Annotated in this window: 86 protein-coding genes and 3 tRNA genes; 58 read left to right on the plus strand and 31 right to left on the minus strand. The window is 47.1% G+C overall.

The window, feature by feature from the left end; genetic code table 11:
- Together ACI0FR_RS12890 and ACI0FR_RS12895 are read left to right on the plus strand one after the other, a co-directional pair.
- On the plus strand, positions 1-226 hold a 226-nt coding region (locus ACI0FR_RS12890; RefSeq protein WP_461667951.1), incomplete at its 5' end, for a GDYXXLXY domain-containing protein.
- Positions 227-640: 414 nt separating this feature from the next.
- Positions 641-1,468 carry a tetratricopeptide repeat protein gene (locus ACI0FR_RS12895; RefSeq protein WP_404906242.1) on the plus strand — a complete coding sequence of 276 codons (828 nt, stop codon included), beginning with the start codon at positions 641-643 and terminating at the stop codon, positions 1,466-1,468.
- Positions 1,469-1,631: 163 nt separating this feature from the next.
- On the opposite strand, the gene xth is transcribed toward ACI0FR_RS12895, so the two are convergent.
- Both xth and erpA read right to left on the minus strand, forming a co-directional pair.
- Positions 1,632-2,420, minus strand: a complete 789-nt coding sequence (gene xth / locus ACI0FR_RS12900) for an exodeoxyribonuclease III (RefSeq protein WP_404906241.1) — start codon at positions 2,418-2,420, stop codon at positions 1,632-1,634.
- A 105-nt stretch (positions 2,421-2,525) separates the two neighbouring features.
- Positions 2,526-2,852: an iron-sulfur cluster insertion protein ErpA gene (gene erpA / locus ACI0FR_RS12905; RefSeq protein ID WP_374833186.1), complete on the minus strand. Its 327-nt coding sequence runs from the start codon at positions 2,850-2,852 to the stop codon at positions 2,526-2,528.
- 204 nt (positions 2,853-3,056) lie between these two features.
- Between erpA and ACI0FR_RS12910 the strand changes: the two genes are divergently transcribed.
- The 12 genes from ACI0FR_RS12910 (at position 3,057) to ACI0FR_RS12965 (ending at position 18,094) form a co-directional block, all read left to right on the plus strand.
- Positions 3,057-4,262, plus strand: coding sequence for a deoxyguanosinetriphosphate triphosphohydrolase (locus ACI0FR_RS12910; RefSeq protein ID WP_404906240.1), 1,206 nt, complete (start codon positions 3,057-3,059; stop codon positions 4,260-4,262).
- A gap of 123 nt (positions 4,263-4,385) precedes the next feature.
- Positions 4,386-6,143 carry an arginine--tRNA ligase gene (argS, locus tag ACI0FR_RS12915; RefSeq protein ID WP_374833190.1) on the plus strand — a complete coding sequence of 586 codons (1,758 nt, stop codon included), beginning with the start codon at positions 4,386-4,388 and terminating at the stop codon, positions 6,141-6,143.
- 204 nt (positions 6,144-6,347) lie between these two features.
- A complete protein-coding gene (locus tag ACI0FR_RS12920) occupies positions 6,348-9,287 on the plus strand; it encodes an SPOR domain-containing protein (RefSeq protein WP_404906239.1) in 2,940 nt (979 codons plus the stop codon).
- A 157-nt stretch (positions 9,288-9,444) separates the two neighbouring features.
- Complete coding sequence (gene nagZ, locus ACI0FR_RS12925) at positions 9,445-10,464, plus strand: beta-N-acetylhexosaminidase (RefSeq protein WP_404906238.1); 1,020 nt, start codon at positions 9,445-9,447, stop codon at positions 10,462-10,464.
- 22 nt (positions 10,465-10,486) lie between these two features.
- Positions 10,487-11,329 carry a segregation and condensation protein A gene (locus tag ACI0FR_RS12930; protein ID WP_404906237.1) on the plus strand — a complete coding sequence of 281 codons (843 nt, stop codon included), beginning with the start codon at positions 10,487-10,489 and terminating at the stop codon, positions 11,327-11,329.
- Between the two features lie 5 nt (positions 11,330-11,334).
- Entirely contained in the window at positions 11,335-12,057 is a 723-nt protein-coding gene (scpB, locus tag ACI0FR_RS12935) for an SMC-Scp complex subunit ScpB (RefSeq protein ID WP_374833198.1), read from the plus strand.
- A gap of 352 nt (positions 12,058-12,409) precedes the next feature.
- Positions 12,410-12,628 carry a twin-arginine translocase TatA/TatE family subunit gene (locus ACI0FR_RS12940; RefSeq protein ID WP_374833200.1) on the plus strand — a complete coding sequence of 73 codons (219 nt, stop codon included), beginning with the start codon at positions 12,410-12,412 and terminating at the stop codon, positions 12,626-12,628.
- Between the two features lie 183 nt (positions 12,629-12,811).
- On the plus strand, positions 12,812-13,525 hold the full coding sequence (gene tatB, locus ACI0FR_RS12945) for a Sec-independent protein translocase protein TatB (protein WP_404909704.1): 714 nt from the start codon (positions 12,812-12,814) through the stop codon (positions 13,523-13,525).
- The gene (gene tatC, locus ACI0FR_RS12950; RefSeq protein WP_374833204.1) at positions 13,522-14,337 is read left to right on the plus strand and encodes a twin-arginine translocase subunit TatC; all 816 of its coding nucleotides are present in this window, start codon (positions 13,522-13,524) and stop codon (positions 14,335-14,337) included. Before tatB ends, tatC begins: the two co-directional genes overlap by 4 nt.
- An 82-nt stretch (positions 14,338-14,419) precedes the next feature.
- Positions 14,420-15,703, plus strand: a complete 1,284-nt coding sequence (gene serS / locus ACI0FR_RS12955) for a serine--tRNA ligase (RefSeq protein ID WP_374833206.1) — start codon at positions 14,420-14,422, stop codon at positions 15,701-15,703.
- 131 nt (positions 15,704-15,834) lie between these two features.
- A complete protein-coding gene (locus ACI0FR_RS12960) occupies positions 15,835-16,473 on the plus strand; it encodes a protein-L-isoaspartate(D-aspartate) O-methyltransferase (protein WP_404909702.1) in 639 nt (212 codons plus the stop codon).
- Positions 16,474-16,717: 244 nt separating this feature from the next.
- Positions 16,718-18,094: a LysM peptidoglycan-binding domain-containing protein gene (locus ACI0FR_RS12965; protein WP_374833210.1), complete on the plus strand. Its 1,377-nt coding sequence runs from the start codon at positions 16,718-16,720 to the stop codon at positions 18,092-18,094.
- Positions 18,095-18,180: 86 nt separating this feature from the next.
- Here ACI0FR_RS12965 and ACI0FR_RS12970 read toward each other — a convergent pair whose 3' ends face one another.
- Positions 18,181-19,056, minus strand: a complete 876-nt coding sequence (locus ACI0FR_RS12970) for an ATP-binding protein (protein WP_404906234.1) — start codon at positions 19,054-19,056, stop codon at positions 18,181-18,183.
- A 216-nt stretch (positions 19,057-19,272) separates the two neighbouring features.
- Between ACI0FR_RS12970 and yajC the strand changes: the two genes are divergently transcribed.
- The 8 genes from yajC (at position 19,273) to ACI0FR_RS13010 (ending at position 27,265) form a co-directional block, all read left to right on the plus strand.
- On the plus strand, positions 19,273-19,614 hold the full coding sequence (gene yajC / locus ACI0FR_RS12975) for a preprotein translocase subunit YajC (RefSeq protein WP_374833214.1): 342 nt from the start codon (positions 19,273-19,275) through the stop codon (positions 19,612-19,614).
- Between the two features lie 639 nt (positions 19,615-20,253).
- Positions 20,254-21,936, plus strand: coding sequence for a sodium:solute symporter family protein (locus ACI0FR_RS12980; RefSeq protein ID WP_374833216.1), 1,683 nt, complete (start codon positions 20,254-20,256; stop codon positions 21,934-21,936).
- 24 nt (positions 21,937-21,960) lie between these two features.
- On the plus strand, positions 21,961-22,086 hold the full coding sequence (locus ACI0FR_RS12985; RefSeq protein ID WP_374833218.1) for a putative transporter small subunit: 126 nt from the start codon (positions 21,961-21,963) through the stop codon (positions 22,084-22,086).
- A 339-nt stretch (positions 22,087-22,425) separates the two neighbouring features.
- Positions 22,426-23,865 (plus strand): DEAD/DEAH box helicase, encoded by a 1,440-nt coding sequence (locus tag ACI0FR_RS12990; protein ID WP_374833336.1) that lies wholly within the window; start codon positions 22,426-22,428, stop codon positions 23,863-23,865.
- A gap of 194 nt (positions 23,866-24,059) precedes the next feature.
- Positions 24,060-25,091: a cysteine synthase A gene (locus ACI0FR_RS12995; protein ID WP_404906233.1), complete on the plus strand. Its 1,032-nt coding sequence runs from the start codon at positions 24,060-24,062 to the stop codon at positions 25,089-25,091.
- Positions 25,088-25,831: an alanyl-tRNA editing protein gene (locus ACI0FR_RS13000; protein ID WP_404906232.1), complete on the plus strand. Its 744-nt coding sequence runs from the start codon at positions 25,088-25,090 to the stop codon at positions 25,829-25,831. Before ACI0FR_RS12995 ends, ACI0FR_RS13000 begins: the two co-directional genes overlap by 4 nt.
- 35 nt (positions 25,832-25,866) lie before the next feature.
- Complete coding sequence (gene sseA / locus ACI0FR_RS13005; RefSeq protein WP_404906231.1) at positions 25,867-26,724, plus strand: 3-mercaptopyruvate sulfurtransferase; 858 nt, start codon at positions 25,867-25,869, stop codon at positions 26,722-26,724.
- Positions 26,717-27,265, plus strand: a complete 549-nt coding sequence (locus tag ACI0FR_RS13010) for a GNAT family N-acetyltransferase (protein ID WP_404906230.1) — start codon at positions 26,717-26,719, stop codon at positions 27,263-27,265. The genes sseA and ACI0FR_RS13010 overlap by 8 nt, the downstream gene beginning before the upstream one ends.
- A 36-nt stretch (positions 27,266-27,301) precedes the next feature.
- Here the strand turns inward: ACI0FR_RS13010 and ACI0FR_RS13015 are convergent, their stop codons facing one another.
- The 4 genes from ACI0FR_RS13015 to ACI0FR_RS13030 form a co-directional block, all read right to left on the minus strand.
- Complete coding sequence (locus ACI0FR_RS13015; RefSeq protein ID WP_404906229.1) at positions 27,302-28,081, minus strand: GGDEF domain-containing protein; 780 nt, start codon at positions 28,079-28,081, stop codon at positions 27,302-27,304.
- Positions 28,082-28,331: 250 nt separating this feature from the next.
- Entirely contained in the window at positions 28,332-28,727 is a 396-nt protein-coding gene (locus tag ACI0FR_RS13020) for an MAPEG family protein (protein ID WP_374833230.1), read from the minus strand.
- The gene (locus ACI0FR_RS13025; protein ID WP_404906228.1) at positions 28,724-30,238 is read right to left on the minus strand and encodes an acetyl-CoA hydrolase/transferase family protein; all 1,515 of its coding nucleotides are present in this window, start codon (positions 30,236-30,238) and stop codon (positions 28,724-28,726) included. The genes ACI0FR_RS13020 and ACI0FR_RS13025 overlap by 4 nt, the downstream gene beginning before the upstream one ends.
- A 290-nt stretch (positions 30,239-30,528) precedes the next feature.
- Positions 30,529-35,139: an apolipoprotein A-IV repeat region-like domain-containing protein gene (locus ACI0FR_RS13030; RefSeq protein ID WP_404906227.1), complete on the minus strand. Its 4,611-nt coding sequence runs from the start codon at positions 35,137-35,139 to the stop codon at positions 30,529-30,531.
- A 566-nt stretch (positions 35,140-35,705) separates the two neighbouring features.
- Here ACI0FR_RS13030 and ACI0FR_RS13035 point away from each other — a divergent pair.
- A complete protein-coding gene (locus ACI0FR_RS13035; RefSeq protein WP_404906226.1) occupies positions 35,706-37,337 on the plus strand; it encodes an acyl-CoA dehydrogenase family protein in 1,632 nt (543 codons plus the stop codon).
- Positions 37,338-37,343: 6 nt separating this feature from the next.
- On the opposite strand, the gene ruvX is transcribed toward ACI0FR_RS13035, so the two are convergent.
- Positions 37,344-37,844, minus strand: a complete 501-nt coding sequence (gene ruvX, locus ACI0FR_RS13040; RefSeq protein WP_374833238.1) for a Holliday junction resolvase RuvX — start codon at positions 37,842-37,844, stop codon at positions 37,344-37,346.
- A gap of 148 nt (positions 37,845-37,992) precedes the next feature.
- Between ruvX and ACI0FR_RS13045 the strand changes: the two genes are divergently transcribed.
- The 7 genes from ACI0FR_RS13045 (at position 37,993) to ACI0FR_RS13075 (ending at position 43,132) form a co-directional block, all read left to right on the plus strand.
- Entirely contained in the window at positions 37,993-38,700 is a 708-nt protein-coding gene (locus ACI0FR_RS13045) for a metal-dependent hydrolase (RefSeq protein ID WP_404906225.1), read from the plus strand.
- Positions 38,701-38,820: 120 nt separating this feature from the next.
- Positions 38,821-39,108, plus strand: coding sequence for an Asp-tRNA(Asn)/Glu-tRNA(Gln) amidotransferase subunit GatC (gene gatC / locus ACI0FR_RS13050; protein WP_404906224.1), 288 nt, complete (start codon positions 38,821-38,823; stop codon positions 39,106-39,108).
- Between the two features lie 94 nt (positions 39,109-39,202).
- The gene (gene gatA, locus ACI0FR_RS13055) at positions 39,203-40,684 is read left to right on the plus strand and encodes an Asp-tRNA(Asn)/Glu-tRNA(Gln) amidotransferase subunit GatA (RefSeq protein WP_374833244.1); all 1,482 of its coding nucleotides are present in this window, start codon (positions 39,203-39,205) and stop codon (positions 40,682-40,684) included.
- 359 nt (positions 40,685-41,043) lie between these two features.
- Positions 41,044-41,119: transfer RNA gene (locus ACI0FR_RS13060), tRNA-Val, on the plus strand.
- 219 nt (positions 41,120-41,338) lie between these two features.
- Positions 41,339-41,414, plus strand: a tRNA-Val gene (locus tag ACI0FR_RS13065).
- A gap of 257 nt (positions 41,415-41,671) precedes the next feature.
- Positions 41,672-42,406 carry a GGDEF domain-containing protein gene (locus ACI0FR_RS13070; RefSeq protein WP_374833246.1) on the plus strand — a complete coding sequence of 245 codons (735 nt, stop codon included), beginning with the start codon at positions 41,672-41,674 and terminating at the stop codon, positions 42,404-42,406.
- A 252-nt stretch (positions 42,407-42,658) separates the two neighbouring features.
- Entirely contained in the window at positions 42,659-43,132 is a 474-nt protein-coding gene (locus tag ACI0FR_RS13075) for an OsmC family protein (protein WP_404906223.1), read from the plus strand.
- A gap of 76 nt (positions 43,133-43,208) precedes the next feature.
- Here the strand turns inward: ACI0FR_RS13075 and ACI0FR_RS13080 are convergent, their stop codons facing one another.
- The 4 genes from ACI0FR_RS13080 to ACI0FR_RS13095 all read right to left on the minus strand — a co-directional run bounded on the left by ACI0FR_RS13080 (position 43,209) and on the right by ACI0FR_RS13095 (position 46,408).
- A complete protein-coding gene (locus ACI0FR_RS13080; protein ID WP_374833250.1) occupies positions 43,209-43,703 on the minus strand; it encodes a DUF2165 family protein in 495 nt (164 codons plus the stop codon).
- A 750-nt stretch (positions 43,704-44,453) separates the two neighbouring features.
- Complete coding sequence (locus ACI0FR_RS13085) at positions 44,454-45,221, minus strand: hypothetical protein (RefSeq protein ID WP_404906222.1); 768 nt, start codon at positions 45,219-45,221, stop codon at positions 44,454-44,456.
- Between the two features lie 333 nt (positions 45,222-45,554).
- Entirely contained in the window at positions 45,555-45,821 is a 267-nt protein-coding gene (locus ACI0FR_RS13090) for a hypothetical protein (RefSeq protein ID WP_404906221.1), read from the minus strand.
- 511 nt (positions 45,822-46,332) lie between these two features.
- Positions 46,333-46,408 (minus strand) — tRNA-Thr (locus ACI0FR_RS13095).
- A gap of 156 nt (positions 46,409-46,564) precedes the next feature.
- Here ACI0FR_RS13095 and ACI0FR_RS13100 point away from each other — a divergent pair.
- Both ACI0FR_RS13100 and ACI0FR_RS13105 read left to right on the plus strand, forming a co-directional pair.
- A complete protein-coding gene (locus ACI0FR_RS13100) occupies positions 46,565-47,341 on the plus strand; it encodes an NAD kinase (RefSeq protein ID WP_374833256.1) in 777 nt (258 codons plus the stop codon).
- Positions 47,342-47,649: 308 nt separating this feature from the next.
- Positions 47,650-49,200, plus strand: coding sequence for a DEAD/DEAH box helicase (locus ACI0FR_RS13105; RefSeq protein WP_374833258.1), 1,551 nt, complete (start codon positions 47,650-47,652; stop codon positions 49,198-49,200).
- A gap of 78 nt (positions 49,201-49,278) precedes the next feature.
- On the opposite strand, the gene ACI0FR_RS13110 is transcribed toward ACI0FR_RS13105, so the two are convergent.
- Entirely contained in the window at positions 49,279-50,487 is a 1,209-nt protein-coding gene (locus ACI0FR_RS13110) for a UbiH/UbiF family hydroxylase (protein ID WP_404906220.1), read from the minus strand.
- 227 nt (positions 50,488-50,714) lie between these two features.
- Here ACI0FR_RS13110 and pcsA point away from each other — a divergent pair, with 227 nt between their 5' ends.
- Complete coding sequence (gene pcsA / locus ACI0FR_RS13115; protein ID WP_404906219.1) at positions 50,715-51,479, plus strand: phosphatidylcholine synthase; 765 nt, start codon at positions 50,715-50,717, stop codon at positions 51,477-51,479.
- The gene (locus ACI0FR_RS13120) at positions 51,479-52,453 is read left to right on the plus strand and encodes a quinone oxidoreductase family protein (RefSeq protein ID WP_404906334.1); all 975 of its coding nucleotides are present in this window, start codon (positions 51,479-51,481) and stop codon (positions 52,451-52,453) included. Before pcsA ends, ACI0FR_RS13120 begins: the two co-directional genes overlap by 1 nt.
- 65 nt (positions 52,454-52,518) lie before the next feature.
- Here the strand turns inward: ACI0FR_RS13120 and ACI0FR_RS13125 are convergent, their stop codons facing one another.
- Together ACI0FR_RS13125 and ACI0FR_RS13130 are read right to left on the minus strand one after the other, a co-directional pair.
- Positions 52,519-54,015 (minus strand): undecaprenyl-phosphate glucose phosphotransferase, encoded by a 1,497-nt coding sequence (locus tag ACI0FR_RS13125; protein WP_404906218.1) that lies wholly within the window; start codon positions 54,013-54,015, stop codon positions 52,519-52,521.
- A gap of 140 nt (positions 54,016-54,155) precedes the next feature.
- Complete coding sequence (locus tag ACI0FR_RS13130) at positions 54,156-54,746, minus strand: polysaccharide biosynthesis/export family protein (RefSeq protein ID WP_404906217.1); 591 nt, start codon at positions 54,744-54,746, stop codon at positions 54,156-54,158.
- 280 nt (positions 54,747-55,026) lie between these two features.
- Here ACI0FR_RS13130 and ACI0FR_RS13135 point away from each other — a divergent pair, with 280 nt between their 5' ends.
- On the plus strand, positions 55,027-56,079 hold the full coding sequence (locus ACI0FR_RS13135) for a tyrosine-protein kinase family protein (protein WP_404906216.1): 1,053 nt from the start codon (positions 55,027-55,029) through the stop codon (positions 56,077-56,079).
- Here ACI0FR_RS13135 and ACI0FR_RS13140 read toward each other — a convergent pair.
- Positions 56,033-56,254 (minus strand): DUF2842 domain-containing protein, encoded by a 222-nt coding sequence (locus ACI0FR_RS13140; protein ID WP_404906215.1) that lies wholly within the window; start codon positions 56,252-56,254, stop codon positions 56,033-56,035. The two genes, ACI0FR_RS13135 and ACI0FR_RS13140, sit on opposite strands and share 47 nt — an antisense overlap.
- Positions 56,255-56,539: 285 nt before the next feature.
- Here ACI0FR_RS13140 and ACI0FR_RS13145 point away from each other — a divergent pair, with 285 nt between their 5' ends.
- The gene (locus ACI0FR_RS13145) at positions 56,540-57,601 is read left to right on the plus strand and encodes a COX15/CtaA family protein (RefSeq protein ID WP_404906333.1); all 1,062 of its coding nucleotides are present in this window, start codon (positions 56,540-56,542) and stop codon (positions 57,599-57,601) included.
- 4 nt (positions 57,602-57,605) lie between these two features.
- On the opposite strand, the gene ACI0FR_RS13150 is transcribed toward ACI0FR_RS13145, so the two are convergent.
- The 5 genes from ACI0FR_RS13150 to ACI0FR_RS13170 form a co-directional block, all read right to left on the minus strand.
- Positions 57,606-58,460, minus strand: coding sequence for an aminoglycoside phosphotransferase family protein (locus ACI0FR_RS13150; RefSeq protein WP_404906214.1), 855 nt, complete (start codon positions 58,458-58,460; stop codon positions 57,606-57,608).
- 3 nt (positions 58,461-58,463) lie between these two features.
- Complete coding sequence (argC, locus tag ACI0FR_RS13155; RefSeq protein ID WP_404906213.1) at positions 58,464-59,393, minus strand: N-acetyl-gamma-glutamyl-phosphate reductase; 930 nt, start codon at positions 59,391-59,393, stop codon at positions 58,464-58,466.
- 275 nt (positions 59,394-59,668) lie between these two features.
- Positions 59,669-60,142 carry a 30S ribosomal protein S9 gene (gene rpsI / locus ACI0FR_RS13160; protein WP_374833276.1) on the minus strand — a complete coding sequence of 158 codons (474 nt, stop codon included), beginning with the start codon at positions 60,140-60,142 and terminating at the stop codon, positions 59,669-59,671.
- A 2-nt stretch (positions 60,143-60,144) separates the two neighbouring features.
- On the minus strand, positions 60,145-60,609 hold the full coding sequence (gene rplM, locus ACI0FR_RS13165) for a 50S ribosomal protein L13 (protein WP_404906212.1): 465 nt from the start codon (positions 60,607-60,609) through the stop codon (positions 60,145-60,147).
- 234 nt (positions 60,610-60,843) lie between these two features.
- Positions 60,844-61,257, minus strand: a complete 414-nt coding sequence (locus tag ACI0FR_RS13170; RefSeq protein ID WP_374833342.1) for a PaaI family thioesterase — start codon at positions 61,255-61,257, stop codon at positions 60,844-60,846.
- 101 nt (positions 61,258-61,358) lie between these two features.
- Between ACI0FR_RS13170 and ACI0FR_RS13175 the strand changes: the two genes are divergently transcribed.
- Together ACI0FR_RS13175 and ACI0FR_RS13180 are read left to right on the plus strand one after the other, a co-directional pair.
- On the plus strand, positions 61,359-61,790 hold the full coding sequence (locus ACI0FR_RS13175) for a CoA-binding protein (RefSeq protein ID WP_404906211.1): 432 nt from the start codon (positions 61,359-61,361) through the stop codon (positions 61,788-61,790).
- 177 nt (positions 61,791-61,967) lie between these two features.
- On the plus strand, positions 61,968-63,251 hold the full coding sequence (locus ACI0FR_RS13180) for an O-acetylhomoserine aminocarboxypropyltransferase (protein WP_374833280.1): 1,284 nt from the start codon (positions 61,968-61,970) through the stop codon (positions 63,249-63,251).
- Positions 63,252-63,317: 66 nt separating this feature from the next.
- Here the strand turns inward: ACI0FR_RS13180 and ACI0FR_RS13185 are convergent, their stop codons facing one another.
- Entirely contained in the window at positions 63,318-63,935 is a 618-nt protein-coding gene (locus ACI0FR_RS13185; RefSeq protein ID WP_404906210.1) for a DUF922 domain-containing Zn-dependent protease, read from the minus strand.
- A gap of 208 nt (positions 63,936-64,143) precedes the next feature.
- Here ACI0FR_RS13185 and folP point away from each other — a divergent pair, with 208 nt between their 5' ends.
- From folP to folK, 3 genes are all read left to right on the plus strand, one after another.
- A complete protein-coding gene (folP, locus tag ACI0FR_RS13190; RefSeq protein WP_374833284.1) occupies positions 64,144-64,986 on the plus strand; it encodes a dihydropteroate synthase in 843 nt (280 codons plus the stop codon).
- A gap of 69 nt (positions 64,987-65,055) precedes the next feature.
- Positions 65,056-65,415 carry a dihydroneopterin aldolase gene (gene folB, locus ACI0FR_RS13195; protein WP_374833286.1) on the plus strand — a complete coding sequence of 120 codons (360 nt, stop codon included), beginning with the start codon at positions 65,056-65,058 and terminating at the stop codon, positions 65,413-65,415.
- Positions 65,416-65,483: 68 nt separating this feature from the next.
- A complete protein-coding gene (gene folK, locus ACI0FR_RS13200) occupies positions 65,484-65,948 on the plus strand; it encodes a 2-amino-4-hydroxy-6-hydroxymethyldihydropteridine diphosphokinase (RefSeq protein ID WP_404906332.1) in 465 nt (154 codons plus the stop codon).
- A 70-nt stretch (positions 65,949-66,018) separates the two neighbouring features.
- Here folK and ACI0FR_RS13205 read toward each other — a convergent pair whose 3' ends face one another.
- The 4 genes from ACI0FR_RS13205 to ACI0FR_RS13220 all read right to left on the minus strand — a co-directional run bounded on the left by ACI0FR_RS13205 (position 66,019) and on the right by ACI0FR_RS13220 (position 69,862).
- Positions 66,019-66,552, minus strand: coding sequence for a hypothetical protein (locus ACI0FR_RS13205; RefSeq protein WP_374833288.1), 534 nt, complete (start codon positions 66,550-66,552; stop codon positions 66,019-66,021).
- 144 nt (positions 66,553-66,696) lie between these two features.
- The gene (locus ACI0FR_RS13210; protein ID WP_404906209.1) at positions 66,697-67,773 is read right to left on the minus strand and encodes a YcjF family protein; all 1,077 of its coding nucleotides are present in this window, start codon (positions 67,771-67,773) and stop codon (positions 66,697-66,699) included.
- Positions 67,770-69,233 (minus strand): YcjX family GTP-binding protein, encoded by a 1,464-nt coding sequence (locus ACI0FR_RS13215; protein ID WP_404906208.1) that lies wholly within the window; start codon positions 69,231-69,233, stop codon positions 67,770-67,772. Before ACI0FR_RS13215 ends, ACI0FR_RS13210 begins: the two co-directional genes overlap by 4 nt.
- Positions 69,234-69,337: 104 nt before the next feature.
- On the minus strand, positions 69,338-69,862 hold the full coding sequence (locus ACI0FR_RS13220) for a SixA phosphatase family protein (protein WP_404906207.1): 525 nt from the start codon (positions 69,860-69,862) through the stop codon (positions 69,338-69,340).
- Positions 69,863-70,191: 329 nt separating this feature from the next.
- Between ACI0FR_RS13220 and dksA the strand changes: the two genes are divergently transcribed.
- Positions 70,192-70,608 (plus strand): RNA polymerase-binding protein DksA, encoded by a 417-nt coding sequence (gene dksA, locus ACI0FR_RS13225; protein WP_184223117.1) that lies wholly within the window; start codon positions 70,192-70,194, stop codon positions 70,606-70,608.
- Between the two features lie 72 nt (positions 70,609-70,680).
- Here dksA and ACI0FR_RS13230 read toward each other — a convergent pair whose 3' ends face one another.
- The gene (locus tag ACI0FR_RS13230; protein WP_404906206.1) at positions 70,681-71,985 is read right to left on the minus strand and encodes a hypothetical protein; all 1,305 of its coding nucleotides are present in this window, start codon (positions 71,983-71,985) and stop codon (positions 70,681-70,683) included.
- 510 nt (positions 71,986-72,495) lie between these two features.
- Here ACI0FR_RS13230 and cckA point away from each other — a divergent pair.
- The 11 genes from cckA to ACI0FR_RS13285 all read left to right on the plus strand — a co-directional run bounded on the left by cckA (position 72,496) and on the right by ACI0FR_RS13285 (position 85,350).
- On the plus strand, positions 72,496-75,084 hold the full coding sequence (cckA, locus tag ACI0FR_RS13235; RefSeq protein ID WP_404906205.1) for a cell cycle histidine kinase CckA: 2,589 nt from the start codon (positions 72,496-72,498) through the stop codon (positions 75,082-75,084).
- Positions 75,084-76,325 (plus strand): TIGR03862 family flavoprotein, encoded by a 1,242-nt coding sequence (locus ACI0FR_RS13240; protein ID WP_404906204.1) that lies wholly within the window; start codon positions 75,084-75,086, stop codon positions 76,323-76,325. Before cckA ends, ACI0FR_RS13240 begins: the two co-directional genes overlap by 1 nt.
- Before the next feature lie 150 nt (positions 76,326-76,475).
- Complete coding sequence (locus tag ACI0FR_RS13245) at positions 76,476-77,012, plus strand: BA14K family protein (RefSeq protein ID WP_374833302.1); 537 nt, start codon at positions 76,476-76,478, stop codon at positions 77,010-77,012.
- 313 nt (positions 77,013-77,325) lie between these two features.
- A complete protein-coding gene (locus tag ACI0FR_RS13250; protein ID WP_374833304.1) occupies positions 77,326-77,574 on the plus strand; it encodes a helix-turn-helix domain-containing protein in 249 nt (82 codons plus the stop codon).
- A 189-nt stretch (positions 77,575-77,763) separates the two neighbouring features.
- Positions 77,764-79,017, plus strand: coding sequence for a septal ring lytic transglycosylase RlpA family protein (locus ACI0FR_RS13255; protein ID WP_461667952.1), 1,254 nt, complete (start codon positions 77,764-77,766; stop codon positions 79,015-79,017).
- The gene (locus tag ACI0FR_RS13260) at positions 78,992-80,218 is read left to right on the plus strand and encodes a D-alanyl-D-alanine carboxypeptidase family protein (RefSeq protein WP_404909699.1); all 1,227 of its coding nucleotides are present in this window, start codon (positions 78,992-78,994) and stop codon (positions 80,216-80,218) included. The genes ACI0FR_RS13255 and ACI0FR_RS13260 overlap by 26 nt, the downstream gene beginning before the upstream one ends.
- Positions 80,219-80,301: 83 nt before the next feature.
- Positions 80,302-80,964, plus strand: a complete 663-nt coding sequence (tmk, locus tag ACI0FR_RS13265; RefSeq protein WP_404906201.1) for a dTMP kinase — start codon at positions 80,302-80,304, stop codon at positions 80,962-80,964.
- Positions 80,954-82,036 carry a DNA polymerase III subunit delta' gene (locus ACI0FR_RS13270; protein ID WP_404906200.1) on the plus strand — a complete coding sequence of 361 codons (1,083 nt, stop codon included), beginning with the start codon at positions 80,954-80,956 and terminating at the stop codon, positions 82,034-82,036. The genes tmk and ACI0FR_RS13270 overlap by 11 nt, the downstream gene beginning before the upstream one ends.
- 91 nt (positions 82,037-82,127) lie before the next feature.
- Entirely contained in the window at positions 82,128-83,675 is a 1,548-nt protein-coding gene (gene metG, locus ACI0FR_RS13275; protein WP_404906199.1) for a methionine--tRNA ligase, read from the plus strand.
- A 49-nt stretch (positions 83,676-83,724) separates the two neighbouring features.
- Positions 83,725-84,510, plus strand: coding sequence for a TatD family hydrolase (locus ACI0FR_RS13280; protein ID WP_404906331.1), 786 nt, complete (start codon positions 83,725-83,727; stop codon positions 84,508-84,510).
- Positions 84,511-84,528: 18 nt separating this feature from the next.
- On the plus strand, positions 84,529-85,350 hold the full coding sequence (locus tag ACI0FR_RS13285) for an MBL fold metallo-hydrolase (protein ID WP_404906198.1): 822 nt from the start codon (positions 84,529-84,531) through the stop codon (positions 85,348-85,350).
- A gap of 46 nt (positions 85,351-85,396) precedes the next feature.
- On the opposite strand, the gene ACI0FR_RS13290 is transcribed toward ACI0FR_RS13285, so the two are convergent.
- Positions 85,397-87,196, minus strand: coding sequence for a glucan ABC transporter ATP-binding protein/ permease (locus tag ACI0FR_RS13290; RefSeq protein ID WP_404906197.1), 1,800 nt, complete (start codon positions 87,194-87,196; stop codon positions 85,397-85,399).
- 355 nt (positions 87,197-87,551) lie between these two features.
- Here ACI0FR_RS13290 and ACI0FR_RS13295 point away from each other — a divergent pair, with 355 nt between their 5' ends.
- From ACI0FR_RS13295 to ACI0FR_RS13305, 3 genes are read left to right on the plus strand one after another with little or no spacing between them, the layout of a single operon-like run.
- Entirely contained in the window at positions 87,552-88,535 is a 984-nt protein-coding gene (locus ACI0FR_RS13295; RefSeq protein WP_404906196.1) for an RluA family pseudouridine synthase, read from the plus strand.
- Positions 88,536-88,582: 47 nt separating this feature from the next.
- Positions 88,583-89,485, plus strand: a complete 903-nt coding sequence (locus ACI0FR_RS13300; protein ID WP_404906195.1) for a DMT family transporter — start codon at positions 88,583-88,585, stop codon at positions 89,483-89,485.
- 53 nt (positions 89,486-89,538) lie between these two features.
- Positions 89,539-90,324 (plus strand): ATP12 family chaperone protein, encoded by a 786-nt coding sequence (locus ACI0FR_RS13305; RefSeq protein WP_374833324.1) that lies wholly within the window; start codon positions 89,539-89,541, stop codon positions 90,322-90,324.
- Between the two features lie 73 nt (positions 90,325-90,397).
- Here ACI0FR_RS13305 and glnA read toward each other — a convergent pair whose 3' ends face one another.
- Together glnA and ACI0FR_RS13315 are read right to left on the minus strand one after the other, a co-directional pair.
- Positions 90,398-91,807 (minus strand): type I glutamate--ammonia ligase, encoded by a 1,410-nt coding sequence (glnA, locus tag ACI0FR_RS13310; RefSeq protein WP_404906194.1) that lies wholly within the window; start codon positions 91,805-91,807, stop codon positions 90,398-90,400.
- Between the two features lie 47 nt (positions 91,808-91,854).
- Positions 91,855-92,193, minus strand: a complete 339-nt coding sequence (locus ACI0FR_RS13315) for a P-II family nitrogen regulator (protein ID WP_374833328.1) — start codon at positions 92,191-92,193, stop codon at positions 91,855-91,857.
- A gap of 228 nt (positions 92,194-92,421) precedes the next feature.
- Between ACI0FR_RS13315 and ACI0FR_RS13320 the strand changes: the two genes are divergently transcribed.
- Positions 92,422-93,282, plus strand: coding sequence for an NAD(P)H-hydrate dehydratase (locus tag ACI0FR_RS13320; RefSeq protein WP_461667953.1), 861 nt, complete (start codon positions 92,422-92,424; stop codon positions 93,280-93,282).
- A gap of 1 nt (position 93,283) precedes the next feature.
- Here ACI0FR_RS13320 and uvrA read toward each other — a convergent pair whose 3' ends face one another.
- On the minus strand, positions 93,284-96,205 hold the full coding sequence (gene uvrA, locus ACI0FR_RS13325; protein WP_404906192.1) for an excinuclease ABC subunit UvrA: 2,922 nt from the start codon (positions 96,203-96,205) through the stop codon (positions 93,284-93,286).
- A gap of 346 nt (positions 96,206-96,551) precedes the next feature.
- Here uvrA and ACI0FR_RS13330 point away from each other — a divergent pair, with 346 nt between their 5' ends.
- Positions 96,552-97,010, plus strand: a complete 459-nt coding sequence (locus ACI0FR_RS13330) for an OsmC family protein (RefSeq protein ID WP_404906191.1) — start codon at positions 96,552-96,554, stop codon at positions 97,008-97,010.
- The last annotated feature ends 246 nt before the right edge of the window (positions 97,011-97,256 follow it).

The following is a 97,256-nucleotide window of genomic DNA, read 5'->3' on the forward strand; positions in this document are numbered from 1 at the left end:
TAAGGGTGAAACGGTCTATCCGATCTGGCTGCAATCCGGCGGCAATGTGCGCCTACGATTCGGTGTTGAACGTTATTATGTGCCCGAAGGTGAAGGTTTGGCGATTGAAGGCGAACTGAGCGAGAATAATATCACAGCTATTCTCGCGGTTTCCAAAGAAGGTATCGCGCAAATCAAAGCTCTGCAAAATAAAGGAGCGAAAATGTATCAGGAACCACTTTATTAAGAGTTTTCTGTAAAATTTTGAATTTATTGATTAAATATATACGATCTTTGCATTTTTAGTGCATGTAAATATGTGCTATTTATAAAATGCTCATGGGGTTTTGTTAAACATATTTTCTTGAATGTCGAATGTGGCGATTCCGCAACAGTTTTTTTCAATAAATTATACTAAGCATAGTTGAAGGCAATTTGCCCCTATGCCGCCACAAAGCGGGATAAAGTTTATTCAATGATGTTCTGTGACGGTTCGTCCACGCAGAACGCAGTGGTTTAAATCTGGATGGTAAGATCAAGTGACATTAACATGCCTTATTCTGCCCTCCGAAAGTCGTAGTGTCGCCGAGAAGTCGGATTATGATTTCTGCTTAGTGCCGCTTACGTCTTTGACCAATGGGATTGAAAGAAGTTGACTGCAATGACTTTGAAAAATTTTGCATTCCCAATAAAGAGCCATCTTTACGGCTCTGTGCTGGGCTTGGCTTTATTAAGTATTGCGGCCGGCACACAGAGCGGCTTTGCTTTTGATGTTCAGGAAAAGCCAAAATCCAACAATCCGTTTGAAGTTTTTTTCTCTGCCTATAAAAGTGGTCACAAAGATGAAGCCGTAAAGGCACTTCGTTATGCTGCCGAGCAAGGTCATCCGGGGGCGAACTGGAAGCTGGCGCGTATGTATGCTGACGGTGACGGCGTTCCGGAAGATGATTTTACCGCGTATCAGATTTTTGAAAAAATCGTTCGTGATGGTGTCGATCCGGGCTCCCAAAATGAATCCTATGTCGCTGATGCATTAACCGCACTTGCCGGTTACGTCCGTCGCGGCATTCCGGGGACGCATGTAAAATCTAATTTGCCATTGGCGCGTGATCTCTATGTTCAGGCAGCCTCAAGCTTTGGTGATCCCTCCGCACAATACGAGCTTGGCAAAATGCTGTTGAATGGTGAGGGAGGTGAACGTAACGCAGTGCAGGCTGCACGCTGGTTCCAGCTTTCAGCGCAAAAAGGCCATGCCAGTGCGCAAGCCATGTTCGGCAATATGCTGTTTCAGGCAGGAAAAACCGTGCAGGGCCTTGCTATGTTGACGGTGGCTTTTGAACATTGTGATATGCAGGATAAAGCATGGATCCGCGAAATGCAGGAGCAAGCGTTTTCCTTGGCAGGTGAAGCAGACCGTCGCAATGCTGTTGCCTTGGCTGGACGATGGGGACGGGGCGATCAGATCAGACTGATGGCCGAGAGCAACTAATCAACCAATAAAAAAAGCGCTCACAACCGAGCGCTCTTAGAGCATGTCTCCCAAAAGTGGGCACCGGTTTTGGGATAAAGACATGCGTAAAAACAGAACGCTAGAGCGAGCACAGTGGATACGATTAAGTGCGACACGCTCTAAGTCGTGAAATCAACAAATTTTAGAATGAATTTTTCAGCGTGATGACGACCGGCACATGGTCGGATGGTTTTTCCCAACCACGTGTATGTTTCTCAATATTAACAGTTTCCAAAAGATCAGCAGCTTCCGGTGAAAGCATCAGGTGATCGATGCGGATGCCATTATTTTTCTGCCATGCACCAGCTTGATAATCCCAGAAGGAATAGGATTTGTCTGCATCTGTGGTGGCGCGGAAGGCATCACTGAAGCCTAAATTTTCAAGCTCGCGAAACAAAACACGTGATGAGCGCAGGAAGAGTGCGTCATTAACCCAAGCGGCAGGCGTTTCAGCGTCTTTAGTTTCAGGAATGATATTATAATCACCTGCCAGAATAAGTGGTTCCTCAAGTGCTAAATGCTCTTGTGCCCAATTGTTCAACCGCCGCATCCATGAAAGCTTATAGGGGTATTTTTGCGTGTCCACCGGATTACCGTTTGGCAAATAAAGCGAGACAACACGCAAAACACCTTTATCCGTCGAGAATTGTGCCTGAATGAAACGTGATTGCTCGTCACTATCATCGCCGGGCAGGCCGCGTATGACTTCATCCGGTGTTTTCTTGGAGAGAATAGCGACGCCATTAAAGCCTTTTTGACCATGGGTTTCCACATGATAGCCGAGCGCCTCAATCTCCAGCCGCGGAAACAAGTCATCGACCGATTTTATTTCCTGCAAACAGGCAATATCGGGTGATGATTCTTCCAGCCAGTGCAGAAGATTGTCGATACGGGCTTTAACGCCGTTAATATTCCATGTCGCGATTTTCATGGAAACAGGAATAGAGAATTGTGAGAGGAACGGCAAGCGCTATAGGGGAAATGGAAGCGCTTGCCACAGATAAATCCGCTTGCCAGCAAGTCGTGCATTGTATGATCAGATTGAGAAACTGGTGCCACAACCGCATGAGCTGGTGGCATTCGGGTTTTGGATGTGGAAAGATTGCCCCATCAGATCATCGACGAAATCAATCACCGAACCTTCCAGATACGGAAAAGAGATTGCATCAATCAGCACCTTGGCTCCGGCTTTTTCAATGACCAGATCGTCGTCTTCCTGATCATTCACCAGTTCATATTTATATGAAAAACCGGTGCAGCCACCCCCCTCGACAGAAACGCGCAGGGCTGACTTATCAGGCTCGCTGCTGAGAATTTTAGCGATCCGCTTGGCGGCTGAATCTGATACGGATATATCCGTCATGGTTTGCTCCGGATAAAAATCTGCGTCTATTATCATAATATCGCAGCACCTTTTGTGTCATATCTATGATAGCTAAGAATTGACCGCCTTGGTGTCAATGGTGGTTTATCAAACTTTGCAAGACAAAAACGAAGTTATGCTATAGAAAACGGCATGATGATTTGAGGCAGGCAACCAGCACAGTGATGGAACACAGACGATAAAATGAACAGTTTGGACGGAATTGGTTTTGGCTATCGGGAGCGGGCGGTTTATGCCGCTGATCCGGCAAAAAGCCTTGGGCGTTTGGTGCCTGAAGCCGCCAGCCCGACGCGCACGCCTTATCAGCGCGATCGTGACCGCATCATTCACTCCAACGCGTTTCGCCGTTTGAAGCATAAGACACAAGTTTTTATTGCGCATGAGGGCGACCATTACCGCACCCGTTTGACCCACACTATTGAAGTGGCGCAAATTGCCAGAGCTTTGGCGCGCGCCTTGCGGCTGGATGAAGATTTGGCTGAAGCGGTGGCTTTGGTACATGATTTCGGTCACACACCATTCGGCCATACCGGCGAAGATACGCTCAATGAACGAATGAAGGATTATGGTGGTTTTGATCATAATGCACAGTCCTTGCGCATCGTGACCAAGCTGGAGCAGCGCTATGCAGAATTTGACGGCCTTAATCTTAGCTGGGAAACGCTTGAAGGGCTGGTTAAGCATAACGGGCCTTTAACCGGCATTTATGCCGTTGAAGAAATCGTACCGCAACCGGTTCTCGATTTTAACGCAAAATATGATTTGCGGCTGGGTAGTTTTGCAAGCCTTGAAGCGCAATGTGCCGCGATTGCCGATGACATTGCCTATAATGCCCACGACATTGATGATGGTTTACGGGCAGGGCTGTTATCGCTTGATGGTTTGCAAGATGTCAGGTTAACAAGAGATTTGATTGCGACTGTGCGGGCAAAGTACCCCCGTCTCGATGATACGCGCACGGGTTATGAGTTGGTGCGTCGACAGATCACCGTAATGGTCGAAACTGTAATTATGGAAGCACAGCGCCGCATTGAGGCATTGCAACCACAATCCATTGATGATGTGCGCAATCACTCTTCGGCCTTGGTCGGCTTTTCGCCGGAGATGTTTGAGCAGGAGCGGGAGCTCAAGCGCTATTTGTTCAAAAATCTTTATTTCCATGAAAGTGTCGTCCGACGACGACGGATCGCAGACAAAGTGGTTCAGAACTTGTTTGATCTATATCAGGCAAAACCTGAAATGATGCCGCAAGAATGGCAAGCTAAAATGGAAACTTTGGATTTATCGGCAAAAGCACGTCACATAGCCGACTTCATCTCTGGTATGACTGACAATTATGCTTTGCGTGAGCATCGACGATTGTTTGACCAAACAGATGAATTGGCTTAATCGGGCGGAAAAGATTTTAAGCGCGATCGATAAGAATTAGCAAAAGCTTGCTTGTTGCTTTGGGAATTTTATGCATGAGAGGTTGCTTGAAAAGATGAGAGCCTCTGCGAAACAGGACAGATCATGAATATCTTTACAGATTTCGATGAACGTATCAAAAAAACGCTGCAAGACATTGATCTTAAAGCAAAAGATGGTGGTGAATTAGACCTTTCCCGTGTCGGAGTGGAGCCGCCGCGCGATGCGAGCCACGGTGATATTGCCACTAATGCGGCTATGGTCTTATCTAAAGCGGTTGGTGAAAATCCACGTGCATTGGCGGAGAAAATTGGTCGGGCGTTACAAAAGGATGCCGATGTTGAGTCGGTCGATGTTGCAGGTCCGGGCTTTATCAATCTGCGTTTGAAACCGGCTTACTGGCAGCGTGGCATTAATACGATGCTTGCTTCCGGTACCGATTACGGCCGCTCGAAGCTGGGAGAGGGTCGCAAAGTCAATGTGGAATATGTGTCTGCCAATCCGACCGGCCCTATGCATGTCGGCCATTGCCGTGGTGCGGTTGTTGGTGATGTGCTTGCCAATCTTTTGTCCTTTAGCGGCTATGATGTAACAAAAGAATATTACATTAATGATGCCGGTGCACAGATTGATGTTGTCGCCAAATCTGTGATGTTGCGTTACCGCGAAGCGCTTGGCGAAGATATTGGCGAAATTCCTTCTGGTCTTTATCCGGGCGATTATCTGGTGCCGGTTGGCAAAGCGCTGACTGAGGAATTTGGCAGCAAGCTTCTGGAAATGCCGGAAGATGAGCGTCTTGAGATTTTGAAAGAGCGAACCATCAAGGCAATGATGGATATGATCCGTGCGGATCTTGAAGCGCTCAATGTGCATCATGATCTCTTCTTCTCGGAAAAGACGCTGCATGCCAATCATGCACAGGCAATCCGCTCGACTATCAATGATCTGACCATGAAAGGCCATGTCTATAAGGGCAAGTTGCCTCCGCCAAAAGGCCAGTTGCCGGATGATTGGGAAGATCGTGAACAGACATTGTTCCGCTCTACCGAAGTGGGTGACGATATCGACCGCGCCTTGATGAAGTCTGACGGTTCATTTACCTATTTTGCTGCTGACGTTGCTTATTTTAAAGATAAGTATGATCGCGGCTTTGACGAAATGATCTATGTGCTTGGTGCCGATCATGGCGGCTATGTCAAACGTTTGGAAGCTGTTGCACGCGCCGTATCGGATGGCAAAGCAAAACTGACTGTTCTGCTCTGTCAGATGGTCAAGCTGTTGCGTAATGGTGAGCCGGTCCGCATGTCGAAGCGTGCGGGCGAGTTTATTACACTGCGTGATGTGGTGGATGAGGTCGGTCGTGATCCGGTGCGTTTCATGATGCTTTATCGCAAGAGCGATGCTGCACTGGATTTTGACTTTGCTAAAGTAACCGAGCAGTCAAAAGACAATCCGGTTTTCTATGTCCAATATGCCTCTGCGCGTTGTCACTCAGTCTTCCGTCAGGCACGTGAACAATTGGGTCTTGAAGAGATCAAAAGAGAATCACTTTTTGAACATTTAAGTCTTTTGAATGATGAAAGTGAACTGGCTTTGATCCGTAAGCTTGCAGAATATCCGCGTCTTATTGAGGCCGCTGCAAGTCATCAAGAGCCGCATAGACTGGCTTTTTACCTGTATGATCTGGCTTCTGCGTTCCATTCTCAATGGAATAAAGGTTCAGAAAACCAAGATTTACGTTTTATCAAGGTTAACGATACAAACTTGTCACTTGCCAGGCTTGGGCTGGTGCAGGTTGTTTCCGACGTTCTTAAATCCGGACTGACTATTATTGGTGCGGATGCTCCGACGGAGATGCGCTGATCAGGTAAAATACTCAGACACAAAAAGTCTGGTATCTGCTTGTGAGGCCATTGTTGAAGACTTGCAGAATGGAGCTTTATCGTGAAGCTTTATTCTGCCGGTTTCGAAAGGAAACGACTGTCAACTTTTGCCCACATTGCACTGGTATTTGCAATGGTTACAGATATCGTGTGATATCTTCAGGGTATGAGTTAGGAAGAAGTCATGACGGACAGCAGTTATAAAGCCCGCGAGAACGGCGAGCGTCCGGTGCAGGAAGAAGATGATCCGCTGATGCAGCTTTCCCAGATCGGCGGTTTCGATGAGCTGTTTTCAGCTCAATCCACGCATCAGGATACAACTCCGTCTGACGACATGTTCGCGATCGATTTGGAGCGTGAACTGGTCGGCGGTCTGGATGATGATTTTTTCGGACAGGATGTGCCGGACGTCTTTTCAGAGATGACCGCACCACAAACCGCAGCGCCTGAGGTGGCTGCTACTGCCGCCGATAATTACCGTGATAGCTACAGAAGTGCATCGGCACGCAGCTATGCCAGCTACAATCAGGGCTCGCATGGCTATGGAAGCCTGACACAGCATCTGCAGTCTCCGCCGGCGTCCGCTGATGTTGCGGAGGAAGAAAACCTGCCTGTAACCGAAGAGGATCATCAGCCAACCTTTGCAGCGCAGGAAACGCCGGCATCACAAGAGCCTTATTCATATGCTGATCAGGCATATAATTCCGCGCTGGAAGATGAACTGGCTTTGGCTTTGTCAGGCCATGAAGATGTGCTGTCTGGTCATTATCAAAGCAATCAATCCGGCTATCAGGATAGCTATCAGACCGAGCCGCAGGTCGAAGCGCAGGAAACCCATGATTACACACCACCGGCGGCTGCAGTCCCTGCACCATCGCTGGAGGATGAGCTGGCTAATTTGCTCTTTGGTGATGCAGCACCTGCGGCTTATGAAGAGCCTGCATCTGTCTATATACCGGAAGAACCACTCTACAGTGAACTGCAAAATGAACCTAAAGATGAAGTTTTTTCATCTTTTGACCAAGCCGCTGAAGAGCTTGAGCCACATGGGAATATAGATGATTTTGCGGCGCAGTTTTCGATTGAAAGCGGCAATTATCAACCTGCATCGACACAAGCTTCTTATGATGAACCTTCCTTTGCAGAAACTGCGACTTTGAGTGAAGACACTTATTATGCCGAGGATGCGAGCTACCAAGAGCAAGCTTCATCTGCAGAGCCGGTTCATCACAGCAGTGATGAGCCGCCACAGGATATGTTCTTTGATGATACATCCTTTGCAGTTGAAACCAGTGATATCGAACTGAATGCCCTTAATCAGGCATCTGCCGAGTTTGAAGCTACATTGGCGGATTTGCCGCAAGATGATGCTTTTGAACTGGATGATGAGAATTTCTCCGAAGCCATTGAGCGTGAATTGTCAGCACAAAGCTATTTCCCTTGGGAAAAAGATAAGCCGCTGCATGATGGGCAGGAGTTTGTGGCTTCGCCATCCGATGCGCCTTCGGAAAATTTCTTCTCTGATCAGGATTTTGATTTCGGCATCGAAGAGACCGAGCTGCAAGACGCCACCGATAAGGTTGTTGAAAAAACACCTGTCTTTGCGCATGCGATTTCCGAAGAAGAGCGCCAGCCTGCGCCGTTCCCGCATTATGCAGCGCAACGTTCGAGTTTCTCGGTACCTGCACCAGATGTGGAAACAATGAGTGTTTCCGAGGCCAAGGTCGAACAGACCCAGCCTTTGGATTTACCTGAAGTACCTTATTATGATGAGCCTGAAAATGCCGGCCTCAATCAGCTGGAAGCCGAATTTGCCGATGTATTCAGTGCAATCAATGTCGAAGAGACGCCAGCGCCTGTTGAAGAAGCTGCATCGGCTGATCGTGCCTTTGAAGATATTTTCCGCGAGAGTTATGCAGATTTTTCCCCTTCCAATACTGCATTGGCCGGCGGCTTGGCGGCGGGCGCTGCTATTGGTGCTGGTTTGGGCGCCAGAAATCAAGCGCCAGCATCGCAAGCACCAACCGGTAGTCAGGATGATTTCTATAATCATTGGGCTGATGGTAGTAATGGTGCGGGCGCGCAGCAAGCTCCCGTTGCTCCTTATTCCTTGGATGAAGATTTAGGTGCCGCAGCTGATGCTTACCGCGAGCGTCCGGTGCGTGGGCGTCGTGCTATGCTATTGGCGACAGCTGCCGGTGTGCTGGTACTTATTGGTGGAATTGCTTATCACTTTATTGGCGGTGGCATGAATTCCGGCGAGCCGGTCATCATTCGCTCCGATAACCAGCCGGTTAAAATGCAACCGGAAAATCCGGGTGGTGCGACGGTTCCTAATCAGGATAAAGCTGTATATGAGCGTGTTGCCGGTACCATACCGCAGAATCCAGAGCAAAAATCTCTGGTGACAGCGCAGGAGGATCCGGTTGATCTGGCCGCGGATGAAGATGAGTTTGGCAGCTTTAATGAAGATCGCAATGATACAATCACGGCGACCAATAATAGCCCTGCCACAGAAGAAGAACCACTGATCGTACCGCGTACAGTGCAGACAATGGTTGTTCGCCCTGATGGTACGATCGTGCAGCAGCCAGCTGAAGCACCACGTTCGGTAACGCCTGTTGCGCCGGAACCGGCAGAGCTGACACCGGAAAATATTATTGAATCGTCGGCGCTGACCCCTGCTGAGACAGCCAATACGCAAACAAATGTGCCGGCAAGTGCACCCGTTGCACCAGCTCGTACGGTGGAGACACAAAACTTCACGCCGCCAACGCAAGTGCCTGTAGCGCCGTCGCGTCCGGCTCAGCAACCAACCAATGTTGTGGCGACAACACCGGCAACGCCAGCAGTGAGCGAAACGCCTGCAGCACCGGCTGCAGGTGGATATTACATCCAGATTGCTTCACAGCCATCTGCCGAACTGGCGCAGAAGTCCTTTGCGTCTATGGGGCAGAAATATGCCAATATCATTGGCGGGCGTGCTGTAGATATTCGTAAAGCTGATATTCCAGGCAAGGGTACTTATTACCGCGTTCGTATTTCCGGCGGTACGAAGGCCGAAGCCAATGCTTTGTGTGAACGTTTGAAAAATGCCGGTGGCAGTTGCTTTGTAACGCAGTAAAAAAACAACAATGAATGACAGTGACTTGTCTTCATAAAATATAGTAGACTTGCAAAGGGTTCACTCTTGAATGAGTGTGCCCTTTGTCTATGTTTTGCATCATCAAATTCAGTTATGATAACTGGATTAAAGTCATTTTTTGAGAGGATCCGATTGCATGGCTAAGTGCAAAGCGATGATTGCAGGTGTTGCTGGTACTGAGCTCAGTGCTGAGGAATTTTCGTTCTTTCGTGAAGTCAATCCATGGGGCGCAATTCTTTTTACGCGTAATGTTGAGAGCATTGAACAGCTCAATGAACTAACCACATCGCTTTGTGATGCGACAGGACGTTCTGATTTGCCGATTTTTGTCGATCAGGAAGGCGGACGTGTACAGCGCCTTCGCCCGCCATTGGCGTCCAATTATCCTTCAGCGCGCATGATTGGCGATGTTTATAAGCGCAATGCGGAACAGGGATTGCGTGCAGCTTGGTTGCTTGGCCGCTTGCATGCTTTTGATTTGCTGTCGGTCGGCATCAATGTCAATTGCATGCCTGTGCTGGACGTTCCGGTTGAAGGAGCACATGAAGTCATCGGTGATCGCGCTTATGCGTATGATCCCGAGATTGTGACGTTGCTGGGTCGACAGACTGCGGAAGGTTTGCTTGCGGGCGGTGTTTTGCCTGTGGTTAAACATATGCCGGGTCATGGTCGTGCTTTTTGCGATACCCATAAAGAACTGGCGCGGGTCAATGTTCCGCTGGCAGATTTAGTTGCTCATGATTTTGTGCCCTTCAAAGCACTCAATGATTTGCCGATGGCCATGACGGCGCATGTGGTATTTGAAACGATCGACCCTGAATTGCCGGCAACCTTATCGGATACAGTAATTAGAACCATTATTCGCGATGTGCTTGAATTTGATGGTTTGGTGATGAGCGATGATATTTCGATGAAGGCGCTTTCCGGTGATCTTGGTGATCTGGCCGAAGCAATTATCACCGCTGGTTGTGACATCGTTTTGCATTGCAGCGGCGATATCGAAGAAATGCAGAAAGTTGCTGCACGAACCATTGCGCTTGAAGGCAAAGCCAAACGACGTGCTGATTTGGCGCTTTCTTATGTAGGCGAGCCCGATCTTTCTAATGAGGATGAGTTGCGCGCAGAGTTTGCACGCATTTTTAATGTTGAAGCTTAACTGAAACGCGGAAAAACAGCCCTTGGCCGATCAGAAAGCCGGTATAATTGAGCCGATAGCGCCTTTGGAAGCGCTTTGGCAGGATGGTGACGCATCGCAAGATCCGCCGCTACAAATTGATATTGAGGGCTTTGAAGGGCCGCTTGACTTGCTTCTTCATCTGGCACGCACTCAGAAAGTGGATTTAACCCGTATTTCCGTTCAGTCACTGGCTGAGCAATATCTCGATTTCATCGAGCAAGCGCGGGTATTACGTCTTGAGCTGGCCGCCGATTATCTGGTGATGGCAGCATGGCTTGCGTTTTTGAAGTCTAAATTGCTGATCCCGAAACAAGCAGATGATAAAGGCGAAACCGGTGAAGAGCTTGCGGCTATGCTGCAATTTCGGCTCAAGCGACTGGAGGCGATGCGTGAGGCGGCGGTGCGGCTGGTTAATCGCAATCAGTTGGGGCGGGAGTTTTTTAAACGTGGCGCACCGGAAATGGTGATTGTCGATAAAACCAGTCTTTTTGAGGCCTCTCTTTATGAGCTGCTTTCTGCCTATACGACGCAGCGTCAGCGCATGAGTGTAAATCAGGTAGAAATCAGCTCCCGTGCCGTGTGGTCACTCAAAGATGCGCGTGATATTCTCACTGGTATGATCGGAGAGATTGATGATTGGATGGCGCTGGACCAGTTTTTAATTCGCTATTTGATTGCACCCGATAAGCGTGTTTCCGCCCTTGCCAGTTCTTTTGCGGCAAGCCTTGAACTGGTACGTGAAGGCAAGCTTGAAATAAAACAAGCCTCCGCATTCGAGCCGGTTTATATGCGCCAGTCTGAAAGACGCAATCTGGTCACGCCTATCAGGCGAGAAGAGGATTGAGGGAAATGGCGGATACGACAAGGCAATTGCAGTCGGCGCTGCCGGAAGTACTTAGTCCCGAAGATGCGGCCGAGCGTTTGAAATTTGATGAGGCGGTCAGAAAAGTTGAAGCTATTATTTTTGCCTCTGCCCAGCCGGTTTCACTGGCTGCTTTAAGTGAGCGCATTACAGATATAGCTTTGGACAAAGTGCTTGAGCACTTACAGCATGATTATCGTCTGCGCGGGGTCAATCTGGTAAAGCGCGGCGAGGCATGGTGCTTTCGTACAGCTCCCGATCTGGCGCATTTGATGAGCAAGGAAATTGTCCAGCAGCGCAAGCTTTCAAGAGCTGCATTGGAAGTACTGGCCATCATTGCCTATCATCAGCCGGTTACACGTGCAGAATTGGAAGATATTCGCGGTGTTGAAACCTCCAAAGGCACATTGGATGTGTTGATGGAGACGGGATGGATTAAACTGCGCGGACGGCGGCGTACGCCTGGTCGTCCTGTCACCTATGGAACGACGGAAGCATTTATTGATCATTTTGGTTTGAGCGATATTCGCGATCTGCCGGGATTGGAAGAATTGCGCGGGGCAGGATTGTTGTCTGGCCGTATTCCGGCTGGTTTCAAGATCGCTTCGCCAGATATTGATCTGGATGAATTGACCGCCGATGAAGTACCGCTTGATGAGGTCAATGTCGAGGATATGGGGCTGCTGACACCGCTCGACAATGAGGAATAATCTTAAAAAAATACGAATCAAATCGTTTTTAAGCTTGATTAGTCGCGACTGTTTAGTGCGTGTATTATTCGGCTTTAAAGGCATGATCAGGCATCTATCCATTCATTCCGGTATTGGTTTATTGCATTTCATAAAAAAAGATTATCAGCATAATTTATGCTAATGTGACAAAACAAATGCTTTTGTTGCCATTAAACATATGAAATACGGTGTTTCAGCTGAAAAAATCCGGTGAGGACGCATCTACAGGACTGGACACTGTGATAGTTCTGTTTGAAAGATAACGCCAAAATGATTAAATCGGATTAATCACGTTTAATGCCGTAGCAGGTGCGGCAAAGAGAGGAATATTATGGGTAGTTTTTCAATTTGGCATTGGCTGATTGTGCTTGCTGTCGTGTTGTTGTTGTTTGGCCGTGGCAAAATCCCTGAATTGATGGGTGATGTTGCCAAAGGCATCAAAAACTTCAAGCAGGGCATGAACGAGGACGAAACCAAAGAGGACGGCAAAACCATCGAAAACGATGCGGAAGAAGCTGTTCGTCCAGCTAAGAAGACAACAAAGTCATAATTGCTTTTTGAACGATTGCAGTGAGAAATATCCGCTGTAATCGTTTCAATATCTGCTGTTTGGTTTATCCGGGCTGAGCTTGTTTTGGCTCTGCGTTCAGGTCTGGTTTTCATTTTAAAAAAATAAGACCTTGCGTCTGCCGGTTATTTAACAATTAAGCGCAGATAAGCGCGAGGGTATAAAATGCTTGATGTTGGTTGGTCCGAAATTCTTGTGATCGCAATCGTGATGGTTGTGGTTGTCGGGCCTAAAGATTTGCCGAAAATGCTGCGTGCTTTCGGCAAGGCTACAGCGCGCATGCGCACCACCGCCAATGAATTTAAACGTCAGTTTGACGAAGCTTTGAAAGAAGCCGAGCTGGATGATGTGAAAAATATCATTGATGAAACACGCAAGCTCGACCCGCGCGGAAAAATGACGCAAGTTTTCGATCCGATCCGCTCTGCCGGTAATGATCTGAAAGCAAGCCTCAATCAATCGCCAAAGCCGGAGCAATCAGCAAAGCCTGTAGATTCTTCTGTTTATAAAGATGCTGAAAAAACGGTTGAAGCGGAAGCGTCAGCACCTGTGATTGAAACAAAATCGCCATCAGATGCGATTGCAGAAGCTGTGAAGAAGAATTTGTCGGATGAAACACCTGAAAAGGTAAAGGCTGACGTTGTCAAACAGGTAAAAACTAAGCCTGCGCCTAAAACAAAGAAAACGGCGAAAGCAGCAGGCCCGGCACCAGCCAAAACACCGGCTGCTAAGGCAGCAGCAAAGCCTGCTAACACTACAGCGGCAAAGGCTGCTCTGGCTAAAACTGCTGATGCAAAACCGGCTGCGCCTAAAAAGGTGACGACCAAGAAAGCACCTGCTAAAAAACCTGCTGCCAAAACGACAGGAACGAATGAGTGACCAAAAACGAAGATGAGATCGAGCAGAGCGCAGCTCCGCTCCTTGAGCACTTGATTGAACTGCGTCGCCGTCTGATCTGGGCGATTTTGGCGTTTTTTGTCGCCTTTATTCTCTGTTTTGCCTTCGCCAAGCAGTTGTTCAATCTACTTGTTGTGCCTTACCAGTGGGCGATTGATTGGGCGGGATTGGATCGCTCCAAGGCCGAGCTGATCTATACGGCACCGCAAGAGTTTTTCTTTACACAGGTGAAGGTTGCGATGTTTGGTGGCCTTGTTCTGGCGTTTCCGATCATTGCATCGCAAATTTACAAATTTGTGGCCCCTGGTCTTTATAAACACGAAAGAATGGCATTTTTGCCGTTTTTGATTGCTTCGCCTTTATTGTTTCTTTTTGGCGCGGCGCTGGTCTATTTCTTTTTCATCCCGATGGTGATGTGGTTCTTCCTTGCCATGCAGCAAGCTGGCGGCGGCGGCGAAGTTCAGATTTCGCTTTTGCCCAAGGTTTCGGAATATCTCAGCCTTATCATGACACTGATCGTGGCTTTCGGTCTGGTGTTCCAGTTGCCGGTTGTTACCAGCCTGATGGCGCGTGTCGGCTTGCTAACCTCACAAGGCCTGAAAGACAAACGCAAATATGCCATCGTGATTGCTTTCGTAGTGGCAGCCGTCTTGACCCCGCCGGATCCTGCAAGCCAGATCGGTTTGGCAATTCCGACTATTCTGCTTTATGAAGTTTCGATTATTATGGCTCGTATGATTGAGCGTAAAAGAGCAGAAAATAACAATACAGATGAGAGTTCATCTGAAGAGTAAAATCGGCTAAAAAGAATTAAGGATCACCCGCTTATAGTGGGTGATCCTTATAATGTATAATTTTTGTGAAACGGCTTTTCTCATGCATGATATCAAATGGATCCGCGAAAACCCTGAAGGTTTCGATGCAGCTTTGCAAAAACGTGGTGTTGCTCCTCAATCCGCACATTTGATTGCGCTGGATGAACAGCGCCGCCTGCATATTTCCAAGGTGCAGGAAGCGCAGGAGCGTCGCAATGCAGCATCCAAAGAAATCGGCAAGGCGATGGCTTCTAAAGATATGGAAACAGCCGAGAAACTGAAAAGCGAAGTGGGCGAGCTGAAAAATTTCTTAAGCGAAGCTGAGGAGGAAGAACGCCGTCTTAATCAGGAGCTGACAACGGCTCTTTCGGTTCTGCCGAATATTCCGCTGGAATCCGTGCCGCTTGGTCAGGATGAAAACGACAATGTGGAAATTCGCCGCGTTGGCAATCAGAAGAATTTTGCCTTTGAACCGAAAGAACACTTTGAGATCGGCGAAAACCTCGGGCTTATGAATTTTGAACGTGCGGCTAAAATTGCCGGTTCACGTTTCACCGTGCTGACAGGCGCTTTGGCGCGTCTCGAGCGTGCTCTGGGTCAGTTCATGCTTGATTTGCATACAACCGAGCATGGTTACACGGAAGTGATGCCCCCGCTGATGGTGCGTGATGATGCGATGTATGGCACCGGCCAATTGCCGAAATTTACCGAAGACCTGTTCCGCACCACGGATGGTCGCTGGCTGATTCCGACCTCGGAAGTGCCGCTGACCAATCTGGTGGCGCAGGAAATCCTTGATGGCCGCACATTGCCGCTTCGTTTTACGGCGCTCACTCCTTGCTTCCGTTCAGAAGCAGGCTCAGCTGGTCGTGATACACGCGGTATGCTGCGTCAGCACCAGTTCCTCAAAGTGGAAATGGTTTCGATCACCAATGCAGAAAATGCGATTGATGAACATGAACGCATGACCGCTTGTGCGGAAGAGGTGCTGAAACGCTTGGATATTCCATTCCGCACTGTTGTGCTTTGCACCGGCGACATGGGTTTTGGCGCACAAAAAACCTATGACATTGAAGCTTGGATTCCAGGTCAGAAAACATATCGTGAAATTTCCAGCTGCTCGGTCTGCGGTGATTTCCAAGGGCGCCGTATGAACGCGCGCTACCGTGTGGAAGGTGAGAAAAACACCCGTCACGTTTATACGCTCAATGGTTCGGGTGTAGCTGTTGGGCGTGCGCTTATTGCTGTGATTGAAAACTATCAGCAGGAAGATGGCAGCATTATCGTACCAGACGTGCTGGTGCCTTATATGGGCGGCATGACTAAAATCGAAAAAATTATTTAAGTTTTTTCGAGTAAAGAATCCCTGCCGGATATTGATGATCCGGCAGGTACTCGAAAATTCCGAAGCGGTTCTATTGCTTCGGGCATGGAGCGGACTAGATGAACCGAGCCTCTGCACATAAGCGGCCAAAAATGTCGGAACGGGAGGGCTTTGCTGCATTCGTCTTGCGTATGCGTGCCATAGGCTTGCACGATCCACGTTTGTTTGCCGCAATCGAATCTGTGCAGCGGCAGAGTTTCATTGATGTAAACTGGATGGATTTGGCTTATTCATCCCGCACCATTCCACTGCCATGCGGTGAATATATTGAGAGCCTTGATGAACAGACCCGTATTTTATCGGCGCTGAATATTGAGCAGAATCACCGCATTTTGGAAATTGGTACCGGCTCTGGTTTTACCGCTGCCGTGATGGGGCGATTGGCGACACGCGTTACCAGTCTCGACCGTTATCGCAGTCTTTGTGAACATGCGCGTAGCTGCATTCAAGCGTTACAGATTGAAAATATCAACGTCAAACATGCTGATGGTCGTCATGGCGCGGCAGGCGGGCCGTTTGACCGTATTATCTCGTGGGTTGCATTTGAAGAGCTGCCAAAACATTACATTGATTTATTGGCAACGCATGGCGTGCTGATTGCGCCGGTAGGGCCGGGCGATGCTGTTCAGGTTATGACCAAATTATCTAAAGTAGGCAGTCGTTTTGAGCAGGAAGAGTTGCTCTATGTGCGTTATCAGCCGTTTATCGACGGGCTTTCATCCGTTCTTTAAAATGATTCTTGATAAAATAACAGAGTTCACCATCTTTATGAGATGAAGACTGTCTTTTGGTTGAAACGAGTGAATTTTCAGCTGAAATTGAATTTTTGATCTTGAAAGAAAATAACCGGTTTAGCCGTCTTCAGGTTTATTTTAAGCCTTATGGTATCTAATTTATAAATATTTTTCATCGAATTTACGAATTTTAACCAGAGAGTAACATTAACGCGTTTTAATCAGTCTATAGAGTTTGAGTATGGACGGGTTCAATATGCGTATCAGAATTTTACAGCAAACGTCCGAGCGCCTGATGCGGAACGTCGCTATCGTTCTGATCGCCGGATTTGCAGCGGGTTGCAGTGCCGATACGATGCGTTTTTCCGACGGGCTTTATGCGTCCGCGACACCATCGGCACCTGTGAATAGTTCGGGTCAGCAAGTCGATGGCGGTTATACAGCATCAGTGCAGCCGGTTTCTTCAGGAACAGTGCAGCGTAATGAATTGCCGCCGGTTTCGAGTGGTTCGGTTGTTGCTTCCGTTCAGCAATCGGCAAATGACCAGTATAATCAAGCCAGACAAAATATAACGGATCAGGCCAATAGCCAGATCGGTCAGGCAACTGCCGCAGCCGGTGCCGCTGCAAGCAGTATGGTGGTTCAGTCGGGTGATTCTCTTTATGGTATTGCGCGTCGTGCCGGCGTAAGCCCTGCCGATCTGATGCAGGCCAATGGTATTACCGACGCTAATAATATTAAAATTGGCCAGACATTGAAAATTCCGGCTGGTGGTGCTGTGCTGGCTGCAGCAGGAACGGCCGCACAAGGTCAGCTGAATGGTGCAAAAGAACAGGTTTTGGGTCAAATTCCTGCTTCTGCAACAACAGTTCAGCAAAATGTTGCTGCTGCCAAGACTGCTATTGCGTCAGGTGGCTATCAGGTCAAAGCTGGCGATTCCCTCAGTGCAATTGCACAAAGCCACGGCATTTCTGTTGATGAGCTGAAAAAAGCTAATGGCCTGAGCAATGGTGCGATCCGTGTTGGTCAGTCTCTGATTATTCCGCCTAAGGGTGCAGTGACTTCGCCACAGCAAGTGGCATCTGTTGCGCCGCAGCAAAGTGCGGTTGATGCAATTAAAACCACACCGGCTGCCAATAATCAGGCAAATGAAGTTAAACCTTACACACCGCCCAAAGCCAGCAATCAGGTAATTGAAGATGCGCAGAAAGATGCATCCATCGCACCGTCATCAACCGGCATTTCACAGATGCGCTGGCCTGTTCGTGGCCGTATCCTGTCCAGTTATGGTCAGCGTGAAGGCACAAGCGTGAATGACGGTATCGACATCATGGTTCCGGAAGGCACGCCGGTCAAAGCAGCTGAAAACGGTGTTGTGATCTATTCAGGCGATGGCTTGAAGGAATTCGGTAATACGGTTCTTGTCCGCCATGATAATGGTCTGGTGACGGTCTATGGTCATAATAGCGCTATTACAGTGCAACGTGGCCAGAAAGTGCGTCGCGGTGATGAAATTGCCAAATCCGGAATGACCGGTAATGCAAAATCACCAAAACTGCATTTTGAAGTGCGTAAAAATTCAACGCCGGTTAATCCGAATAAATATCTCGAAAGCTGATATTTCCGCAAATAAAGCTACGAAAAAGCCCTGAAAGATAATCGCTTTCGGGGCTTTTTCTCTGATGAAGGTAAGTTTTTTTGATGCTAGATGCGAATGCGCAAACGTCCGGCCAGATCTTGGATGAACTGCCATGCAACCCGACCTGAACGATGGCCCCGGGTCGCAGACCAGGTGAGGGCTTCACGATGCAGCTGCTCTTGCTCGACCGGCAGTTTGTAATGTGTTGCATAGCCGTCGATCATTGCCAGATAATCATCCTGACTACATTTATGAAAGCCGAGCCAAAGGCCAAAGCGATCCGAGAGCGAGACTTTCTCTTCAATCGCTTCTGATGGATTAATGGCGCTTGAGCGCTCATTATCAATCATATCACGCGGCATTAAATGACGGCGGTTGGATGTTGCGTAGAAGATCACATTGGAGGAGCGGCCTTCAACACCGCCATCAAGCGCTGCTTTTAGTGATTTGTATGATGTGTCGTCATGGTCGAACGACAAATCATCGCAAAACAATATAAAGCGGTAAGGTGCTTTTTTGATGAGGTTCATCAATGCCGGCAATGAATCAATATCTTCGCGGTGAATTTCAATCAGTTTTAAGGCTGGTTCGTCACCACGTGCTGCATTGATGCTGGCGTGCGATGCTTTGACAAGGGATGATTTGCCCATGCCGCGTGCGCCCCATAGAAGCACATTATTGGCCGGATAGCCTTTGGCAAAGCGTGTGGTATTTTCCACCAATTGGTCACGCACCAGATCAACGCCTTGAATGAGATCAATATCAACGCGATTGACGGATTCAACCGGTGCCAAATAGGTTTGCTCCGGTTCCCAGACGAAGCAGTCTGCTTGCTCGAAATCTGGTGTAGCGGGCAGTGGGGCGGACAAACGCTCAACAGCAGCAATCAGACGATCAAGCTTATTTTCAAGCGTATCGGTTGTCGGACTTTTATTACTCATGCATTTTCCAGTCTAAGCCACGGTTTAATGACATTCCCTGCTCGGGCGTTTTTAAGCACCCATTTTGTTATCATGTGGCTGAAAAGAGGTGTAACATGGCAATCGATAAGGGAAAAGTGGCCTCTATTGCTTTGCAACTGTTGCAATTGCCGCAATAACCATTGTAATGCCGGTATTAATTGCCTTTTGATTGAGGGTTTAAAGGAGATATCCCGCATGTTCATTACCCCGGCCTACGCACAAACAGCAGGTTCGCCATTTGGTCCTGATATGCTCATGAGCATTCTGCCGTTCGTTCTCATCTTTGTTGTTATGTATTTCCTCATCATTCGCCCTCAGCGCACGCAGATGAAAAAGCGTCAGGAACAGCTGGCAGCAATTCGTCGTGGCGACAGTGTCGTAACCGGTGGCGGTATTCTTGGTAAAGTGACCAAGGTTTCCGATGATGGTGAACTGGAAGTGGAAATTTCTGAGGGTGTACGCATCAAAGTATTGCGCACCACAATTGCTGATGTTCGCAATAAAGGTGAACCAGTTGCTGACAATAAGAGCAAGTAATTCTTGGTTGTCTGCTTAAGTAATTGAGCAGTTTTTAAAATACCGCATAATACTGATTATCAGATCAGGTATGCGGTATTTTTGTTTTTTTAATATCGTTATTGAAATTCATATTTATCCACTAGTTGAGTTTGCAGGGTGGACTTGGCCGCAAAAAAAACATAAAGTCGAATCGTAGTGTGCGGCTCACCACATTGAGGCGTAATGGGATCACTACTGAGGCACGCGCATCTTATGCTGCATTTATTGTCTCTATCTGACTGCAAACAGGCGGTCGGGCTTCATATGCCGAAGCATATCCCAAACCTGACATAATGGCTACCGCTAGGAATATGTCAGGAACATAAGCTCGTCTTTGTGGCAGCCTTTTACACGGATGTTCTTTCCGTGACGTTTTTTCTTTGAGCGTTGAAGGTTTCGCCACCATTGATGGTTGCGAGTTATGTGTTTTTTGCCCGTTTTAATGCCGTGGATTACGGCATTGCTTCTGCTCGGGCTGAATTTGTTTTCGGCGTCTTTTGAAGCCTGTTTCAGCGTATTTTTGCTTGAATGAGCAAAAACGCGACGGGATTGGCATGTGTTTTTTTAAGTTTTGCCTTCGGGCTGGCATGGAAAAACAAAAAGAAGGAAAATAATTGCATGCAGGAGACTGAGTTCTTTCAGTTATCAGCAACCACAGCGGTTTTATTATTGCTGGGGTTTTATGGCGCGACATTCTTAATGTCGCTGACAATCGGCAGAAAAAACGAAACTGCTGACGGTTATATGGTTTCCAACAGTGCTGTCGGTTTTGGGCTTTCCGCAGCCAGTATGATTGCAACCTGGATATGGGCGGCATCTTTTTATGCAAGCGCCACTTCGGGATATAAATATGGCCTTTCCGGACCCATTCATTATGGTTTCTGGGGCGCATTGATGATTTTGTTCATCTATCCTTTTGGGAGACGTTTTCGTAAACTTGCCCCACAGGCGCATACATTGGCCGAGGTGATCCATGCCCGTCACGGACGCTCCAGCCAGTTGATTATGGCTATCTCAAACCTGATCGGCAGTACCATCAGCCTGATGGTCAATTTCACCGCTGCCGGTGCACTTGTTTCTGTTTTAAGCCCATTGTCGTTTATTCAAGGTGTGTTGATCGCAGGCTTGGGCGTTTTATCCTATACATTGTGGTCGGGGTTCAGAGCATCTGTGATGACCGATTTTTCGCAATTGGTTGCGATGATCCTTTCAGCTGTAATTATTATTCCGCTGATTTATATCAATGCGGGTGGCTCGGATATGATTGCCGATAATTGGCATCGCTTGTCACCGGAGCAAGCCAACTTCTTCTCAACAACAGCCATTTTAGAGCAGGGTGCACCCTATTTTGTTGCCGTTCTTGCCTACGCAATTGGTAATCAGACGATTGCGCAGCGTTTGTTTGCTGTGCGTGAAGACCTGATCCAATCCACTTTTCTGACCGCAACTATTGGCTATGGTGCGGTTGTGATCGGTCTTGGTATGCTGGGCCTATTGGCTCTGTTTGCCGGTATTGTGCCGGTTGACGGTGATATGAATAATATTATTCCGCAAATGGCATCGGCTTACTTGCCGCCTATTGGCATTGCATTGTTCTTCATTTTGGTGATTGGCTCGCTATCGTCCACGGCGGATGCGGATCTATGCGCATTGTCAGCTATTGTGATGACCGATATTTACGGAAAAAATCTTGCTAAAGGTAAGCCGGACCCAATAAAAATGCTGCGCTGGGGCAGGGTGACGATGATCGTTGCCACTATGCTTGGTGTTATTCTGGCAACACTCCGCTTCGATATTTTGGTGATGCTGGTTTTTGTCGGTGCACTTTGGGGATCGATTGTTTTTCCGGTCATCGTCAGTTTTTACTGGAACCGTGTCAGCAACTTTGCCTTCACCACATCGGTTTTCTGTGCCGTTATTCTCTTTACCATCGTGCGGTTTGAACTGGTGCCGATCACTGGCTTTGTCGCATCATTTTATGAGTTCTGTGCAGCTATTGGCGGTGCTGTGGTGTTGGGACTGATGACATTTGCCTTCTTCCGCAAAGAAGTCGCGTTTGTGGTTGCGGGGGCTGCCTTCTTGTTTTTTGTGCCGGCATTTCATGGTTTCTTACGCGATTACATCGTTCTGACCGGTTCGCTGACGGCTTACGGCGTGAGTGCGGTTGTCTGCGTGGCATTGAGTCTGCGCAGCCAGGAACGCTTTGACTTTAATGTTCTGGCAAAACGCGTGACCGCTTTCCATGAAGAAGAGAAAAAACTCACTGATGTATCCGGTAATCTGGCACCCGCCAGAAGCTAATTTTGAAGTAAGAAAGGATAATACATGAATATGCTTAGTCTTTATATTTTAATATGGCCGGTGATTTCGACCGGTGTTTTGGCGCTGCTGGTTGTCTCGCTGTTCAGAGACATTATGCATGCACGCAAACACGGGTTGGTAATGATCTGACCCATATTAAAAAGGGCAGCAATCTTGCTGCCCTTTTTATTTGTTATAAAGAGATACGCCTTTTCATTTGCTTTTTGATGCTAGCTGTACCATATGAAGCAAAGGCGCTTGGGTCGGTGGTTAAAATCCGGCTTTCCCACGAAGGACTTTGTTGCGTCTGACTTTCTGCCTACGTTAAATGGTTAACGTGCGGGAAGGTTTCTGCGTGATTTATTGCGCAGACACGACAGCGCAAGTCGCGTGGGAACAGAATGTTTCACGCCTCGTCGTTTTCATGTAAAAAACTGATTGATATCAGGTTGCGCCTGATGTCGTGAATGCGGTGGCATATTATTATGCCTGCCGCTGAAAGAGATTAAATTGTCGAATGAAGATTTAAGCAGCTTTGCTGCATTAGGTATTACCGGAGTTTTGCTCAAAGGCGTTGAAGCATCCGGTATGACTGAGCCGAAACCAATTCAGCAGCAATCCATTCCGGCTCAGCTGGCCGGACATGATATTTTGGGTATTGCGCAAACCGGATCTGGTAAAACTGCGGCTTTCAGTTTGCCTATTTTGGAAAAAATTATCGGCCTTGGTGACAAACGTAAGGCGAAAACCGCCCGCGCACTCATCTTGGCCCCAACCCGTGAATTAGCGGTGCAGATTGAGCAGACAATCCGCACCATTTCAAAAAACGCTCATATTTCAACGGCTTTGGTTTTGGGTGGCGTTTCACGTTTGACCCAGATCAAACGTATGCAAGGTGGCGTTGATGTCCTGATTGCTACCCCCGGTCGTTTGACCGATCTGGTGCGTGAAAACTGCATTGATCTGTCCGATACCCGCTGGTTGGTTCTCGATGAAGCCGACCGCATGTTGGATATGGGATTCATCAATGATGTGAAGCGCATTGCCAAGGGCACACATAAAGATCGCCAGACCGCATTATTTTCTGCAACAATGCCAAAAGAAATCGCAACATTGGCTCAAAGCTTGTTGCGTGATCCTCTACGCGTTGAAGTGGCCCCGCAAGGCACAACTGCTGCAGAAATTACTCAAATTGTGCATCCGGTTGTAACCAAAGAAAAACGCCGTACTTTGTCCGGTCTTCTGACCGATCCTGCAATGAAAACGGTTATCGTATTCACCCGCACCAAACATGGCGCGGATGCGGTGACACGCCATCTGGAGCGTGATGGTTATGATGTGGCTGCCATTCATGGCAATAAGTCACAAAATGCCCGTCAGCGTGCTTTGAATGGCTTCCGTGACGGTTCGGTTCGTATTCTTGTTGCAACTGATATCGCTGCGCGCGGCATTGATGTGCCGGGTATTACGCATGTGGTCAATTATGACCTGCCGGATGAGCCGGAAACCTATGTACACCGTATCGGCCGTACAGGTCGTAATGGTGCCGATGGTGCATCTATTACGCTTTATGATCCGGGTACCGAAAATCCGAAATTACGTGCAGTGGAACGCGTTGTCCGCAATAAGCTGCCGATGAAAGATGCGCCAGAGCCTAAAGGCCCGATGCCGGAACGCCCGCGTCTGGACAAGCCGGAAATTGCTGATCGTCCTGCCAGTAACCGTGGCAAGCCAGGTGGCCAGAAAGCGGCAAACCGCAATTCACGTCCAAAGTTCCGTGCTGAGCGTAGCGAAGATCGTGGAGAAGCTGTCTGGACCAATGATGGACGAGGTGAACAGCGCAGCAATCGTGGGTCATCTGCCCAGCCTGCTAAAAAGCCATATCGCCGTAGCCGTCGCCCGCAAAATACGGGTGGGCGTGCTGCCTGATTGGCTTGCTCAAAAATGAAAAACTAACAAAAGCCGCTATGTTACAATCATAGCGGCTTTTTTGATGTTTGGGCGCATGAAACCTTGCTCAAACAGCTTCAAATCCGCAACATATTTGCTTGAACTGTGAGTAGCTTACTCCTAGCCTGACCTCTCGAACTGATGTTAAAGTCATATTTTGAAAGGGAAATCCCATGCAGTCTGTGATAGATGCAATCGGCAATACGCCTTTGATCCGCTTGAAAAAAGCATCTGAGATCACTGGCTGCGAAATATGGGGAAAGGCCGAATTTCTCAATCCCGGCCAATCGGTCAAGGATCGTGCCGCGCTTTATATTATCAGGGATGCGGAGAAGCGTGGCGTCTTGCGTCCCGGTGGTGTGATTGTGGAGGGTACTGCCGGTAATACCGGTATCGGCCTCACAATGGTTGCCAAAGCGCTTGGTTATCGCACCGTCATTATTATTCCGGAAACCCAATCGGGGGAAAAGAAAGATGCTTTGCGTCTGCTGGGTGCCGAACTGATTGAAGTGCCTGCCGCGCCTTATGCAAATCCGAATAATTATGTTCGGATGTCGGAACGTGTGGCACAGCAATTGGCGCTAACAGAACCGGAAGGCGCTGTTTGGGCAAATCAGTTTGATAATCTGGTCAATCGTCAGGCGCATATTGAAACAACAGCGGAGGAAATTTGGGCTGATACTGATGGAAAGATTGACGGTTTTGTCAGTGCAGTTGGGTCTGGTGGCACTTTGGTTGGCATCGGACTGGGGCTAAAAGCAAAAAATAAAAATATTAAAGTGGCTCTGGCTGATCCGTATGGCGCGGCTCTATATTCCTATTACACGCAAGGGGTGTTGAAAGGAGAGGGTGATTCCATCACTGAGGGCATCGGGCAGGGACGCATTACCGGCAATTTGCAAGGTTTCACTCCGGATCTGGCTTATCGCATCAGCGATAGCCAAGCACTGGAAATCCTTTATGATCTGGTGCAGCATGAAGGCCTATGCCTTGGTGGCTCCAGCGGTATCAATATTGCCGGTGCGATTGCTCTTGCTAAAGATTTGGGCCCCGGCCACTCTATCGTAACCGTTTTGTGTGATTACGGAAACCGTTATCAATCCAAGCTGTTCAATCCGGCCTTTTTGCGACAGAAAAATCTGCCTGTTCCGCAATGGCTGGAGAAAAAGACAGACATATCAGTGCCATATGAAAGTGTACCATGACCTATAACACGAAGAAGCTTTTTCAGGATGATGCCTATTTACAAACAGCTGAAGCAGAAGTTGTGGCCATTACCGAGACAGGTGGTATCATTCTGGATCAAACCGTGTTTTACGCGACATCCGGTGGCCAGCCCGGTGATAGCGGCAGTCTGACACGTGCAGATGGTACGCAAATCCGCATTTTCACTACCATTACCGGCACTGATAAATCTGAAATTGTGCATCAGCCGGAAGAGGGCGCGCCAACTGTCAATGTCGGAGAAAAACTGACATTGCGGATTGATTGGGAGCGCCGTTTGAAGCTGATGCGTATGCATACAGCCTGCCATATTCTCTCTGTCGTTTGCCCGTTTCCAATCACTGGTGCCGCAGTTGGAGAAGATGAAAGTCGCGTTGATTTTGCTGCGCCTGATGCACTTTACACAAAAGAGCTTGTCACTGAGAAAATGATGGAGCTTGTTAATGGCAATCATCCGATCCATATCAAGTGGATTAGTGATGAGGAGCTGATTGCCAATCCAGGTTTGGTGAAATCTAAAAATGTGCGCCCGCCTGTTGGCAGCGGCCGTATCCGGCTGGTAGAAATTGGTGAAGAAGCTGCGCTGGATTCGCAACCTTGTGGCGGTACGCACGTTTCAATGACAGGTGAGATCGGTGCATTGCATATTGGCAAGATCGAGAATAAGGGCAAAGAAAACCGCCGGTTCCGCATTCGCTTTGGTAATGTCGTTTCCGTTTAAGGTTTTAAACCGGTCATGGACCATGGGAGATCAGAATGACGCAGACAAGCCGTTTTGTTGTATCACGTGACTGGTTGTTGGAAAATTTAAAGACACCAGGTGTGAGGATTGTTGACGCCTCATGGTATTTGCCGGCTTCCGGGCGTAACGGCAAGGCCGAATTTGAGGCCGGACATATACCCGGTGCGATCTTTTTCGATCAGGACGAGATTGCTGATCATTCAACAAATCTTCCTCATAGTTTGCCCTCACCGCAACTTTTTGCCCATCATATGGGCGCGGCAGGTATCACTCCACATGATACGATCGTGGTTTATGATGGAGCAGGTTATTTCTCGGCTCCACGCGTTTGGTGGATGTTCCGCATAATGGGAGCAGAAAACGTTTTTGTGCTCGATGGTGGTTTGGATGGCTGGAAAAAAGCCGGTTTTCCATTGACCACAGAAGTGACCAAAACTGCCGCATCCCTTTTCAAGCCTAAGTTTAATGCTGATGCGGTGGTAGGCTTTGATGAGATGCTCGAAATTGTCAATCAAGGTTCGAGCCAGATTGCCGATGCGCGCGGTAAGGGACGGTTTACCGCGCAAGAAGCTGAACCGCGCGCGGGTCAGCGCTCCGGTCATATGCCGGGCGCGCGCAATGTGCCGGTGACTGAAATTTCTAAAAATGGCGAACTAAAGTCACTGGAAGAATTGCGTGATGTTTTTGTAAATGCAGGTATTGATTTATCGAAACCTGTCGTAACCAGCTGCGGTTCCGGTGTAACTGCGGCTGCACTTATTTTTGCTCTTGAATCACTCGGCCATGAAAAACACCGTCTATATGATGGTTCATGGAGCGAATGGGGAGGGCGCAGCGATACCCCAATAGTGACTGGCGAGGCTGATGCCTGATACTGAAAACAAAACTGTGGTAACCCGTATAACTTATTTGGAATTGGCGCAGCGTTTGGAATATACGCTGCCGGTTCCGGCCGGAGTTCGGCTGGCGATCATGCGGGCAAGTGATATGCCGCTGCATTTCTACCGTTATCTCTATACCCAAGTGGGAAAAGACTATAATTGGTGGTCAAGAGCAAGTGTTAGCGATGAAGAGTTGGCGGCATTTATTCATAGTGAAGACACTGAAATTCATGTGCTTTATGTGAATGGTTCGCCTGCCGGTTTTTGTGAGTTGAATTTAAAAAATCTATCCGATCATGTTGAACTGGTATATTTTGGTCTGATCGGAGATTTCCACGGGCGCGGCCTGTCTCGATTTTTTTTAAGTGAAGCGCTGAGTGCCGCATGGCTGCACGAGCCGCAAAAGTTGAAACTGCAAACCTGCTCGCTGGATAGTCCCAAAGCGTTGCAACTCTATCAACGGATGGGGTTTACTGCGACCGCTTGGCGAGAGGAAGAAGTGCCATATCACCATGAGTCATCTCAACAATGATTAGTCTGTCATAAAACTGGTTACAAAATGCCGGTTTTATGCGCTTTTCTGACGAATTTCAGTGACTATTTTGTCTGGATCAACACTGGTTTCACTAATAAATACAGAGCAATTGCGCCCTCTTTGTTTTGCAATGTAAAGAGCCTGATCGGCACGGCTTAGAATTTGTGAGTTGCTTTCATTCTTGGGGGCTGTCGTGCAGCCAATGCTGACTGTCAGCGGATAAAGCATGTCTTCATCACTATAAAAATGCGTGGCATCCACTTCCGAGCGGATGCGATCGGCAACGCGTTTTGCCGTATCTCCGCTGGCATTAGGCAGAAAAACACAAAATTCCTCTCCGCCGATGCGTCCAACAAGATCGCCTTTGCGGGTGACATTTTCAATGGCAAATGCGATGAGTTTGAGTGCTCTGTCACCGGTCGCATGGCCGAAATTGTCATTGATTGCTTTGAAATGATCGGCATCAATCATCAAAAAAGCACCGGTTTCAATGCGTGCACGGGCGATTTTTACCGCTTCAAATAAGGATTCCCGATTAAGTAAACCGGTCATATGGTCAATTTTGGCGCGCGCTTGTAATTCGGCATGGGCAATTTCAAGCAAATTATGTTGTTCGTTAAGCTGGCGATATTTAGTCAACAAAATGCACAGTGATGGAAACGCCGTTACAATAGGCAAAATAGCACTTAAAACAATCGCGGTTATACTAACCGGATTGCCGAGTACAACGCCTACCAGCCATGTAACCAGAACAGAAAGTGCGGTTACGGCTATGGTCACAAGGGCTGCTTTTAACAGCGTGGACTTTATCATGACAACTTCTGTGTTTTTATAAACAGGAATGGTACAATCATTTTATGTGCATGCGTGTTTTATTGCTGGCGTAATCAAAACCTACACACAACAAAAAATCCCGGAAGGCGGAGCATGATCATTGACGCTAACCATTTTTATTGATGCATCGTGAGATCACAGGCCGAATAGTCAGCAACAATTAAGTTCTAATCCTCCGACCTGCACTGGATGCAAAAATACGCCCCCTCCGGCAGATCAATACCCCTTATCAGGACATCAGTAAAGCTACAAGTATAAGTAGCAAGCCAAGCATGGACAAAACCCAGCAAAGGCTGCGAAATGGTCCTTGGCCGATGGCATAGAGCGGCAAATAGACGATACGCGCTACAAGATAAAGCCATGAGCCTGTCAATGTTAGCGTGCCGGTTTTGTCCGCGATATGTGCAATTAAAACGGCTGCGATAAAGAGCGGGAATGTTTCATAAAAATTCTTTTGCGCTCGTTGCAGGCGCCCCGTGACAAGGCCGACTGGTGGGCCTTGTTCATCTCGCGCACTCATATTATATTCCCGCCCTGTTTCACGGGTACGAAATGCGGCTGGCGCCAGAATATAGACAATGGCCAGAAAAAGAGAGGCCGTCAGCAAATAAAGCTCGGTGGTCATGCTTTATCCTTTGCCTGTTGTTTCAATTGCATCGTGCCGTTTTGTCGACGATTGAGATGCCATGAAAAGGCTTCTTCCAAAAGGTGCGGCGTGTGGCCGCCACGCGCGCAGGCACGATCAAAATAATCATTCAATTGTTCACGATAATCCGGGTGGGCACAATGATCAATAATCGTGCGTGCACGCTCACGCGGGGCGAGGCCGCGCAAATCTGCCAGTCCCTGCTCGGTTACCAAAATATCCACATCATGTTCGTTGTGATCGACATGGGTAACCATCGGTACGATGGATGAAATCTGGCCATTTTTGGCAACGGACTTACTGACAAAAATGGAAATATAAGCATTACGGGCAAAATCACCCGAACCACCAATACCATTCATCATGTGTGTGCCATCAACATGGGTGGAATTAACATTGCCGTAAATATCAAATTCCAACGCCGTGTTGATCCCGATGATGCCCAGACGACGAATGACTTCCGGATGGTTGCTTATTTCCTGCGGGCGCAGGATCAGTCTGTTGCGATAAAGATCGAGATTATTATAAACGCGCTCGGCGTAAGGCTGGCTGAGCGTGATTGATGATCCTGAAGCAAAATCAAGTTTGCCTGCATCGATCAAATCAAAGGTCGAATCTTGTAAAACCTCGCTATACATGCGCAGATTATGAAAAGGGCTGTCAACAAATCCTTTCAAAACCGCATTGGCAATGCTGCCGATGCCTGCTTGCAAAGGGTTGAGGCTCATATTGAGACGGCCCTTTTGCACTTCATCTTCCATAAATTTGATCAGATGCTGTGCAATTGCCGATGTTTCATCATCAGCCGGTTCAACCGTCGAGGCGCTATCATATTCATTGGTAATGACAATGGCAGCTATTTTATCGATAGGGATCGGAATATAAGGCGTGCCGACGCGACTGTTGCAATCCATGACTGCGATTGGTTCACGCGATGGGCGCTTGGTCGGGATATAAATATCGTGCAAACCCTCCAGCGCAAGCGGATGGTTGAGATTGATTTCGACAATGACTTTTTCAGCCAAAATGGCAAAGCTTGCTGAATTGCCGATTGAGGTCGTTGGAATAATCGCACCATCTTCATTGATGGCGAGTGCTTCGACGACAGCATAATCAATAGGGCCGATTTGGTTTGAGCGCAATTGCTCAACTGTTTCGGAGAGGTGCTGGTCAATGAACATCACCTCGCCGCAGTTGATGGCGGCGCGCAAGGTTCGGTCGACCTGAAATGGCATGCGTTTTTTGAGAATCTTTGCTTCAGTTAAAATTTTATCAACGTCATGACCAAGCGACGCACCAGTAATCAATGTGATTTTAAACGGGTTTGTTTTGGCAAGTTCTGCCATTGCAACAGGAACGGCTTTAGCGTCGCCTGCACGGGTAAAACCGCTCATGCCGATAATCATGCCATCTTTAATCAGGCTTGCCGCTTCCCGGGCTGAAACGATTTTGCTCATCAATGATTGATTGCGGATACGTTTTTCAAGCATTCGAAACCTTCCGGTGCCGTCATTCAATTTTGACCGGCACGATATTCATGACACAAAATTAAGCTCTCTTTACAGAGATTATGTTCTTTTCTTGATTGTTAGATCGGCAATTCCGAAGCAGAATGCAATTGCTTTTGAAACTTAACGCTGGATTTCTTTTCTATCAATTAAATTAAAGTATTAGGTTTTTGTAATAGCACTATGATTTATCGATAATAAAATCAGTTTTAGTAAAATAAAAAAGGGATCACTTTGCAGTGATCCCTTCATTGTTAAGATGGCTATATTGATTAGCGCAAACGGCCGCTCGCATGGGCAAGCATTGTGTAAACCTTGCCTGTGTCGGATGTCAGATATGACTGGGTCACCATCTGGTCACGATCACTGCGTGCTACGTCTTCAAGCAGACGCTGGAAGTCGTTCATATAGCGATCTACGGCGCGACGGAATTCAGGCTCGTTTTCATATTTACGCTTGATCTCTGCAAATGTCTGTTCCCCCTTGGCAGTGTAGAGACGGCGCGAGAAGATATTACGTTCACCACGGCGATAACGGGTCCATAGATCAACCGCTGCTTCGTGATCAATTGCACGCGCAATATCCATTGAAAGCGAGTTCAGCGACTCTGTATTTTGTGTTGTTACACGGGGTGCCGCTGCTGGTTTGTCTTCCTCACGCGATGCACGTGCCAGCAAATCCGAGACCCAACCGCGCGGTTTTTCATTGGTTGGCTGTGCAGGTTTGCTTGCAGTAAAGCTTGGCTGTGGAGCCGCTGTAACGCGTTCTTCACTTGAACGGGCAACCGGTGCTGCTGCTTCCTGATAGACCGGATTGCTGGCCGCAGCAGGAATCGCAGGGCGTGGTGCACGTGCCTGACTGCGGTCTGCCTGATCGTCACCGACATCAACAAGACGACCCGATTTATTGACGATCTGCGCCAGTTCTTTCAAGGCGTTAATCTGCTCGGAAACAGCCTTACGCATGGCAGTGGTGGATTCTTTTGCCTGTTCAGGCATGTCCAGTACGCCACGCTGCAATTCACCACGGGTTTCTGTCAGTTCGACACGAATTTCAGTGGCTGTGCGGCGGATTTCGTCAGTTGCAGAAGCAAATTTCTGTGCAGCTTCTTCGACAAGGCTTGCAACGTTGTCACGCAGGTTTTCAGCCGATATACGTGTCTGGCCTTCGGCGCGTTCGAAGCTGTTGCTGACCAGTTTCTCGAAGGACTGCATCAGTTGCTGGATGGATTCTGACTTGGACACAAGACCGTTTGCCAGTTTGTCCAACGCTTCCTGACGTTCCGACAATGTACTTGTCAGGCCATTTTGTGCAGAATTGATCATTTCGGATGCAGAAGCCAGAACTTGACTATGAGCTTCAAAACGACCGGCAATGTCACCAATCTGCAGCAATGTATTGCCTGACAGTTCTCGTAAATGACCAAGATTATTATCGATCAATTGGGTTGAGGCGCTGAACATTTCAGCTGCTTTATAGGTATTTTGCGCAAAATTCGAAGTCGATTCGACCAGTTTTGTGTCGACATCGCTCAAGTTACGGGTTGCTGCATCAATCAGTTGCCCCAACTGGCCGTTTGAAGCCGAGAGACGATCAATCAGATCACTAACGCCTTCGGAAAGACCGGTTTTGGCCTCCTGAACTGCGGCGATGGTATCAGCGGTACGATTTGCCAGAGCGTGAACGAGCGCCGCATTTTCCGCACGCAATCTGTCGGTTGCAGCATGGGTTGCTTCTTCAAGCTGCGAGGCAAGACCACGGCCGCTGTCGGCCAGGCGCTGAACGAGAGGTTCAGCAGTATCAGCCAGAATATTGGTGATTTCCAGTGAGCGAGCTGCAAGAACTGCGTTGAGTTCACGGGTGCGTTCTTCAAGCGTTACAGCTGTTGTGTCGGTTACCTGTGCAATACGGGCTTCAACAGAACCAAGTTCCACTGTGATTTGCGAACCGATATCGCCGATACGTGTTGCAATCGCATCCGCACGTTCATTGAGACGAGCTTCTGTACCAGACAGATTGTCTTCAATACGGGCAGCAAACGCATCGCTGTGGCTGGCCAATGTATCGGTCGTTTTTGCTGCTGTATCAGCAATGCGTGCTTCGATAGCAGTGAGACCACCGGTCAGACGATTTTCGATATCATGCAGGCTCGAGGCCACTTCTGAAGCACGGCTATCAAGGCGCTGCTCGGTACCGCTCATCGTGTCGATCAGGCGGGCACTGAATTCTGCACCGAACCCATCAAGCGTTTCACCAGCTTTGGCGGCTTCTTGTGAAAGGGTGCTGGCTGCCTCGACAATTTTCTCACGCAATGTGCTGGCAACCACACCCGCGCTTTGTTCAAGCGAGCGACGAACATTCTCAACACCCATAGTGAGTGCTTTTTCCATAGTCTGGGTGCGCTCTGTGATGATGCCTGATTGGCCGTCAAACACGGAATTGATTTGTTCGTTGCTGTTTTCAATAGCCGCTTGCAGGTTGGTTGTGCGATTATAAATAGCTTCTTGATAGCCATCGAGTGACTGGCTCAGCGAAACGGAAGCTTCATTGATGGACGAGTGCAGGCGATGCGAGCCGTCTTCAATGTTACGCTCATGGTTTTCCAACACTTGTGCCAATGCAGAAGTGTTGCTGCTTAATGTTTGCGCTATAATGCCGACGCGTTCATCCAGCTGGCGGGCATGATCTTCAAAGCCTGCACTCCATGCAGCCTTGCTTTCATTCATGATCAGTCCCATCGCCGTGTTACGCTCGTCGAGCATATTGACCAACGTGGCTTGTCCGCCTTGAATGGAGTTGCGGATTGCTGCAACGCGTTCATCAAGCACTTGAGCAAAGCTTTCGCGCTTTTCATTCAATGTTTCATTGAGAAGGCTGGTGCGTTCTTCCAAAGTCTGCGCCAGCAGATTTTGATTGCCCTCAAGTGCGCTCTGGATCGAGAGCATACGTTGATCAAGTGAACGGATATGATCTTCGAAATTCTGCCCCATCAAAGCATGGTTTTGTTCCATGGCCTGACGCAGCTCATTGGTGCGTTGTTCCAAAATGACTGCATGATTTTGCGAGGCATCGCTCAGCATATGCGCATTTTGTGAAACAGCCTGTTCGATATTGATGCTGTGTTGCGCCAGTGAATTGGCGTGTTCTTGAATGGCAGCTGCCACGCGGTCTGCTTCACTGCTGATTGAATCGGTGAAAGCATCGCGGCTTTCCGCCAACTGACCAGCAAATGCAGCGGCTTTTTCGCTCAGCAATGTGCCAACGCCATGGGTGATGGTATTGAGATCATCACCGATTTTGGATTTGGTTTCATCAATAATGGTGCTGATTGTCGCCCGACCACCAGAGAATGTGTCAGCAATTTCACGGGTACGTGCAATCAGATTTTCATTGATCTGACGTGAACGGGCTTCAAGAGCGGCATTGAGCTTCTCGGTGCTGGCATCCAGCGCATGGGCGCGGCTTTCAAACTCGCTGACCAGCGATGCGCCACGTTCGGTCAATGTATTATCCAGATTGGTCAGGCGCGTATCAAATTCGCTGACCATGGTATGGGTCGCATCACCAAGCAAGGTGGTAATGCTACTTGTACGTGTATCAAGGGCTTCGGTCAGTTTTTCCGTAATTGTGCGGGACTGCTCATCAATGGTGGTAATGCGTGAATCAAGAATTTCAGCAAAAGCCTGACCGGATGAAGTAATACCAGCCGCAATTGTACCGGTTTTGGTTTCAATCGCGTCAGTGATCGCACCGCCGCCCTCACGGATACCGTTGATCAGACGTTCACCGGTTTCAGATAAGACTGAGTTCAGCTGTTCTGATGCCTCCAGAACATTGTCGCGGATGATGGTTGTCGCACTTGTCAACTCTTCCTTGAGCTGTTCATGGGCGCCGCTGATAGAGGAGCGCACACGTTCAGCATGGCTGACAACAGCTTCACGTTCATTGTTCAATTCGCCAACAAGTGAGCGAATACGGACTTCGTTATCGGAATAAGCGCGTTCCAGTTCATTCACTTCCGATTGAACCAGAGTTTCAAGCTCAACTGCACGTGCAAGAGTGCGCTCGATGCCTTCATTCATAGCGGCAACTTCACGGCGCACAGCCTGACCGAGGTTTGAGACTCGGTCACCAGCCAGATTATCAGGTTCAGCCAGACGAAGCGCTGCCTCTGTCATGCGCCGCGCCGCTGACTGCATTTCCTGCGCACGGCGGATGAGCTGGGCAAAGCCCCAGAACATGACAATTGGAACGGCAACACCGGTTGCAACACCCAGTCCTGCGGGCGTGGCAAGAAAATCTCCAACGGATTTCAAAGAGGAGAAACCGCCGTTCAACGAACGGGCAAGCATGAAACCGCCTGCAGCCCATAAGGTGCTGACAGCAGTGGTTGTCCAGAAAATCTTTGACGAGCGTTCAATAGCACGGCGCGAACTGAGCAGCCCTTCGCCACGCAAATCATCATTGGCAGGCTTGAGAGCAGAGGCACGCGGCGACGAGCTGACGGCAGAGGCTTGCGAGGTAACAAGCTCGGCATCAGAATTGTTTTTTGGCTCAGAGTTGGCAGCTTTGACGGTTGGTGGTGATGGCGGGGCAGGTGGTGCCGCAACTACGGCTATATCATCCGCACGGTCATTTGGTGTGGTGATTGCGGTTTCCGCTTCTTCTTTGCGTCCGGCCATGAGAGCGGCATTTTGCTCGCTGGCCAGTTCTTCTGCCGCGCGCGAAATCTGCAACTCCAGATCATCTAATGAGATGTCGTCATCAATGGCGTCGAGATCCATATCCAGGTCGAACCCGTCGTTAAAATCGATGTCGAGCGCCTTTTCCAGCGCTGCTTCGACTTCAAGGTCGATCTTTTGTGCTTTGGTAGATGTTGCCATCGCTATTTTACCTCGTACTCATAAACTCTGTGAGAGCAGACGCGATTACGCGCGTCATACTTATCCCGCCATCTTGCATAGTACCGGCTTGCGAAGTTGAAGGAAATAGCGCAATCGCGCATTACCAAAAACTTTAAATAGAAGGTTAACGGAATAGTTCTGAATTTTCAAAAAGCCCAGAACAGATGGGTTTTCAGATTATTCCTGAATTGTGGAAATCTTAAGATTGAATGTCGCACCGGCAGATAGAATGCGCGCAAAGGCGCATTTTAAGTATGATTATCAACGTATTTTATTAAGTGTATAGTAGTTTTAGCTTATATAATGCTTGTTCATTTTTGAACGAATAAAGGCAAAAACGATTCTGTGGATAGAAATTTCATGCTGGTTTTGTCGGCAATATTTTGCAGAAAAAAGCCGAAAACGGTTGAAATTCAACATTTCTATTATGTGGTTGCACATTATTAGCATTTTGAAGGCATCATAGCACACTAATAATTGCGACCAATGATGAATTTTTATCCGGACCAAGCGGCATTTCATCAAACTGTAAACGGATGATAGTTTTGAAAGCTCATAAAGTAACCAATCAAACAATGCCGCTCACCGGAGCCAATGCTTATAACAGCGATCCGCTGATCATGAAAATTGTAAGCGGTTTTCCGGGAAACCTGCAGCGTGAGTTTGATCAAATCGGCCGTTATGTCTTGTCGCCTGAAGCGCAGGATCTCGCGCGTCTTGCCAATAATGAACTGCCAAAGCTTAAAAGTCATGACCGTTATGGTCATCGTATTGATCAAGTGGAATATCATCCGGCTTATCATGCTTTGATGCGTCGTTCGGTGGCCAATGGTTTGCATTGTTCTATATGGGAAGATGGCGCAGTCGAGGCGGGCAGAAGGCATCAAACACGAAGTTTACGTTTTTATTTAACGGCGCAACTCGAGGCAGGTCACCTCAATGCGCTGACCATGACCAATGCGTCATTGGCAGCTTTGATGTCGTCTTCTGATCTTTATAAACAGTGGTTACCGCGTATTATGAGCCGCAAATATGACCAGTCACATAAAGCGGCAAGTCATAAAAACGGTATTACGCTTGGCTTAGGTCTGACGGAAAAGCAGGGTGGTACGGATCTAAACGCTCTTAACAGTGAAGCCGTAGCTTTTGATAATGATAGCTATTTGCTTAATGGCCATAAATGGTTTCTATCGGCTCCGATGTCTGATGCGTTTTTAGTATTGGCGAAATTACCTGAAGGTTTGAGTTGCTTTTTAGCGCCGCGTGTTTTGGCTGACGGTTCGCCCAATGGATTCGCGTTTCAGCGTTTGAAAGACAAACTCGGCAATCGCTCTAATGCGACAGCAGAAGTCGAATTTGATAATGCTCATGTGCATATGGTGGGTAAGGCCGGTGAAGGTATCAAAACCATCACCGATATGGTGACGCTTACACGGCTTGACTGCGCTGTGGCTTCGGCTGGCCTCATGCATGCAGGGCTTTCCGAAGCCGTTCATCATGCACGTTCCCGCCAAGTGAATGGCGAGGCTTTACTCAATAAACCTCTGATGCAGCGGGTTTTAGCTGATATGGCGCTTGATGTGGCAGGAGCAACTGCACTTTCCATGCGTTTGGCGCGCGCTTTTGATATGGCAGCCAATGACCGCTTGGAGGCGTCCTTTGCCCGAGCAATGACACCGGTGGTGAAATATTGGGTATCAAAAATCGCCCCATCTCTACTTTATGAGTCGATGGAAGCGCTGGGCGGCAATGCCTATGTGGAAGAAAGTAATTTGCCTCGCCTATACCGCGAAGCACCGTTTAATGCGATGTGGGAAGGTTCGGGCAATGTGATGGCGCTCGATGTTGCGCGTGTTCTTGCCAAAGCGCCAAAGCTTTTTGACGAAGTGCTGGATTGGATTGGCAATCAGTTAGGGCGCAGCGGGCAAGGTACCGTCAATGTGCTGCGCGCTGCCATGCAACTAACTAATTCCGATGAAGGAGCTGCAAGATTGCTGACCGAACAACTGGCTTTTGCTGCCGCTGCGGCAGAGCTTCGTTACCAGGGTGCCGATCATGTGGCGGATGCCTTTATCGAAACCCGCCTTGGCGGTCAGTGGCGTACGACTTATGGCATGCTGGATGCACGCCATGATGCCAAGCGCATTGTTGATACGCTCTATCCGCCTGCCCAATAAGAATGCTTATAGCTCTGCTTCATGCTGACGGCGCAGTGTCTTCAAACGATCAAGAGCACCTTGCAGGATGAAAGCGGCAGCGGCAGAATCAATGCGTTCTGCCCGCTTTTGCCGTGAGACATCCATGCCGATCAGCGCGCGTTCTGCGGCAACAGTTGAAAGCCGCTCATCCCAAAACACAAACGGAATATCGGTTAAAGGCTGCATAGTGCGCACAAAAGCCTTGGTCGCCTGCACACGCGGGCCCGCTGTGCCGTCCATATTCATCGGTAGGCCAATGATAATGGCGCAGACTTTTTCCTCCGAGAGTTGTTTGAGAAGGATTTGCGCATCAATGGTAAATTTTACCCGTTTTATAACAGGGCGGGGATTGGCAAAGGATAAACCTAAATCAGAAATCGCCAGCCCGATAGTTTTGGTGCCCAGATCAAGACCGGCAATGGTTTGTCCTGCCGATTGACTGGATTGCAGAAGTGCAGGCAGTTCGGTGATTTCTAATATTGCCAAGTGTTTATACCTTTTTAGCGGCCCACTTTAAGGTGCAGCCTGACTTATTATTTGACATATATACCATTTATCATGGCCATTTATCACGGGTTGATGTTATTTTGGATAGCGTCATAACTGCGCATAAAGAAATCTTGAGGAAAAGTGAATGAAAATCACCTGGCTTGGACATGCGGCGTTTCGGGTGGAAACCGCCAATAGTGTTATTTTGATTGATCCGTTTTTGACCGGTAATCCGGGCTTTGCAGGTGTTGATCTCAAACAAGCCGCGCAAGGTGTCACCCATGTTGCACTTACACATGGTCATGGCGATCATATCGGCGACACGGTACAAATTGCCAAAGAGCATGGGGCAGTCGTACTGGCTAATGCCGATCTGGCTGCATGGCTTGCCTATCAAGGCGTTGAAAAGACGGAAGCCGGCAATACGGGTGGCACGACTTTTATGGATGATTTCAGCATGACCTACGTCAATGCCTTGCATTCATCTGCAACAATTACCCAGGATGGTGTTTCGCATTCATTGGGCAATGCCAATGGTCTGGTGTTCCATTTTGAGGATGAGCCGACACTCTATCATATGGGCGATACGGATATTTTCTCCGATATGGCTTTGATCAATGAATTGCATCAGCCGGAAATCGGTATCGTGCCGATTGGTGATCGTTTCACGATGGGCAGTGCAGTAGCCGCTTTGGCTTGCCAGCGTTTCATGTCGTTTGAGACAGTATTGCCTGCGCATTATGGTTCATTCTCGGTGCTTGAAAAAACAGCTGATAATTTCATTAAGGCGATGGAAGATGCGAAGCAAACAAAAGTGGTGGCAGCTGCGGCCGGAACCTTGCAAAATTATTGATTGCGCTTGAAAATGCGTCAACAATATTGCGCTACAGCCAAGCCAGCGTTATAGCCGTTGTTAAATGATGCCAAAGCAGATCTGTTGTTATGGCTTTAAACAGAATTTCCGGAGTTCAGAATGTCCGTTGATATTACTACAGTCAAACGCGTTGCTCACCTTGCGCGCATCGCGATCAGCGATGACGATGCAGAGCGTATGACGGGCGAAATTAATAATATGCTGGGCTTTGTTGCTCAGCTTGATGAAGTGAATGTAGACGGCGTCGAGCCAATGACATCTGCTATGCCAATGAAAATGCGCTTGCGTGACGACGTTGTCAGCGACGGCAATATTGCCGAAGCCATTGTCGCCAATGCACCTGTAACAGAAGACAATTTTTTCGTTGTACCAAAAATGGTCGAATAATTATTTCAAGCGCGCAATAACGCTGCTTTTAATGAATTGTCACTTGGCGGGACTACAGAAATTTGCGCGATCTGCGCATCAACAGGATTAAACAATGACCGATTTAACCGCACTTACGATTGCTGAAGCGCGTGATAAGTTAACAAGCAAAGCGATTACAGCGACCGAACTGACTGAAGCTTATTTAAGCGCGATTGATACCGCCAACAGCCAGTTTAATGCTTATATTGCTGTGACCCATGATCATGCACGTCAGATGGCTAAAACATCTGATGAGCGTCTGGCCAAAGGTGAGGCCGGTGCATTGGAGGGCATTCCCCTCGGCATCAAAGATCTCTTTGCAACCAAAGGTGTTCATACACAGGCTTGCTCGCATATTCTGGATGGATTCAAGCCGGAATATGAATCAACTGTCACCGCCAATCTTTGGGCTGATGGTGCGGTGATGCTCGGTAAGCTCAATATGGATGAGTTTGCGATGGGCTCTTCCAATGAAACATCTTTCTACGGTCCGGTCACCAATCCATGGCGCGCCAATGGTTCGGATGCAAAATTGACCGCTGGTGGCTCTTCAGGTGGTTCAGCGGCCGCCGTTGCGGCCAATCTTTGCGTTGCAGCCACAGCAACCGACACTGGCGGCTCGATCCGTCAGCCGGCAGCTTTCACCGGTACCGTTGGTTTCAAGCCGACCTATGGCCGTGTCTCGCGTTGGGGCACCGTTGCTTTTGCCTCATCTCTTGATCAGGCAGGCTCGATCACCCGCGACGTGCGCGATGCAGCTATTATGCTGAAATCCATGGCTTCTTTTGATGTCAAAGACAGCACTTGTTTTGATCTGCCTGTTCCGGATTACGAAGCGGTTCTCGGCAAATCTATTAAAGGTATGCGCATTGGTATTCCAAAAGAATATCGCGTTGATGGTATGCCTGAAGACGTTGAAAAGCTGTGGCAGCAGGGTATTGCTTTCCTCAAAGACGCCGGTGCCGAGATCGTCGATATTTCTCTGCCGCACACGAAATATGCGCTGCCTGCATATTACATCGTTGCACCTGCTGAAGCTTCGTCCAATCTGGCACGTTATGATGGCGTTCGTTACGGCCTTCGCGTTCCGGGCAAAGACATTGCCGACATGTATGAGCAGACCCGTGCCAAAGGCTTTGGCTGGGAAGTCAAGCGCCGCGTCATGATCGGCACCTATGTGCTGTCAGCCGGTTATTATGATGCTTATTACTTGAAAGCACAAAAAGTCCGCACATTGATCAAAAAGGATTTTGAAGACGCCTTTAATCAGGGTGTGGATATGATTCTCACCCCGTCCACGCCTTCGTCAGCCTTTAAAGTGGCTGATGCTGAAATGGCGGCCGATCCGGTAAAAATGTATCTGAACGACATTTTCACTGTGACTGTGAATATGGCTGGTTTGCCGGGTGTGTCGGTTCCTGCCGGTTTGAATGCTGATGGCTTGCCTTTAGGCTTGCAGCTCATTGGCCGTCCGTTTGGTGAAGAAGCATTATTCCAGGCTGCTCATGTCATCGAGCAAGCCGCAGGCCGTTTTTCACCGGCTAAATGGTGGTAAGCATCAATTTTGATACTAAGCACTCATTGAGTGCATGATTTGTTTGAAACCGGCATAGTTGTAAAACTGTGCCGGTTTTTATTTTTCTCAATTATCAGAATCATAAATGTGACTAAAAATTATGTGCTGGAGGCGCCAGTCAAGGATATGATCGTAAAAAATGTTTCATATATCTAAGGGGTAAATACAGCTAAAGGTTTGTTTTATTATATTTTTTTACAATTTTCGGATGTAATGATTGAGAAATTAAAACTATTTTTGTGTTTTTCGCACTTTTATGCGCTTTTTTTGAATTTGGTGCTTGCGCGAGTCAGATTTATTGCTTAAACGACGCTCACACAGTTGATACAATCAGCTGCGGGCGATTAGCTCAGTTGGTAGAGCGCTTCGTTTACACCGAAGATGTCGGGAGTTCGAGTCTCTCATCGCCCACCATTTTAAAACATTCCCATAATATTTCAGTATTAATTATGCATGCTTCTTGCATATGGGATGTATGATTTTTTTGTCATTTCATCCATATAATCCGGCTTGTTTTTAATCAAATAAATCAGGTCTTTTTCCCGATAAATAATTGTGTTTGTTGAATTTTATGCTTGCAACTGTCAAATTTATCTCGTAATAAGCAGCCACACAGTTGATACATTCAACTGCGGGCGATTAGCTCAGTTGGTAGAGCGCTTCGTTTACACCGAAGATGTCGGGAGTTCGAGTCTCTCATCGCCCACCATTCTAAATTAAAGCATTGATTATATTTAGCATTTTTAGAATACTTCCCGTATGGTGGCGGGATGAGAAAGAAATATTCTTCTTAAAAATTGATGGTCAGCTGAAGTCATATGACCATACATCGAATAGCATTTCGTACGTATAAAAACTCCTACTAAAGAGTAGTGCGGCTGAGGGTTTAAACGCGGACGTAACATATATACATATGTCATAGTTAGGTGTTTCTTCGTATTATGGTTTCTCATCTTGGGGGCGGGATTGCGATTACCATCAACATATGTTTGGAAGCGTACAGTAGTAATTTCTGTAATTGCTGCCGCTGCATCCATATCAATATCCACATTTGTTCGTTATTTAACAGGTGCTAACTCTGATACAATTACGATTATTGTTCGTTTAAGTTTGCCTTTTCTTATTGCTGTCCCTTTGGGAATATTCTGGTTTTCACGCTTGGAGCGATTAGAAGAATCGTATCGTAATGCAGTCAAGCAAGCCAATGAGCTAGCTCTGTTCGCTAACGTTGATCCCTTAACCGGATTGCTTAATCGGCGAAGTTTTATAGAGCAATTTAAGGCGGCGACAATAGCTCGTGTGAGAGGCTGGTTCTTAATTGCTGATATCGACTATTTGAAAGATATCAATGATCAATATGGCCATCCCGTTGGCGATGATGCAGTGATTGCTGTAGCAGAAGCTATGCAGAGTGTACTCCCACCTGATTGTTTGATCGCTCGTATCGGTGGTGATGAGTTCTGCGCATTTATTCCGAAAGCTTCATGCAGTAATCTTGATAATACCGTCGCACTTATCAGCAAACAAGCTGACAAGCTGTTGCAGAAAAAACGTCTGGAAGTTGATCAGGGTTTGTCTGTTTCTGTCGGATATATTGCAGTGAGAACAGGCCAAAGTTTCGAAGATGTTATGTCTTTATCAGATAAAAAACTTTACCGTAAAAAGAGCGAGAGAAATTTAAAAATTCCATTAGTGAGTTGAAGACGGAATATAGTCGAATGTATTTGACTGGAATTACGTTTTAAGCGGGATAAGAAAAGCGCCTAATTAAGCTTTAGAAGATCGAGTCTTATTCTTATTAGTGGCACTAACTATTAAAATGAGCTGTAGAAACTACATATATATGCGGTCAAGGAAATTGCATTTAATCATAACATTATAGCAGAATTTGTATTTCTTGTTTGCTTTTGCCGAACCTTCTAAAGCTTGCCTTAACGATCAAAAGGGATGGCTATGTCTAAAGGTTCAAAAATACCATTTTCACTTACTGGCAAAGGTTCGGTTGTAAAGCAAAAACTGGAGATTAATGGCACTCCGCTCACCATTGATGTTGTTGGCCACAGTGCCTTTGGCGGCGATAATAGTGCGCCAAGCCCGCTTGATTATGCCCTTGCTGCTTTGTCTTCCTGCACGCAGGTAACGTCTCAGATCATTGCTTCACAAGATCCGTCTATTAAGCTTGGTGAGTGGTCGATTGAACTCAACAGTCATCTTGATAATAGCGTACTGGTCTTTGGTGAAGAGGGTGTTTCTAATTTTTCTGATGTCCATCTCGATATTACAGTTGAAACCAATTTGGACGCTGAGAAATTTGCAGCCTTCGCATATGAAGTTGAACGACGTTGCCCGATGACACAACTTTTCCGTGGAAGTGGTGTCAAATTTTCAAGCGAATGGAAAAATATCGAGTTGCGTAAAGTGGCCTGATTGTCAGAGCCGTTAATTTTGTTAAAAAAAACCGCCCGACTGGGATGGGGCGGTTTTATAATTATACTTGTTGCTATTATGCGTGGTCTTTATCAGGCTGTACAAGATAAATCAGAACAGTAATGATGGTGATGAAGAAGCGGAATGCATCGGGAACGCCATTCCACTGTTTCGACATCCACATGCCGAACCATTCCCCACCAACAGACATAAATGCAACCTGCCATGTCAAAAAGCCAAGTGTCAAACCGGCAATTGCCCAGTTCTTCTTAGCGTTGAACGATGCGGCGCTGTCATTACGTGCAATCAAAAGTTTAAAACCACCAATCCAGCACATTAAAGCCGTCAGTGTTTCAAGTGTGATGATGCCTATGTAGCCGGTATGATGGAGCCATTCACTTTCAATCGCACGGTACTTGATTGTTGCATCAGGGAAGATTGTGTCCATTAGGAACACATGATGCACAAATGCAAAATTTGATCCGTAATCGGTGATATTTCCAAAAGCTACAAGTGTAGCGAAGAATGCGATTGCCAGCACCATAAGGGCTTTAGATAGTCGTAAAACCATTTTATAAATCCGTATCTACGAAAGTTAAAGGGCGTGAGTTAGTAATCGCTATTCCGAAAGCGTACGATACGAAAACCTCAACACGGTTTGCATCTTTTTTATAGATCCAGTGAAAAAAAGCATCAATCATAACTTAGTTTTAAGGTTAATGGGCGCGTGAATCTGTCTAAGTTTATTTTATGATGGCAATCAAACCAAAATTTATTGAGGGGGATTAGAAGTTGAACACAGTTAATCCCGTTCAAAGAAATCTATCTGAATGATGATAATTCTGGCCTTGAAAGAGTATCGATACGAAATAAACAATAACTGACAGGCGGATTTTCTGCCTTATAGGCTTATGTCTTGGTTGCATTAATTGGCACCCAAACAGATGACATTATTTGCAACCTTGATAAACTGGCTGATGCGGCACTTGCGTAAGGATCACGGATGCTTTGCACAATTGAGCAGGAAGGCTGATTATGCCAATAAACCGGAAAGCCTGGCAGCTTTATGAAGAGCATTACTAGTTATTATGGTAGTTTCATGGTCGTGCTTGCATTTCAGGCAGACCATGGCAGTCATCTCCAAGACTCGTAAGGTCAAATTTTGCCGTTGTGTTAAGAGGATGTTTTCTGTTTCTCTTAAATTTTCCACATTAAGGATTATGCCCATTTTCAATGTTGATCACAACTGACTATCCCAATTAATCAAATGCATATGTTGGTACCTCTGGGTACGCGAACGCAACTAAGGTCGATTAATTCGTTACAATTTCTGACCCGCTTCATTCCAGTAGCCAAAATGCATGCAAGTCCGTTTTTTATTTTTGCGTTTTGGATCCACTAATTTGGGTTGATCAATTGCTATAACAGAGCACAAGTTTGAATTCATAAGGACTTTATAAGCTTTTTTGTCAGCACGTACGATAATATTTTCTGAGCCCGCTAGTTGTTTAGGTCGGGCTTTAAATAATGCTTCATCTATTTTATTCAGTGAAACAAAGTTTTTACCAGCAATTTTGGTTAACTCATCTGGTTTGGTAGCCTGTAGGTTTTTAATTTCATCTGTGACTTTAATTAAATATTCATTGGCAAGACGAGCGAGATTTCTCTCCTTGGTATAATTATTATAAAGTTCTGTCTGTGCCTTGATATCATTTTTGAACGAAATATAAATCAGGCTAACTTCGTTCAGTAAAATAACGGTAGCCACAGTGGCCGCAACACCAATAATAACACCTTTCAGCAAAGAGATTTTTGTTTCAAAACCTTTAACGGACTTTTCAAAAATCTCTTTAAAACTTGCAGATTTTTTATTGTGTTCATTTCTGAATTCGTTTGCAGCCTGATCAAATACTGAGCGGATTTTTTCAATTTTTTCAGCTGAGAGTGTGGCTTCCTTTTTGGAAATCATTTTCTCATTTGTCGATTGCAGGTTATTGATAACCTTTTCAATAGCATCAGCGGTAGACGGATCTTGCGCGCGTAAAGCATTTTCCAGAGCATTGCGGTAGTTTTGTTTTAGTTTATCCATGCTGAAGGTACACTCATTCACATTTTAAAAATTACGTCGTAATCTTTAGAGCAAGAATCTTTAATAGTTTGTGGATTGTTTCGCTCATAACATACGCAGATGTAAAGGCACCGGAATGTCTGTTTTTTTATATAACATGAACGAACAGTATCTCGGCTATGTCTGCTTTAAAGTGATTATGTCAGGTCTTGATCATGATCAAAAACAAGAAATATTGCAATTCTTGCTGACATGATTGACTAAAAGATATCCGCTATCGGAGTTTCAAGCATTTTTATGGTGTTTTCTACAAAAAGCGTCATATCTCTGCGTCAAGTTAAAAACTGCCGATTTTCATGCAATTCCGCCGACAAAACCGCTTAGCTCATCAAGTCGTACCATCGCCATCCGCATTGAGCCACGGCAACCTTGCGCCTTACAGCGCGCACGTTGCTCCACTTCATCCAGATAAAGTTGTTCATGCCCTTTAATGGAGCTGATGATAGTTTTATTAATATAGACAAGGCGGCCGCATTTTTTGCAGGTCATCTCCAGCCTTTGATGATCTGCTAGGTCGCTGGCCTTATAGCGGGTTTTCCACCCTTTTGGAGAAGATGTCATTTAACCTCACCGGAAATCGTCAGGCGACAGAATACAGATATAACCGATTTTGCCGCTGAATTGCTCATCTGGCGGTGGTTTCCATTCGTCAAAGCTGGCAAGCGTTCTGGAATAGCGATTATTAAGACCATCAATTGTACTATTGGTTTTTCCAGATAATAGCAGGCAGGTATTCGCATTTAGTCGATCCAAAATCAGAACAAAGCAATCTGCTTTGTAAAACTATGTCCATTAATAGGTATATTTATCACTTATGGAAACTTGTTCCCAATTTGTTCTATATGTAAATAAGAGTCAAATTTTATTTTAAAGGTTACACACAAATAGGTCGAATCAAACACGCTTGTTAAGTGGCGCTGTTTTTTTTATAGCTTGTGAAAGGTGAAGGGCGAAAAACCAAAGCATCGATGAAATCAGTGGTATTTCAGACTTGATAATTTAGGATTTAATACTGTCACATAATGCTAAGTGACTAATATTATTATATTAATGCAACATTTAAAGAGAAAAGTGGTGCCCCCAGCAAGACTCGAACTCGCGACCCCCTGATTACAAATCAGGTGCTCTACCAACTGAGCTATAAGGGCAACCTTGATGCTGAAATAGCATATTAATTCAAAGAGTAAAGGCCAAAATCTAAAAAAACGTCGACTGGCTAAGTTTTTTTAGCTGTGCTACCCCTTTTTATGGATAAACTCACCAACTCGTCCACAGTTTGGCACTTACGGAGCCTGTAAAAACATATGTCGCGTGAATTTAAGACCTATCATTTCATTTCTTCCGGCACGAAAGATTCGCTTGAAGCCGAATCTTTGTGTGTTGCACGATATGGTCAGGTAAAAATAGAAGATGCAGATGTGATTATCGCCCTTGGTGGTGATGGTTTGATGTTGCAGACATTACGCGACTTTATGAATACTGGAAAACCGGTCTATGGGATGAATCGCGGCTCTGTTGGTTTTTTGATGAATGAATTTCATGTTGAGGAACTGCCTGAACGTTTGTCTGATGCACAATTGGAAACGATCCGGCCTTTAAGAATGCGTGCCAAAGCGGCAAGCGGGGGCGAGGTGGTCGCAATGGCCATCAATGAAGTTTCTTTGTTCCGCCAATCGTATCAGGCGGCAAAGGTACAGATTTCCATTGATGATAAAGTGCGGCTGGAAGAGCTGGTTTGTGATGGTGTCATGCTGGCAACGCCTGCGGGTTCCACTGCTTATAACTTGTCGGCGCAGGGACCGATTTTGCCACTGGAAGCACCGCTTTTGGCAATGACGGCTGTAAGCCCTTATCGACCGCGCCGTTGGGGCGGGGCACTTTTACCTAAAAATGTGACTGTACGTTTTGATATATTGGAGGCAGACAAGCGGCCCGTGAATGCAGTTGCGGATAATAAGGAAGTCAAATCCGTATTGAGTGTCACGATCCGTGAAGCCCGTAACAGCAAAATCAATATTCTGTTTGATAAAAACCATTCATGGGATGAACGGATTTTGACCGAGCAATTCCGGCATAATTGATGACGCACATTATAATGAGCAGATAAATTGTTCATCTCATCAAGAGAGAGATCAAATGTCTTATTTGTGTTTTTTACATTAAATCGGCCATTACAGGTTAAAATTTAAGCAAAATTCATGAATTGACGGGTCAAAATCCAACAAAAACGCCATTTTTGTTGACTTTTGCAGTTCTTCCTTTTAACGGAAAGCTAAAGATAAATGTCTGTACATTTATAAGCATATTCTTTCTGTCATTTTTGGCATTTTATAATGCTAACTCAGATTAATATGATCACTAAACCCAAGCTAAGAGAGCTAAGCCTCCATTGACAACATTCGCCGAACTCGGACTTTCCCCGAAAGTGCTTTCAGCTGTAGAAACGGCAGGCTACACAGCCCCAACACCCATCCAGGCAGGCACTATTCCGCCAGCCCTTGAACGTAAAGATGTGTTGGGAATTGCACAAACAGGAACAGGTAAAACTGCTTCTTTCGTTTTACCTATGTTGACCTTGCTCGAAAAAGGTCGTGCCCGTGCCCGTATGCCGCGCACACTTATTCTGGAGCCAACCCGTGAACTGGCTGCACAGGTAGAAGAAAACTTCATCAAATACGGTATCAACCACCGTCTCAATGTGGCTCTGCTCATCGGTGGCGTGTCGTTTGAAGAGCAGGAACGTAAGCTTGAACGGGGTGCCGATGTCTTGATCGCAACACCCGGCCGTATGCTTGACCATTTTGAACGCGGTAAATTGCTTCTCAATGGCGTGGAAATCCTCGTTGTTGATGAGGCTGACCGTATGCTGGATATGGGCTTTATTCCGGATATTGAACGTATTTGTAAACTTATTCCGTTTACCCGTCAGACCTTGTTTTTCTCGGCCACCATGCCGCCGGAAATTACCAAGCTGACCGAGCAATTCCTGCATTCACCGGTACGGATTGAAACGGAAAAAGCGTCTTCAACCGCAAAGACAGTAACGCAGCGCCTGATCAAATCCGGCAAAAAGCCATGGGATAAGCGCGCAGCCTTGCGTGATATTATTAATGCGGAAGAAGCTGATCTGAAAAATGCGATTATTTTCTGTAATCGCAAAAAAGATGTCTCCGAGCTGTTCCGCTCACTGGTCAAACATGGTTTTGATGCCGGTGCGTTGCATGGCGACATGGATCAGCGCTCGCGTACGATGATGCTGAGTAACTTCAAAGAAGGTCGTTTGAAGCTTTTGGTGGCTTCCGATGTAGCAGCCCGCGGTCTTGATATTCCTGATGTCAGCCATGTGTTCAACTTTGATGTGCCGATCCATGCAGAAGATTATGTGCATCGTATTGGCCGTACTGGTCGTGCAGGCCGTTCGGGCAAAGCTTTTACTGTCGTAACACAAGCCGATCTGAAACCGCTTTCAGCGATTGAAGAGATGATCAACCAAAAAATCGAATGGCTGGATGGTGATTTGTCCACCTTGCCTGCGGTTGATGAAACCGAGGAAAAAACCAGTAATCGCCGCGGTCGTGATCATAAAAATAAATCTAAAAAAGTGCATAATACGGATAAAGACCTGCGTGCCATTGAAAAAGAGCCACGCGTGACGGAAGAGATGCCGCAAGATTTGAGCAAGGCAGCCCAGCCGATTATTGATGATGTGCCGATTTTTGTAGGCCAGCATAAAAATGTTGCAGCCGATGCCGGCAGTCGTCGTGATCAGATCCGTGCATTAAATGAAGAGCGCCGCATGCGTACTCAAAACGATCAGCAAAATCGTCGTAACAATCATCGTCGTGACCATGATGATTTCCCGTCTCCAATTGGTTTCGGTAATGATATTCCGGCATTCATGCTGATTGAAATCAATATCGGTAACAGTCATTCAAACTGACAATCTGATTATCAATAAAGCCGATTGCCAATAAAAAAAGCCGGTCATTAGACCGGCTTTTTTATTTCTGTTCTTTATTTATGCTTTACGTTTCGAAAAGGCGGGCAAAAGCTTGTTGAAGCCGCTGCCCGGACGCAAACCTTCACGCATGAAGAATGAGCGTAATGGCATGAAATTGCGCAACATTTCCAAACCCAGATTACGTGCAATCTGTGCCGGCAACATTGGTGACAGCAATGAACGGTTTAGAGCGTCTACCGAGCCGGTGCGCGCCAAAATATCAGGGCGGCGTAAACGATCATATTGACGGATAACCCGATCATTGCCCGGATCGCTGATATCAGCTTTTAAGGCAATCAGGATGGTTTCAATGTCACGCGTACCCAGATTAAGCCCTTGTGCACCGATTGGCGGAAACACATGCGCTGCCTCACCAATTAAAATTGTGCGCTTGGCGGCAAAAACATGAGGTACCAGTCCTGAAAGAGGCCAGGCTTGCGGAACAGTTTCCACACTCACCCCGCCGAGCATGGATTGCATGCGTTTTTCAATTTCACGGGAAAGCTGCTCCACACTCATTGTCAAAAGTGTGGTTGCTTGTGCCGGATCCACGACCCATACCAAACTGGAGCGATTGCCTTGCAAGGGAACTTGAGTGAACGGGCCGGTTTCGGTATGAAATTCTGTGGAGATATTTTCATGCGGGCGTTCATGGCTGAAGCATAAAACAACCGCCGTTTGCGGATAAGCCCATTTATGTGTGTGGATACCAGCAGCACCTCTGGCGCCTGAGTTGCGGCCATCTGCGGCAACCAAAAGCCGTGTGTTGAATAGTTGACCATCCGATAGGGTCAGTTCAACTTGATCTTTATGGGAGATAAAACTTTCTGCAATCGCATAAATGCGCTCAATACGAGAATCAGTTGCGACTGCTTCACTAAGCTTTTCATTGAGGTGCGCGTTTGGAATATTGAAACCAAAGGTTTCCTCACCAAGCTCGGATGCTCTGAAGGTGACGGTCGGACTACGCACCAAGCGTTTGGTGCCATCAATAATACGCATGGAAGAAAGAGCGGCAGCTTTGGGACGAGTTGCATCCCAGACATGGATGCTTTCCAAAAACTGAATTGCCGGATTCATCAAAGCAGTCGTGCGCCGGTCATCTTTATCGGTTTCAGGGCCGATCAGGGTGACATGATAGCCACGTCCTGTTAGCGCTAACGCTGCCATCATACCGGTAGGTCCGCCACCATTGATTATAATATCTCTTGTCTGGCCATGTTCCATTAAACTTATCCTCAATATGAAGACGCTTTCGTTGATTCCTCAACAGAATATAAGTCTTGCTGGCTTTTATAGCATTTAACGGTGTAAAGGCTAATGAGAGAAAACGTGCATTTAATGGCAGTTTTATTTTGTGGTTTGCATGCTATCGCCAAAGGCTGATAGAAAACCATCTGAATTCATGCTGATATTGCAGCTTATAAGAGATAAAGACAGAAACGGTTAAGAGCGTGAAAAGCAAATTTGCAGATAAGATCAAAGTGAAAAAAGTTACGGCACCACAGGCCAAGGCTTTTTCGGTTCACTTACTCACCGCATCCGGCTCGTTTCTGGCATTCCTGTCAATCGTCGCCGCCAGCGATGGGCGCTGGACAGCAATGTTCTGGTGGTTAGGCCTGGCACTCTTTGTCGATGGTATCGACGGACCAATTGCCCGCAAACTCGAAGTCAAATATGTCCTGCCAAATTGGTCGGGCGAATTGCTCGATAATATTATCGACTATGTGACTTATGTTTTAATTCCCGCTTTTGCGCTCTATCAAAGCGGTTTTATGGGACAAAATCTGTCCTTCATTTCCGGTGCCATTATCGTTGTCTCAAGTGCGATTTATTACGCCGACACGGGGATGAAAACGCGCGAAAACTTCTTTAAAGGTTTTCCGGTTGTGTGGAATATGGTGGTTTTCACGCTGTTTATCGTGCGCCCGGGCGAATGGGTCGCTTTCAGCATTGTCGTTGTTTCGGCCATTCTCTCGTTCCTGCCGATTTACTTTCTGCACCCAGTGCGGGTTGTGCGCTTGCGTAAGCTTAATTTGAGCATTTTCCTGCTCTGGTGTGTGCTGGGGATCGTCGCACTTTATTACATGCTCGATGCACCATTATGGCTGCGTGTAGCAATTTCCGTTGCAGGTCTTTATATGTATTGCATCGGTGCGATTATGCAGTTTTTTCCAAAACTTGGTAGTTCAGGTAAAAGTTTGAAGGGTAGCATATGATGATCAATGCAATCAGCGTATCGCAAACGGGTGGCGCGGAAGAACTAAAATACCAAACAGCGGAAATTGGCGAGCCACAAGCAGGTGAAGCCAAAGTTCGTCATGTCGCGGTTGGTGTAAATTTCATTGATGTGTATTTCCGTACCGGCCTTTACAAGGCAGAAAAGCTCCCCTTTACCCCCGGTAATGAAGGTGCAGGTATTGTGGTTTCTGTCGGTGAAGGTGTCACGAATGTAAAGGTTGGTGACCGCGTTGCTTATGTCGGCTCTCCCGGTTCTTATGCGGATGAACGCATTGTTGCAGCCGACCGTTTGGTGATTGTGCCGGATGAAGTGGATTTGAAGCAAGCAGCTGGCATGATGCTCAAAGGCATGACCGCGCAATATTTGCTGCGCCAGACTTTTAAGGTTCAAAAAGGTACTACGCTTTTGTTCCATGCCGCTGCCGGTGGTGTGGGCTTGATTGCTGGGCAGTGGGCAAAATATTTAGGCGCAACCGTTATCGGTACTGCCGGTTCGGAAGAAAAAGCCAATCTTGCCCTTGCGCATGGTTTTGATCATGTCATCAATTATAATACAGAAAATTTCATTGAGCGCGTTAAAGAAATCACCAATGGTGCAGGTGTTGATGTCGTCTATGATTCCGTCGGAAAAGATACCTATATGGGTTCGCTGGATGTGTTGAAATTCCGCGGCATGCTGGTGAGTTTCGGCCAGTCCTCCGGTTCTATTCCGCCATTTGATCTGGGGCTTTTGTCACAAAAAGGTTCGTTGTTTGTAACTCGTCCAACACTTTTCCATTATATCGCCAAGCGTGAAGAGCTGGAAAGAACGGCTCAGGATCTGTTTGATGTGGTGGCTAAAGGTGTGGTGAAAATCAATATCAACCAAACCTATGCACTGAAAGATGCCCGTCAGGCGCATGAGGATTTAGAGGGGCGCAAAACCACCGGCGGAACAATCCTGCTTCCTTAAAACGTGAATGATAATTTATAAAAAAGCGGCCTTGAATGATCAAAGCCGCTTTTTTATTGTCCGTTTTAATAGGCGTTTTCTGTATTGAGCAACCGGATGGGGGTTAGAAGCAAAATCTTCAGATCAAACCATAGTGACCAGTTTTCGATATAATAAAGATCGAATTCGGTGCGCATACGGATTTTTTCGGCATTATCAATTTCACCGCGCCAGCCATTTATCTGTGCCCAGCCAGTCACGCCTGGTTTAACGCGGTGGCGAGCAAAATAGCCATCCACCACTTCATTATAAAGCAGATTGTGCGAAATAGCAGAAACCGCATGCGGGCGAGGGCCGACCAGAGACAGTGAGCCGCCAAGCGCATTAAAAAACTGCGGTAATTCATCAATTGAAGATTTACGGATGAAACGTCCGACGCGTGTAACGCGCGGATCATTGCGGCTGACTGTTACTTTGGCGTTAAAATCACTCTGCTCATGATACATTGAGCGGAATTTCCATACCTCAATCACTTCATTATTGAAACCATGGCGCTTTTGTTTGAAAAACACAGGGCCGCGACTGTCTAGTTTGATCGCGACGGCTGTCAGCAACATGATCGGTGAAAAAATGATAATGCCGATAATGCTGAAAACAATATCGAAAATCCGTTTAGCGACAGAATCCCAATCGGTAATTGGTTTGTCGAACACATCGAGCATCGGCAGGTTGCCGATATAGGAGTAAGCACGCGGACGGAAACGCAGGTGGTTATTATGTGCAGATAAGCGGATATCAACCGGCAGCACCCACAGCTTTTTCAAGAGCGACAAGACACGTTCTTCGGCAGAAATGGGTATCGATACAATCAGCATATCAATATGGGCGATACGGGCAAATTCAACCAGTTCGGATATATTGCCAAGCTTGGGGTAACCGGCCACAATAGGTGGCGAACGTCGGTTGTCACGGTCATCAAAAATACCGCAAATACGGATATCATTTTCAGGCTGTGCTTCCAAAGAGCGGATCAATGTTTCGGCATTACCGCCGCCGCCAACAATCACTGCGCGCCGTTCCATCGTGCCATCACGCACCCATAAGCGGATTTTATAAGCGGTAATCGCGCGCATCAAGGTTAGGATAATGAAACCAGAAACGAACCAAAGCAAAAACCAGCCACGTGAAAAATCTGCCGAAACCTTGAGCAAAAAGGCAGCCGCCGTCAGCACTGTAAAGGCAGAAATCCATGCCAGAAAAAGACGACTTAAATATTTACGCGGAGTTCTTAAAGCTGAGAGTTGGTAGCCATCATTTATCTCCATGAAAAAGAGATAAAATGCCGCCCCGCAAAGACTGACAAATGGATAATAAAACCAGACCTTGGAAGAAAACCCAACATATAAGAAAAAGCAAGCAAGGCCGACAATGGTGACGGCAGTAAATTCTGCAATACGGGTCAAACCGCAAAACATGACAGGAGAATAAGTATTGCTCCTGTATTGCTCGGCAACTTGCGCAGCCATCGGATTGAGGATCACCGGTTTGGTGTTCGTTGACTGGCCATTTGTATTGTCACTCACGGAGAAAGCCTCACATCGGAAAATGATAGATCAGAACCTAAGGCTTTAACATGCTATAGTGTAAAAACCCTGTAATTTTTTATTTAAAAACAGTATGAACGGCAGAAAAACAACTGCAAAAAATATTAGATATGTTTACGTTAAAATAGTCTCTCGCGTACATAAATTGTGTCACCCGGCATAATAGGTGCGGAAATCATCACGCGTCCTGTAATGATTTCTTGCTTAATCTGACGCGTAATGTCGATATCGCTTTGGTTGGCGCGAGGGCTAAAGCCTCCAGCGGCCGCAATTGCCTTTTGTGCAGTCATACCGGGCACATAGCTATATTGTCCGGCGGCCCCCACTTCTCCCATAATGAAGACAGGGCGATAACGGTCAATTTCAACGCTGACATTCGGTTGGCGCAAATAGCCATTGCGTAAATGATTGCTGATTTCTGCTTCCAGCTGTTTCAAAGTTTTGCCACGGGCAGGGATATTACCAATCAGTGGGAAGGAAATAAAACCGGCCGGATCCACATTATAGGTATTGGTCAGATCACTTTGTTCGAAGACAGTGACCCGAATGCGGTCACCGGCATCCAATATATAAGGTTGATTGAGTACTTTGTAGAAACTATCGGGAGCAGGGCGATAGCCGGAGCAGCCGCTAAGTGAGAGGCAAACAGCAGCAATGGCAAGAAATGCACATTTTGTTTTGCCATTATTTGACTTTAGCTGACCAAACATCACTGCCCCTTAGGAAATATCAAGCCTATGTTAATTTACATAGCTTGATACATTGATTCCCGATTATTTATCATAAAGCTTCACATCCTTTATCAAATAATTAAGGTTAATACAGAGTAAAGAATGTTGGGTGGAGTTGATTTTATCATAAAAATCAACTCATTCGTTTAAAATCATATAAAAACATGTCTCTTGCCAGTTTGACGTTAATGCTTAAGTGATGAAGTTTAATTAGATTTTCTCTCGAATATCGGGAGTATGACGTCAGTGGAGTTTGGGGATGTCCGGTAAGGACATGAAAAGAGGCTTTTCATTTAAAGAAGCTGACATTGACAGCACTGTTCTTTTTAAAAGCATCTTACATAATTCATATCTGATTATTGGCGGTGCGGCTCTCATGGGGCTGATTGCTTGGGTTGTCTGCTATTTGATTTACCCGGATATTTTAATTGCAGCCAGCCTCAAAACCGGTAGCTCGCATGCTGTTTTATCGTTTAAAATCATCAGTGCTTGCTGCATTAGTGGAATTTTGCTTATTGCCACGATGGTTATTTTGTCGGAGCTGATGAGCGGACGAGCGCTGATTGCACCTTTCATCGAACAAAAAAATGTGATTGAAGATGAGCTGCGCAGGTCTTTGCAAAACGGATCGCTGGTGAAAAAATCTGATGAAGATAATGTGATGAGCGAAGAAAAACCAAAGCTGCAAAGTGGCATCAATCTGTCTGATTTTGGCTCGACATTCGATAAAATGGATATTGATTATACGATCAATTCTTTTGCTCGTGCATTGCATTATTTGGATATCAGCCGGATTGTGGCAATCTCGGCCGAAGGTGATAACGGTGCCGTGGTAACCCTTGAATTGGTGCGTGAACTTGCCGATCGTGGTTCACGTGTAATTCTCGTTGATATGACCGGAACGGGAGCCGTCAGCGCTACTATGCTTGATGGTCATTATGAGGCTGGTTTGACCGATCTGCTAATTGGCCGTGTGCGCTTTGCAGATGCGATACATGCCGATCATTATTCTGACGCCCATGTAATGCCACTTGGTTCTTCAAATCCGTCTGAAGCAATGCTCAATGAAAAAGATTTGAGCCTTATCATTGGTGCGCTCGAGACAGTTTATGATTGTGTGGTACTGGAATGCGGGCCTTCATGGGCAGAAGATATTACGGCTCTCATTACCGATAAAACGCAAATCGCGCTCACCATTTATAATAGTGAACGCGAAATCATCTCAGACCATGCAAAGGATTTAGCCCAAAACGGCTATATATCTTTTATACGTCTGCACGCGAGCGAGGCGGCTGCGCCATCCACCAGATAATGCCCATAGCCGGTACAATCCACAGCAGACCGGTAATGGCAAAATAAAGCAAATGCACCCAGACACTTGCATCACCTAAATGGGCAACCGCAATGATTGTTGCCAGTAATGCATAAATTATCACCAGCGAAACCAGCAAAAAAGTTCCGATCAGTTTTTTCAAACGCACTGGCAATGTTTCTCTCCCGAAGATTTTTATAATTCATTATAACGTGGCCCGCTTATAATGATAGTAATTTCCGGAGTACAGATTCATCATGAATGACGTGCCTATCTGTCGCGTGTTGCTGACTTGTCAGCCCGTGATTGATTTGTCATTTATTCTCCGATGTTTACGTCCACGCTGGCAATACGCTAAAGCTGGGACGTAAAATTTGCTTCAAGTGATGAAAATTACTTTGTAATCAACCATTCACGCGAATTAGCGTGAGCGCAGGGTTTTAAAATGACAATTGCTTCGATGCCGGACTATCCAACAACGAATGGCGCAGGCTTGACCGAAAAGCAGCGTCGTGACCGTAACCTTGTCAAATATTGGCTTTATGCGGTTTTTGTCGTGTTGATAGCGATCGTGATGGTGGGGGGCGCAACCCGCATGACCGGTTCCGGCCTTTCCATCACTGAGTGGAAACCTATCCACGGGGTTATTCCGCCGCTCAATCATGTAGAGTGGCTCGAAGAGTTCGAGAAATATCGCCAAATTCCGCAATATGAACAAATCAATAAAGGTATGAGCCTTTATGAGTTTCAGTATATTTTCTGGTGGGAATGGGTGCATCGTATGCTGGCGCGTTTTGTCGGCTTTCTGGTTGCCATTCCATTGATCTTTTTTTGGGTTAGTGGCCGTCTGCAAGGTGGCCTGAAAACCAGTATGCTTGGTATTTTGGCTCTTGGCGCTTTGCAAGGTGCCATCGGCTGGTGGATGGTTGCATCAGGCTTGAGTGTTCTCACCCATGTTAGCCAATATCGTTTGGCTGTGCATTTAACCATGGCCTGCATCATTATCACTGCCGTCTTTTATGTGGCACGGGGCTTGGTGGAATATACGGACAGTAAAGCTGATCGAAATATCCAGCACTTTGCCGGTTGGCTGGTTTTTGCGGTTCTGGTGCAGATTTATCTGGGTGGTCTGGTTGCAGGTCTCCATGCAGGGCTTACCTTCAACACATGGCCGCTGATGGATGGTGCGATTATACCGTCTGATCTTTTTAGCCAGTCACCATTGTGGCGCAATATTTTTGAAAACCCGAAAACCGTTCAGTTCATTCATCGTATGGTGGCTTATACGGTATTGCTGCTGGCGGTCTTGCATGTGGTGCAAACCATGCGTCATGCGGCTGGCACAACGCACGCCAGACGCGCTCTCGTGCTGACATGCCTTATTTTGGTGCAGGCAGGTATTGGTATTGCAACTTTGCTGACCATGGTGCCGCTGCACTGGGGGCTGTTGCATCAAGGCTTTGCTTTGGTCGTATTGGCATTTGCTGTTGCACATTGGCGTGCAACTAAAGGCGCTTATTGATTTTTCAAAAGAAATGATTGCGGCTGTGCATGATCGCAGCCGCAACCCGCAATGCATTTTCCTCATCCTCTATACTGCCATCTTCAGCGTGCCAACTTGCGGACAAGGCACCATAGCTCACAGCATAATCCAAAATATGGCGTGGTGTTTGATTAAGTGCCGTGGCAAAACATTCAGCCATTTTTCCAATACGTGACGGATCGGCCGTTAAATCTATCTGATGGAGCGGATTATAAAACATATTGGCTGTATCAAAGCCCATGTCGCCATAAAGACCTTTTGGGTCAATGACCAGCCAGCCACGTTTGCTCAGCATGATGTTTTCATGATGAATATCACCATGCAATACCCGTAAATTTCGCTGATTATCAAGTAAGCGCTCAGCGATAGCTCCGGCTTTGATGTAAAAGCTTTCGGCGTTGTCTATGCGTTCTTGATCGGCTTTATTAAACAGGCTTTTAAAACGATCACGCAATGGCTGTAGTTGCGCCGGAACCGGTTTGTCTGCCATTTTATCTGATTGTGCCAGCAGGTCTTTGATGACCTCGGCAGCGATATCCGTGGCATCATTATCGGACTGCTCGGTAATGACCTGTTTTAAGGTTTTGTCGCTCGCATATTCCAACAGCATCTGGCGGCCTTGAAAATCAAGCAGACGCACGCAAGCGCCGCCATTGTGCCATTTTAGATAATGAAAACCACGTAACTCGTCTTCATCATCGTCAAATATTTTTATCTCTTTGACGATGGCAATTTCATCATTCAGGAGCCGGACTTTCCAGATGAAACTACTAAAAGTTTCATTCAGTAGCTCGTGCTCCAGAATTGCCCAGTCTTGCGGGAAGGCTGGTATGATCATTATTTAGCTCAGCATCAAATCCATGTTTTGGACAGCTGCCCCTGATGCACCTTTGCCCAGATTATCGAGAACGGCGACGAGATTAACCTCACCATCACCTTCAGTGCCAAAGACATAAAGCTTCATACCGTCGGTGCCAGAAAGCTCTTCTGCATCAATGCGGCCAGCTTGAACGCTTTCCTCCAGTGGTACAACGCGGACAATATCTTGCCCTGCATAGTGAGCGGTAAGCGCCTCATGGATGCTTTTAAGCGAGGCTTTGCCCTGCATTTGATCGAGGAAAAGCGGAACCTGAACGATCATGCCCTGTGCAAAGCGACCAACGCTTGGGCTGAAAATGGGGCGCTTTTCCAAACGGCCATGCATTCGCAATTCCGGTACATGCTTGTGGCGCAGCGTGGTGCCGTAAAGGAAGTTGTTGGCGCTGATATGTTCCGGATTATTTGGATCTTCCATTTGTGCAATCATTTGTTTGCCGCCGCCGGTATAGCCCGAAACAGCATTGACGCTGATCGCATGATCGGCATCCAGTAACCCTGCATCACGCAATGGACGAACAAGCGCAATGGCGCCGGTCGGGTAGCAACCGGGATTGGCCACAAGGCGCGCAGACTTGATGCGCTCGCGCTGTGCTTTTTCCAGCTCGGCAAAACCATAAGCCCAGTCGGAATGGATACGATGCGCTGTGGATGTATCAATGATACGGGTGTCATTGTGGCCGTGTAAAAGGCTGACAGCTTCTCTGGAAGCGTCATCAGGCAGGCAAAGAATGGCAATATCGGCAGCGCGCAGATAATCAGCGCGCATATCCTTGTTGCGGCGTTCTTCCTCGGGAATCGAAATAACTTCAAGATCGGTGCGGCCAGCCAGTCGGGTGCGGATTTGCAAGCCGGTTGTGCCATGTTCGCCATCAATGAAGATTTTCGGTTTCATTCTTCTTTGCCTTATCTTTATAAATTACAACAAGTTACGATTGTTTTCTTATAATTCAATTTAGAAAAACAAACGTGTTTATAAGGGGCAGTTTTGAGTCTGCAATTTCATTCATACAATATAATCACTGCACAATCATCGCGATTATATTCTATTTGTATGATTTCATTAGAGTGTCGTAAACAGTAGGTTCCTGTATCTCTCTGTCATGCGATAAAACATATAAAAAAAGCGGATCCGAAGACCCGCTTTCTTGTTCGAAGTCGAAAAGCGTATTAGCGCTTCGAGAACTGGAAAGAACGACGGGCTTTCGCGCGACCGTACTTTTTACGTTCAACAACGCGGCTATCACGTGTAAGGAAGCCACCTTTTTTCAGCACTGCACGCAGGCCTGGTTCGTAGTGGGTCAGAGCCTTGGAGATGCCGTGACGAACAGCACCAGCCTGACCGGACAGGCCACCACCGGCAACGGTAGCGATAACATCGAACTGGCCGTTACGGTTTGAAGCAACGATTGGCTGCTGCAGGATCATCTGAAGCACTGGACGTGCGAAGTAAGCGGTGAAATCTTTACCGTTTACAGTGATCTTGCCGCTGCCTGGCTTTACCCAAACGCGAGCTACAGCATCTTTACGCTTGCCGGTTGCGTATGCACGGCCAAGTTTATCGAGCTTCTGTACATGAACCGGAGCTGCGGCTTCAGTTGCAACAACTGTGCCCAGATCTTCGAGCGAGTTTAGCTCAGCCATGATTATGCAATCCCTTTGTTCTTACGGTTCAGCGCGCCTACGTCCAAGACTTCAGGCTGCTGAGCTTCGTGCGGGTGGCTGGTGCCTGCATAAACACGCAGGTTCTTCATCTGACGACGACCGAGCGGGCCACGTGGAACCATACGTTCAACGGCCTTTTCGAATACGCGCTCAGGGAAGCGGCCTTCAAGAATCTGGCGAGCTGTACGCTCTTTGATTCCGCCCGGATGGCCGGTGTGCCAGTAGTATTTCTTGTCGGTATATTTCTTACCGGTGAATACAACCTTGTCAGCATTGATTATGATGACATTGTCACCATCATCAACGTGTGGGGTGAAGGTTGGCTTGTTCTTACCGCGCAGAATGTTGGCGACGAGAGTGGCAAGACGACCAACGACGAGACCTTCGGCGTCAATCAAAATCCACTTCTTCTCAACTTCGGCTGGCTTCTGAGAGAAAGTTGCCATAAAAGTTTTCCTTGGATAATCCTTCCTGCATGGAAGGCATTTTTTGTTGCTTGTATTATGAGCGTTCCGAATGGAGCATTCACAACATAAACAAATGCGCAAAGTTAACTTCACACATTCTGGGTGTCCCATACACAACTGTGCGACGCTCGTCAAGCGCGTTAAAATCAATGTATTATAAATTACTCAATAAAATCAGTCGCTTAATTTTATGGTATTATAATACCTTATAATTTATCGGTTTAGCGGCACTGAATATGTGGTGGTTGCATGAGCAATTAAAGCGTCATTACTGTCTGTGATGAAAATGTCCACAACAGCAAGGCGCTTGCCAAGTTTGAGTAATCTTGCCTCTGCCGTGAGTAATCCGGCCTCGGCTTTACGTAAAAAATTGATATTCAGATTTGTGGTCACAGCCAGTGCAACAGGGCCGATATGAGCCAAAATCACAGCATAGGCACTGACATCCGCCAACATAAAAAGAGAAGGACCGGAAACCGTATTGCCAGGGCGCAAATGTTTGGCACCTGCATTAAGTGTCATGATAGCCGTGCCTTCTTTGATGGAAGACACATGATAATCGCGACCGGTTTCGTGCAATTGCGGAAACTCGCGGCTTAGAAAACCTTCCAATTCTTCCACCGACATAACGGGTTTTAAATTTACCTGCACAATTTTTTTCCCTCTTAAATTTGACGCAAAACATGTCATACTCATTAAACAAAGCAAACCTTACTAAAGGGCTATTGATGAGCACGTATTTGAATGACAGCGATGCGGAATTGCGCGAAATTTTGTCTGATGTGAAAACAATTGCGCTGCTTGGCGCATCCCCCAATGAGGGCCGGCCGAGCTATCACGTGATGGAGTTTTTACTACAAAAAGGTTATCGCGTTTTGCCGGTTAATCCGGGCCAAGCAGGCAAGGAAATATTGGGGCAGACTGTTTATGCTACTTTGAGCGATATAACTGAACCTGTCGACATGGTTGATGTCTTCCGTGCATCCAATGCGGTTGCTGGTATTGTTGACGAAATTCTGACTTTGAGAATACTGCCGAAAGTGCTGTGGACGCAGCTTGGTGTAGTTGATGAAAACGCAGGAAAACGCGCCCATAAAGCAGGGCTCAAAGTGGTTATGAACCACTGTCCGGCGATAGAATATCCGCGACTAATTGGCTGATTTTACGCATTTGAATGCTGATCTGGTTTTATTTTCTTAAAATTACATTTCTTAAGAAAATATTTTGCGTAAAGGCAAGCTTTCTAGCATCGGATCATTTGCTTTTTTATGGTTTATCCATAAGTTCACTAGCAATAAAAACGGCATTGCGAAAATATTCGCCTATGGAGGGATTTAATGTCAAAGCGCGCACCTGCAATTGAAACACTGGCAATTCATGCCGGAGCGAAACCGGATCCGACCACAGGCGCACGGGCAACGCCGATTTATCAGACCTCATCATTTGTATTTAATGATGCAGATCATGCAGCCTCATTGTTTGGCTTGCAGGCATTCGGCAATATTTACACCCGCATCACTAACCCAACCACTGCTGTTTTGGAAGAGCGCGTTGCAGCACTGGAAGGTGGTACCGCGGCTGTTGCGACCGCATCCGGCCATGCAGCCCAAATGCTGGTTTTCCACACCATCATGCAGCCGGGCGATAATTTCATTGCCGGTAACAAACTTTATGGCGGTTCGATTAACCAGTTCGGTCAATCTTTCAAATCCTTTGATTGGCAGGTGCGCTGGGCAGAGGCTACCGATCCGGCTTCTTTTGAGGCACAAATTGACGACCGCACCCGCGCGATTTTCGTTGAAAGCTTCGCGAATCCGGGCGGTATTGTTGTTGATATTGCTGCGATTGCCGAAATTGCGCATAAGCATGGCCTGCCATTGATTGTTGATAATACGCTTGCCTCGCCTTATCTGCTGCGCCCGATCGAGCATGGTGCCGACATTGTTGTGCATTCATTGACAAAGTTCATCGGTGGTCATGGCAACTCCATGGGCGGTATTTTGGTTGATGGCGGCACGTTTGACTGGGCAAAATCCGGCAACTACCCGCTCTTAAGCGAACCACGTCCTGACTATGCCGGCATGGAACTGCACAAAACTTTCGGCAATATTTCCTTCGCTATTGCGGCGCGCGTTCTTGGTCTGCGTGATTTGGGGCCTGCTATTTCGCCATTCAATGCTTTCCAGATTCTGACTGGCGCAGAAACATTGCCACTGCGTATGCAGCGCCATTGCGACAATGCGCTGACAGTAGCCACATGGCTGAAAGCGCATGATAAAGTCGCTTGGGTAAACTATGCTGGTCTGCCTGATGATAAATATCATGCCTTGCAGCAGAAATATGCACCAAAGGGTGCAGGCGCTGTCTTCACCTTTGGTTTGAAGGGTGGTTATGACGAAGGTGTTAAGTTCGTCGGCAATCTCGAATTGTTCTCGCTGCTCGCTAATATCGGCGACACACGCTCACTGGTCATTCATCCGGCTTCCACCACACACCGTCAGCTAAACGACGAGCAAAAAGTGGCCGCAGGTGCAGGGCCGGAAGTTATCCGTCTCTCAATCGGCATTGAAGATGCCGATGATATTATTGCAGACTTGGAACAGGCTTTGGCGAATATCTAAATTTTCCATACAAACAGAAAAGACCGCGCTTTTATCCAAAGTGCGGTCTTTTTTATGTGCTGAATTTTAAAGGCTGTCGGTCAATTGTTCCAAGCGATAGGTCAAAAGACGCTCAAAACGGTTTTCAAAATTAATTGTCTCAACACGATCAAAGCGCTGTTGTTCTTTATCGTGTTTCGCCATGATCTTTTCAGTCACGCGATTGATGTCGTCACGTAAATCAGCACAATCCTTGCGGCTGTAAAGTTTGGCGATCTGCTGCTCCATTTCACTGGCATGAGCGCGCGCAATCACCAGATGGCTTTCTTCATGGCGCTTGATGTCGCTCGACAAAGTATCCCAAATCAGTGCCAATTCCAAAGGTGCGTGTTTGCGCTGTTTCCAGCGCGGCAAAAATACTTTGCCGTGGACATTGACGTAAACACCCGTGACTTTACAGGCTTTGCCATTCTCTTTGCCATAACGTACTTTGGCATCAAAACGGATTTCTGCAGCACCTGGATGATGCTGACCGGTAGATTTGAGAAAAGGCCCTTTATTGGAAAGTGCATAATCTAAATCTTCAGCCGTTTTTCCGTTGATATTATAATATTTAATCTCGCGGAAAATAGAGGCAGACTGCGCCGGTAGCGCGGCCGAAAACAAAACGGAAGCTGCGATCAGAATTTTAAACTTTTTGATCATCCCAGCAACCCTTTTAAAACGCGTGTGTTTATCATGATAATATTTTTTTATTTCAATGTGCCTGACATAAAGAATTACTCGATTGTATCAGCACACAAAATGTTCAAGTAAGTTATAACGCGATAGAATTGAGAATGCGTAGATAATAATCTGCTTTTATCACACTAACCGCAGTTATGATTAATGCATTGAGTTGGAGCACTCATAAATGTTGAAACAATGGCAACTGGCACACGGAAAGACGTTGGAGCTTGGTGCTCAGGCCATCATCATGGGTATTTTAAATGTCACACCGGATTCTTTCTCGGATGGAGGGCAACATCTGCAAGCGAATAGCGCTTTGCAAAAAGCTCGCCAGATGATTGAAGATGGCGCACGGATTATCGATGTGGGCGGTGAATCAACCAAGCCCAATGCTGAAGCGGTGGATGCCCTGACCGAGCAAAAACGTGTGCTGCCGATTATAAAAATGCTGGCAGAGCAGGGTGATTGCATCATTTCAGTTGATACATATCGCGCAGAAACTGCAAAACGCGCAATTGAAGCAGGTGCCCATATTGTCAATGACGTCTGGGGTTTGCATCGTGAACCCGATATTGCCAATGTCGCCAAAGCGACGGGTGCAGGGCTTGTGCTGATGCATACCAGTCGCGAGCGTGAATGCGAAGCTGATCCGCTTGAGGATCAAGTAGTATTTTTTAAAAAATCTATAGAGATCGCACATAAAGCAGGTATTGCAGATAACCAGATTGTGCTTGATCCGGGCTTTGGATTTACCCGTTCATTGGAGGAAGATGTTGAACTGCTTGCCCGTTTTAAAGAAATGGCGCAGTTTCCTTACCCTGTACTGGTGGGGACATCGCGCAAGCGTTTTATCGGCAAAATAAGCGGTATAACTGACCCGTTACAGCGTGATGTGGCCACAAGCGCCACATCTGTCACTTTACGTTTGGATGGTGCGGATATATTCCGTGTTCATAATGTATCAGTCAATGCGCAGGCTCTTGCAGTTGCGGATACCATTCTACAAAGCAAGGGCAGCATGCTTTAAGCAAAAAAGCCTTTAAAATACGATGATCATCAACAATGATAATCGTCTGACAGGCAAAAGAGAGTGAAAATGTACACGATCCGGATGATGAACTGTGCTTTTTTTGCACGTCACGGCGTTTTTGATGAAGAAGAAAAGCTTGGTCAGCGCTTTTATGTCGATGCGGTTTTGACCGTCGATGCCGGCAACGCACTGGAAGAAGACAGTATTGAAGGGACCGTCCATTATGGCGTGGCATTTCAACTGATTGAGAAAATTGTCACCGGCAAGCGTCGTTATCTGATCGAAACTTTGGCACTTGATATTGCCAAAGCCTTGTCTGATCATTTCAAGCAGATCAAACGCGCGGAAATTACAGTGCGCAAACCGCATGCGCCAGTGGCGGGCGTTCTGGACTTTGTTGAAGTAGTGGTGGTTCACGAACAGTGAGTGCAGATAATTTCAAATATAGCGCATGGTTAGGCTTGGGCGGCAATTTAGGCGATCCTGTCTCGTCAATGGCTCGTGCGCTTCATATGCTGGACAGGCGCGAGGACAGCAAAGTCAGTGCTGTCTCAAAACTCTACCGGACCCCCCCTTGGGGCAAAACCGACCAAAGTTGGTTTTACAATGCTTGCGCTCGGCTTGAAACCAACCTGCCGCCATTGCAATTGCTTGAAACTTGTCTGTCCATTGAAGCAGATATGAAGCGCGAGCGGATTGAACGCTGGGGGCCGCGCACGATCGATATTGATATTTTGGTAATGCAGGAAAAAAATGCTGACTTTATCACACTTGATGAAGAGCTTTTGAACTTACCGCATCCACGCATGATGATGCGCGCATTTGTGCTTGTGCCACTGGCAGATATTGCGCCTTATTTGGAAGTTGAGGAGCAAGTGATCGCACAGGCGGCTCAAGTCAGTGATGTGCAAGGTATCGAAATTGCCGACAGCAATGCGGACTGGTGGCGAAAAATTTAAATGACCGACACTAAAAAAGCGGCTTCAGATAATAATCTGAAGTCGCTTTTTAAATCTCTATGACCGATTACTAATTGCGGGCAATATTGCTTGGAACACTGCCGCTTGTGCGTTTCAGGTTAAGGCCGATAACCGGAACCAGTTCTTTTTCAACACGAACTGAAACAGTTACATTCATTGTATTATTGTCGGCAACGCGGGCGAGCATTGCACCATCAAGCTGCTTACGATTCAAGCCTAACACAATACGGTTGCCGCTGACATTACCGGAAACAACATCCAAACCTTTACCGGCAGCGCCATCATTGAAGGCGCCGGTATAGTTTTTACCCTCGCGTGAAATCACAGCTTTCATCGCTTGTGAGAAAACACCAACGCGACAAGAGCCATCCAATGTCATGCCTGAGGTGGTTTCCGGTGTTGTTCCGGCCAGATTGCAGACAAATTTGGTGCCTTTATATTTTCCGGCAACGATCTCACCAGAGCCGCTCCATTGACCTTCGATTTGACGGAAAAACTGCTGATCATTATCAGCAGCCAAAGCCGAGACTGAAAATGTCGTGGCAGGCAACATAAAGAGGCAAGCAGCTAAACGATTTTTCATCACAGTTTTGGTTCCAAATTTTATCAAAGGGGGAGGCAAAAGCCATAAAGTCAGCCTCTATTAGCAACTGCTTCGATAGACTGATAATCGCTTTTAATGGTTAATGCTTCGTTTGCATTGCTGTAAATGTCAACATATTCCCGTTTATTTTTCATTGTTTTTACGAATATTATTGAGCGAGGTCAGGTCGGTGACAAAATCACCAATTCCGGGGCGCTTTTCAGCCAGAAACGGAAGTGGCCGCACAATATCCATCGCAGAAATGCCGATACGTGCCGTCATCAACCCGTTGATGACACCTTCACCAAGTTTTGCGGAAAGGCGGGAGGCAAGCCCATGCCCGACCAGTTGCTGAATAACGCTGTCACCCATCGCAACAGTGCCGGTAACGGCCAAATGAGCAATTACATTACGGGTTAGTTTTAAAAAGCCAAGGCTGCCCGGGCGGCTACCATAAAGCTCTGACAGGCGACGAATAAGCCGCGCTGATTCAAACACCACATAGGCAATATCAACCAACGCACGAGGACTGACTGCAGTGACGATCGAAACGCGTTTGGCTGAATGCATGATCAATGATCGTGCTTGCGTATCAAGTTGCTTCAACAGCTCCGTTTCGGCAAGCTTGATCAGATTGCGGCCGTCGATAATGTCGTCTTTGGTATCATCGAGCAATTTACGACCGCGCGCTGTTGCCGGAATGCTGGATGTAACAGATACAAGCTGTGAAACTGCGTGACGTGCAGCCTTGATATCATCTTTTTGTGCGGCCTCATGCGCTGCCACGCGCAACGATGCAACAGAGGCAAGCCTGCGCAACGAGATCAGCTCTCGGGTGATTAAAATGACAAAGCTGACAAGAGCCACGATCGCAACGACAAGCGTTATCACGCCGAGCCAACTGGTGCGGTTGAACATGGCTTGGATCAGGTCTTCAACCCAAAGCCCGACGGCAAAAGAAAATAAAATTCCAAGGGCCGCAAAAAGCACCGAACGCAGAGATATCCGACTTTTCTTATATTCCGCTTCCGGTACATCCAGATTTTGAATGGCCGCCAATTCATCGGCATCCAGCTCAAAAATATCAACCGGCTCCGGAATGATTTGGCTTGGATCAGAGACTGCGCGTGGTTTGCGAATAGTTTGCTGCTGTTGTTCAGGCGCTTGCGCTGTTTTTTGCTCCGTGACTTGAAAAGAGCCGGGCTTGCGATTTTCACTCATGAAAGGCGGTCTCCGATCAAAAACTGCAATGCACGGTCGAGCCGGATATGCGGCAAGGAGAGGGTGATACCGTCAGAGGTGCTTTCAATTTTAGGAGGACGGAAGCGGATAAAGCGCAGCGCATCATCTTGATGAAAAACTTCATTCTTTTCAAAAATTACATTAGGACTTTTTGGTAAGTCTCCAGGAAATATAGCAGTTTCTGTTTCACCATCGAAGATTTCGCCGTTAATTTTTTCACCCCTTAACGGAGTGCCGACAATGACAGGCAAAACATCTTTGCCTTGGGTGACTGTCGCTTCACGTGTTGCGCGTACTGCTGCCATCGCCAAAACATCAATATCTGCACCGGAAAAATCCACGCGTTGCATCGCACGTTCGACAAGGCGACGCACAATTGCTTCCAGACGATCATGGCTTTCATGGTGCAAATGGTCTGCCTTGGTAGCAGCCACCAGAATGCGACCGATGCGGCGTTGAAACAATCCTGTCAGCAGGCTTGAGCCCCCCGGTCGGAAGCAGGATAAAATATCGGTGAGGGCGCGCTCCAGATCGGCAACCACCGCTCCACCGGAATTGAGTGCTTGCATCGCGTCGATCAGCACAATTTGGCGATCAAGGCGGGCAATATGTTCGCGGAAAAACGGCTTTACCACATGTGTTTTGTAAGATTCGTAGCGCCGCTCCATCATCGATGCCAAAGAGCCGGAATTGAAATCCTCCTGCTTGAGATTGGCGAGTGGTGCAAATGTCAACGCTGGCGAACCATCCAGATCACCGGGCATGAGAAAGCGCCCGGGCGGCAGCGTGGAAAGTGCGCGTTCATCGGCTTTTCCGGCACGCAAATATTCTGTAAAGATGCGCGCCAGATGTTGTGCTGTTATTTCATCCGCAGGTTTTGAAGGGTGCACTAAATTGGCTGCCTGCAACCATTGGTCGGCTAAATCGCGATGCGTAGCCTCTTGCGCCAATTTAAAAGATTCAGCGCTGAATTCCTTATAGCTTTTGCCAAGCAAGGGCAGATCGAGGAGCCATTCCCCCGGATAATCGACAATATCGAGTGAGAGCTTGCCGGCAGACAGCATACGCCCCCATGACGAGGCCGACTGATAATCAATCGTAATGCGCAACTGCGAAATAGCACGGGTCGAATCCGGCCAGATACGTTCATTGATAAGAGCTTGCAGATGCTCTTCATATTGAAAACGAGGAATTGCATCATCTGGTTGCGGCTCCAGATAGCAACGGCTGATACGCCCCGACTGATAGGCTTCAAACAGCGGCAAACGTCCGCCATGAATGAGATTATGAATGAGAGATGTAATAAAAACCGTTTTACCGGCACGGGACAGACCGGTTACTCCAAGCCGCAATGATGGTGATAACAGCGAACGCGACCGATCAGCCAGCGTATCAAAAGCAATCAGTGCCTCGTCGGTCAATGTGGTCATTTTTGCCAAATGTCAGCCTCATCAATATCTGCAGTGACTTAAATATATGATGCCGCAACGAATTAGCAATCCGGCATGATGGCAAAAGCAATATGGGTAACAATCAGATTTTATCAAAGTGTAGGGAAGGACATAAGTTGCCCATTACGCGGGCCGATTTCAGTAAATGACACATCAAAATCAAATACAGCTAGTCCAGCTGTGGGGAAACCGGCACGCAAACGCTCGAATGCGATGCCGGATTGGTTGCCGGTCAAAGCAAAGGTCAGGTCTTCAATACTTGGGTTATGGCCGATCAGCATAAGTGACTGACATTCTTCAAAAAGATAGCCAAAGTCTCGTATTGCCTGCAAATAATCCGAAGCACTGCCGCTATAAAGCCTGTCACTGAACTCAATCATCGGTGTTTCGTTCCAATGTTTTTGTAAATGCTCCAATGTCTGACTTGTGCGCAGGGCGGCGGAACACAGAATGGCTTCCGGTATCATGCTTTTTCTGGCCATCGCTTGTGCCAAGCCATCAATGATCGCAAATCCAGACGGGTCAAGCGGGCGGTCAAAATCCTTCGCTCCAATAGATGGCCAGCTGGCCAGGGCATGACGCAATAGAAAAAGACGCTTCGAAGTTGATTTTGTCATGTTCTGCCTGAGTTTACAAAAAATGGAACGGATGAGGCGGTCCTTGATGTCACAATTGCCAGTTTTTATCGAAGCATGCAAAATTTATCATGGTCGCAAGATTTTGTATCTGCGATGTTACAAGCCCCATTATACCTTATGCGACTATTAAAGCGGTGTTTTTTCAGATAATTCAAGCCGGATAAGGAGAAAATACAACCTTTCCTTTCATTGGGTGAATATTCTTGGGATACACACTAAAAAGTGGCAATAAAGGCTTATTTGATGTTGTGCCGATGTGAATGTCGATTTATAGAGACACCTCGTCTCCTAGGTGTGGGGTGATTCAGATGAGTGAATTAATTAACCTTGACTACAGGCCTGCCGATGACGAACCGTTCATGAATGAACGGCAGAAGTCGTATTTCCGTGGCAAGCTGATTGCTTGGCGTAATGATATTTTACGTGAAGCCCGTGAAACACTAGAAACGCTACAACAAGAAAATTCAAACCATCCTGATTTGGCTGATCGTGCTTCGTCCGAGACAGATCGCTCAATTGAGCTTCGTGCCCGTGATCGTCAGCGCAAGCTGATTTCTAAAATCGATGCAGCTTTGGGACGGATTGATGAAGGTACATACGGATTTTGTGAGGAGACCGGTGACCCAATCAGTCTGAAGCGTTTGGATGCCCGTCCGATTGCCACGCTTTCAATTGAAGCGCAGGAACGCCATGAGCGTCGGGAAAAAATTTACCGTGATGATTAAACTGTCAATGTTATCATTATTATGATTTTAAAAGGGCTGTGAAATTCACAGCCCCTTTTTTATATGCTGGTTTTAGCGTTCCGGATTAATGGATAATTCGCCGAGTAGTTTTTCCATTTCATCTTCGATATCAACGGATAATTCTGCCTCGATATCCATTTCCCCCAGATCCATTTCCATATCGAGGGATGACAATAGTTCTTCTTCCAGCATCAGAGACATTTCATCCTCAGCCTTGTTCGCAGAAGATTTTGCCGGTTCAAAGAAATCTGTATTCAAATCATTGAACAGTGCTTGATCAAGTGCATCATCGAGTGAGGCAAAATTATTTGCTTCATTGGATGGCTGAGGATCAAAACCTGGTTCAGGCTTTGAGGCCTGTTGCGGTGCAAAGCTTGGTGTTGCCGAAGCTGGTCTTACATCATCAAGCGAAGCAGCTTTTTGCGGGGTAACACTATCTAAACGACCATTGGCTGCGGTTGCAGCTGTGGCTGCTACCGTTGCAGTTGCAGCAGTTGCGACAGCAGACGTAGATGAAGATGCAGATGCAGATGCAGATGAAGCCGACGTCGACGTCAGAACACCTTGTGAAACCTGACTAAGCGGATAGGCCGGATGGGCGCGATGGGTTGTAGGCTTTGCAACAGGTGCTGCCGGCATGACTGTACGCGGTTGAGGCGTGGCAGCCTTGACATTTTGCACCGGTGCTTCGGGGACAGGCTTTACAAAGACCGGTGGTGTCGGAACGGTTTTTGCAGGTACAGGCGAAACCACATGCTCGGAGCGATATATGGTCTGCTGGTGCAGGGCGGCAGTCTGCATTGGAGCCGGCTCGCTCATTACTAATGGCTTTTGCACTATTGGTTTAAGGGCTTCAACCGGCATTTGAGCTGCAAATGAAGGTGCCGATGCCGGGGTGCTTGATACATTATCTAATGCCAGCGTTTCGGAACGCTGATGGGCTGCCGGACGAGCAGGGGCCTCAAGATTAAAATCATCAGTCTGATTATTTTGATAGCGGGCAATCTGCGCTTCGGTAATACGGGAGCCGCGGGCATAATCACTGTCAGCTGTGATATTTTGTTCAACAACAACATCGGTCGGGCCGCCGATCAGGATCAGATGCTCTACATCATCACGACGAACCAGAACCAATTTACGTTGATTGTCGACATTCGCGGCATCAACGACAGCAAGGCGGGATGAAGGTTCATGGTGATTATGTGTAAATGACTGCGAACCAGCTATTGTGCCGCTAAAACGTTTAATAATTGCATAAACAATGAAAATGGCCACTAAAATGGCGGCAAATAACAGTATGAACAGTACGATATTGGCGGTTCCTTCACCAAGAATGCCGCTAAGCGATTCCTTCATCCTGTGACCCCTTTAAATTTCCGATCAGGACTTAAACAATAAAATGCAGACCTTGATGGCTGTCTGTTTGTTACAATCATTGTAATCAAGATGCCCGATCTGTTGTGCAGTTTGCATATCTACAAGAGATCAATCACAGCACAATGGGTTAAGTTAACTGCACTCTATAAAAAATGTGGTTAAAATCATGTTCCGGTTCTTTAAAAGGCTGAAATGACCCAAAAACATGTTTGAAAGCTATATTAGCATAAAATGTTAAAAAAATATCGTCATGACTGCGAATCGTCGGCTCTTTATGTTCAGACATTGCAAATTATAGCATCAGACATGTGAGAGACTAACCATCAATGAGCACTAGAGGGCCGGAAAAAATAGCTGGTTTCCGCCCGCTATCCGGTTATCAGTGTAAAGGCTGCGGTAAATTTCAAAGCAAGAGTAGTTAAGCACGTTAAAATTCGTTATCACATCAGCTGTGATGCAATATAATCTAAAGACAGGGTGGCGGGGCGTATGTCTCAGCAGACAAAAACCGAACTTTTTTCACGACCGGCTGTGAATGAAAAACCAACTGCAGGATCAGGACTGCGGCTGTTGGTGCTCGGTCTTGTACTGATTGGATTGACTGTTTTCTTCTTGCTGTTCCGCGATCAGTTGGGCGAGGGCTTCGTGCTGGCGATTCTTGGTCTTCTGGCCATGTTGGGCGTGTTTTATCTGATTGGCTCTACCATTGGTCTGATCAAATTTAATCGTGGCGTGAAAGATGCCAATCTTTCTCACTCCTTTTTGGATACGATGCCTGAAGGGACGATTGTTTCTGATACTAAAGGCCATATCGTATACGCTAATCAGGCCTATGCACAGATGACCGGTGCTGCAAGCCGTGAAGAATTGCGCACACTTGATACGATTCTGACCTCTGAATCCGGTGGATCTGATGCCATTTATCGTTTGTCCAATGCTGTTCGTGATGGTTTTTCTGCACAAGAAGAAATCCGCCTGCGTGGTCCTCTTGTTCACAGTCATAGTTTGAATGCAACCAGCCTCACACCAACATGGTATCGCATCAAAGCGCGCCCCGTTGCGGGTAATGAAAGGCATAAAGGCCCGCTGGTAGCCTGGCAAATTTCGGATATTTCTCATGAGCGTGCCGAGCAGGAACGCTTTTTTCAGGATTTGCAGGAAGCAATCGATCATCTTGATCATGCGCCTGCCGGTTTCTTTTCCGCCGATGCGGGCGGTCGAATTATTTATCTCAATGCAACATTGGCCGAATGGCTGGGCATTGATCTGGCGGCTTTTGTGCCGGGCTCGTTAACACTCAATGATATTGTGGCCGGTAACGGCATGGCATTGGTCAATTCTGTTAAAGCAGAACCGGGTTCAAGCCGCAATTCGGTGATTGATCTGGATTTGGCCAAGCGTAATGGCCAAAGTCTGGCGGTTCGCTTTTATCATCGCGTGCAGATGTTGCGCGATGGTTTGCGCGGCACCAGCCGTACCATTGTACTCAACCGTGCTGAAGGCGATGATGCTTCCGCTGCCTTGCGCTCGGCCGAAGTGCGTTTCACCCGCTTCTTTAACTCTGCACCGATGGCGATTGCCGCAGTTGACAGCAAAGGCCATACATTACGTACCAATGCGCGTTTTCTGGATATATTTTCAACAGTAGTCGAACCGGATGCGATAGAGCGTCAATTTCCGGTAGAAGCGATTGTGCATGAACGTGATCGTGAAGCATTTTCACGCGCTCTAGCAGCAGCTTTTGCGGGGCAGGCGAGCATTTCCCCTATTGATACCGTCTTACCCGGTAATGAAGAGCGGCATATACGCTTTTATATCAGCCCAGTTACCGATATTGGCGGCGAAGATGCCGATGAGGCCGCGATCGTATCAGCGGTTGAAACGACCGAGCAAAAAGTGCTTGAAGGCCAGATGGCGCAAAGCCAGAAGATGCAGGCCGTGGGGCAATTGGCTGGTGGTATCGCGCATGACTTCAATAATGTCCTGACCGCCATTATCATGTCTTCTGATCTGCTCCTCAGCAATCATCGAGCCTCAGACCCATCTTTCCCTGATATTATGAATATCAAACAGAATGCCAATCGTGCGGCTTCTTTAGTGCGCCAGTTACTGGCATTCTCACGCCGTCAGACATTGCGTCCGGAAGTGCTCGATTTAACGGATGTATTGGCTGATTTGCGCATGCTGCTCGCAAGATTGGTGGGCAAAGACATCGATCTGAAAATCGAACATGGCCGTGATCTTTGGCCGGTACGCGCCGATCTTGGCCAATTCGAGCAGGTTGCGGTCAATCTTGCCGTGAATGCGCGCGATGCAATGCCGGAAGGCGGTTTGATTACGCTTCGCACCCGTAATATGCCGCAGGCAGAAGTTGCAGCGCTGCAATATCACGAATTGCCGGAAGCCGATTACGTCATGTTTGAAGTACAAGATAGCGGCAGTGGTATTGCGCCCGATGTGCTGGAAAAGATTTTTGAACCATTCTTCACCACCAAGGAAGTGGGCAAGGGTACAGGTCTTGGGCTTTCGATGGTCTACGGTATCATTAAACAGACCGGTGGTTTCATATATTGTGATTCCGAACTTGGTACTGGAACGGTCTTTAAAATCTTTTTGCCTCGCCATGTGGTGGAGCACAAAGCAGGCAGTGCACAAGCGCCTGCTATAAAAGAGAAAAAGCAAGAGAAAAATGCAGATCTTTCAGGTTCAGCAACTGTGCTTTTGGTTGAAGATGAGGATGCGGTGCGTATGGGCGGCGTGCGTGCCTTGCAGTCGCGAGGCTACACGGTGCATGAAGCCGCTTCCGGTGTCGAAGCTTTGGAAGTACTGGAAGAGCTGGGCGGGCAGGTCGATATCGTTGTTTCCGACGTCGTGATGCCGGAAATGGACGGGCCGACCTTGCTGCGTGAATTGCGTGTACATTATCCTGACATCAAATTCATTTTCGTTTCCGGTTATGCGGAAGATGCTTTTGCCCGCAATTTGCCGGAAGACGCCAAATTCGGATTCCTGCCTAAGCCATTCTCGTTGAAGCAGCTGGCAACAGCCGTGAAGGAAATGCTCGAGAAAGAAGACTGATGCAGGCCAAAAAATTGAAATCCGCCCCGCAAATTGCAGATTTCGCAATTATCGGTGGCGGGCCTGCCGGTTTGATGGCGGCTGATTATTTAAGCCTTCATGGGCAAAGTGTTACACTTTATGAGCGGATGCCAACCGTTGGCCGTAAATTTTTAATGGCCGGAAAATCCGGGCTTAATCTTACGCATAATGAGGATTTTGAGCGTTTCATCACGCGTTATGGTGACCGGTTACCGCTTTTAAAGCCGATTATTGATGCTTTTACCCCTTCTGATTTGCGCCAATGGGCGGATGATTTGGGAGCTGAAACATATGTTGGCACGTCCGGAAAAATTTTTCCCAAAGTCATGAAAGCTTCGCCGCTGTTGCGCGCTTGGCTCAACAGGCTGCAAGAGCAGGGCGTAGTAATAAAAAACCGTCATCAATGGCTGGGTTTTAAGGATGGTGATCATCTTTTTCGCACCGATAACGGTGATGTCTTCATAAAAGCTGATGCTACGATCTTTGCCCTTGGCGGTGCCAGCTGGCCAAAACTTGGCTCTGATGGTGGATGGCAGCAGCAGTTCTTTGAACAAGGCGTAGATATCGAACCGTTAAAACCAGCAAATTGCGGTTTTGATGTCGATTGGAGTTCTGCAATTAAAGAGCGTTTTACCGGTGAACCGGTTAAAACTGTACAAGCAAGTGCTGGAGGCCAAATATTACAAGGTGAATTTGTTATTACGCCTCATGGTGTTGAAGGCAGCCTCATCTATGCTTTTTCGGCTCATTTGCGCGACGAATTACTTCAGGGTCGAAAAGCCGTGCTGACACTTGATTTGGCACCTGCATTATCGCCACAAAAAATTACGCAATCACTCGAACGTCAAAATCCGAAAGCCAGCCTGTCAACGAAATTGCGAAAAGCGGTTGGTTTAAGCCCAGTAAAAATTTCTCTGTTGCGCGAGCTTCCCAAGCTTACGACTGATGAAAATATTGTAGATCGCATTAAAAATTATCCGCTTCAGGTTGAAAGACCGCGTCCGATAGAAGAGGTTATTTCTTCTGCTGGTGGTGTCAGGTTTAATTCAATGAATAGTGATTTGATGCTGAAAAATATGGCCGGTATTTTTATTGCCGGTGAAATGTTGGATTGGGAAGCGCCAACTGGCGGCTATCTTTTAACCGCTTGTTTTGCCACCGGATTGCATAGCGCATGTGGGGCAATGAAATGGGTAAAGGAACATCAACAGCTTCTTTAGTAGCCATAGATTAAGTGGCGATTAAAATTAACATTACATATTCTTCATCTTTTATAGTATTTTCGTTCATCGTCAGTTCATCCGGCTAAAGATAATTTAAGTTAGTCACTTCTTTCAGTGCTTTGTCTGTTTCTCAAGGAGTTCTTAAAAATGAAACGTTTTGTTACCATCTTTTGCGCCACCGGTATAAGTGCAGGCATCGTTCTTTCATCTGTTGCAAGTTCATTGGCCGCACCCGTTTTGCCCTCTTCACTGACACAACCGTCCAATGTTGTTAATGTTCAGCATAAACGTCCATCGCAACATTCCAACAATCGTAAACCGCGCCCGCCACAGCATTCCAACAATCACAAGCCTCGTCCGCCGCAAAATAATGCGCATAGACCACGCCCGCCACAGCATTCACACAAGCCGTCGCGTCCTGGATATTGGAACGGACATAATGGTTATCAGCATTCTCGTCCGGGTTATCGGCGCCACAGCGACGGTTGGTGGTATCCGATTGCAGCCTTTGCCTTAGGTGCAGCTATTGTTGGTGCGACAACGCCTAAACAGCCAGCCCGTCCAACAATGAGTCAGGCACATATAAATTGGTGCGCCAACAAATATCGTTCATACCGTGCCTACGACAATAGTTTCCAACCATATAATGGCCCTCGCAAACTCTGCTATTCTCCATATAGCTGATCACATATATAAATCTTTTTCTAAAGTCCGCTTTCAAGATGTTGAAAGCGGACTTTTTACATCAAAATCTTGTTATAGTGCGATGAAGGTTTGCCATCATCTGCAAATCAATATATTCGTTAGCACATTATTAATGGTAAAAATAAACTGTCAACGAAGGCAGTGCCGTCGTATAAGTTTGATATTTACCATCTATGCTCAGTTTCAGGTGAGAGCCTGTCTCACCGTAAACTGTCGGTTACAACCGGCAAATTGAATCGATTCGTTGAATTTTGAGCAATTCGACAGCGGTTTTAAAAACAAAAGGTGTTTAATGTCGTCTAAATCAGTTTTAGAAAATATTCAAAATTTAGTTGGTCACGGTGTGCATATTGTGCAGGCACTGCGTCAATCATTGGGTTATTCGATCGAAGAGTTGGCTATTGTCTGCGGCCTGACCAGTGATGAGATCACTTTACTTGAAAATAGTGATCAGGTTGAGCCTTCAAAACTTGCACGCATTACCAGTGCAGCTGGTTTCCAGCCTGAGGCCATTGACAAAATAATGGTTAAAGCGTCTTAAAATCGGTAAGCTAATTGTTTACCATATTCGCAAACAGAAGGTATTAATGCCGTATAATCCCTCTTGCTTCCTGTCGCAGATAAAGTTTTAATGAACTGTCAATAATTGGCTGCCATCTGTTATGGGTATCTGAAAACATGGTTTTGATATTCAAAACTATGTTTTTTAATAAGTGAGCGTACGGCATTTATGGAAAATAAATCTGGTTGGTACAAAGCCGGCACTATAATGAATGAAAAGCGCCTGATAGCACTATCGGGTCGCTGTGTTGTTATTGCGGTTATCGGTAGCGTTCTGACAGCCTGTGCAGGCCCATCAGCCGATCAAAAGTCAAAGTCGAAACCCCGCTCGAAAGAATATTTCGCTGAAAGCCAATATGGCGTAAAGGCTAGCCCGCGCGTAACCACGCAAAAAGGCAAGCCTTTGCCGCGTGGTGGCGGGCGTGATCAAGTCGGCAAACCTTACAAAGTTCGCGGCAAGTGGTATAAACCAAAAGAAGATCCCAATTACAAGAAAACGGGTCGCGCTTCTTGGTATGGTGATGCATTTCATGGCCGTTTGACAGCAAACGGCGAAATTTATGATATGCACCATCTGACAGCGGCTCATCCAACAATGCCGCTGCCAAGCTATGCCAAGGTAACCAATCTTGCCAATGGCAGTTCATTGATTGTACGCGTCAATGATCGTGGCCCTTACTCAAATGACCGCATTATTGATCTTTCCAAGCAAGCAGCCGATATGCTGGATTATACGCATCACGGCACCGCGGATGTTAAGGTTGAATATGTCGGGCGCGCGCCGCTTGACGGGCAGGATGATCAATTCCTGATGGCATCATTTCGCGATGGTTCCGATCCGATCGGTCAGCCAGCAACGGGCGTGATGATGGCCATGAATGGCCCGACTCCGACAGCACGGCCGGAAAATAATCCATTTGCCACCAGTCAATCACCATTTGCGTTCAGCAATGAGGCCGCACCGGCAGCTTTTGCTCCTGATGCAACTTTGCCTTCCGCTATTCCTCTGCCGATGCCGCGGCCGGCTGCCGGTTTTGGTATAGCCAATGCAAATCATAATGGTTTTGCCGGCATGGCAGGTTATGCATCTGATCGTATCGCCACTGCATCATTTAAAGAACAGCAGACCTATGGTGGAATTTTGTCCGCTGATGCGATTTCCGCTTCATGGCGCAAGCAGCATGTTCAAGAACCAGCTGATGTTGATTATGTAAATTTGGGATCTTTTACCACCAAGCAACAGGCTGACAAAATGGCTGAACTTTTGAAAGCCTATGGTAAAGTCAGTCATGTTAATATTCCAACCGAGCAGAGTGAAATTTTCACACTAACTGCCGTTGCTAATAGCGGCGATAATGATGCTCTGTTGCGTCAGGCTTGGAAGGCTGGAGCGGTCGATGCCTTTGTCGTGCGTGTCCGTTAAACGTCATCAGCCATTCAAATTAGTATTGCGCAAATTACCCTGCGCAATACTAAAAGCATCGCTATTAATTGCGACATTATCTGCGGCTCAACCAGCTTTTGCCGCCGCTGATTTGCAATTAAAAGCGCCGCAAATTTTACTGCTGGATGATAAAACCGGCACTGTTCTTTTCTCACGCAATATTGACCAAAAATTTCTGCCTGCATCACTTGCAAAATTGATGACGGCTGAAGTTGTATTTGATGCTTTAAACAAACAAGAAATCAGCTTGCAAGACAGCTATGTGGTGAGTGAACATGCATGGCGCACCGGTGGAGCACCCTCACGTACCTCCACCATGTTTGCCAAGATTAAATCTTTGCCTATTGTTGAAGATCTGGTGCAAGGGATGATTGTGCAAATGGCCAATGATGCGTGCATTATTTTGGCTGAAGGCATCACTGGTGATGAGCAAAAATTTGTTGAGCGTATGAATGAACGCGCGCAAAACATTGGTTTAAAAAATTCTGTTTTTGTTAATTCAACTGGTTTGCCCGACGAAGGACAGCATGTCACTGTTGCTGATCTTACCCTTTTAGCACGCCATATTTATCATCAATATCCGCAATATTATCCCTATTATGCGCAGACGGATTTTACATGGAATAAAATCTTCCAGCGCAACCGCAACCCGCTATTATATATGGATATCAATGCCGATGGCATGAGTATTGGCGGCACAACGGAAACCGGTTTTGCGCTCGTCACATCGGCTGAGAAAAACGGACGCCGTTTATTTTTAAGTCTTGCCGGCTTGAAAAATGAGAAAGACCGCAGCGAAGAAGCCCGTCAGTTGATTGAATGGGGTATGAATAATTTTGACGATGTGCGGCTTTTCAATAAAGATACAATTATAGGGCAGGGACAAGTGTTTAACGGTGCCCAAAGTTCAGTGCCTCTCGTTGTGAAAGATAATGTTGATTTGTTGCTGCCCAAAGATGGCCGCTCCGGACTAAGTGCCGAAATAACATATCGCGGACCTCTAAATGCTCCCGTCAAGGCCGATGAGATGGTCGGAACTTTGAAAGTCAAATCCGGCGAGCATATTGTGCGGGAACTTCCTGTTTTTACACAAAATACTGTTGCTCTTGGTAATCTTGAAGAGCGGTCATTGGGTGCATTAATTGAAATTGCAACCGGATGGATACGTAAATTGCTCTGATTGTCGCTCGGCTCTTGCGTCTCAAAGTTAAGCCGCATAAGACGGTGATGAATATCAATTTTATTGCAAGGAGCGCATAGCTGGTGGCCGGATTGTTCATAACATTCGAAGGCGGCGAGGGCGCTGGAAAATCAACGCAAATTGCCCTGCTGGCTGATTACCTGAAAAGTGCAGGTTTTGATCCGCTGATTACCCGTGAGCCAGGTGGCTCAAATGGAGCTGAGGCCGTGCGCCATGTCATTTTAAGCGGTGCTGCGGAAGAATATGGTTCTGCTATGGAAGCAGTTCTCTTTGCAGCTGCACGCAATGATCATATCGAACAATTGATCAGACCGGCTTTAGAGGAAGGACGCATTGTATTATGCGACCGTTTCATCGATTCAAGCCGTGTCTATCAGGGCGTGACAGGTAATTTGGATGCCGGTTTTATGACGACTTTGGAGCGCATTTCGATTGACGGTGTCAAACCGGATATGACCTTTATTCTGGATATTCCAGCTGAAAAAGGCATGGCGCGCGCGCTAAAGCGTCGTGGTAACAAAATTGCAGATCGCTTTGAAAAAGAACAGATTTTTACACAAGAAGAACGACGTCAGGCTTTTCTCAGTATCGCTGCCAATGAGCCAGAACGTTGCAAAGTGATTGATGCCGACAGACCTGTTGAAGCGATTAATCAGGATATCATCGCCGAAATGGCAGCCTTATTGAAAGCCAGAGATTTTACAAAGGCAGCTGATGATGAGTGAGATAGTCAGCCCGCAGACCTATGATACGATTGAAGGCATTCCGGCACCTTCCGCAAATGACTTTCTGACCGGCCATGATGATAATGTGGAATTTTTGGTGCAAGCCTATCAAAGTGGGCGTATGCATCATGCTTTGCTGCTGGAAGGGCCACAGGGGATTGGCAAGGCAACCTTTGCTTTTCAGCTGGCGGGGCATATTTTACAATATCCGCAAGCGGCTCATGCACCGCTGCAACTGAGCAAGCCGGATTTCGACACCCCGCTTTATCGTCAGATTGCTGGCGGCATGCATCCGGCGGTTTTGCATATCAGTCGACCATTTGATCAAAAGACCAGTAAATTCCGCACCGTGATTACGGTTGATGAAATTCGCAAAGTGACGCATTTTCTGACGCGCACCGCATCCGATGATGGCTGGCGGATTGTCATCATTGATCCGGCAGACGACATGAACCGCAATGCGGCCAATGCTTTGCTGAAAACACTGGAAGAACCGCCGGCAAAGGCACTTTTTATCCTGATTTCGCATTCTGCCGGCCGTTTGCTGCCGACAATTCGCTCACGCTGTCAGGCACTGCGCTTCAAGCCGCTTGATAATGGTTCAATGCAATCTGCATTAAGTCTTATCGGTGCGCAGGTAGGCCTTGATACCAATAATGCCGGTTATATGCAGTCGTTATTTGTGCGCTCTGAAGGCAGTGTGCGGCGCGCCTTGCTGATGGTGGCCAATGGCGGTATTGAAATTGCAGATACAGCTGATGCCATTTTAGCGGCGCCCGTTTTTGATGTACCGAAAGCGCAAAATCTGGCGCAGATTTTAAATGGCCGTGAAGCAGAAATACAATATCAGTTATTTATGGAGCATATGCTCAATTTGATTGCTTCAAAGGCTTGCAAATATGCTGAAGATGGTTTTGTCGGCGCTGCCGATGCATGGTCACGTTTTTGGCATAAGATTTCGGATGAAGCAGCGGAAACAATGACCTATAACCTTGACCGCAAACAAGCGGTTATGATTATTTTGCAAAAAACACATCTCGCCAATCATGGCGACCTTATCAGTGTGATGTGATTTAACGCAGAGATTACAAGATTAAGTGACACAGCCTGCCACATAGGATATGTCACAGCTAACAAGATTTGAAACGAAGTAATGTGAAGTTATGAACCGCGAAAAATATTACATCACCACCGCGATCGCGTATCCGAACGGCAAGCCACATATCGGACATGCATATGAACTGATCGCAACCGATGCATTAGCTCGTTTTCAGCGCCTTGACGGTAAGGATGTTCACTTTCTGACCGGCGCTGATGAGCACGGTATCAAGATGTTTCAAAGTGCGCGCAAAGAGGGCATCACCCCGCGTGAGCTGGCTGACCGAAATACGGCTGAATTTCAGAAAATGGCGGTCTATCTGAATTCGTCTCATGACGAATATATCCGCACCTCTGAAGAGCGCCATTATAAAGCCTGTCAGCATATCTGGTCTGCCATGCAGACCAATGGTGATATTTACAAAGGCGGCTATGCCGGTTGGTATTCGGTTCGTGACGAAGCCTATTACGGCGAAGAAGAAACCGAAGTGCGTGCCGACAATGTGCGTTATGGCCCGCAGGGCACACCGGTTGAATGGGTGGAAGAAGAAAGTTATTTCTTCAAACTGTCTTCTTATCAGGACAAATTACTGGCGCTTTATGAAAACCAGCCAGATTTTATCATGCCGTCCGAGCGTCGTAATGAAGTGATTTCATTCGTCAAATCCGGCCTGAAAGATCTGTCGATTTCGCGTACCACTTTTGACTGGGGTATTCCGGTTCCAGGTGATGAAAAACACGTCATGTATGTGTGGGTCGATGCGCTGACCAACTATATTACCGCCCTTGGTTATCCGGATATGACAACCGATAAATGGGGCTTTTGGCCGGCCAATACCCACATCATCGGTAAAGATATTTTGCGCTTTCATGCGGTTTACTGGCCTGCATTCTTGATGTCTGCTGGCATCGAACTGCCGAAACGCGTTTTCGCGCATGGTTTCTTGTTTAACCGCGGCGAAAAAATGTCGAAGTCACTCGGCAATGTAATTGACCCGCAGGGCTTGGTCGAGCGCTATGGTCTTGATCAGCTGCGTTATTTCTTACTGCGTGAAGTGCCTTTCGGTCAGGATGGCAGCTACAGTCATGAAGCAATCGTCAATCGCACCAATGCCGATTTGGCCAATGATCTGGGCAATCTGGCACAGCGCTCATTGTCGATGATCGCTAAAAACTGTGAAGCCAAAGTACCGGCAGCGGGTGAATTCAGTGCTGACGATAAAGCCATTCTCGATATGGCTGATGCAGCGCTTGAAACCGCCCGCAAGCAAATGATGCAGGAAGGTATCCACCATGCATTGGCGGCGATCTTTGGCGTTGTTGCTGAAGCTAACCGTTATTTTGCAGGTCAGGAGCCTTGGGCACTGCGCAAGACAGATCCGGCACGGATGGAAACCGTTCTCTATGTGACGGCTGAAATACTGCGTCGCGTTGGCATCATGACACAGGCTTTCATTCCTGCATCATCCGCTAAGCTGTTGGATGTTCTCGCAATTGCTGAAGATCAGCGCAATTTCGCCGATATTACTGCTCATCCGTTGGTAAGCGGTGAGCCATTGCCAGCTCCACAGCCGGTTTTCCCGCGCTATGTGGAAACAGAAGACGGATTGTGATTGTCTGATGTCTGCCAATGATATGAATAAAGGTGAAATCCGGATGCCTTTGCTGGTCGACAGCCATTGCCATTTGGATTTTGCCGACTTTGACGAAGAGCGCGAGGCCATCATGCAGCGCGCCTTTGACAATGGCGTGCGCCGGATGGTCACCATCTCGACATGGGTAAAAAAGTTCGATCATATTTTGGCTTTGGCTGAAAAATATGACGAAGTTTATTGCTCGGTCGGAACGCATCCGAACAACGCCCATGAAGAACTGGATGTGACCGCCGATCAACTGGTTGAATTGGCACAACACGAAAAAGTCGTGGCAATCGGTGAGGCGGGGCTTGATTATCATTATGATTATTCAACGCCGGAAGCCCAGCGCCAAGGTCTATTGACCCATATTGAAGCATCACGCCGCACACAATTGCCACTGGTGATCCATGCGCGCAGTGCTGATGACGATATGGCGCAGATTTTGCGGGATGAAACCGCTAAAGGCGCGTTTCCGTTTATTCTGCATTGCTTCTCCTCCGGCATTGATCTGGCGCGTACTGGGGTTGAACTTGGCGGTTATGTGTCGTTTTCCGGCATTATTACCTTCAAGAATTCGGTCGAAATTCGTGAAGCGGCAAAGATCGTGCCGCATGGTCGTTTGCTGGTAGAAACGGATGCACCATATCTGGCGCCGATGCCGCATCGCGGCAAACGCAATGAACCGTCCTTTGTCAAACATACGGCTGATGTGCTGGCGGATGTGATTGGTGTTTCTTCAGAAGACATTGCCAAAATCACCAGTGATAATGTCTTCCGTCTGTTTTCAAAAATGCCCAGACCTTTAGAGTAAAGTCTAAGAAGGTATCTCATGAGCGACGCATCAACTCTGCGATTGACCATTTTGGGCTGTGGCTCTTCACCTGGTGTGCCGCGCATCAACGGCGACTGGGGTGCTTGTGATCCGCAAAATCCGAAAAATAATCGCAGACGTGCGTCGCTGTTGGTCGAGCGCATTAATCCGTCGGACGACAAAACCGTAGTGGTGATTGATACAGGGCCTGATTTTCGTGCGCAAATGATTGATGCGAAAGTCAGCAAGCTTGATGCTGTCATCTACACGCACGCCCATGCCGATCATATTCACGGTATTGATGATCTGCGCACCTACGTGAATGACAATCAGGCTTTGATGGATATTTATGCGACTGCCATCACGCAAGCGCGCCTTGATGAAAGCTTTGGCTATTGTTTTGTCACGCCTAAAGGCTCCAATTATCCGCCGATTTTAAAAGCCAACGAGATTGATAATCAAACACCTTTCACGATTGACGGGGCAGGTGGTCCGATCAGTTTTCAGCCTTTGTCACAACAACATGGTGATATTGAAAGCTTAGGCTTTCGGATTGGTGATGTCGCCTATTGCACTGATGTCAGTGCCTTTCCGGAAGGCAGCACCGAAACGCTTGAGAACCTGGATTTACTGATTATTGATGCACTGCAATATCGCCGCCATGTCAGCCATTTTTCATTAGAAGAAGCGCTTGAATGGATTGAGCGCTTAAAGCCTAAACGGGCAATTTTAACCCATATGCATATCCCGCTTGATTATGAAACTGTGCTAGCCCAAGTGCCTGAACACGTGGAACCCGCTTATGACGGTATGCATATCGATTTTAAGATCAAGATTTAAAGCAATAAAAAACCCCGAATTTCGGGGTTTTTTTATGTCACATTTTTTAAGCTGACGCTTCCTTAACGGGAAAGGGCATCACATTGCTGCCGGATGCGGTTTTGTCATCTTTCTCATCATCAGAAGCCATCAGGCCACCTGCACGAAGCAGGGCAGCAAAGCGGCCGTTTTTGGCCGCCAGTTCATCAAAGCTGCCGCGCTCAATCACATGACCTTTGTCGAGAAATAGCACCTGATCGGCCGAGCGAACCGTCGACAAGCGATGCGCAATGATGAAAGTGGTGCGACCTTCGCTCAAATCATCAATGGCTTTTTTGACTTTTGCTTCAGTTTCAACGTCCAAAGCGGAAGTCGCTTCATCCAGAACCAAAATTGGCGCATCTTTCAAAATTGCACGCGCTATGGCCAGACGCTGACGTTCACCACCGGAAAGATTGGAACCACGCTCACCAATTCTGGTGTCATAACCTTCACTTTTCGACAAAATGAAGTCATGGGCAGCCGCTGCTTTGGAAGCACCATGAACCGCATCATTATCGGCATCTTTATTGCCAATACGAATATTTTCTTCAATCGAACGGTTAAAGAGACCGGCATCCTGAAACACTGTTGCAATCGAATGGCGAAGCGAATTACGGCTGACCTGACGTGTATCATGACCATCAATGGTAATACGTCCGGCAGCAGGCTCATAAACACGCTGCAACAAGTTGATCAGTGTGGTTTTACCTGCACCTGTCGGCCCGACAATAGCAACTGTCTGTCCCGGTTCAACAGTGAAGGAAACATCATATACGCCCTGACCGGAATTCGGGAATTCATAAGTGACATTGTCAAAGACAATCTCACCCGTGACATCCTTCAGCTCCAGTGCATCTTCCGGTTCATAACGATCAGCAGTTGCGTCTTCCATCTCGAAAAACTCTTCAAGCTTGGCGCGTGCGGAAACGGTTTGGTTGATAAAGGCACTGATCTGGTCAAGACGACCAATCATCAGTTGGGCAAAGCCGATAAAGGCAATCACTTCACCAACCCGCAACTGGCCTTTGGAAACAAAATAAGCGCCAAGCAGCAGCACAATTACCATCGATATAGTGGAGGCCATGCGGTTGAGACCGCTTGCCAATGCCCACCAGTTCAAAACTGGATTTTGCGCTTTTTGTAAGTCAGCGGCATATTTGCGCAAGTTTTCTGCTTCAGTGGTGATGCGGTTGAAGCTTTGCACAACAGACACATTACTGATTGTGTCGCTGACATGTTCAAAGACTTTATGATGATGTTTTTCAACGGCAATCTGACCATCTTTGGTCTTGCGCATCACCAATTGGCCGATCATCACGTATATGACACCCAGCACCACAAGAACAAGAGACATGCGCATATCCATTTGCATAGCAAGCGGAATAAGCGCGGTGAGAGCAACAACAGTGGTTAAATGCTGGCGTAAAAACTCAAGCCATAATGTAAAAAGGGAATCTGTAGCACGGATAAGTGTGTGCAATGCGTGTGATGTGCCACGCTTTTGGTGCCACGCAAGCGGCATGGTAATGATGCGCTCATAGGATTCCGTCAATACGCCAAGACGGCGGCGATGCGCCAGACGATCGGCGCCACGCGCCACAAAAACGACCGCAATAATGTTGAAAATACCAAGAGCTGCCCACAATACCAGTTGAGTGACGACATTGGCACGCTCTGAAATCGCCTCAATCACTTGCCCGAACAAAATAGGTTCGGCCAATGTCACCAGTGCTACCAATGTGCTGGCAATACACATGATGATTGTGGCGCGCTTTTCAGCAGCTAAATAGGTCATGGAGCGCCAATAGATTTTAAATAAGGTCACAGTTCAACTCCGGCCATTCATCAGGCATGCTGGCATAAGTGCTTTACATTCACATTGTGCTGCATCCGCCATGAGATGGGACTTTTGTGAAATTTACACAATAGAGTTGGGTTTCAAGAATGGCATGAAAGTGGCCATTTCAACCATAAATTACAACGCTCTGTAATGCTGCGTGATAGAAACGTTAAATTTTGGTGTTGTTTGACCAAACTTTCGCATTCTTAACTCGCAAGATGTGTAAAGCAGTGCTAGGAGCTTAAAATAACAAATGATGAAATACGCCATTTATGGATGGCGTGGCAAAAAGCATCCGCTTTTCAAAGCAGCTTTTGCGTAAAAATATTGGGTTAAGCTTATGGCTGGTGTAGAAATTAAAACCGTTGCCGCGGATGAAACAGGAATGCGACTCGATCGCTGGATGAAGGTCTATTATCCGGGATTGGGCTTTGGACATTTGCAAAAATTGCTGCGTTCGGGTCAAATCCGCGTCGATGGCGGCCGTGCAAAAAGCGACAGCCGTTTGCAGGCTGGCCAATCCATCCGCATTCCGCCGCTTGGTCTTGAAGATAGAGCCGAAACATCAGGGTTGACGGGTAAAAGCATTCGCAGTCAGAGCGACAGCGATGTGCTTAAACAAATGCTGCTTTATGAAGACCCAAAGGTTTACGTCTTCAATAAACCGGCAGGTTTGGCAGTGCAGGGCGGTTCAGGCCTCACCCGTCATGTCGACGGTATGCTGGAAGCATGGCGTAACAAACGTGGAGAGAAACCGCGTCTTGTACACCGTCTCGACAAAGATACGTCCGGTGTGCTGGTGGTGGCCAAAACACGAGGCGCGGCACAGTCATTGACCGCCGCTTTCCGTGAGCGTGACACCAAGAAAACCTATTGGGCTTTGGTCAAAGGTTTGCCACGCAAAAAGGAAGATAAAATCTCCACATGGTTGGTTAAAGAAACGACGCCTGATGGCGATAAAATGCGTGTTTGCAAACATGGCGAACCGGATTCAGATCATGCAGTATCCTTTTACCGTATTATTGAAAAAGCCGGTAACGGTCTGACATGGCTGGAAATGGAACCTTATACCGGTCGCACGCATCAGTTGCGCGTGCATGCAGCCTATATCGGTCATCCGATTATTGGCGATCCGAAATATTTTGAAGCCGATCAGAACTGGGAATTCCCGGGCGGCATTCAAAACAAGCTGCATCTGCATGCCCGACGCATCCGCATTCCAAACCCTTCAGGCGGAACTTTAGATGTCACAGCACCATTGCCGCCTCATATGGTGCAGACATGGAACCTGCTGAGCTTCGATATGGAAAACTCGGAAGATTAAGCGCAATGCCAAAGTCGGGCTCTAGCATTGTAAAACCAGCACCAGGAATGCAGCCGGCACCTTTTGACGGCATGGCACTCGCTCTGGTGTTGTTTCTGATGTTTACATGGGGGCTCAATCAAGTCGCGATCAAAGTCGGCAATCAGGGATTTAACCCTATGCTGATGGCAAGCGCGCGCTCTGTGCTTGGTGGCGGGCTGGTTTTTCTATGGTGTCAGTATAAAAAAATACCACTCTTTAATCTAGATGGTACATTCTGGCCGGGCATTCTGGCAGGCCTTCTATTTGGCAGCGAGTTTGTCCTTATCTTTATGGCGATGGATTATACCAATGTCGGCCGCGTCACATTGATGATGAACATGATGCCGTTTTGGGTTGCTATCGGCAGCCATTTTTTGCTGAGCGAACGTATGTCGTTACAGGCGGTTATCGGGATGCTGATCGCCTTTGCCGGTGTATTTTTGGTTTTCTCGGACCGTGTCTCAAGCGTTGGTGCTTATGCTTATATTGGTGACCTGATGGCTCTGGCCGGTGGCATTATGTGGGGCATGACCAATATTGTCATCAAACGCAGTTCACTCACCCGTGCGGCTCCTGAAAAAGTTTTACTCTATCAGCTGGCCGTGGCTTCCATAGTGCCTTTACCATTTATGACTTTAAGCGGTTCACTCATGCGTTCACCCGATATGTGGTCAATCATTGCGTTTCTGTTTCAGTCCGTATTCGTAGTCGCGTTCACCTATCCGCTTTGGTTTTGGATGCTGCGACGTTATCCTGTATCGAAACTTTCCAATTTTGCTTTTCTTACACCGGCATTTGGTGTTCTGATGAGTGGAATTTTGCTCGGCGAAGCACTTGGCTGGAAGATTTTTGCAGCATTGATCTTAATCGCTTTGGGGTTGATTATCATTAATCGGCCTGTCAGAACCGGCAGTCACAAGGCTGCATGATAAGCGCGCTTGCAAGACCGCCAATACATTTTAATCAAAGACGGAAACTCAACATGCGTGATATTTTATCTGATCTTGAAGCAGGACCAACACTTTCCGATCCGGATCCGGTGCGCCGCGCCCAAATCCAGATGAAAGCGCCACTGCCGAAACGGTTTTATGAAAAAGCAGCAGTCGTCGAGGCCGAAGGCGGTTTTACGGTTCAACTTGATGGCAAACTGGTGCGTACACCTGCTCGCCAACCATTGCTCTTACCAACCCGTGCCGCTGCACAGCTGGTCGCTGATGAGTTCGAAGCGCAAAAAGAAGTGGTGAATGCGGAAACAATGCCGGTTACCCGACTGGTCAATACCGCCATTGATGGTATCGCACTTGATCATCAGGCGGTGTTTGAAGATATCTTGCGTTTTGCTTCATGTGATATGTTGTTTTACCGCGCCGACAGCCCGCAAGAATTGGTGGATCGCCAGACCAAACAATGGGATCCGATTATTGACTGGGCACAAAGCTTGGGCGCACGCTTTAACCTTGCTGAAGGCGTGATGCATGTGGAACAGCCACGGGAAGCAATTGCTGCATATGGCGCCCATTTATCAAGTGCGAACGATCCGTTCACCTTGGCAGTGCTGCATACATTCACCACGCTTACCGGCTCCGCTTTATTGGCGTTGGCTGTTTACAAACAGCATCTGACAGCTGAAGAAGCGTGGAAACTGGCGCATTTGGATGAAGATTGGACGATTGAAAATTGGGGTGAAGATGAAGAGGCTCACTGGCGCCGCCAGAAACGAGCCACAGAAATGTTTGCCACAGATGCACTCTTAAAAGCTATATCGTAAATTGAAGAAAATTATATAAATATTTGATATAATTGAAAAAGCCCCGATTTTCGTCGGGGCTTTTTTTTAAATATTAGCAAGAGTAATACATATCGAACTCGACCGGATGCGGGGTCATTTCATAACGCATCACTTCTGCCATTTTCAATTCAATGAAGCTATCGATCTGATCATCTTCAAAAACACCACCAGCTTTAAGGAATTCACGATCCTTATCAAGGCTTTCCAGAGCTTCACGCAAGGAAGCACTCACCGTCGGAATTTCTTTCAATTCCTTTGCCGGCAGATCATAAAGATCTTTATCCATTGGCTGACCCGGATGGATTTTGTTCTTGATACCGTCAAGACCAGCCATCAGAAGCGCTGCATAGCAGAGATAGGGGTTGGCGGATGGATCAGGGAAACGAACTTCAACGCGCTTCGATTTCGGAGAAGAGCCGAACGGAATACGGCAGGAAGCAGAACGGTTTCTGGCAGAATAAGCCAACAGAACAGGGGCCTCATAACCTGGCACCAGACGCTTGTAAGAGTTGGTTGAAGGGTTGCTGAAAGCATTGATTGCTTTAGCGTGTTTGATAATACCACCGATGAAATAGAGGCAGGTTTCTGAAAGACCTGCATATTCATTGCCTGCAAATGTCGGCTTGCCGTCTTTCCAGATTGACAAATGCACGTGCATGCCCGATCCGCTTTCACCGAAAACCGGCTTTGGCATAAATGTTGCCGTTTTGCCGTAAGAATTGGCAACCTGATGCACCACATATTTATGAATCTGCATCTTGTCGGCATTGCGAACAATCGTATCAAACTTCAGGCCAAGCTCATGCTGTGCAGCTGCCACTTCATGATGGTGCTTTTCAACTGTCACGCCCATTTCGTTCAAAACAGTCAGCATTTCGGAGCGAATATCCTGTGCTGAATCAATTGGGGGAACCGGAAAATATCCGCCCTGTTTACGCGGGCGATGGCCAAGATTGCCGCTTTCAAGCTCACGATCACTATTGCTTGGCAGATCATAAGAATCCAGTTTGAAGCCGGTATTGTAGGAATCGACTTTATATTTCACATCATCAAACAGGAAAAACTCGGCTTCAGGACCGACATAAACCGTGTCACCAAAACCCAAAGAACTGACATATGCTTCAGCCTTTTTGGCTGTCGTGCGCGGATCACGGGCATAAGCCTCACCGGAAATGGGATCCAGAATATCGCAAAACAGCACCAGTGTCGGATGGGCAAAAAATGGATCAATATGGGCAGATTCAGGATCGGGCATCAGCACCATGTCGGATTCATTAATAGCCTTCCAACCCGCAATGGATGAACCATCGAACATGACACCGTCAATAAACATGTCTTCATCAACAAAGCTGACATCCATGGTCAGGTGATGCAGCTTGCCTTTTGGATCCGTGAAACGCAAATCAACAAACTTGATTTCGTTGTCGGTAATCAATTTTAAAATATCGTGAGACGTCGTCATTATATTTTGTCCTTGGGCTTTATGAACTGAAGGGAGGTTGAGCTTTATTAAATGGCATCCGGACCGGTTTCGCCGGTACGAATACGAATGACTTCTTCAATATTGGAAACAAAGATTTTACCATCACCGATGCGGCCGGTTTGAGCGGCTTTGCGAATGGCTTCGATAGCGCCTTCAAGCGCTTCATCCGTGACAACCAATTCGATTTTTACTTTCGGCAGAAAATCCACCACATATTCTGCACCACGATAAAGCTCGGTATGGCCTTTCTGGCGACCAAAACCTTTGGCTTCAATGACGGTAATGCCTTGCAAGCCAACGTCCTGAAGCGCTTCTTTGACTTCATCAAGCTTGAACGGCTTTATAATAGCTTCAATTTTCTTCATTTGCGCAGGCTCCATTTATTTGATCCGCTTACAGAATAAAAAAGCATGTTTCGTGCCAAGTAGAATTTTTTTAATTTTTTCGTTCAAATGCGCGCTTAAAAAGCAGTTGTTGCCAGAAATGATCTGACTTAACCTCTCATTAGAAGTATGGGAAAAATAGCCATGTGCCTGTTTTTTAGGCATCATGCTTATTATCAAATCACACAATCAGAAAAGCAGTGGTGAAACATGGAAAATGCATTCTTGAATGAACCCAAATTATGGAAAGATGCATTGCCACGCCTTGCGAAAGACGCGCATAAATATAAACGCGGCCATGCCCTCATATTTTCTGGCAACCTCACCAATACAGGGGCGGCGCGCCTTGCGGCTATGAGCGCTGCGCGGATCGGGGCAGGGTTGGTTACAGTGTTGTCGCCATCCGATGCGCTATTGGTTAATGCCGCACACTTAACCAGCATCATGTTGCGTGAAACAAGAACAATACAAGACGCACTTGATTATATTGAAAAGCGCCATGTGACAGCAGCCTTAATTGGCCCTGCATATGGGTTGGGCGTTAAAACACAACATGATTGCATCACTTTACTAAATAAAGCGAGCGCCAATCGCTTAGTTCTTGATGCAGATGCAATCTCAAGCTTTGAAAATGCATCCGATCATTTATTTAAGACTATTCATGCTTCAAATATTGAAACCGTATTAACACCCCATGAAGGTGAATTTTCGAGGCTCTTTCCTGATCTTTCGCGTGATAGCAAACTGACAAAGGCTGAAAAAACATTGAAAGCCGCAGCACGTGCAGGGGCATGTGTGATTTATAAAGGTGCACAAACGATTATTGCGCACCCTGATGGCAGATATTGTTACAATGAAAATGGCACACCTTTGCTGGCAACTGCAGGATCAGGTGATGTATTAGCTGGTATGGTAACAGGATTGCTCGCACAAAATATGTCGGTTTTTGAGGCGACTTCTGCGGCCGTTTGGCTGCATTGTGAAGCGGCCAAAAAGTTTGGGGCAGGCCTCATTGCTGAAGACCTGCCCCTGATGTTACCGCAATGTCTGATTGCGCTTGAAACCAGCTAACTTATTCAGCGGCTTGTGTTTTTTGATGAGGGCGACGCTTCAAAAGCTCTTTCAGATATTTTCCTGTATAGGAGGCCGGAACATTGACGATATCTTCAGGCCGTCCCATCGCCACAACCTGACCGCCGCCATCACCGCCCTCGGGGCCGATATCGATAATCCAGTCAGCCGTTTTGATCACTTCGAGATTATGCTCAATAACCGCAACCGTATTGCCTTGATCGACCAGCTCATGCAGCACTTCCAAAAGTTTTGCAACATCATGGAAGTGCAGACCGGTTGTCGGTTCATCAAGAATATAAAGGGTGCGACCGGTGGCTTTTCTGGAAAGCTCCTTAGCAAGCTTAACGCGCTGCGCCTCACCACCCGATAATGTCGTGGCCTGCTGCCCGACCTTGACATAACCCAATCCGACTTTGACCAAAGTTTCCAGTTTGTCGCGGACAGATGGCACAGCCGAGAAGAATTCAGCACCTTCTTCCACCGTCATATCCAGCACATCCGCAATAGATTTGCCTTTGAACAAAACCTCCAGCGTTTCGCGGTTATAGCGCTTGCCGTCACACACATCACAAGTGACATAAACGTCTGGCAAAAAGTGCATTTCAATTTTGATCAGGCCATCACCCTGACAAGCCTCGCAACGCCCGCCTTTGACGTTGAACGAGAAACGCCCAGCTTGATAACCGCGTGCTTTTGCCTCCGGAAGACCTGCAAACCAATCACGAATAGGGGTGAAAGCACCGGTATAAGTGGCAGGGTTTGACCTTGGCGTACGGCCGATAGGCGACTGATCAATATCAATCACTTTATCGAGAAATTCCAAACCTTCAATCCGGTCATGGTCGGCCGGATGTTCACGCGAGCCCATAATTTTACGCGATGCCGCTTTAAACAAGGTTTCAATCAGGAAGGTAGATTTACCACCACCTGAAACACCTGTCACCGCCGTAAAAGTACCAAGTGGAATTTCTGCCGAGATATTTTTAAGATTATTGCCACGCGCACCAATCACTTTAAGGCGTTTTGTATCCGACAAAGGACGTCGCTCGGCGGGCACCTCAACATTCAATGAACCTGATAAATATTGACCGGTCAATGAATCCTTGCTTTGCATTATCTGCTGCGGTGTGCCCTGCGCAATGATCTGCCCACCATGCACACCGGCGGCAGGCCCGATGTCGACCACATAATCAGCGGTTAAAATTGCATCTTCATCATGCTCGACAACGATCACGGTATTACCGAGATCACGTAAATGACGCAGCGTATCAAGCAGACGGGCATTGTCACGCTGATGCAAACCGATTGACGGTTCATCCAGCACATAAAGCACACCGGTCAAACCGGAACCAATCTGCGATGCCAAACGGATACGCTGGCTTTCACCGCCCGACAATGTGCCGGAGTTGCGCGACAAAGTCAGATATTCCAGCCCGACATCATTCAAAAAGCGCAGACGCTCGCGGATTTCTTTTAAAATACGTGCTGCAATTTCGCGCTGTTTATCATTGAAAACGGCATCGACATTCTTAAACCACTCATCTGCCACGCGAATGGACTGTTCTGTAATCTGACCAATATGCAGACCACCGATTTTTACAGCCAGTGCCTCTGGCTTCAAACGATAGCCTTTACAAGAAGGGCAGGGACTTGAAGACATGAAGCGCTCAATTTCTTCACGTGACCAGGCAGAATCTGTTTCTTTCCAGCGACGCTCCAGATTGGGAATGACACCTTCGAAACTTTTGGTCGTCTGATAAGAACGTGTACCATCATTATAAGAGAAGGTAATTTCGCGCCCGGCCGTACCATAAAGAATGGCTTTTTTTGCAATTTCCGGCAATTCGCTCCACTTATCAGACATTGCAAAATCATATGCTTGCGCCAATGCTTCAAGCGTTTGATTATAATAGGGTGATGAAGAACGCGCCCATGGTGCCACAGCACCATTTTTCAACGCCAGACCAGCATCCGGAATAATTAAATTCGGATCAATCGCTTGCTGTGTACCCAAACCATCGCAAGTCGGGCAGGCACCAAAAGGATTGTTGAAGGAAAACAAACGTGGCTCGATCTCGGAAATGGTAAAGCCGGAAACCGGACAAGCAAATTTTTCCGAGAACATCACGCGCTCATGCGTTTCATTCTTTGATTTATTAGCAGACTGTCCAGCTTTTTCGGAATCCGGCAAAGGCCTGTCGGCATATTCGGCAATCGCCAAACCTTCTGCCAGTTGCAGGCTGGTTTCCAGACTATCCGCCAAACGCGAGCCGATATCAGAGCGCACCACAAGGCGATCAACAACGACATCAATATCGTGCTTATATTTCTTATCAAGCGGCGGCACATCGGCGACTTCATAAAACTCGCCGTCAATTTTGACACGCTGAAAGCCTTTTTTCTGCAATTCCAGCAGTTCTTTGCGATATTCACCTTTACGGCCACGCACGATCGGCGCCAAGATATAAAGACGTGTGCCTTCTTCCATCATCAAAACACGGTCAACCATTTGGCTGACAGTCTGGCTTTCAATTGGCAATCCGGTGGCTGGCGAGTAGGGCACGCCTACGCGCGCAAACAACAAACGCAAATAATCATAAATCTCTGTAACCGTACCAACAGTCGAACGCGGATTACGGCTGGTGGTTTTTTGCTCAATCGAGATGGCAGGCGAAAGACCGTCAATCTGATCGACATCCGGTTTTTGCATCATCTCCAGAAACTGGCGTGCATAGGCTGAAAGGCTTTCAACATAACGACGCTGACCTTCAGCATAAATCGTATCAAAAGCCAATGAGGATTTGCCGGAACCGGATAGCCCCGTCATGACGATCAGCTTGTCCCTGGGCAGATCCAGATCGATATTTTTGAGGTTATGCTCCCGTGCGCCACGGATGGAGATGAATTTATGCTCACTCATTTTTGCGTTCTGCCTGCTTAAAATCATGCCAAACCAGCTTGCATGAACGCTGCTTGCGGGCAGGGTCATCATGGTGTCCGGTTACTTTCTTGCTTCATACTGCTCGTTTATATGGAACTGCGCAGCCATAGTTTTAAGAGCAGTGACAGCTTTATTTCTCTGGATTAACATGAGAACAAAGATCGAACAAGTCTATTTTTCATCCTCACACGTTTTTAAACTATGAAAACTCTAATACGATATTAGCTTAGATTTTCGAGTATATATTTTTCTCTGCTTCATACTGGCTCTATCAACGCGGCTGGCATAATATGACGAGCAGATGACCATATAAAGGACACGCATTATGGAAATGTCTGTGGAAGTGCATTGGGAACGTGAAGGCGCTGTTTTTACGGATAAGAAATATAGCCGCGGGCATATTTGGCGCTTTGATGGTGGTCAGGTTGTTCTGGCCTCATCATCTCCGCATGTCATTCCGCTGCCTTATTCCGTCGAAGCCAATGTTGATCCGGAGGAGGCTTATATCGCGGCTATTTCCAGTTGCCATATGCTGACATTTCTTGGTGTTGCAGCTGCTAAACGTATCGTTGTTGAAAGTTATACCGATAAGGCCGTGGGCATAATGGAAAAGATTGATGGCAAGATCCTCGTAAGCCGTGTCGAGTTAAAACCGCTCATCACTTATGATGGAGATAAGCCAAGTGCTGAACTGGAAGCGCAGCTGCATCATTTGGCACATGAGCAATGCTTTATTGCCAATTCTGTCAAAACTGACATTCAAGTTGTCAAACAGCATAACTGATGCAGAGATGCATGATGCCGTAGGTTCACCGAATCAACTACGGCATCAAGTGCAATATTTATAAGGATTATCTTCCTTACAAAACAGCTTGAAATGAATAATATCCTTTTATTGCCAAAGGGTTTAATAAATATATATGTTCCATAAGATAGATTATCCAATTCAACACTATAACAGCTATATAGAGATGCGACACTTGGGCAAATTAGAGATGCGACAGATTTTGCAGCTCATGCCCTGTTCAAA

Origin of the sequence: Paenochrobactrum sp. BZR 201-1 (genome assembly GCF_044987585.2) — a bacterium.
Taxonomy (GTDB): domain Bacteria; phylum Pseudomonadota; class Alphaproteobacteria; order Rhizobiales; family Rhizobiaceae; genus Paenochrobactrum; species Paenochrobactrum pullorum.

Bases quoted from the DNA above. Each gene is read 5' to 3' on its own strand.
- tatB (WP_404909704.1), top strand. From the start codon at position 12,812: ATGCTTGATGTTGGTTGGTCCGAAATTCTTGTGATCGCAATCGTGATG.
- ACI0FR_RS12940 (WP_374833200.1), top strand. From the start codon at position 12,410: ATGGGTAGTTTTTCAATTTGGCATTGGCTGATTGTGCTTGCTGTCGTG.
- argS (WP_374833190.1), top strand. From the start codon at position 4,386: ATGAATATCTTTACAGATTTCGATGAACGTATCAAAAAAACGCTGCAA.
- rplM (WP_404906212.1), bottom strand. From the start codon at position 60,609: ATGGCAACTTTCTCTCAGAAGCCAGCCGAAGTTGAGAAGAAGTGGATT.
- folB (WP_374833286.1), top strand. From the start codon at position 65,056: ATGTACACGATCCGGATGATGAACTGTGCTTTTTTTGCACGTCACGGC.
- ACI0FR_RS13240 (WP_404906204.1), top strand. From the start codon at position 75,084: ATGCAGGCCAAAAAATTGAAATCCGCCCCGCAAATTGCAGATTTCGCA.
- ACI0FR_RS13305 (WP_374833324.1), top strand. From the start codon at position 89,539: ATGCGTGATATTTTATCTGATCTTGAAGCAGGACCAACACTTTCCGAT.
- ACI0FR_RS13320 (WP_461667953.1), top strand. From the start codon at position 92,422: ATGGAAAATGCATTCTTGAATGAACCCAAATTATGGAAAGATGCATTG.
- ACI0FR_RS13220 (WP_404906207.1), bottom strand. From the start codon at position 69,862: ATGACAAAATCAACTTCGAAGCGTCTTTTTCTATTGCGTCATGCCCTG.
- ACI0FR_RS13255 (WP_461667952.1), top strand. From the start codon at position 77,764: ATGGAAAATAAATCTGGTTGGTACAAAGCCGGCACTATAATGAATGAA.
- ACI0FR_RS13080 (WP_374833250.1), bottom strand. From the start codon at position 43,703: ATGGTTTTACGACTATCTAAAGCCCTTATGGTGCTGGCAATCGCATTC.
- nagZ (WP_404906238.1), top strand. From the start codon at position 9,445: ATGGCTAAGTGCAAAGCGATGATTGCAGGTGTTGCTGGTACTGAGCTC.
- ACI0FR_RS13120 (WP_404906334.1), top strand. From the start codon at position 51,479: ATGATCAATGCAATCAGCGTATCGCAAACGGGTGGCGCGGAAGAACTA.
- ACI0FR_RS12960 (WP_404909702.1), top strand. From the start codon at position 15,835: ATGTCGGAACGGGAGGGCTTTGCTGCATTCGTCTTGCGTATGCGTGCC.
- ACI0FR_RS12980 (WP_374833216.1), top strand. From the start codon at position 20,254: ATGCAGGAGACTGAGTTCTTTCAGTTATCAGCAACCACAGCGGTTTTA.
- metG (WP_404906199.1), top strand. From the start codon at position 82,128: ATGAACCGCGAAAAATATTACATCACCACCGCGATCGCGTATCCGAAC.
- ACI0FR_RS13230 (WP_404906206.1), bottom strand. From the start codon at position 71,985: ATGAAGGAATCGCTTAGCGGCATTCTTGGTGAAGGAACCGCCAATATC.
- ACI0FR_RS13010 (WP_404906230.1), top strand. From the start codon at position 26,717: ATGCCTGATACTGAAAACAAAACTGTGGTAACCCGTATAACTTATTTG.
- ACI0FR_RS12965 (WP_374833210.1), top strand. From the start codon at position 16,718: ATGGACGGGTTCAATATGCGTATCAGAATTTTACAGCAAACGTCCGAG.
- ACI0FR_RS13245 (WP_374833302.1), top strand. From the start codon at position 76,476: ATGAAACGTTTTGTTACCATCTTTTGCGCCACCGGTATAAGTGCAGGC.
- ACI0FR_RS13075 (WP_404906223.1), top strand. From the start codon at position 42,659: ATGTCTAAAGGTTCAAAAATACCATTTTCACTTACTGGCAAAGGTTCG.
- ACI0FR_RS13135 (WP_404906216.1), top strand. From the start codon at position 55,027: ATGTCCGGTAAGGACATGAAAAGAGGCTTTTCATTTAAAGAAGCTGAC.
- ACI0FR_RS13045 (WP_404906225.1), top strand. From the start codon at position 37,993: ATGAAAATCACCTGGCTTGGACATGCGGCGTTTCGGGTGGAAACCGCC.
- ACI0FR_RS12920 (WP_404906239.1), top strand. From the start codon at position 6,348: ATGACGGACAGCAGTTATAAAGCCCGCGAGAACGGCGAGCGTCCGGTG.
- ACI0FR_RS12895 (WP_404906242.1), top strand. From the start codon at position 641: ATGACTTTGAAAAATTTTGCATTCCCAATAAAGAGCCATCTTTACGGC.
- ACI0FR_RS13260 (WP_404909699.1), top strand. From the start codon at position 78,992: ATGCCTTTGTCGTGCGTGTCCGTTAAACGTCATCAGCCATTCAAATTA.
- ACI0FR_RS12985 (WP_374833218.1), top strand. From the start codon at position 21,961: ATGAATATGCTTAGTCTTTATATTTTAATATGGCCGGTGATTTCGACC.
- cckA (WP_404906205.1), top strand. From the start codon at position 72,496: ATGTCTCAGCAGACAAAAACCGAACTTTTTTCACGACCGGCTGTGAAT.
- ACI0FR_RS13170 (WP_374833342.1), bottom strand. From the start codon at position 61,257: ATGTCGGTGGAAGAATTGGAAGGTTTTCTAAGCCGCGAGTTTCCGCAA.
- ACI0FR_RS13285 (WP_404906198.1), top strand. From the start codon at position 84,529: ATGAGCGACGCATCAACTCTGCGATTGACCATTTTGGGCTGTGGCTCT.
- ACI0FR_RS13145 (WP_404906333.1), top strand. From the start codon at position 56,540: ATGCCGGACTATCCAACAACGAATGGCGCAGGCTTGACCGAAAAGCAG.
- ACI0FR_RS13110 (WP_404906220.1), bottom strand. From the start codon at position 50,487: ATGGAACATGGCCAGACAAGAGATATTATAATCAATGGTGGCGGACCT.
- rpsI (WP_374833276.1), bottom strand. From the start codon at position 60,142: ATGGCTGAGCTAAACTCGCTCGAAGATCTGGGCACAGTTGTTGCAACT.
- ACI0FR_RS13090 (WP_404906221.1), bottom strand. From the start codon at position 45,821: ATGACATCTTCTCCAAAAGGGTGGAAAACCCGCTATAAGGCCAGCGAC.
- folK (WP_404906332.1), top strand. From the start codon at position 65,484: ATGGCTCGTGCGCTTCATATGCTGGACAGGCGCGAGGACAGCAAAGTC.
- ACI0FR_RS13020 (WP_374833230.1), bottom strand. From the start codon at position 28,727: ATGACCACCGAGCTTTATTTGCTGACGGCCTCTCTTTTTCTGGCCATT.
- ACI0FR_RS13330 (WP_404906191.1), top strand. From the start codon at position 96,552: ATGGAAATGTCTGTGGAAGTGCATTGGGAACGTGAAGGCGCTGTTTTT.
- ACI0FR_RS13030 (WP_404906227.1), bottom strand. From the start codon at position 35,139: ATGGCAACATCTACCAAAGCACAAAAGATCGACCTTGAAGTCGAAGCA.
- ACI0FR_RS13175 (WP_404906211.1), top strand. From the start codon at position 61,359: ATGAGCACGTATTTGAATGACAGCGATGCGGAATTGCGCGAAATTTTG.
- glnA (WP_404906194.1), bottom strand. From the start codon at position 91,807: ATGACGACGTCTCACGATATTTTAAAATTGATTACCGACAACGAAATC.
- argC (WP_404906213.1), bottom strand. From the start codon at position 59,393: ATGAAACCGAAAATCTTCATTGATGGCGAACATGGCACAACCGGCTTG.
- ACI0FR_RS13250 (WP_374833304.1), top strand. From the start codon at position 77,326: ATGTCGTCTAAATCAGTTTTAGAAAATATTCAAAATTTAGTTGGTCAC.
- uvrA (WP_404906192.1), bottom strand. From the start codon at position 96,205: ATGAGTGAGCATAAATTCATCTCCATCCGTGGCGCACGGGAGCATAAC.
- ACI0FR_RS13300 (WP_404906195.1), top strand. From the start codon at position 88,583: ATGCAGCCGGCACCTTTTGACGGCATGGCACTCGCTCTGGTGTTGTTT.
- ACI0FR_RS13025 (WP_404906228.1), bottom strand. From the start codon at position 30,238: ATGCTTGAAAAACGTATCCGCAATCAATCATTGATGAGCAAAATCGTT.
- ACI0FR_RS13180 (WP_374833280.1), top strand. From the start codon at position 61,968: ATGTCAAAGCGCGCACCTGCAATTGAAACACTGGCAATTCATGCCGGA.
- xth (WP_404906241.1), bottom strand. From the start codon at position 2,420: ATGAAAATCGCGACATGGAATATTAACGGCGTTAAAGCCCGTATCGAC.
- ACI0FR_RS13210 (WP_404906209.1), bottom strand. From the start codon at position 67,773: ATGAGTGAAAATCGCAAGCCCGGCTCTTTTCAAGTCACGGAGCAAAAA.
- gatC (WP_404906224.1), top strand. From the start codon at position 38,821: ATGTCCGTTGATATTACTACAGTCAAACGCGTTGCTCACCTTGCGCGC.
- ACI0FR_RS13185 (WP_404906210.1), bottom strand. From the start codon at position 63,935: ATGATCAAAAAGTTTAAAATTCTGATCGCAGCTTCCGTTTTGTTTTCG.
- ACI0FR_RS13270 (WP_404906200.1), top strand. From the start codon at position 80,954: ATGATGAGTGAGATAGTCAGCCCGCAGACCTATGATACGATTGAAGGC.
- ACI0FR_RS13015 (WP_404906229.1), bottom strand. From the start codon at position 28,081: ATGATAAAGTCCACGCTGTTAAAAGCAGCCCTTGTGACCATAGCCGTA.
- yajC (WP_374833214.1), top strand. From the start codon at position 19,273: ATGTTCATTACCCCGGCCTACGCACAAACAGCAGGTTCGCCATTTGGT.
- serS (WP_374833206.1), top strand. From the start codon at position 14,420: ATGCATGATATCAAATGGATCCGCGAAAACCCTGAAGGTTTCGATGCA.
- scpB (WP_374833198.1), top strand. From the start codon at position 11,335: ATGGCGGATACGACAAGGCAATTGCAGTCGGCGCTGCCGGAAGTACTT.
- ACI0FR_RS12910 (WP_404906240.1), top strand. From the start codon at position 3,057: ATGAACAGTTTGGACGGAATTGGTTTTGGCTATCGGGAGCGGGCGGTT.
- ACI0FR_RS12970 (WP_404906234.1), bottom strand. From the start codon at position 19,056: ATGAGTAATAAAAGTCCGACAACCGATACGCTTGAAAATAAGCTTGAT.
- ACI0FR_RS13150 (WP_404906214.1), bottom strand. From the start codon at position 58,460: ATGATCATACCAGCCTTCCCGCAAGACTGGGCAATTCTGGAGCACGAG.
- ACI0FR_RS13100 (WP_374833256.1), top strand. From the start codon at position 46,565: ATGTCGCGTGAATTTAAGACCTATCATTTCATTTCTTCCGGCACGAAA.
- ACI0FR_RS13205 (WP_374833288.1), bottom strand. From the start codon at position 66,552: ATGAAAAATCGTTTAGCTGCTTGCCTCTTTATGTTGCCTGCCACGACA.
- ACI0FR_RS12995 (WP_404906233.1), top strand. From the start codon at position 24,060: ATGCAGTCTGTGATAGATGCAATCGGCAATACGCCTTTGATCCGCTTG.
- ACI0FR_RS13295 (WP_404906196.1), top strand. From the start codon at position 87,552: ATGGCTGGTGTAGAAATTAAAACCGTTGCCGCGGATGAAACAGGAATG.
- ACI0FR_RS13000 (WP_404906232.1), top strand. From the start codon at position 25,088: ATGACCTATAACACGAAGAAGCTTTTTCAGGATGATGCCTATTTACAA.
- ACI0FR_RS13315 (WP_374833328.1), bottom strand. From the start codon at position 92,193: ATGAAGAAAATTGAAGCTATTATAAAGCCGTTCAAGCTTGATGAAGTC.
- sseA (WP_404906231.1), top strand. From the start codon at position 25,867: ATGACGCAGACAAGCCGTTTTGTTGTATCACGTGACTGGTTGTTGGAA.
- erpA (WP_374833186.1), bottom strand. From the start codon at position 2,852: ATGACGGATATATCCGTATCAGATTCAGCCGCCAAGCGGATCGCTAAA.
- ACI0FR_RS13130 (WP_404906217.1), bottom strand. From the start codon at position 54,746: ATGTTTGGTCAGCTAAAGTCAAATAATGGCAAAACAAAATGTGCATTT.
- ACI0FR_RS13085 (WP_404906222.1), bottom strand. From the start codon at position 45,221: ATGGATAAACTAAAACAAAACTACCGCAATGCTCTGGAAAATGCTTTA.
- gatA (WP_374833244.1), top strand. From the start codon at position 39,203: ATGACCGATTTAACCGCACTTACGATTGCTGAAGCGCGTGATAAGTTA.
- dksA (WP_184223117.1), top strand. From the start codon at position 70,192: ATGAGTGAATTAATTAACCTTGACTACAGGCCTGCCGATGACGAACCG.
- folP (WP_374833284.1), top strand. From the start codon at position 64,144: ATGTTGAAACAATGGCAACTGGCACACGGAAAGACGTTGGAGCTTGGT.